Below are 113,673 nucleotides of genomic sequence, written 5' to 3'. Positions count from 1 at the left end.
TCAACAACAACATCAAGAACTACATCACTCGCTATTACGATCCCAGCCCAGGCAACAACGGGCTGATGCAGTTCAGCAATACCGACAGCTTCAAGACCAGCGGCCTGGAATTGCAGTCGCACTACGACGCGGGCCGCGTGTTCGCCGACTTGTCAGCGACCTATTACCTGAAGACGGAGACCTGCGACGCGGCGTTCGCGGCACGCCTGCGCGCAAGCGCCAATCGATACCAGCAGACTGGAGATACGCCGAACTGCACGCCGGGAAGCTTCATGGGGTCGTACACGAATACGCAGAATCCGCCGAAGCTGGCGGTGAACCTCACTACCGGCCTTCGGTTCTTCAGTGATACGCTGACCGTGGGTGGCCGCATGACGTACACGTCTGGCCCCACCGTCAAGGCCGACAAGCCGTGGCAGACCGGCGCGACGACGCCCCAGCTTGTCTACCATCAGGTGACGCTGTTCGATCTGTTCTTGAACTACAAATTGCGTGAGCACACTCAAATCAATGTCTCACTGCAAAACCTGACCAACCGCTACTACCTGGACCCTCTGGCCCAGAGCTTCATGCCCGCGCCCGGCCGTACGCTGCGCGTGGGGGTGCAGACCAGGTTCTAATCCGAGGAGTTGATTATGACGTCATCATCCAATGATCTCTTCCAACGGGCCAAGCGCCTGAAGGCAGTGACGACATCTACCCACGATTCGTTGGACCGCCGCATCATGGACGCCCGGATATTCTCCAGCCGTGAACGTTACGTGGGATTCCTGCGCGTGCAATACCGGTTCCTGCACACCGTGGACGTTCTTTACGGACGCGCCGACCTGGCGGCATTGCTGCCTGACCTGAAGGCACGCCGGCGCGTCGAGCTGGTCGGACGCGACCTGGCCGACTTGGGCGCCGAACCGCCGTCCACGCAGCAAGCGCTCGATGCCGATCTGCCCTTGCCCGGTGCGCTGGGTTGGCTGTATGTGGCCGAAGGTTCGACGCTGGGTGCGGCGGTCCTCTACAAGCTGGCCGGAAAGATGTTGGGGTTGGACCGCGATTTTGGCGCGCGGCATCTTGATGGCCATCCGGAAGGCGTGGCCCAGCATTGGCGAGGGTTTGCCGCTGCGCTGGACGCGGTATCGCTGACGCCAGATCAGGAGCAAGTGGTGGCGGCCGGCGCCCAAGCGGCTTTCGGGACCGTGCGCGGCTACGTGGAGCATGAGTTCGCGTGAAAGGGATCCCGGTGTCTTTCGCCGTGAGTTTTTCCGCTGCGGCGGGGACGATCCGATGCGTCTAGCCTGGCTTGCGCTGGGGTGCCTGATGGTGGCGCTGGGCGTGATCGGCGCTTTACTGCCTGTCATGCCGACCACCATCTTCCTGATTCTGGCAGCAGGGTGCTTTGCGCGGAGTTCGCCGCGACTGGAATCCTGGCTGCTGAATCATCCGCGTTTCGGCGCCACGCTGCGGCAATGGCGCGAGCAAGGCGCGATCAGCCGCAAGGGCAAACTGTGCGCTGTTGCGGGCATGGCACTGGGCTACGGCGGCTTCGCGTGGGGCGCGCACCCTTCGTGGTGGCTGGGCCTGGGCACGGGCCTGGGCATGTTGGCGTGCGCAACCTGGGTGGTGTCACGTCCCTTGCCGGCTCCCCATGCCGCCCCTTTCACCGGCCTGCCATCGGCCTGCCGGCGCCCAGGGGCATGAGGTTCGCAACAGCGGGCAGGCCGGCTACCACTTGCCCGGATTCTGCGATTGCGTTTGCATCGGTGCGTTGCTTGGCCTGACCGTATCCACATACTTGCGATAGTTGGCGACATATTCCGGGCTGTTGATGTCCGGCGTGTTGTCGCTGTTCCAGCTTCTTTCCACACCGGAATTTTTCCAGGCGGCCAAATCTCGCATGACATCGTCGCGGCTAAGCGCGACATTGGGTTCCGGCGTGGCGGTAGTGGGGGCGACGGCCTGCTGCGCGCCGGCAGGGCCGGACAGCAGGGCGCAGGCCGCTAGCGCGACGGGGATAAGGGCGCGGAACGACAAGACAGTCTTCATGAGTGGCTCCTTGATGACGATGGTGCCCGCGGCGTTGGGCCCGGTGTCGTTGTGGGCATGCGAGAGTGCAGGCTTTGGCAAGGACAGCCGCGTGACCGGAGGGTCCCTCCTCCCTTGGCTTCGGACTCATCGTAGGGCCGCATGGGTGGGCGCCGCATACTCAATATTGAGTACGCCGGATTGGCCGCGCAAGAACGATCGGCCTACAGCAAGGAGGCCAGCCGGACCAGTTCGGACTGCCGGTGGCATTCCATCTTGCTGAGCAACGACGCCACTTGTTTACGCACCGTCAGCACCGAGGCCTGGCGTAGAGTGGCCACCTCTTCCACGTTATGGCCGGCCGCCAGGCCCGCCAACACGGCGGCTTCGGCGCGGGTGATGTCGAAGACGGATTTCAGCCGGGCGACGTCGGGCAGGGCGAAGGCGCTCTTGCGGCGCAAGCGCACCAGCAGCATCCGCCCGCCTGTCTGGTTCAAAATTGCGGGCGCAAGGCTGATATCGACCCAGAAGACTTCACCCCAGCTGGCGGTGGTGGCCAGTGATCGGGTGTGACGATCGCTGGCGACTGCGGCGCAATGGGCGTCGAACAATCGCTGCATCTTGGCGTTGGCGTGGCGTAACCGGCCGCCGCGCACCGTCCATCCATGGCCATCATCCAGGTAGCGTGTGGCCAGTGCGGACATTCTGTCGATCAATGAATCCTTGCTGATCAGCAGCACGGCTTCGCCGACTTCCGAAAAGGCGCTATCGATCGATTGCCAGCCAATGGTCAAGGCCTGTTGCCGCAGCCCCCGCCTGCTGCGCCGGGTGCCGTCGCTGGCGTCTGACGGATCCAGGGCCGTGCGCTGCATGCCCTGCCAGGATGGCGGCGGATTGATCCGGGAGGGCGCCGCGTCGAACGGGCGCCGCAAGGCAATCTGATGCTCGGCCATGATGTGCCTCCACCGCGGAATCCAGAAAGAAATTATGCGCGTGAAATGGCGGACAGGGAGGAAATCCTTTGGATTGCCGGCAACCTGGGCACGGTATTGGCGGGGGATGGTGCGACGGCACCAGGATGTTTTCATCAGTCCCGGCCCGCCTTGCGGTCAGGGGACCTGTATCGCTGCCCGCCATACGTCCAGGAAGTGGCGTTTCTTCAGCGGGTCCAGATACACCAGCAGCCCCACGCCCAGCGCCATGGGCCGCACGCCCGCCGCCGGGATGACCGAGGCGTTGACGGGGCGCATGCCGGACTGTTTGGCCAGCATCTCCTGGCCCCGGGGCGACAGCAGGTAGTCCAGCAGCAGGGCGCCCAGGTCGCCGCGCGGCGCCTGCTTGGGGATGATCGCCGAGCGCGACAGCATCAGCGTGTAGTCCTGCGGGTAGATGATGGCCAGCGGGGCTCCCTGGTCGATGCGGTGCCGGGTGTAGGACTCCAGCAGGTTGTAGGCCAGCGTGATGTCGCCGCGCTCCAGCTTGTCCAGCGCGTCTTCGGTGGATTCATGGATGGTCACACCGTTGCGGCCAAAGGCGGCCAGCAACGCGCCGGCCATGCTGTCCAGCCGGGTGTCCTGCGTGGCGGCGAGATAGCCGATGCCGCTGCCCTGCACGTCGTAAGTTGAAATGCTGTCCGCCAAAGGCCGGTCGGGAGCTTGCAGCAGCGACAGCAGTTCGCGGCGGGTATGGGGCACGCGCGCGGCGGCGAGTTTGCCCGTGTTGTAGACCATGACGATGGGGTCGGTGCCGATGCTGAAGACTTCATCACGCCAGTTGGCCCAGGCCGGCAACGAACGAGTCTCGGGCGACACATGAACCTGCGCGTAGCCGTCGTTGACAAGCTTGGTCTGCAAGTCCATGGCGCTGCTGATGACCAGATCGGGGCCGCTGCGGGCGCCGGACTGCCTGGCGCGTTCCACCGTGTCGCGGTAAAGCTGCTGGGTGGACAGTTCGGTGTATTCCAGCCGCACGCCCGGGTTCAGCATGCTGAAGTCTTCCAGCACGCCGCGAAAGACCTGCACGCTGTTGGAGGCATGCAGGACCAGCACGTTCTTGCTGTCTGTCGGACCCAGTGTCAGACCGCTGCCGCTGGCCTCGGCGGTGAGTGCTGGCGCGGCCAGCAGCAGGGCAGCCATTGTGCCGAGTGCGCGGAGCAGGGACAGGGCGCTATGCATCATGGGACGAGGCGGGCAAGGTGACAACCGCATCCAGGCCACCGCCCACGCGGTTGCTCAGATTGAGTTTGCCTTGGTGGATGTCGACGACGCGCTTGATGATGGACAGCCCCAGGCCGGCGCCAGGCGCGCGCGGGTTGGGGCCGCGCACGAAGCGCTCGAAAGCCGCGTTGGCCAGCGCAGGCGGAATGCCAGGCCCGTGGTCGGATACGGTAATGCGCCAGTTGCCGTCATCGGCCTCGAGCCGTATGTCGATGTGGCCGTCTTCGTTGGCGCCATGGCGCAGCGCATTGTCGATCAGGTTCTTGAAGGCTTCACGCAGCATCAGGCTATCGCCCATCACCGTGGGGGCATGGTTCGCGGCGTGGTCGGGCAGCCGTAGCCGCACATCGGGTTGTGGATCGGCCTGGGGAACCGTGTCGTATACGGCTTGACGCAGCAGTTCCGCCAAGTCGACAGGCTGGAATTGCCTGACGTTGCTGCGATGGATGACGCTGGCGTCGCTGAGCAGTTGGTTGACCAGGCGCGACAGCTTTTCGGCGTTGCGCAGCACGGCCAGCAGGCTGCGGCGCTGCTCGGCGGGATTCTCTTCATCCAGCGCCACTTCCATCTGCGCATGCAGGGCGGCCAGCGGCGTGCGCAATTGGTGCGCGGCCTCGGCGATGAACAGACGCAGGGTGTCCAGGTTTTCTGACAGCCGGGCCATGAAACCGTCCAGCGAATGCACCAGGGTGTTCAGTTCTTCGGGGACGGGCGCGGTGATGGGGTGCAGGTCCGAGGCATTGCGCGCGGACAGTTCGCGTTCGATGCGCTGGATGGGGAACAAGGACCGTTGCAGGCCCCAGTACGCCAAGGCCAGCGCGGCGGCGGTGAAACCGATCAGGGCCAGTGTGCCTTGCCAGAGAATGCTTTCTGCCAGCGCATTGCGGGCTTCGCGGGTTTGCGCCACTTGGATGACGGCGGACTCCGCACTGCGGGGGCCGGCGATCTTGCGCTCCATCCAGGCGACGCGCACGGGTGCGCCTTGGTAGGACGTGGCATACAGCTGCGGTGAATCGCTGGCCTGCGCAGCGTCGCCGGCCTGCCGCAGCCCCGGGGGCGACGGCAGGTCGGCATAGCCGGAGATCAACGCCCCGTTGGCGGCGGCAACCCGGTAGAACACGCGGTCGCGCGGCGCCTGTTCCAGCAGCGCCAGGGCGGCATAGGGCATGTCCATTTGCCATTCACCCTGGACGAATTGCAGGCTGTCGGCCATGGACAGGACAGACGCGCGCAGCAGCTGGTCATAGGTGGTGTCGGCGGTTTGATGCGCATAGCCGCGCACCAGCAGGTACATCGCGCCGATGCCAACGGCGAATAGCGCCAGCAGCATGGCCAGCAGGCGGCGACGGACGGAGATGCGGCCGTGCGGCACGGCGTCAGGCCCGGGGCGCACCGGACGTGGCGTTGTCCGCGTCTTCAGTGGACGTCAGCAGGTAGCCGGTGCCGCGCTGCGTTTCGATGCGCAGCGGCGACCCTTCCAGTTTGCGGCGCAGCCGGGCGATGTAGACCTCGATGGCGTTGGGGGCGGCATCGTCGTCGAAGGCGAACAGCTTGTTGGCGATTTCGGATTTGCTGACGGCGCGGTTCATGCCTGCCAGCAGGATCTCCAGCAGGCTGTATTCCCGCTTGGGCAGGTCGATGCGCTGTCCGGCCAAGGTCACCTGGCGGGCGGCGCTGTCGATGGTCAGGTCGCCAAAGCGCTGCACGCCCGTGGCCTGTGCGATGGGCCGCCGTAGCAGGGCGCGGCAGCGGGCTTCCAGTTCGCGGAAATCGAACGGCTTGGCCAGATAGTCGTCGGCGCCGGTGTCCAGGGCATGCACGCGGTCTTCGATGTCGATGCGGGCGGTCAGGGCCAGCACCGGCGTCTTGCTGCCGCGGTCGCGCAGGCGGTGCAGGATGTCGAAGCCGGACATGCGGGGCAGTCCGATGTCCAGGATGACAAGGTCAAAGGTCTCGTATTGCAGGACGCCGTCGGCGCTGAGGCCGTCGTTCTGAAGGTCCACGGCATGGCCGAGTCGGCGCAGCCGGCGGACGATGGCGTCGGCCAGATCCTCGTCGTCTTCGATTACCAGGATGCGCATCGGGCGATTGTAGTGCCCCGGCGCCGGGCGCGCCGCGCAGGCCGGTTTTCCAAAAAACGACAGGTTCCAGACAGCTTTTCTTCCTAGTCTTGCGCACCTGCTTCCCCCGCCGGAGGCAGTGCCACACATAACAATGACTAGTCGGAGATACCCCTCATGCTTCTGACCCTGCTTGGCTTCGGCATGGTGATCACGTTCATGACGTTGATCATGACCAAGCGCCTGTCGCCGTTGGTCGCCCTCATCCTTGTCCCCATTATTTTTGCGCTGCTGGGCGGTTTTGGCGCCGGCATCGACAAGATGATGCTGGACGGCATCCGCAAGATCGCGCCGACGGGCGTGATGCTGATGTTTGCCATCCTGTATTTCGGGGTGATGATCGACGCCGGCCTGTTCGACCCCATCGTGGGCCGCATCCTGCGCGCGGTGAAGGGCGATCCGCTGAAAATCGTGGTCGGCACGACCGTGCTGGCCCTGGTGATTTCGCTGGACGGCGATGGCTCCACGACCTACATGATCGTGGTGGCGTCGATGTTGCCGCTGTACCGTCGCCTGAAAATGAATGCGCTGTCCATGACCTGCCTGGCGATGCTGGCCAGCGGTGTCATGAACCTGACGCCCTGGGGCGGCCCGACGGCGCGCGCCGCCAGCGCCTTGCACGTGGACGCGGGCGACATCTTTGTGCCGCTGGTGCCGGTGATGGGCGTGGCGATCGTCTCGATCCTGGTCCTGGCGTTCTTCCTGGGCTTGAGCGAGCGCCGCCGCCTGGGCGTGCTGTCGCTGCCGAACGGTGCGTCGCTGCATGCCGGCTACGACGAAGACGGCCCCAAGAACCTGCCCGAGATCGAGGTCGACCATGACTTGCGCCGCCCCAAACTGCTGTGGGTCAACGCAGGCCTGACGCTGGCGCTGATGGTCAGCCTGGTGATGGGCATCTTGCCCTTGCCGGTGCTGTTCATGATCGCCTTCGCCATCGCGCTGATCATCAACTACCCGAACCTGGCCGAGCAGCGCCGCCGCGTTTCGCAGCACGCGGGCAACGTGTTGTCGGTGGTATCGCTGATTTTCGCCGCTGGCATCTTCACGGGCATCCTGTCTGGCACGGGCATGGTGGAAGCCATGTCACGCAGCCTGCTGGCCGTGATTCCGGATGCGATGGGTCCGTACCTGGCCGGCATCACCGCGCTGGTCAGCCTGCCGTTCACATTCTTCATGTCGAACGACGCCTTCTACTTCGGTGTGTTGCCGATCCTGAGCGAAGCCGCGCAGGGCTATGGGATTTCGCCGGTGGAAATGGCGCGCGCATCCCTCATCGGCCAGCCGGTGCATTTGCTCAGCCCCCTGGTGCCGTCCACGTATCTGCTGGTGGGCCTGGCCGGCGTGGAATTTGGCGATCATCAACGCTACTCGCTCAAGTGGGCCACGATGGTCTGCATGGTGATGCTGGTGGCTGCCCTGGCGTTTGGCCTGTTCCCCTTGATGGGGGCGGTGGGTTGACCCGCGGCGCGTGCCGCACTTAGATAAAGGAACGTTCATGGCTTTGCGTATTGCTTACGTCACCAGCGGAATGGGCCACACGGGCACCGCGATTTGCCAGGCGCTGCACGCGGCGGGACACCGCGTGGTGGCCGGTTGCGGCCCGCGCTCGTCGCGCCGCGATAGCTGGTTGAAGGAACAGAAATCCCTGGGCTACGACTTCATTGCGTCGGAAGGCGATGCCACCGATTGGGCCTCGACCGAGGCGGCGTTTGCCAAGGTCCGCCGCGAAGTCGGCGAAATCGACGTGCTGGTCAACAACGCCGGGTCGATGCTGGACATGCGGTTTCGCCAGATGGCGTACGCGGATTGGTCGGCCGTGCTGCGCAGCAATCTGGACACGCTGTTCAACAGCACCAAGCAGGTGGTCGACAGCATGGCCGACCGCGGCTGGGGGCGGATCATCAATATCGGGTCGGTGGCGGCTGAAAAAGGCCAGATCGGTCAGATCAACTACGCGACCGCCAAAGGCGCGGTGATCGGCTTCACGCGGTCGCTGGCGCAGGAAGTGGCGGCGCGTGGCGTGACGGTGAACCTGGTGTCGCCGGGCTTCATTGCCGACGATACCGTCAAGGCCTTCCCGCCCGCGCTGTTGGACCGCATCATCGAAAGCGTGCCCGTCGGAAGGCTGGGCACGGCGCAGGATCTGGCCGGCCTGTGCGCCTGGCTGGCGTCCGACGAAGCCGCGTTCGTGACGGGCGCCAACTACGCCATCAATGGCGGCGTGTACATGAGCTGATGGCCGTCGCGCCTAGTGCGCGCGGCTTTTCAGGAAATCCGGGATGGACGCAGGGGTGCGCTTGCTATCCGCCAGCCACTCCACGCGCCATTCGGTGATCCGCTCGGTAGCGTAGTGCTCGAAGACGCCGGGTGTGGGTTCGTTGATGGACTCGTGTTGGCGGACCAGCACCAAGGGCCGCTCCGCGCCCGGTGTGTCGTCCGAGCATTCAGTGGCTTCTTCAAACGTGGCGAAGGCGTAGTAGTAATCGTCGCCATCGTGCAAGTCTTCACCGCCCGCATGCGGGTGTACCCACACCCGATACTCAAGCACGTCATCGTAGAAATAGCCGCCGCCGGACTTGGTCAAGGCGGGATACTCGCCGACCAGATCGGGGTCGATGGCGATGGGGTGGGCGGATAGAGGGGTGGTGGTCATCGGGTATTGGAAGCCGAAATGGATCGGACGCGATTGTAGTTGGCCTTACACGTCAATCTGATCAAACTGCACACCCAGTGCGTTGGCAATGCGTTCGCGCGTGATCTTCTTTATTTTGGCGGCAGGCGCTTCCATGGCGGCGTAGCTGGGTTGCCGTATGCCCAGGCGTGATGCCATCTGAACTTGGGTGACGCCCAGATATTCTCGCCATGCACGCACGATGCCCCAGCCATTATTTGCCATCAGCGACACCACTTCGTGTGGAATGGTGCCATCCGTGGGAACGCGGGGCGGCCGATGGCTCAAGGTCGGTCGATTGCCCGTCAGCGCAAGATATTCAGAATAAGGTAGAACGACAAAGGCCGGTTTTCCATCGGCTTCAAGGATCGTGGGATGAAGGTCGCGGCCGATTCGCGTCCTTGATTCAGTACGTGTTGTCATCGCGTTTCTTCACTTCTTGAATGTCTATGATCCGAATTTCCGTCTGGACGTCGAATAGAACCCGGTAGTTGCCGACTCTGAGCCGATACCCGTACTGGTGATTTGCCAGTGCTTTGATGTCCGATAGTGCGGGAAAGAACGCTAATTTCGTGATTTCGGCGGCTATCCGGGTTCGGTGTATGGCGGGAATCTTTAGCCATTGCTTGACCGCCTTTTTCGCCCAATTGATGGCGAACATGTGCCGCGGGCCCTGCATTTTTATAGCCTAAGCTATATAGGTTATAAAGCCCGTCGCGACGCGCACTGACTCGCTTTGGACGGGAGGCCGTTGTGTTCTAACGTGGGCTTAAGGCTGCAATCAAACGTATTTCCTGTTTCCAGGACGGTTTCTCATCAGGGCCGGCACTGGTGATGGTGCTTGTGCAAAAATGCGGGGTTTCGCAATTCAACGGAAGCAGACCCATGCAAAGAAAGTGGTTGGCGGTTATAGGCATCGCGGCCTGGGTAGCGCTTGCTGCCTGCGGAAAGAAAAACGAATATCCCGAGAACGTCCGGCTTGTCACCTACAGTTCTTGCGTAGAGGGTTTCAAGAAAAGCGCCCGCGGATTGGCGGGCGCGGATGTACGGGCGGACAGCTATTGCCGTTGCGTCGTGGATGGATTGCAGAAATCCGTGCCGCTCAAGGACTACGTGACCTATGACCGCATGTTGGTGGCAGGTGAGAATGGTCCGGAACGTGAGCGCATAGAAGCACTGGTCAGTCCCGTAGTGAATATGTGCGTGGAAGCGCTGATGAAAGAATAGCGGTTTCCGACGTGCCCACCACGGGGCGGCGCCGGGTAATTCCGTTTGCTAGGTGCATTGCCAAAGGTGCCCGCTGACACGGCAGTCAGCGCACCAAAATGTATAGTTGCAACCGCCGCTACCCCACAGCCATTCACCCCCATCGGCCTGGGGCAATCCGGAATCCAGTTGCATGACGAAGGCCATGTCCTGTTGGCAATCCGGGCAGTCCGGATAATCGGCCGACTGCACCCAACTGGGCGGGCCGCCGACGCGGCTCAGGTTTTGACGGCCATTCGATTCGCCCCAGTCCTGCCAGGTCCAGCGGGCGGGGGCGGCAAACAGCTGAAGGTCGGCCTCCAGCAAGGCATCAGCCATAAAGTCCGGCGTCAGCGGCGTGTCGCGTTGTTGAATCGGATGGGCCGTGGTGACGCCATCGGCGCCATGGCGATAGAACATCGGGCCGTCGCTTTCCCAACCCTGGCACGACAGGCACGTGGCGAATTCAATCGGCGTGTCGCAGGCGATGCCGGCCTTTGTGGGGTCGGACACGGAAAGCAAACGGTGCAGGGGCGCATGGCATAGACCGCAGGTTTGGGAAAGCACGCCACCCATGCGCGCCTGCGCGATGGCGGGGGCGGCGGCATTCCAGGTAGCGTGTGCTTTGTGTATGTCGCGTCGCCAAGCGGGTTGCCCGGCCTGCATGTGTTTGCGCTGCGCGTCGCTGAATCCGATATGCAAGGGATATTCGGTATGTAGCGAGCGCAAGCCGTGTGCGTGTCTGGCGTAGCCGGCAAGCATCAGCCAGGACGTGGCAGCCGGATCCAAGGCATCGGGAAACAAGCGTGACAGCGCGTGCGACACATCCTCGGGCTGGCGCGAACGCAGTAAAGCGATGGCGCGTTGCCGGCCCAGGGTTCCCTCGTGGGTGTCTGGCTCCAGTCCCGCGCGCCAGCGTTCCCGCGTGGCCGCGTCCAGGGCGCGCCAGGCATGGCCTTCAAGATACTCAGGGCCGCCTTCGCCCGTGTGCGCGGCAGCCAGCAGTTGGTCCCAGTGGCCGGAGAAAACATCCGGGTATTGCAGGGCGGCAGAGTCCAATACGCCGGAAAGAATGTCCGACCTGATGCCTTGCATGGCACGTCGCCATGCCAGAGCGACGGTGGCGGCGTAGGTGTCGTCGTCCATCAAGTCGAGCGCAGCGTCGATGAATGTGGCGCTGTCCAGCGGCCTGTCCAGCGATTGCGCGACCAGTTCACCCAGCGCCTTGGGGTCTTCAAGACGCAATTGCAGCGTCTGCGCCATGGGGTCGTTGTTCTTCCAACCCGTGCGCTCGAAAGCATCCAGAATGGCGGTGGCGTCTTGCATGGGGAACGATCCTGACAATTTCCAGGCGGAAAGCATATCCCATGCAAGGGGTGCTGCCGGCCTAGCGGCCCAGCTTCATCGACACATCCGTATGCGTGCCGCGATCCAGGTCTGCGCCCAGCGCCTGATCCCAATCGGGCAGGTTCAGCAGTTCCTTGCCGATTTCTCCGGCTTCGATGCGGCGGGCGATGTCGTCCAACAGCAGGCCGCGTGTGGCGAAGCCCTTGCCTTGCAGGTCGCGCGCGAAAAGCCGGTACCCCAGATTGGGTTCGGCGCCCTTCATGACGCCAAGGTCCAGGATGCGGCCTTGCTCATTGCGCATCAGCAGGTGCCCGGGCCGGGCATATATGCGATAGATGCGCCACGGCGATGCAATGGCAGCGTGTTCACGCTGTACTTCTCGCTTGGGTTCGCCGCCGCTTCGCGGTGGCGGCGGGGATGCCGGCGGAAGCAGCTTGACGCAAGCGTTGGCGAATTTGGCGATCGACCTTCTGATAGCGCTCAAGTGCTTTCTGCGATCAGCGCGTGCGCTATAGGCTTGAGGTGCAAGCTTGCAAGGGATTGCGGGACATTATTGCGATGGACGGACATGGCCATACTCCTGTATGGCGACACGGCGAGGCAACGCGCGTTCAAGCACCATTGGTCCAGGATACGCGCTTTATTCCGCGGTCGTATGCAAAAGCAGCCTTGGTTACGCAATAAGCAAAGAAAGCGGGCTCCGTATGGCTCGTAATGTCTGCATCTGTGTCGAATCAACCGTCAAAAGCCTCCAAAATAAGTATTTGGTGGTAATCGGAAACGCTGATTGACTTTAGACCCCCCTGGACCCATAGTGAACTTGAAGCTTTTCGAGCATCGTGATTTTCGTCCGGTCTTGCACCCCTTGGGGGCGCTTCATTGTTCGCAGTCCTTTCCTTGACAGGCTCATCTTCGCGGGCGGTGCCCGCTTTTAAAGGAGAGAGATTATGGAAACCGGAATCGTGAAGTGGTTCAACGATGCAAAAGGATTCGGATTCATCATGCCCGAGAACGGCGGCAAGGATCTGTTCGCGCATTTCTCGGAAATCGTGAGCGACGGCCACAAGGTGCTGCTGGAAAACCAGCGCGTCAGCTATGTGACCGCACAGGGCGCCAAAGGCCCCCACGCCACGCAAATCCGCGCTTTGTGAATGAAGGCCCTGCGGGGCCTTTTGATCAAATAGGGGGTTTCATGTTGCACAACAATATGGTCTACAAGGGTTATCGGCTGACCGCCAGTGTTTCCCGGATTTCAGTCGGGGGCAGCGGCCGGCCCGCCTTCACAGCAACGGTTGCCGTGGAGCTTGCGGCGGATCAGGACAAACTCAACGAGCATCATGCCGTGCCGTTGTTCGCATCTGGCGGATTCGTCTCCAGCCCGGGCATGGCGGTGGATGCCGCGATCAATCATGGCCGGCTTGTCGTTGATTCGCATGCCAGGCCAGCGTGACGTCTCGCAGCATCGCGCTGCGAGCATGCCTGACCGGGCCGCCCTGATTTCGACGGGCGGCCTTTTGTTTTCCGGCGACGCAGGCTAGTCATTTCGTCGGTATTTTCACCCGCACGCCCCAGGAGATTCGCATGCTGAATTCGACCGGCAGGGCAGGCAGGGCGCGATCAGACGATGAAGGCGGCGCGCGATTCGCGGCGCAGGCCAGATCATTCGCGCTTGAGCAACTGGACCATGACGAGCAACGCATCCTGGCCGTTCTTGGCGCGGCCCTGTTGAGCCAGTGGCACGAATTGCCGCAGGACATGCGGCAACGCCTATTGAGCCGCGAGACCGCGCAGGCCGAATGCACTCCCTTCAAGGTAAAGGCGCGGATTGCGCACTTCATCGCGGACACCGATGCCAGCCCGTCCCGGGCCGCGGCACCGGTGTGCGTTCGACCGGGCGTGACGCGGCTTGTGCGTGGCGATGACGACTTCGTCGATCGAGCCAAGACGGCCTACCAGTTGGATGGCGGCGCGAAAGAACCCGCGCACTACAGCCATATCAATGAATTCGACGGCAAGCGCGTCGTCGTCTTGCGCAACAAGCGCGGCGTGCTTGCCGTGTACGAAGACGTGGAAGGCGGGGTGACGCGCCTGGCCCGCTGGCCTGCTTCCTGGGTGTAAGCAGCGCCTGCCGGCGGTGTCCGCTGGCAGGCCAGGCGACACACGCTGGTGTAAAGTCATTAACACGCAATGATTTTTCCTTAAGGACACGATGGTGCCTGAATCACACGAAGCGTCGATTCTGCTTTTCTCCTACGGAACCCTGCAAGACAAGGCGGTGCAACTGGCCAATTTCGGCAGGGAGCTCACCGGCCGGCCCGACGCGATGACGGGCTATGTGCAGCATTGGGTGGACATCACCGACCCCGAGGTCCTGAAGACCAGCGGCAAGGCCAAGCACCCGATCGTATTTGCCAGCTACGACCCGAAGGACGAGGTTCCGGGCATGGTGTTCGAGATCAGCCAGAAGGAATTGCAGGCTGCCGACAGCTATGAAGTGTCCGACTACAAGCGCGTGTCGGTGTTGCTGAAGTCCGGCGTGCACGCCTGGGTCTACATCAAGGCCTGACCGCATTCGCTTGCCCAGCCCTTTGGGCGGTGTCCCATATTGTTGATACAATAAGAATCATTATCATCTGATTCACGCCATGAAGACGCGCCTGGTTGATTGAGCGCGCGGCGGACATCGACTTAGGGGCATCATGGGGGAGCGGTTCTTCGGCGTGATCGCCGAAGCGTACAAAGCGTGGAACACAGAGCTTGTCGGCTTTCTGAACCGGCAACTCAAGCGTTCGCCAGATACCGCTCGGGATCTGGCGCAGGAGACGTTCGCCAAATGGCTGGCCGCCAGCCATGGCGCGGAACCTCCGGAAAAGCCGCGCGCTTATCTCTATGAGATCGCCCGCAATCTGCTGCGCGACCATTGGCGCCGCGAGGGTGTGCGCGGTGAACACGTCGTGGCCAGCCTGGATGATCAGGATTTTGAACCGCCAACAGGCAGCTTGGCTGCCCACGCGGGACACCAGCCCGAAGCGCGCGCCGATACCAATCAGCGTCTGCGTTTGCTGCAAGCCGCCATTGATGACATGCCCCCGCGCCAACGCGAGGCCTTTTTGCTTTATCGGTATGATGAGCTGCGTTGCGAGGAGATCGCCGACCACATGGGCATATCCGTGCGGGCGGTGGAAAAGCACCTGCAACTGGCTCTGGCGCACTGCAAACGCCGGGTCCACGGCGAAGCGTCATGACTCAATCTCCCCCCTTATCCGCTATCGAAGAGGCCGCAAGCGCATGGTTCATGCGCCGCCAGGATCGTGCATCCGACGCCGGCGCTGAGCAGGCTTTTCAGGCCTGGCTGGCGCAATCGCCTTTGCATCGGCAGGAATACGAACGCCTTACCCAGGTCTGGGACGACATGGCGGCATTGCCGCGTCAGGCCTCGGTGCGCACCCGGGCGCAGGCTCAGCAGCCTGCGCGCCGTCCCGTGTTCTTGCGGTGGGGCGGGGCGTTGGCGGCGTTGGCGTTGGCGGTGGGCGCGGCCTACCAGTACATGCCGGTCAACTACACCTCCGTGGCCAATGCGTCCACCGAGACGCGCGACGTGGATCTGCCGGACGGCTCTCGCATTCACGCCAATGTGGGCACGCGGGTCAGCGTGCGCTACACGTTGGCCGAACGCCACATCCGCATCGATGGGGGGGAAGTCTTCATCAACGCGGCGCCCGATCGCCGGCCGTTGATCGTGACGGCCGGAGATGCCGAACTGCGAGACATCGGCACCGAATTCAATGTGTTGTTGCTGCCCGATTCGCTGCAAGTCGGCGTGCGCAGCGGCCAGGTGCTGCTGGATGCGGGTGGCTCGGATGCCTCGGCCCGGCAGACGCTGAAAGCCGGCGACACGGTGCTGCTGTCTCGTTTGAACGCCCGCTTGTTGCGGCGTCAACAAGTGCCCGCGACCGAAATCGGTGCGTGGCAGGACGGCGTGGTGGTGGTCCACGACGCCACCTTGCAGCAACTGGCGGGCTACCTGGGCCTATATCGTGACGCACCGGTGCGTTTCGCTGACGAGCGCGCCCGTGGCCTTCGCCTATCGGGCACCTTGGACTTGCGCCAGCCCGAAGCCTTTCTGGACATGCTGCCCGGCTTGTTGCCCGTGACGCTCAACCGGCGGCCGGACGGCGCGGCGGTGATCGCCAGCCGCTAGGCGTCCGCGGGCCTATTTGCGAGTGCGAATAATTTTTTTTCTTAACAAGTACGGGTTCCGCCGCCTGGCGCGTCTTCCCCTTTGAAGATCCACTTCTTGACTGGGGAAAGTCCATGGCGCAACGCCATATTCAACGCCGGCTGACTGCTGGCCGTTACGCAATTCTGTGCGCGCTGTCGGTCGGTGCCGGGCTGGGCCAGGCGCTGGCGCCAGCCGTGGCCCATGCACAACCTGCCACGGCGCAATCGTTTGATGTGCCCGCCGGCAGCCTGGCGGATGCGCTGGTGACGCTGGGCCGTCAGGCGCAAGTGCAGGTGCTGTTCAGCCCTGCGTCCGTGGCTGGCCTGAACGCACCCGCGGTGTCTGGCACCTTGACGCCCAAGGCCGCGCTGGACCGCCTCTTGGCGCAAAGCGGATTGGTCGCCGTTCCCAGCGGGGCGGGCTTCGTCGTCCGCTCACCCGCCGGCCAGTCGGCGCCGGATGCCACGACACTGGCGCCGGTGACGGTCACGGGACGGGATCTGGCAACGACCGAAGGTACGGGTTCCTACACCGCCGCCGCTGTCACCTTGGGTAAGAATTCACAAAGCGTGCGCGAGATTCCGCAGTCGGTATCGGTCGTGACGCGCCAATTGCTGGACGACCAGAACCTGGTGAACCTGGACGATGCGATGCGTACCGTCACGGGCATCACCGTGGAAGCAGGCAGCATCGGCGGTAACCACGGCAACTTCTATTCGCGCGGCTACGCGCTGGACACGATCCAGGTGGACGGCGTGAACACGCCCGCCAGTACCGGCAACGATTTGTCCGCTGGTTTTGGCCTGGCCATCTATGACCGCATCGAAGTCCTGCGCGGCCCGTCCGGCCTGTATCAGGGCGCGGGGGATCCGGGCGGCACCGTGAACCTGGTGCGCAAGCGCGCGCAGAAGGAGTTCGGATTCAGCGGCCAGGTCATGACGGGTTCGTGGGACCGCTACTACACCGAAGCTGACATTACCGGCCCGTTGGACTCGGACGGCCGGTTGCGCGGCCGCTTGGTTGCGTCCTATGACGACCGCCGGTCATTCGTCGATGGCGTCTATACCCAGAAGCCGCTGTTCTACGGCACGCTGGGCTTCGACCTGACGCCGGACACCACGTTGACCGCCGGCGCGACCTATCAGCAATACAAGGGCCGTCCGTTCTTCGGCCTGCCGGGCTACACCGACGGCACGTTGCTGGACGTGCGCCGCTCCACCAACCTGGACCCCAGCTGGAACCACATCACCGAGGAAGTCACCGAGTATTTCGCGGACGTGGAACACCGTCTGTCCAACGGCGGCCGCATCAAGGTCAGCGGCATCTATCGTGAACAGGACGAGCCCAGCCGCGAATTCGGCTGGTCCGATTGCGCGGTGGATCCCATCACGGGCGACACCTGCCTGGTCACCTGGAAGTACCGCAGCCATTGGAAGACCTACGGCCTGGATGCTTTCGTGGCCACGCCCTTCGAGGCATTCGGCCGCAAGCACGAACTGACCGTGGGCGCCGACTACCGCAATGTCCACAAGAACTTCCAGTACGGCGGCGGCGACGGCGCGGACATCAATCTGTACCACCCGGACAACGACGTTCCCAAGCCCGACTACGAATACACCAACGGCAATAACGGCAAGACGCAGCAGTATGGCCTGTATGCGCGCGCCAACCTGCGCGTGACCGATGCGGCCACCTTCATCGCGGGCAGCCGCCTGACGTGGTGGGAAAACACAACGCAGAACCGCAACGCCTACTTCAATCAATTCACCAACACCAAGAGCAATATCAACGGCAAGTTCACGCCCTACCTGGGCCTGGTGGTGGACCTGAACGAGCAGTTGTCGGCCTACGCCAGCTACACCAGCATCTTCACGCCGCAAACCACGACCGATGTGAATGGTCAGTTGCTGGACCCGCGCACCGGCAAACAGTTCGAGATCGGCTTGAAGGGCGAGTTCCTGGACAAGCGCCTGAACGGCCACGCCGCGCTGTTCCGCATGGAAGACGAAAACCGTGCCATGACGGACCCCGACAATCCGCTGTTCTCGATGGCGGCGGGCAAGATGCGCAGCCAGGGCTTCGAGGCCGAGATCAGCGGCAGCCCGGCACCGGGTTGGGACATCACGGCCGGCTATGCCTACACCACGACGAAAACCCTGAAAGGCACGGAAGAGCAGAAGTCGCAGCAATACGCTTTCATCACGCCGCGCCATACCTTCAATTTGTGGACGAAGTACTCATTCGCCACGGGCACGCTGGAAGGCTTGTCGCTGGGGGCGGGTTTGCGCAGCGTCAGCAGCATGTACCGCTTGAACGGGCCGGTGAAATTCGAGCAGCGGCCCTACACCACGGTATCCGCGCAAGCCGGCTACCGTTTCAACAAGCACCTGGAAGCGACATTGACGGTGAACAACCTGTTCGACAAGGTCTATTACCAGCGCGTGTGGGCAGCATATGGGTCGAACTATTACGGCGAGCCGCGTAGCGTGATGCTGAACATGCGGGCGACGTATTGACGATGCCGCGGTGAATGACAGCCGCTTTCAAGCTCAAGGCTTGAGGCCCAGGCGCCGCGCCAGTTTGTGCAGGTTGCTGGCGTCCACATCGAGTGCGCGCGCGGCGTGCGCCCAGTTGTCTTGGTGCGCCCGCAGCGCTTGCCGTATTGCCTGGCGCTGGCAGGCATCCACGGCGTCCCGCAATGACAAGCCGCCGCCAGCCGGCGCCTCGTCGGGGGGAAGCGCGCTCGGGATGGAGATGGGTGCGCCATGGTCGGACACGTCCAGCAGGTTCACGCCAAGCGTCACGATGTCGTTGCGGTCGGCCCCATGGCTGACCGCCTTGATGGCGGCCCGGCTGATCACGTGTTCCAGTTCCCGCACGTTGCCGGGCCAGGAATAGCGGCGCAGCATTTCTTCGGCGTCGGCGGACAGCCGCAGGCTGCGCAGGCCAAGGCGCGCACGGTTCAATTCCAGATAGCGACCGGCCAGCAGCAGCACGTCGTTGCCGCGTTCGCGCAGGGGCGGGATCGGAATCGGGTACACGGACAGGCGATGGTAGAGGTCGGCACGGAAGTCGCCTGCGCGCACCAGATCGCGCAGGCTGCGGTTGGTGGCGGCCACGATGCGCACGTCCACGGTGCGGGGGCGATCGTCGCCCAGGCGCTGGATCTCGCCATTCTGCAAGGTGCGCAATAGCTTGGCCTGGACCCCCAGCGGCAGTTCACCCACTTCATCCAGGAGCAGGGTGCCGCCATTGGCGGCCTCGAAGCGGCCGGGCCGATCAGTGACGGCACCGGAGAACGCGCCTTTGGCGTGGCCGAACAATTCGCTTTCCGCCAGGGATTCCGGCAGGGCGGCACAGTTCACGTGCACCAAGGGCTTGCCGGCGCGGCGCGACAGGCGGTGTACGCGGTGGGCAAACAACTCCTTGCCGACGCCGGTTTCACCCAATAAAAGGATAGGCAGTTCCGAGTCGGCCACGACGTCGATCTCGTGCAGCAGGCGGGCGATGGCTTCGCTGTTGCCCAGGATTTCGTGGCGATCCGGCGCCACGCTATCCGCCTGCGTGGGGCCGCGGGCTTCGCGCAGGGCGCGGATCTCGGTTTCCAGCCGGGTGGTGCGCAGGGCCGCTTCCACCAGCACGATGGCGTCGCGCAGTTCGGATTGGGCCTCAGCGTCGAAGGTGCCGACTTCCAGCGCATCAAGCGTCAGTACGCCCCAGGGTTTGCCTTCGACGTGCAGGCTGGTGCCCATGCAATCGTGGACCGGCAGCGGTTCGCCAGCCATGCCGTTGATCAGGCCGTCGTAGGGATCGGGCAGGGTGCTGTCGTGGTGAAAACAGGTGACGCCGCGACGGGCAAGAATGGCGGCCAGGCGCGGGTGTTGGTGGATGGCAAAGCGGCGGCCCAGTGCGTCTTGGGTCAGGCCGTCCACCGCGATGGGCCGCAGATGGTCTTCCTCTTGCTGCAACAAGGCCACGGCGCCGCAGCGGAAATGCGCGCGCAGACTGGATATCAGCCGTTGCAGGCGGACGGCGGGCGGCAGATCGGCCACCAGATCGGCAAGCAGGAGGTTTTGCATAGGGTGGATTTTACCGTTCAAGGGTGATTAAAACCCCAAGATGCGACGGTGATATCTACCCTGAATTTTGCAAGTTATTGATTTTAAGCAAGGTTTTTCTGGCACGCTTTTCGCGTCTATCCAGGTGCCCGTCATCATGAATGGAGAGACGCAATGAGCATGGTTGAGCAATCCCTGGGCCAGTTGGCCCGCAGCATTCCTGGCGCCACGCAGGTGTTTCATGAATACGAACTGGATTTTTGCTGTGGCGGCAAGAAGAGCCTGGCCGAGGCGGCGACCCAGCGGTCGTTGGATCCGGCGCAGATTGAGGCGCGCTTGATCGCGCTATCCAGAAACCCGCCCCAGGAAACCGATTGGGGCCAAGCATCACCTGCCGAACTGATCGATCACATTCTGGCGCGCTATCACGACGTGCATCGTCAGCAATTGCCCGAGCTGATCCGGCTTGCCCTGAAGGTGGAGCAGGTGCATGCCGACAGCCCGGATTGTCCGGCAGGGCTGGCCGACCACCTGCGCACGATGCATCAGGAATTGGAAAGCCACATGCAGAAGGAAGAGCAAGTGTTGTTTCCCATGCTGGCCCGGGGGCACGGGGCCATGGCGACCATGCCGATCATGGTGATGCGCATGGAGCACGACGACCATGGCGTGGCATTGGAACGCCTGCTGGCGTTGACGCATGACCTGACTTTGCCGCGCGCCGCGTGCAATACCTGGCGGGCCCTGTACCTGGGTATCCGCACGTTCAAGGAAGACCTGATGGCGCACATTCATCTGGAAAACAACATCCTGTTTGACGACGCCGCCGCGTCGGCGCGCAATTGACGCCGCCTGTACACTCGGATCTCCTTAGGGCACAGGGGATGCTTGATGGCCGGAAGCAGTTTCTTCGCATTGTTCGACGACATCGCCACGATTCTGGATGACGTCTCCGTCATGACCAAAGTGGCGGCCAAGAAGACGGCTGGGGTGCTGGGTGACGACCTGGCACTGAACGCGCAGCAAGTCAGCGGCGTGCCGGTCAACCGGGAGCTGCCCGTCGTGTGGGCGGTGGCTCGGGGATCCTTCCTCAACAAGCTGATCCTGGTGCCGTCGGCGTTGTTGATCAGCGCCTTCGCGCCTTGGGCCGTGACGCCGCTGCTGATGCTGGGCGGCGCGTTTCTCTGCTTTGAAGGCGTGGAGAAACTGGCGCACAAGTTCTTGCCGCACGGCGAGTCGTCTGAAGGCAACCACGCGGCGCGGGCTGAGGCCTTGCAGGACACCTCCGTGGACATGGTTGCGTTCGAGCGCGACAAGATCAAAGGCGCGGTACGCACCGATTTCATTCTGTCCGCCGAGATCATCGTCATCAGCCTGGGGGCCGTGGCGGATGCTGACTTCACGCGCCAGGTGCTGGTGCTGTCGATCATCGCCATTGCGATGACGGTGGGGGTCTATGGCCTGGTGGCGGGCATCGTCAAACTGGACGATCTTGGCCTGTACCTGAGCCAGAAGCGGTCGCAGGCCGTGGCTTGGCTGGGCAAGCGCATCGTGGGCGCGGCACCCTACCTGATGAAGACCTTGTCGGTGGTGGGTACGGCGGCCATGTTCATGGTGGGCGGCACCATCCTGACGCATGGCATTGCGCCAGTGGCGGCCGCCATCGAACAAGCCGCCGCCGCGGTGGGCGGGGGCGGCGTGGTGCATGCGCTGATTTCCACCGTGCTCAACGCCTTGTTCGGCATCGTGGCCGGGGCGGTGGTGCTGGGGGTGGTCAGCGGGGTCAAGCGCCTGTTCAAGAAAGGCTGACCTTCAAGGCCGCGCGTTAGAAGCGGTACTTCATCGTCAGCATTGCGTTGCGCGGATCGCCATAGAAGCCGCCGAAGCCGGTCGAGTAGTACTTCTTGTCCAACAGGTTGTTGACGTTCAGCGTGGCCGACAGATGGCGGTTGAAGTCGTAGCGCGCCATCAGGCCGACCAGCGCATAGGCGTCCTGCTTGAAGGTCTCGTCATGGGGGCCGTAGTCGGCCTGGGCGATGCTGCTCTGCCAGGTGACGCCGCCGCCGACGGTCAGCGGATGCCACGCGCCCGGCAAGCGGTACGTGGTCCAAAGCCGGAACAGGCTGTTGGGCTGCCAGGTAGAGACGCGGTGACCGTCGCCATCCTTCAATTGACGGTAGCTATAGCCGGCGATCATTTGCCAGCCGGGTTGCAACTCGCCCGATAGCTCCATCTCGAATCCGCGCGAGGTCACGCCCTGCACCGTGCGGTATGCATAGGAACCGCCCCCGCCGCCGGTGACCCAGATGTTGTCGGGGTCCATCTCGGCCAGATTGTCCTGCTTCAGTTCAAAGACGGCTGCGCTGGCGTTCAGTGCGCCGTTGAAGAACTCGCCTTTGACGCCCAACTCGTAGTTGTCGCCTTCAAGCGGCGGCAGGAAGCTGTTGTTGCGGTCGCGGTACGCCTGCGGCTTGAAGATGCTGGTGTAGCTGGCATAGACGGACCAGTTGTCGTCCAGGTCGTAGACCACACCCGCAAACGGGGTGATCTTGCCCTTTTCTCGCAGCTTGTCGTTGATGCTGGTGCCGTCGAAATATTGGCTGTCGACGTCGCGCTTCCAGTCGGTATAGCGGCCGCCCAGGATGATCGAGAAGCGATCGGTGGGCCGCAGGCGCGCGGTGGCGTAGATGCCCAGTTCTTCTTCGCGGGTGGTGGAGCTGCCGGTTTCCGTGCCCGCGTATTCGGGCTTGGGCGAATGGCCATTCCAGTTGAAGATGTCGGGGATCGATGCGTCATATCCCGGCAGGCGCCAGTTGGGGAAGGTGGCGCCGCCCTGTTCATAGCGCGATGCGCTGACGCCGAATACCAGCTCATGCTGACGGCCCAGCAGTGTGAAGGGGCCCGTGGCGTACAGGTCCACCGACGTCTGTTTGGGGCGGCCGTGCCAATTGGCTAGCCATAGGCCCGCGCCGGCGCCGGTCTCGCGATCGGGGTAGCCGTTTTGAGCGTAGCCCTGCAAGGCGTCGTAGTCGTTCTGGGTGTAGTTGACGATGGCCTTGGCAGTCCAGTCGTTGGCGAATGTGTGTTCCAGGCTGCCGAACACGGACGTCTGTTTGCGGTTGTAGTAGCTCCAATCCGCCGCGCCGTTCATGCGGCGCGAGAAATCGGTCACCGTCCCGTCGCTGAAGAATGCCGGGAAGCCACGGCTGGCGTTGTCCGTGCGGTCGTCTTGATAGGTGATCCCGGCGGTCAGCAGCGTGGAGTCGGTCAAGTCGGCTTCCACGATGCCGTAGAACACATCCTTTTGTTGTTTCACGCGGCTGATGAACGAACCGTAATCTTGATGCGCGGCGACGATGCGCCCGCGGATGCGGCCGTTGTCAACGAGCGAACCCGACAGGTCGGCCTCGGCCCGATAGCGGTCCCACGAGCCCGCGCTGGCCGAGACCGAGCCCGAGAAATCGCGGGTGGGGCGCTTGCGCACCAGGTTGACCGCGGCGGCGGGGCTGCCGGTGCCGCTGACCAGGCCCGTGGCGCCGCGCACCACTTCCACGCGGTCGTAGATGGCGGTGTCGAAGGTGATGCCTTCCAGTTGGCTCGACGTCGGAATGCCGTCGAGCATGTACGTGTCCACGGTGAAGCCGCGCGAATAGACCTGCGTGTATTCCTGCGTGGCCGTGCTCTTGTCGACCGAGATGCCGGTGGTCTGCCCCAGCACGTCCTGGATGGTGTTCAGGCCCTGGTCTTCCATCTGCTGCCGCGTAATGACGCTGACGGATTGCGGCGTTTCGCGCAGCGACAGATTCAGTTTCGTGGCGCTGGTCGATCCGGTGTAGGACTGCGTGTCTTCCGTCTTGCCGTCGCGTAGCGCGTCGGCGCTGACTTTGACTTCGGACAAGGTGGTGGCGTCGGCGGCGACGACCGGACGCAGCACATAGCCGTCCGTGCCCGAGGGGTGGCCGGCCAGGCCGGAGTCCTTCAACAAGCGGTCCAAGCCCGCGCGTGCGCCATATTCACCCGATAGTCCTTGCGTGCTTCGGCCCGCCACCAGCGCAGGATCAATCGCCAGGTTGATGCCGGACTCCCCTGCATAGCGCGACAGCGCCGGCCCCAGCGGACCCGCTGGAATCGCATAGCTGCGCACGCCTTGCGCGGCGGGGGCCGATTGGGCGTGCAGCGTGCCTGCGGCGCCGGTCAAGGCCAGCGCCAGCAGCGCGCCCCGGACGGCGTGAGGCAGGCGCTTGGCCGGCGAGAGGGAAGCGGACGTGCGGGTCAAAGCTGGCCGTGAGCCAGGACGGCGATGCGCCATGGGGTTCTCCGAGGAAGGGCGTGTTGTGGTGTTGCTGGGGTTGTTGACACGCGAACGGAGAAAAGCGGACATGCAAAGACGGGTGAAGTTGTAACGACGCGGCGATTCAGGCCGATGCGCTCTTTGCCTCTACCGTGACCCAGTATCGGGTTCGGGTCGTCACGCGCACGGGCAGGGTGATGGGCAGCAGGGACAAGATGCGGTCGGTGTCTTGCAACTGGAACCCGCCGGACAGGCGCAGATCGGCCACGGCAGGGTCGCAGCGCACGATGCCGGGACGGTAGCGGGCGAGTTCATCCAGGAAGTCCGCCAGCCGCATGTTGTCGGCCACCAGGACGCCGCGCGCCCATTCACCCGCACCCGCAGGCAGGGCTTGCACGGGGTCGGCGCCGGTCTTGTCGAACCGGATGCACTGGCCCGCGGTCACGCGCAGGCGTTGGCTGGGAGTGTTGCCGGAAGCGATCTCCACCGCGCCGTCGAGCACCGAGACGCGGCAGTCCGGCCCGCTCTGCCGAACGGTGAAACGCGCGTCCTGCGTGCGGATCGCGCCGGATTCGGTCGATACCAGGAACGGCCGCGCCATGGCCGGGTGCGCAGGGTCGGTGGCGGTACGCACCAGGATTTCGCCAGACCGGAGGATCACGCGACGGATCGTGGCGTCAAAGGCAACGTCCATGGCGCTGGCGGTGTTCATCTGCACGGTGCTGCCGTCGGCCAGCCGGATTTCACGGCGCACGCCGGTCGCGGTGCGGTATTCGGCCGCCCAGCTGGACCAGGGCGCCATGCGCCAGGCGGCCCAGGCGGCCGGCAGGCCCACCGCCATGCCGCCCAACGTTGCCAGTGCCTTGCGCCGGGGCATCTTGCGGTTGAGCGCGGCGCGCGCCAGATCGGGCGGCAGCGTGCTGAACTGGGTGTTGAATTGCTGCGCGCGTTGCCAGGCGCGCTCGTTGTCCGGGCTTTGCGCGCGCCAGCGTTCCCATTCCTGGAAGGCTTCTGGAGCGGGTTCGGCGCCGGCGTGCAGGCGCATCAACCATTGTGCGGCCTGGCGCAACGCCATGCGGTCCAGCGGAGCTTCGCGCATGCTACCCATCAGGCGGCCAGCATCAGGCATTGTTCAAAAGCCTGTGCCATGTAGCGGCGCACCGTGCGGTCGGTGACGGACAGGGCGTTGGCGATCTGCAAGTAGGTCATGCCATCCAGCTGGGCCATCAGAAAGGCGGCCCGCGCTTTGGCGGGTAGTCCATCCAACATGGCGTCGATCTGGTGCAGCGTTTCCAGGATCAGCAGCCGCTGTTCGGGCGAGGGCGAGGTGCGCTCGGGCATCTGCGCCAGGGCGTCCAACCAGGCGCGTTCCAGCGATTGCCGACGGTGGAAGTTGCACAACACATGCTTGGCGACGGTGGTCAGATAGGCGCGTGGCTCTTGCAGCCGAAGCGCTTCTGCACCAGGTTTGCGGCGTGCCTCAAGAATGCGCGTGAACGTGTCCTGCGCCAGGTCGGCAGCATCGGACGTATTGCCCAGGCGCTTGTTCAGCCAGTTTCTGAGCCATCCGTGATGGCCGGCATAGAGTGTCTGGACGACATCCACGGCAGGATCCCCAACACGCCGGGTCCTGCCCGTACGCATATATATTGATAATGATTCCCAATTGTATATGAGCCATGGGCTGGCCGGGGTGGTGGCGAAACAACGGCCGGGCGTGCCGGCCTAGGGAATCCCCTGCCTTGTTGATGGAAAGGGCTATGCCTAAAATTGGCGCCAATTTATGTGATTATTGTTTCGACCACCGGCATAGACCATGCGCCCGCCCGCGCGGCCATGGAAACGAGGAAATCATGCAGTCCAACGCAGCTCCCGCTATCCAACCCGACGCCGCCCGCGCGCGGGCCATGTACGACCTGGGTCACAGCACCGTCTTTGCGGCCCGTACCGATCCGCGCTTTTCCTACTGCATGTATGTGCCTCCGCACATCGACACCGCCAAGCATCCGATGGAACTGGTGGTGATCATGCACGGCACCGGCCGCGCCTTCGTGGAATACCGCGATGCGTTTGCCGAGTTCGCGCGCTGGAACGACTGCATCGTGCTGTGCCCGCTGTTCCCCGTGGGTCCGTTGGGTGACGGCAATCGCGACGGTTTCAAGCAACTGATCGAAGGCGACATCCGCTACGACCAGATCCTGCTGGATATGGTGGCTGAAGTCGGCGAGAAGTTCGGCCGCGATTTCAAGAAGTTCGGCCTGTTCGGTTATTCGGGCGGCGGCCAGTTCGTCAACCGCTTCGCGTATCTGCATCCGGAAAGCCTGTGGGCGGTGTCGATCGGCGCTCCGGGTTCGGTCACGCTGCTGGACCCCAGCCAGGACTGGTGGGTCGGTGTGCGCGATGCGGAAGCCCGCTTTGGCAAGCGCGTCGACATCGAAGCGCTCAAGCAGGTGGCAGTCCACATGATCGTCGGCAAGGCCGATCTGGAAACCTGGGAAATCACCCATCGCGAAGGCGGCAAGTTCTTCATGCCGGGCGCCAACGACGCCGGCAAGACGCGCCCCGAGCGCCTGGAGTCGCTGCGCCGTTCGTTTGAAGCCCAGGGCGTGAAGGCCGTGCTGGACGTGGTGGAAAACGTGCCGCACGACGGCTTGAAATGCGTGGGCCAGGTGCAGGACTTCCTGGCGGATGCGCTGCACAAGCTGCGACATGAACGTAATTGATATCGCTGGACGCGGCTGCGGCCAATCGCCGCACCGCGTACAGGAATAGGAGAGGGCCATGCTGCGTTTTGCGCTATCCCGAATTGTCATGGCCGTGCCGACCCTGCTGATCGTGGCGGTGGCGGTATTCGTGATGATCCGGCTGATTCCGGGCGATCCTGCCCAATTGCTGCTGGGCGACCTGGCCACGCCTGCCGCCCTGGCGGACTTGCGTGCGCGCCTGGGGCTGGACCAGACCTGGTTGACCCAGTTCGGTATCTGGTTCGGCAACATGCTGCATGGTGACCTGGGGTCGTCCATCAACACCGGTCAGCCCGTGCTGCCGCTGGTGTGGGACCGCTTCCTGATCAGCGGGCGCGTGGTGCTGGTGGCGGTGCTGTTTGCCGCACTGGTCGCCGTGCCGGCCGGCATGATCGCGGCGTGGAAGCAGAACAAGTGGCCCGACCTGTTCCTGGTCGGTTCGGCAACCCTGCTGGTGTCCATCCCGACCTTCTGGTTGGGCTTGCTGCTGCTGATTTTCTTTGGCCTGAAGCTGCAATGGCTGCCGGTGGTGGGCTATGTGTCCATCGGCGAAGACTGGAAGGCGGGCCTGCTGTACCTGGCCATGCCGATCCTGACGCTGTTCCTGCACGAGATCGGCGTGCTGATGCGCATGGCGCGCGCCAGTACGCTGGAAGTGCTGCGCCTGGACTACATCACCCATGCGCGCGCCAAGGGCCTGTCTGAATCGGCCGTGCTGATGCGCCACGCCTTCCGCAACGCCTTCGGCCCGACCTGGACGTTGATCGGCCTGGTGCTGGGCAACCTGCTGGGCGGCATCGCGGTGGTGGAAACGGTGTTCACCATTCCCGGACTGGGGCGCTTGCTGGTGGACTCGATCTTCGCCCGCGACTATCCCGTGATCCAGGGCTGTCTGCTGTTCGTGGGCGTGGTCTACGTGATCGTGAATCTGCTGATCGACCTGTGTTATCCCATCTTCGACCCGAGAGTGACCGCCGAATGAAAAAGCGAATCCCAGCCAATGCGCTCCTGGGCGGCGTGATCGTCGGGGCGATGATCGTCGCGGCGCTCATGGGCGCCTTCTGGACCCCGCATGACCCGCTCAAGATCAACTTCGTCGCGCGGCTCAAGCCGCCCGGCGGAGACTTCCTGCTGGGCACCGACGAATTCGGCCGCGACGAGCTGTCGCGGCTGTTGGCCGGTGCGTCCAGCAGCGTCTGGATCAGCTTGTTGACCGTGACCTTCGCCATCGTGGCGGGCACGGCCATCGGAACCCTGACGGGCTTCGTGCGCGGTTGGACCGACCGCATCATCATGGCCTTCAACAATGCCCTGCTGGCCTTTCCCGGGCTGCTGCTGGCATTGGGGCTGCTGGCGGTGGTGGGCGCCAACAAGTACGGCATCATCCTGGCGCTGGGCCTGGCCTACACGCCATCGGTGACGCGCATCGTGCGGGGCACGGTGCTGTCCCTGCGCGAAAAGGAGTTCATCGAATCGTCACGGGTGCTGGGCAATTCCGAGCTCTACACCATGTTCCGGCACGTGCTGCCCAACTGCGTGGCGCCGCTGACGGTGCTGGCCACTTCCATGTTCGGCTGGGTGATCCTGGCGGAAAGCGCGCTGTCCTTCCTGGGACTGGGCGTGCCGCCGCCCGCGCCGACCTGGGGCAACATGCTGGCCGCCGCGCGTCCGTTCATGGCGCAGGCGTCGTATCTTTCCATTCTTCCCGGCCTGGCCATTGCGCTGGCGCTGCTGGGGATCAACCTGCTGGGCGACGCGGTGCGAGACCGCTTTGATCCCCGCATGAGGGGCGTGCAATGAGCGCACTGGTATCCGTATCGAACCTGAGCCTGACGGTGGGCGCAGGCGGCCGCGAGATCGTCAGCGGCGTGTCGTTCGAGGTCGCGCCGGGAGAAATGGTCGGCATCGTCGGCGAATCCGGCAGCGGCAAGACCCAGGCCGCGCGCGCCATCATGGGCCTGACGCCCGAACCGTTGGTGGTGGCGGGCGGCGCCATTCTGTTCGAGGGCGTGGACGTGACCCGCGCCGAGCCTGCCGTGCTGCGCAAGTTGCGCGGCGCGCGCATCGGCATGGTGTTCCAGGAACCCATGACGTCGCTGAATCCGTCCATGCCGATCGGGCGGCAACTGGATGAAGGCCTGAAGCTGCATCGCAGGAATCTGTCCACGGCCCAGCGCCGCGAACGCATCCTGGAGATGCTGCGCCGCGTGGGCATCCGTGATCCCAAGGGGGCGATGGATGCGTGGCCGCACGAGTTTTCGGGCGGCATGCGCCAACGCATGATGCTGGCCTCGGTGATGCTGCTTGAGCCCGCGCTGCTGATCGCCGACGAGCCCACCACCGCGCTGGACGCCGTGGTGCAGCGTGACGTGCTGGAACTGATGGTGGACCTGACGCGAGAACATCACACCGCGGTGCTGATGATCAGCCATGACCTGCCGATGGTGGCGCGCTACACCGAACGCATGGTGGTGATGCAGCACGGCAAGGTGCTGGAAACGGGCACCACCGCCGGTATCCTGGAACGGCCGCAACATCCGTATACCCGCAAGCTGCTGGACGCGATGCCGCGCCGTCTGCCGGCCCGCAAGCTGACGCCCGAGGCGCCCATCGTCGAGGTCAAGAACCTGGTGGTGGACTACGCCGGCCATCAGCGCCTGTTTTCCCGCACCGGCGCCAAGCGCGCCTTGAACGGCATCGACCTGCACGTGCAACCGCGCGAAGTCGTCGCGGTGGTGGGCGGGTCGGGATCGGGCAAGACGACGCTGGGGCGGGCAATCGCCGGCCTGCTGGCGCCCACGTCCGGCCAGATCCTGTTCCGCAACCAGTTGGTCAACCGCCGCTCGGCTGCCTGGCGTGACTATCGGCTGAATTGCCAGATGGTGTTCCAGGACCCGTATTCCTCGCTGGACCCGCGCATGACCATCGGGCAACTGGTGGGCGAGGGCCTGCGCATGCTGGGCGACATGCCGTCCGCGGACAAGCGCCGTCGGGTGGACGAGGTGCTGGCGGAAGTCGGCCTGGGGTCCGAGTACGCCAAGCGCTTCCCGCATGAAATGTCCGGCGGACAGCGCCAGCGCGTGGCCATCGCCCGCGCCATCGTGCGCCGTCCGGCGTTCGTGATCGCCGATGAACCGGTGTCGGCCCTGGACGTGACCGTTCGGGCGCAGGTGCTGGACCTGTTCGCCGACTTGCAGGAACGGCACGGCTTTTCTTGCCTGTTCATCAGCCATGATCTGGGTGTGGTCGAGCAGGTGGCCGACAGGGTCGTGGTGATGCGTGACGGTGGCATTGTTGAGCAGGGGTCGCGCGACGCCGTGTTCGACCGGCCGCAGGAAGACTACACGCGCAGTTTGTTGTCCGCGATTCCCGCCTTGGAATCCACCGACACCGGGGGCGTGCGCCTGCGCTGGCGGTTGGATGGGCAGGAGCCCTTGCGGGCCAGCGCGTGAGGGCAGGGGGGGAACCCCCTGCTATCGCAGCAAGAAGTTATGCCTAAAATACGCGCTTTGGAATTGATTGACGGGAGTAGTCCATGCCGAAAGTGGCTGCGACGCAACCCGGCCTGGTTGACCGTATTGCCCAAGATATTCAGTCGGGTGTGTATGGTCCCGGCGCCTGGTTGAAACAGATCGACCTGCAAGAACGTTATGACGCCAAGCGTCTGGACGTCCGGCGGGCGTTAGACCAACTGGCGGCCAAGCGGCTGATTGCGCACATCCCGAACCGGGGCTATCACGTCTATGCAATGGATCCGGACCTGCATGTGCAGATCCGCGATATCCGCATCTTGCTGGAAACGGGGGCTGCGGCCGACTTGATGCCCAATGTCACGGCCGCCAAGGTCCGGGCGTTGCGCACCCTGGCGGAGCGCTTCGCCAAGCTGCTGCAGGATGGCACCTTGCTGGAGCAATACGAAGTCAATGTGGCGTTCCACGCGGGCATGTACGACCTGTGCAGCAATCGTGAACTGGTGGCCTTGATCCAGGAGACCCGCGCGCGCGGGCCTGCGGCGCCCGCCAAGGAATGGGTCACCCGTTCCCGCGTCGAGATCTCGGCGCGCGAGCACTTCGACATGGTCGAGGCGCTGGAGGCGCGCGACGTGAAGCAGTTGCAGAAAATCATCGCTCAGCACGTGGGCCAGGATATTTCCTGACGCGCGATTCCTGATGGCTTGCGCCTGCCTAACGCGGCGGCCCACCTGCAAAGGGGGCCGCCGCGGTGCTTTTACGCCGCCGCTTCAGGGATACCCCCGATGGCGGTGGGATAGAGAGTCGCCATAATTAGCAGATTATTTTGGCGCCAATATATGCGTGAAATCTGCGCCGCACGCCGGGGAGTCTTTTCCATGCACCACCATTTTGTTCCCAGAGCGCTTGCGCTCGCCCTGACGCTTGCCGCCGTTCCGGTTCATGCCGCCGTGCTGACCGTGGCGCAGCCGGCAGACATCCGGTCGACGAACCCTGGCGTCAATCGCGACAACACGACCGACGGCGTGGTGCTCAATATCGTTGAAGGCCTGGTCGGCTATCGCGAGAACGGCACGGTTGGCCCGCTGCTGGCCAAGTCGGTGGACCTGTCGCCTGACGGCCTGACGTACACCTTCATCCTGCGTGATGGCGTCAAGTTCCATAACGGCGCCCCGTTGACCTCGGCGGACGTGGTCTGGAACTGGCAGCGCTACATGGATCCGAAGACGGACTGGCGCTGCCGCAGCGACTTCGACGGCCGTAACGGCCTGAAGGTGACTGACGTATCGGCGCCCGATGCGAAGACCGTGGTGATGAAGGTGGACCGCAAGTCGGCGGTGTTCCTGGATTCGCTGGCGCGCACCGATTGCGGCATGACCGCCATCATTTCCAAGGATTCGGTCGCAGCGGACGGTTCGTGGATCAAGCCCGTTGGCACCGGTCCTTATATGTTCAAGGATTGGAAGCGCGGCGAATACACCTTGTTGTCCGCGTTCAAGGACTACGTTTCGCCCGAAGGCGACAAGCCGGATGGCTACGTCGGTTCCAAGCGTCCGCTGGTGGACGAAGTGAAGTTCCTCGTGGTGCCGGACCCGTCCACGTCCAAAGCCGGCCTGATGTCGGGCGCCATCGACGCCAGCCAGATCACCAACACCGATGTGGGTGAACTCAAGAGCGCCAAGAACCTGACCGTTTTCAGCCCGCACGATGCCGTCAAGCACGTGCTGCTGTTCCAGACGCAGGACCCGGTGCTGAAGAACGTGAAGGTGCGCCAGGCGATCGCCGCCGCGCTGGACATCCCGCAGGTGGTCGCTGCCGCCTCGGAAGGCCTGGGCCAATTGAACAACTCGGCGGTTCACGCCGGTTCGGCCTATTACAAGGAAGCGGAAAAGCGCAGCTACAAGTACGACCCGGCGCGCGCGCAGCAATTGCTGAAAGAGGCGGGCTACAAGGGCGAGCCCATCGTCATCTACGCGAACAAGCGTGCCCACGTGCCCAGCTACCAAGTCGCCGTGATCGCGCAAGCCATGATGCAATCGGTCGGCATCAACGCCAAGATCGAAGTGCTGGAATGGGCCACGCAGCTGGACCGCTACAACACCGGCAAATACCAGATCAGCTCGTTCTCGTTCTCGTCGCGCCTGGATCCGTCGCTTAGCTTCGAGCAGTTCTCGGGCGACAAGGCAAAGCAGCCCCGCAAGGTCTGGGACGATCCCGCCGCGCAGAAGCTGATCGACGAGAGTTTCCTGGAGTCCGACCCGGCCAAGCGCCAGGCCCTGTTTGACCAGCTGCATGCCTTGATGCTGGAGCAGACGCCGATGCTGATGCTGTACAACGGCGCGGATGCGTGGGCGGTCAATAAGCGCGTCGAGGGCTTCTCGGTGTGGGAAGGCAAGCCGCGCGTCTGGGAAACCAAGGTCGTGAATTAACAGTGTGTGGCGCCCCGGACGGGCGCCGCCTCGCACTAGGCGATCCGGGGCAGAACCGCCCCGGATCGCCTTGTCCGTGCCTAGAACGTGGCGCGCATGGTCAGCATGACGTTGCGCGGGGTTCCGTAGTAGTTGTTCTTGCTGTTGGAACCCAGGCCCGAGTAGTAGCGCTTGTCGAACAGGTTGTTGATGTTCAACGTGGCGCTCATCGACTTGCTGATGTCGTACTGCACCAGCGCGTTGGCCAGCATGTAGCCGCCCTGCCGGGTGGTGTAGCCCGCCTGGCTCCATTCCCCTCCTGATTGCACCCATTCCTGGCCGCTGACCGAGCTCTTGCTCTGCATGGTCACGCCGCCGCCCACCATCCATTTGTTGAGCTGGCCGGGCAGCCGGTAGGTGGACCACAGCTTGAACAAATGCGCCGGCGTGTTCTTTGCGTAGCGCTGGTTGCCTTGGCGATCCTTGTTGTGGTTGAAGGTATAGCCGGCATACACCTGCCATCCGGCCGCCAGTTCGCCGCTGGCTTCCAGGTCGATGCCGCGGCTAACCACCTTGCCTTGCGCGATGTAGCAGCAGGCGCTGCCGTCGTCGGGGTTGGCGTCGCTGGGATAGCGGCCGTCGGGCGCGGCTTCGCCGTTGCGCTCGGTGTAGTAGAGCGCGGCCGACGTGTTGAGCTTGCCGCCCATGTGCGATCCCTTCACGCCCCATTCGTAGGTGCGGCCGGTGATCGGGTCCAGCGGCTTGCCGGGCTGCGGTCCAGATAGGTAGCCCGCTTGCGGCTTGTAGATCTCGGCATAGCTGAAATAGGTGGTCCACGCCTCGTTCAAGTCATACGTGACCGCGCCGAACGGCGTGATGACGTCGTTGTCCTTGAAGTTGTAGCGTTCGGTCCAATTGGCGGAGCCGTCGTCCGCGATGCCAGAGCGCTCCAGGAACTGCTTGTAGTTGCTGATCCGCAGCCCGCCGATGACGTGCAGCGGGTCGGCCAGCGACAGGCGTAGCCGCGCATAGGCGCCTGAGCGCTCTTCGCCGTAATACGGGAAGTCGATGTAGGACGTACCAACACCGAAATCGGGTGTTTCGGGTTCGGGCCAATATGCCTGGGACACGTCCGCCAGGTTCACGGCGCCGCCGCTGGTCAGATCGGCGCGCTTGGCGTGCGCTTTGTGTTTGCTGTAGTCGGCGCCGATGATGAAATCGTGCGAACGCCCCAATAATTCGAAGCTGCCTGCCAGGTTGGTGTCCAGCTGGTTCTGGTAGCCGGCCGAACGGAAATAGGCGCCGCTATAGGCCATGCCGTCGCCCGTTGCCGGGTCAACAGCACCGCTCAGGTAGCCGTACTTGTCGTTGTAGTGCTGGGCGGAATGCGTGGCCGACAACGAGAATTTCCAGCCGTTGGCAAAGGTGTGCTTCACGTCGCCGAAGATGTCCCAGGCCTCGTGGTGCTTGGCGCTCCAGTCGGTCGCCAGGCTGGTGCTGCGGGTGAAGCCGATGTCCTCGCCGGTGTTGTAGCGGGGCAAGCCGTAGTACCAGGGCGTTTCGCGGCGCTTGTCGTAGCTGGCGCCCAGCATGACGGTGGTGCGCGGGGCAACATCGGCTTCCAGCACGCCGTAGAACGTCTGGCCGGCTGATTTTGCGGTGTCGTAGAAGTAGTGCTTGGTGTCGGCCGCCGCCACGATGCGCCCGCGCAGCTTGCCGTTTTCCACCAGCGGGCTGCTCAGGTCCGCCACGGCGCGGTAGTTGTCCCAACTGCCGGCCGACACGCTGCCCTTGGCCTGGAAGCCTTCCAGCGGCCGCTTGCGCACCAGGTTGATGGTGCCGCCGGGTTCGCCCGCGCCGGAATACAGGCCGTCGGCGCCCCGCAGGACTTCGATGCGGTCGTACTTGACCAGATCCGGGTCCGCGATGAAGTCGTTCTTACCCAGCGCGGCAACTGCGCCGCCGTCCACCCGGATATCGGTGATCTGGAACCCGCGCGAGAAATACTTGCCCCCAGTGACGTATTCGTCGGGGACGACGGTGATGCCGGTTGCCGCGGTCATCGCGTCCGCCAGGGTCGTCATGCCGCGGTCTTCGATCTGGCGCGAAGTGATGACCGTGACGGACTGCGGGGTTTCGCGCAGCGATTCCGCGGTCTTGCCCAGGGTCACGGCCTGGGCGGCATAGGAATTGGTGTTTTCGGACGTGGCGTCAAAGGCGCCCGTCACGGTGACGGGCGCTAGCTGCACCGGCCCCGGCGCCGACGTCAGCGTGATGCTGCCCCCGTCGCGCACGTAGCGGATGCCAGTGCCTTGCAGCAATTGGTCCAACGCTTGTTCCGGCGTCATGGTCCCGCTGACCTGGCGGGCGTTCAGCCCGGCCACCAGACCGGGCACGAAATAGATTTCGATGGGCGCCTGCTGGCCAAGCTGCAACAGGGCTTGGTTCAGGGATTGGGCCGGGATGTCGATTCTGACCGCGGCCGGCTGGGCATGCGCAATGTTGGGGGCCGGCAGCGTGCCGAGCGTGGCGGCCAGGCCGCACGCGCCGATCCAGGTGCGCCACGGGGCGGGGCGGGAAAGCGCCGGTTTGCGCTTGCGCGAAATAGTGATGCTCACGATCCTTCTTTTCCATGACGAGGCGTGCAGGCGCGAGGCGCCGGTTTCCCTTTGGCCAAAGGTGCTTTGGAAGGGCGACGGGAACCCCGTCGCGCAACCGCTACTGTCCAGAGTGGAAAACGCGCAAAAGTCCGTAATGGAAAGCGCAGGTAAATTGAAACTAAATGTATTGTTTGCGTCGCAGGCTCAGCGCGCGCGGATGACGATGCCGCCGTCGTTGCCCCGCAAGACCTCGACGGGAATCATCGACGGCAGGGCATTCAGGAAGGCGCTGGGATCGTCCACGCTGAAGACGCCCGCGATCCGTAGCCGCCCCAGGCGCGCGTCGGCCAGCAAGATGGGTTGCGCCAGATAGCGGTTCATTTCGCCGGTGACTTCCGCCAGCGGCGCGTTGGCGACGACGATCTTTCCCTGGCGCCAGGCGGTCAGCGCCTGCACGTCAACGGTTTCGATGTCCGACAGCGCTTGGCCCGCGGGCTTGCGTACGCCTTGGCCGGCAGTCAGGTTGACGGCTTGCCGCCGCCACCAGTTTCCCGTCGTCACGGCGACCGATCCGGATTCGACGGCGACAGACGCCGCATCGCCATCGCGGCGGACGTTGAACCGGGTCCCGGTCACCCGGACCTGCGTCTGGCCCGCGTCGATCAGGAACGGCCGTTGCGCATCCGGCGTCACCGAGAACATGATTTCGCCCGAATCCATGTCCACTGTCCGGCGGTCTGCATAGAGCCGCACACGCGCACGGGTGGCGGTGTTGACCTCGAGCATGGTGCCGTCGGACAGCAGCACCTGGCGCCTTTCACCCGCACGGGTGGTGATCACCTGTTCTTGCAGGATCGGGTCCGACGGCCACAGGTTCCAGCTGACGCCGGCGACCGCGGCCGCGCTCAGCCCCAACCCGAACGCCAGACGGCGCCGGGCGATATTCGACGGTTGCCGCGACGGCAGCACGCGGCGCAGGCGTTCGGCGTCGAATTGGGCAGTGGCCTGCCAGACGGCTTCCATCTCGGCGTAGGCGGCGGCATGGGCGGGATCCGCCCGCCGCCACACCTCGAATTCGGCCTGCTGCGCGGGCGTCATCCCGCCCGACCGCACACGCGCGAACCAGTCCGCCGCCGCTTGCGAGGCACGTTCGCTGGAATCGGGTTGAGAGGGATCCGTCATGGGCGCGCGGGTTGATGCCGTCTTGGGAAGCCGAAGACTATACAGGGGCTCAGGGGGCATGCTGCTTCAACCTGACATGCAGATGGCGCATGCAGCGGGCCATATGCTTTTCCACCATGCTGACCGACAGGTCCATGCGCTGCGCGATCTCGCCCATGGTCCGGCCTTCCAGCCGATGCCAGGCGAAGACCTGCTGGCAAGGCAGGGGCAGTTCTTCCAGCGCTTCTTGCAAGGCGTCGGAAAGCTGCGACGCCCGCGTGTTCGATTCGACTTCCGCGGCGGCGGGGTGCTCGTGTTCCGCCAATTCCTGCCAAGCCACGCTATGGACCGAAACCTTGTCCTGATAGCGCGCCGTCATGCCGTTGCGGATGCTGCGCCGCAGGTAAGCGGCCGGGTCCCGAAGCAGATCGGGCTGCGCGGCCTGCAACAGGCTTAGCGCCGCATTCTGCGCGGCATCCTGCCCCTCGTCGGCATCATGCTTGCGCCGTGCCCACGCACTGACCAGATCAGCGTAATGGGCCAGCCATCCGGGTAGGGGCGGGCGTCGGGAGGACACGGGGTTTGGGCCATTGGGACAAAGGGGCGTGCATTATTGCAAATCATTCTCAATACAGCAATTGCCCCTTTGTGCCGCCCGGCCCACGGCTCCCGCAAGTTGCGTTAGTCGAGTTTGACGCCCGCCTGCTTGATGACGGCGCCCCAGTCCTGGACTTCCTTGCCCAGGAAGGCGCTCAGCTCCGCCGGCGTGGACGGGGCCAGGATCAGCCCTTCATCGGCGTAGCGCTTGCGCAGGTCCGGGTTGGTCAGCACTTGCTGGAGGGCAGGCTGTAAGCGGTCGATGACGCTTGCCGGCACGCCGGCCGGCGCCATCAGGCTGTACCACGTGGTCGCTTCCAACCCCTTCACTCCCTGGGATGCCGCCGTCGAAACGTCGGGCAGTGCCGGCGACTTCTCGGTTCCGGTCACGGCCGCGGCGCCAACCCGGCCGGCCTTGTACTGAGGCAGCATTTCCACGACCTGGGTGACGCCCATGCTCAATTCGCCCGACGCCACGGCCAGCAGCACCGGCGAGCTGCCCTTGTAGGGCACGTGCACCAGCTTGCCGCCCGTGGCCAGATTCAGGACTTCGCCGGTCAGATGGGTGATGCTGCCGGCGCCGGAAGAACCGAACGTCAGCTTGCCGGGCTCCTTGGATGCCAGCGCAATGAGTTCAGGCAGGCTCCTGGCGGGCAGGGCCGGGTTGATCGCGAAGACCAGCGGGCTCTTGCCGACGAGGGTAATCGGCTGGAAGTCCTTGACCGGGTCATAGTTCAGATTCGGGTACAGGCTGGGGGCGATCGCCAGCGTCGATACGTTGCCCAGCAGCAGCGTGTAGCCGTCCGGCTCCGCGCGGGCCACGGCATTGGTCCCGATGGTGCCGCCCGCGCCCGCTCGGTTTTCGACGATCACCTGCTTGCCAAGCGTGTCGTTCAGTTGCTGCGACAGGGCGCGCGCCAGCGTGTCTGCCGCACCGCCAGGCGGAAAGGGCACGACGATGCGGATGGGCTTGTTGGGATAAGGCTGGGTCTGGGCTTGCGCGACCGAGCCGAGGCCCAGCGCCAGCAATCCCGCCAGCGCCGTGGCCAACGCGCCGCGGCGATTGAATTTCCTGTACTTCGACATGCTGCTCTCCTGATAGAGAAAACGTGGTCATTGCAGAAAACGAATCAGCGCGGCGCGTCCTGGGCGAACGGATGGCAGGCGTGCCAGTGGCGGGCGATATCCGCGCGGCGGCATACCCAGACATCGCGATGGGCGGCCACGTGGTCCAGGAAGCGCGCCAGCCCCGCCGCGCGGCCGGGCTGGCCGACCAGGCGCAGGTGCAGTCCCACGGACATCATCTTGGGGGCCGTCGACCCTTCCTCGTAAAGCATGTCGAAGGCGTCGCGCAGGTATTCGAACAAATCCTGCCCCGTGGCCATGCCGCCGCGGATGAACTTCGCGTCGTTGTTGGCCAGGCCGTAGGGCACAAGCAGATGCGGCTTGCCGTCGACTTGCGTCCAGTAGGGCAGTTCGTCGTTGTAGGTGTCGGAGTCATACAGGAACCCGCCTTCCTCCACGAGCAGCGCGCGGGTGTTCAGGCTGGGGCCGTAGCGGCAATACCAGCCCAGCGGACGTGACCCCACTGAACGGGTGATGGATTCCACGGTGCGGCGGATGCGTTCGCGCTCCTGTTCCATCGTCAGGTTCTGATGCCGTTCCCAGCGCCAGCCGTGCGCGCAGACGTCATAGCCCGCCGCTTTGATCGCGTCGCAGACCTCGGGATTGCGTTCCAGCGCCAGGCCGCAGCCCAGCACCGTCGCTGTCATGCCGCGCGATTGCAGCAGCCGATGCACCCGCCAAAAGCCGATGCGGCTGCCGTACTCGAACATCGATTCGGCCGCCAGGTCACGTCCGGTGAACCCGCCCGCGCCGCCTTCGGTCAGCCCGGTCTCGGATTCCGGGTCGCCGTCCGGCACCGAAGGCTCGCCGCCCTCCTCATAGTTGATGCACAGGTTCAGCGCCAGACGCGCGCCGCCGGGCCATTGGGGATCGGGGGGATTTGCGCCATAGCCGATGAAATCGCGGCGCAGGTGGAGAGGATCGAAGTTCATGACGGACAGGCCACCAAAAAGGAATCAACCAGGAAGGGAAACGACGGCATGCGGGGCCGGCGCCTGCCAGAATTCATCGTCGTCGCCGCGGCCCGTCTGGCCCATCAGGACGAAGAATTCCGCCGGCCCGTCCAGCACGGTCAGCCCGTGATGCCAGGTGCCGACGCGATAGCAGACGCCTTGGCTGCCGGAAGCCAGAAACGCCGCCAACCGCGTCATGTCTGGCAAACCGTCGGTTCCGGTCGGCGCGACCACGACGAGGTAGGGCGTCGCCGTCAATGGAACGAAGGTTTGGGCCGCATGCGGATGCCGCTCCATCAGTTCGATCGCAACCGGGCCGGCCGCCCGCCCATTCACGCGGCTGACCCAGCATGCCTGGCGCGAGACCTGCTGTCCGTGCCGCATCGGCTCCGTCAGGAAATGGCGGCGTTCCGCGCCTTGGTGCGCAATCACCTCGCCATACGGCGCGAACGCTTCGGCGGTGAGCGGCTGCGCGCGCACCGTGAGCGGGGGAGTCGTCATGTCATGCGCCATGGGTCAGGTAGCCCAGCGAGTTGACGTAGCTGCGGCGCACGCTCTCCAAATGGGCGGCCATCGCCTGGCGCGCGCGGGCGGAATCGCCGGACAGCAGAGCCTGCACGATCGCCAGGTGTTCTTCCCTGGCTTGCACCTGCCGCTGGGGCAAGCGCTCGACATCGCACATCCGCACCTGCCGGCGGGTCGCAGTGATCATCGACGCCAGGTTCCGGTTGCCGCAGTAGGCAGCCACCAGGTCATGCAGCGCGTTGTCGACTTCCCAATCCGACTTTTCGTCGGGGGTCTGGGCATTCAGCATCGCCTGAAGGCGCGTGCGCAGTCCTTCCAGCGGCTCGGCCGGAATGCGCCCCGTCGCCATCGCCGCCGCCTCGCTTTCCAATAGGCTGCGGATTTGCAGCAATTCCAGCAGATCGGTCACGCCGAACGAACGCACCACGATCGACCCGTTGGACAGGCGCTCCAGCATGCCTTCGCCCAGCAACCGATTCATGGCGGCGCGCAACGGCGTGCGCGACACGTCCAATTCATCGGCCAGGCGGCGCTCTTCCAGCACCTCGCCAGCCGGAATCCGGCGCGAAACGATTTGGTCCAGAAGCGTTTGATAGGTGCGTTGCGTAGCGTTCATGAGCGTGTAGCAGGGAATGGAAGCGGCGCCGCCCCCGAGAAAAACAGGGCGCGGCCATGCGATGGCTGAACGGTACTTCATTGGTATCCCAGTGGGATACCAGTAGTATCCCGAATAGGCGAGCCGAACTCGCTGTCGCAGGCGAAGGGCAGATATGGAAAAGGAAATGCCCCAATCCGGAAGCGGAATCGAGAAGGGGTGGCGCCCAGAAGGGGGACGCAATTGGCGCAGGAGGGGGAGCCCACGATGGAGCGGGCAGAAGCCTGGGGAAAGCGTGAAATACGTCCAATAGGTGCGCGGTCGCTTGCAGGCAAGCACCGCCAAGACGCTGGTAGCCCGTCGGTGCAGGCGCCCTGATGGCGCGCAACCTCGATGCGCCCGAGGGAATCTGAAGGAAGCGGCCGCAGGCCGCAACGAAGATGACGAAGGGACAGTCCGGAGCGAAGGCTCCGGACCGCAATCGTGGGCGCGCGCCATCAGGGCGCCTGCGCCGATGGGCGGCCTACTTCACCGCCTTGCAGCGCTCACTGCGCAACCCGCTCCACTTCCCAAGCCCGCGGCTTCTTCACCGCCCAAGGCTGATATCCCTTGATGTTGCTGCGGAAGGCGCCGATATCCAGTCCGTTATAGAGCGGAATGCTGGGCACGTCCGCCAGGAACAACTGATGCAGTTGGTCAAACGTCGCCTGCCGCTTGGCGTGATCGGTATCCACGGAGGCCGTTTCAACCAGCTTCGCCGCTTCCGGGTTGTCCCAGACCTTGCGCGGTTGCTTGGACTTGTCGCCCGTCACCATCTCGTAGTTCAGCGCCGCATCCAGGCGCGCGGAATACGGGAACGTCATCATCTGGTAGGTGCCTGCGTTGTAGCGGTCCAGCTGCGTTGCCCACTCCACCACCGACAACTGCGCATTGATGCCGACCGATTGCAGCATCGCCTGCACGATCACGGCCGAGTTATAGGACTGTGGATAGCGCTTGGTCGTCAGGATCGACAATTCCTGGCCCTTGTAGCCCGCTTCCTTCAGCAGCTTCTGCGCCTGCGCCGGGTCGTAATTCCAGCCCTGCTTCTGAACCGCGTCATGGTAGGGCGACACCAGCGGCACGATGGAATTGTTGGGCTCGGCCAGGCCTTCGGTCACGGCGGCGGCCAACTGCTTGTAATCGATGGCGTGGGCCAGGGCCTGGCGCATCTTCGGGTTGGACAGCACCGGATCCTTGGTTTGCAGCAGCAGCGCCGTCATGCTCATCACCGGCGCATACGCCACCTTCACGTTGGGCGTGCCTTGCAGCACCGGTACGTCGTTGTTCGAGACATCTTCGATGATGTCGATGTTGCCGCGTTGCAAAGCGGCCTTGGCGGTGGAATCGTCCGGCACGATCATGAAGCGCACTTCGTCCACCAGCGGACGCTTGGATCCGGTGTAGCCGTCGCGCTTGCCGTCCAGGTTGGCGTAGCCGGCGAACTTGGTCAGGCGGATGTATTCACCGCGTTTCCATTCCGCCAGTTCAAACGGGCCGGTGCCGATCGGCTTGATCCAGGCGCCATCCGGGCCGACGGAATCCTTGGACAGGATGCCGGTGCCGCCACAGTCGGCGCGGGCCAGCGACGCCAGGAACAGGCTGGTGGGTTTCTCCAGGTGATAGACGACCGTCTGCGCATCCGGTGCGTCCACGCCCGTGACCTTCACCGTGCCACGGCCGTCGAATTCGCTGGCGCAGCGCCAGCCCGAATTGGCGGCGGTGTAATGCTGCCAGGTCCACAGCACGTCGGCCGAGGTCATGGGCTTGCCGTTATGGAACTTGACGCCTTCACGCAGCTTGAACGTATAGGTCTTGCCGTCGGGGCTGACGTCGATCGATTTGGCCAGCAAGGGGCGCACTTCGGCGTCTTCGCCATAGGCCACCAGGCCTTCCACGATGTGCAGCACCACCGCATCGCTGTTGCTGTCGCGGTTGACGCCGGGTTCGGTCGAGCGAATGTCGGCCGTCAGCGAGATACGCAGCGGCGGCGCGGATTGTGCGGCGGCCGCGCCGGCCAGGCCGGCAAGCGCCAGCGCAACCGCGGCGCTCAAACAATGGTTCTTCATTGATATTTCCTCGGGTTGCGCGGGCGCATCGCCGCTCAGGCGGCAGCCAGCAGTTCAGGTTCTGCGGTCAGGCTGTAACGGGTGAACGTACGGTTCAGTGCGGGCAGCGGCGCCACTTCCATCAGGCCGGCGGCCGGCTCCATGACCACCATGGCAACGGTGGCCGACAGGTTGTCGTGGCTGCCGGGACGCGGCGGACGGCAAACGGAATAGGGCGCACCGAAGTCGTCGAACAAGGCGCGCTTGAGGTCTTCGCGCGTCAGCTGGGTTTTTTCGTTCAGCAGGCGGCGCACGCGCCAGTCGCGGTAGGCGCTTTCCGGGGTGCTGGCGCGGCCGGTGTCGCGCAGCTTGCCCAGGGCCACTTCGCTGACCCAGTGGTTGGCGTGCACGATCAGGTCGTCGGCGCCCGGATAGATCGGGAAGGCTTCATCGGTGGTGCATTCGTAGTCCACGCCAAAGCCCGCGGCCATCCCGATCATGATGTTGTTCGAGCATGACTTGGGCGTGGTGGCGACGGCCTTGATCGCCAGCGCGAAGTGTTGCTGTTCCAGCACCTTGCGGCGGATCAGCGACAGCGGCACGCCCAGTTGGCGGAAGTCGCGGTCGGATTCCAGGTAGTTGGCGGTGATGGACACGCCAGCGCTGTTCAGGCCGCTGCGGGCCAGGCCGCCGGCTTCCACGAACGTCAGGATATCCGGGCCATTGTCGTTGCGCACGCGCAGCACGATGGCTGTTTCGGCGCATTCCGCGCGCCAGTCCCAGTTCTGGCCGTGGATCAGGTTGCCGTTGGCCGATCGGGTAGGCAGGATCAAGGCGCCGGTGCAGCCGTCACCCGGTTCCAGTTCCGCGGCCTTCTTCTTTTCGGCGCGCGCCTTGGCAACGACTTCCGTGCGCGCGTTCACCATCACGATGTCTTCAAACGACACCTCGGCGCCTGCGGCGATGCCGCGCATTTCTTCCAGGTAGTGCGGGGCGAAATCTTCGATTTCACGCGCGAAATGGGCGATGAGCTGGGTGCGGGCCATGGCGTCGTAGCCCAGGTCGACCAGCGTCTGGCCATACATGGCGGCGCTTTTGCGCACGCGGTCGGCGGCTTGCTGGCCATAGGAACGGCCACGGGCTTCCGGGGTGCCGGAAACCGATACGAAGGGGAATTGGGTGATCTGGGTCATGGACGGAAAGCGGCGGAGCGCGCCGTGTAGTCGGAAGGGGAAATCCGGGAGGGGAATGAATATTTCAAAAATGTTAGCTTATTTTGGCGCCAATATTGCTCAGGGTTTTCCCAGAGAGGCGCTGGGCGACGTCATCAAGGCGTCGCCCGGCGCCTTCGGGGGAATCATCCCTTCAGACGCTTCAAGCGGTGCGCAAGGAGCGCGCCGCCTGTACACCGCACGTGATGAATTCGGCGCCGGCAGCCCGGAAACGGTCCAGCAGTTCGTCTACCTTTTGCAGCCGCGCCGCGCGGCCCACGCCGACATCGGCGCGCGGATGCAGCGTCAGGCAGGCGTAGCCGTCGGCCGCCAGCAGCGCGTCGCCTTGTTCCACCCAATGCGCATAGGCGCGGTCTTGCGTGACACGGCGGCTGAAGTGCGTGGCGTCGCACAGGCCTTCGCTCCAGGGCAGTTCAACCATGCCCGCGCCGCCATCGGCGTCCAGCGCGTAGGGCGCGTCATCGTCGATGGCGCTGCTGTCGTAGCGATAGCCTAGCTGCCGCAGCAGCGGCACGGTGCGTGCGGAGAAGGCGCTGCTGGTGTAGCGGAAGCCTTGCGGCGCGGCGCCAGTCAGTTCGGCAAGGCGGTCGCGGGCGCGTTCCAGCACCTCGGCCTCGCGTTCGCCCAGGGTGCTCAGGTCTTCAAAGGCGTTGCCCTGGGAGGCGGCCTCATGGCCGTCGCGCAGGCTTTGCTCCAGCAGGTCGCGGCACCGTTCGGCCTCGAAGACGGGCCAGAAGAGCGTGGCGCGGATGTCCTGGCGGCGCAGCATGTCCAGCACGCGGGCCAGCCCGCCGCCATAGGTATAGCGGCCGTGCGCGTCGCGCCCGTGCAGCGCGGCTTCGGGTTGGGTCGAGGCTTCGGGGCCGATGCCTTGCACGTTCAGGGTGACCAGCACGGTCTTGGCGGTGGTCATGCGCGTCTCCAGTCGTTGGGGTGGGCCAGGCAGTGGCGGGCCAGCGCTTCCAGCGTCATGACGTGCACGTCCGCCTGGGCGGCAACATGGCTCAGGAAGCGATCCAGCGCCGCGGCGCGCGCCGGCGTGCCGGAACCGCCGGCCGCCTTGGGATGCACCGTCAGGTGCACATAGCCTTCCGCCTGACGCAGGGCCTCGAATTCCTGGACCCAGTTGTCGCAGGCTTCGGCGGCCAGGCTGTGGCCCGAGAAGTAAAAGGGGTAGTCGTCCAGCGACACGGTGTTGTTGGGCAGCATGATGAAGTGATCATCGCCATCGGCCAGATAGGGCCGGTCCTGGTCTTTTTCGCTGGCGTCATAGCAATAGCCCAGCGCCCGCAGGGCCGGCAGGGTGCGATGGCTTTTCCGCCCGGACGGCGAACACCAGCCCACGGGCGTCACCCCCAGTTCACGCTGGATGATCTGGTGCGTCTTTGCCAGCAGCGCGGGCTCTTCGTCGCCCAGATCCCAGGCTTCGTGCAGATAGCCGTGCGCGGCGATCTCGTGCCCGGCGGCCAGGATGTCGTGAAACGTGGCGGGGTAGTGCTCAACGTCGTAGCCGCAGGCGAAGAAGGTGGCGGGCATGCGGTGTCGCGCCAGGATCTCCAGGTGCCGGGGCACGCCGCGGCGGATGGCGTAGCGGCCGGCCGTGTACGGGCCTGCCGGGAACTGCTTGCGGCCGACTTCGACGGCGGGGCCGTCCACATGGATCGTCACGCAGACCACGGCGCGCACCGGCACCGCGTCCACGGCCCGCAATCCTTGCGCGCGCAGTTCGCGGTCCAGCGACAGCCAGGGGTTGGCATCGGCGTCCGTCGGGACGCCATAGGGAATGCGTTGCATCAGGTGGCCTTGATATTGGCGTTCTTGATCAGGGTGCGCCACTTCTCGCTTTCCGTGGCGACGAAGCGGCCCAGTTCTTCGGGCGTGCCGCCATGCAGCTCCAGCCCGTTTTGCGTCAGTTGGACCAGCGCGGGTTGCTTCAGCGCGCTTTGCACCGCGCCGTTCAGCGTCTTGACGATGGCGGCCGGGGTGCCGGCGGGTACGAATACGCCGTTCCAGCCGATGGCCTGATAGCCCGGGAAGCCGGATTCCGCCACGGTGGGCACGTCGGGTAGTGCCTGGGCGCGTTGCGCGGAGGTCACCGCCAGCGGGCGGGATTTGCCGCCCTGGATGAACTGCTGCTGGTTGATCACGACGTCCATCAGAATGGGGAATTGCCCGCCCAGGAAGTCGTTGACCGCCGCTGCCGCGCCCTTGTACGGCACGCCGGGCAGGTCCAGCCCCGCCGTGGCCTTCAGCAGTTCCATGGACAGATGCGCTGAACTGCCGTTCTGCGTGATGCCATAGAAATACTTGCCGGGATTGGCCTTGATCAGCGCAACCAGTTCTTGCAGCGTGCGGGCGGGAAACGACGGATGCACCACCAGCACATTGTTGTAGTAGCAGACCATCGACACGGGCTCGAAGTCCTTGACCGGGTCGTAGCCGATGTTCTCGTACAGGCTTTGGTTCACCGTGTGCGTGCCGGTGGAGCCCAGCGCGACGGTGTAACCATCGGGCGCCGAGCGCGCGGCTTGCTGCGTGCCGATGATGCCGGCAGCTCCGCCTTTGTTGATGACGACCACGCTTTGCTTGAGCGCTTCGCCGATGCCCTGTGCCAGCGGCCGGGCAACCAGGTCGGTGCCGCCACCGGCGGGAAAGGGCACCATGAACTGAATGGGATGCCCGGCCGGATACTCCGCTGCCCAGGCCAGACCTGGGCGCGTCATCGCGGCGCCGGCCAGGGCGGCGGCGGATGCCGTCAGAAATTGTCGGCGGCTGAGGCCACCCTGCACGTCGTCACTGCTGCCAAGCTGCTTCATGAAATTCCCCTTGGGTTCTGCTTTGTTTGAATATCATTATTCGATAAAAATTCTAACTTACCAATTAGTATTTATCTATAAATGATAAAAATAGAGAAGACGATAGCAGTAGCCTGCATAAGATTCAGATCTTGATAGCTTGTCTTGATGGCGCCTGCCAGCGGCGCGGAACCCTGTGATACGCTGCGCCGGTCCCGCGTTGTTCCTTGTCTAAAAAACCCATGTCGACCCTGAAGCGAGCCCTGGCGATTCTTGATCTCTTCAGCCTGGACACTCCCGTCCTCACGGCCGAGGACATCATTTCCCGCCTGGCGTATTCGGCGCCCACGGGCTACCGCTACATCCGTGATTTGTCCGACCTGGGCTATCTGTTGCGCATGACGGGCGGCGGCTACAAGCTCGGGCCGCGCATCATCGAACTGGACCACCTGATCATCGACGGTGATCCGGTGCTGGCCGTGGCGCGGCCGATCATGCGCGAAGTGGTTGATCAGGTTGGCGGCGACGTGCTGCTGAGCGTGATCCATGGCTTGCGCATCTTGAACATCCATCACGAACGCGGTCCCGACGAATTGGGTATTCCGCATGGACGGGGCCGTGCGCATCCCCTGTTTCGCGGCGCCACGGCCAAGACCATCGTGGCGTTCCTGCCGCGCAAGGATCAGCGCAAGCTGTACGAGGCGCACCCGGATGAAGTCCGTGCGCTGGGGCTGGGCGACACCTTGAGCGAATTCACGGCCAAGCTGGACACGATTCGCGTGCAAGGCGCTTACCTGGGCGTGGGTGAGATCTCTCCCGAGCGTGCGGGTATCGCGGTGCCGGTGTTCCAGGAAGACCGCCGCATCTTCGGTGCGCTGACCGTCACGTTCCTGGCGACCCGGTTGAACACGATCGCGCAGGACAAGACAACGGCGTTGTTGCAGTCCGCCGCCCGCCGCATTGAATCGCTGGCGTTGGCGGCGCGCATGAAAGAACAGGCCCCGGCGCCGTAAGCGCAAGGGCCTGTTTGCAACCCGAAACCGGACGAAATCCGCCGTGCGGCGTCAGGGCTGTTGTAGGTGTCAGGGCTGTCGTAGGCGTCAGGGCCGCCGCGTGGCGGTCTCTGGCAGACGCACGGGTGAACCCATGGCCTGGAACAGCGCCGCGGTTTCGGTCAGGCGTGCATTGGCGTATTCCAGTTCGCGTAGCCGCGCCGCCACGTAATGCTGTTCGGCTGCGTATTCCGTGTAGGGCGCCAGTGCGCCCAACCGCACGCGGTTGGCCGTGTTGCGGTAGGACTGTTCGGCTGCCTGTCGCGACGCTTCGGCAGATGCCAGCGCTTGCCCGTCCGCATCCAGGCGCGACAAGGTATCGGCCACGTCCTGGAAGGCGGTCAGCACGGTCTGCTTGTATTGCAGTACGGCCGCCTGGTAGCGTTCCTGGGCGGCACGGCGCTCGGCCAGCAGCGCGCCGCCATGGAAGATGGGTTGGGTCAGCGATGCGCCGATGGCCCAGATGGACCCTGCGCCCGATAGCGCGCTTGGCCAGCTGAAGCCGCCTTTGCCCATGGAAGCCGACAGCGACAGGCTGGGGAACAGCTGCGCGGTGGCCAGGCCCACATCGGCCGCGGCGGCTTGCACCACGGCGTCGGCAACCAGGATGTCGGGACGCGAGGCCAGCAGATCCGACGGCACCACCACCGGCACTTGCGGCGGCACGACCAGCAGGTTGAACGGCAGATCATCCGGCGCCTGGTCGGGGCGGCGGCCCAGCAGCACCGCCAGCGCGTGCCGCGTGGCCTGCCATTGCGCCCGCAATCCAGGCAGCGAGGCCTCCATCGTGGCGGCATCCTGATCGGCATCCAGCGCGTCGTTTTGCGATGCGGACCCCAGTTCATAGCGGCGTTGCGTGTCGCGCGCCACCTGCCGCAGCAGCACCACTTGTTTTTCCGTCAGCGCCACGCGCTCCGCAAGCGACGCGGACGTGATGGCGCCCGTGACGATATTGCCGGCCAGCGAACGGCGGGCGGATTCCAGCTGGAACGCCTGTTGTTCCACTTGTGCCGCCAACGAGGCATTGGCGAAGCGCGCCGCGCCAAACAGGTCCAGATCGTAGGTGGCCTGGATCTGGCCGGTGAAGACGTTGTAGAGCGCGGTGGGCTCAGGCAGGTTGGGCATGGTCAGCGCGCGGTTGCGCTTGGCATTCGCGCCTGCATCCACGGTCGGCAGCAGAGACGAATTGACCTGCGCGCGCAATTGTTCGCGCGCGCCGGCCAGATTGCGTTCCGCAGCGGCCAGATTCGGGCTGTTGGCCAGGCCTTCTTCCACCAGCGCGTCCAGCGCGCCGGAGCCATAACGTTTCCACCATTCGGGCACGGGCCGCGCGCCTTGTTCAAAACGCTGCGCCACGCCCTGGGCGGTGGCGCCGGCGGCTGGCGCGGGCTCCACGCCGTACTGGGCGGGGGGCGCAACCGCGGGCGGCTTGCTGTCCGGCGCGAAGGCGCAGGCGCTCAATGCCAAGAGCAGCGGCAGCGCGATCGGCAGCTTGACCAGTCGGATCGGGACGGTCTTCATCATCAGGCTCCTCGTTCCAGCGTGTCGCCGGCGTTGGCGCCAGGCGGTACGCCTTCGGGTTCGTCGCGTTCGTCATGGCGCACGCGGAACCAGGCCGCATACAGCGCGGGCAGGAAGAACAGGGTCAGCACCGTGGCGCTGGTGATGCCTCCCATCAGCGCCGTCGCCATCGGGCCGAAGAAGTTGCTGCGCAAAAGCGGAATCAGGGCCAGCACCGCCGCGGCGGCGGTCAGCACGATGGGGCGGAAGCGACGCACCGTGGCGCCCACGATGGCATCCACGCGCTTGTGGCCGTTCAGGATGTCTTGTTCGATCTGGTCCACCAGGATGACCGAGTTGCGCATGATGATGCCGAACATGGCGATCACGCCCAACATGGCCACAAAGCCAAAGGGCTTGCCGAACAACAGCAGCGCCGCCACCACGCCGATCAGGCCCAGCGGCGCGGTCAACACCACCATCAGCACGCGCGCGAAGCTTTGCAATTGCACCATCAGCAGGGTCAGCACGGCCACCGCCATCAGCGGCATCTGCGCGTTGATGGACGATTGCCCCTTGGCGCTTTCCTCGACCGGGCCGCCGACGGCAATGCGGTAGCCAACGGGTAGCTCGGCGCGGATGGCGTCCAGCTTCTTGTCGATGGCATGGGTGACGTCGATGCCTTGGGATCCGCTGGTCACGTCGGCCTGCACCGTGATGGTGGGCTGGCGGTCGCGTTCCCAGATGACGCCATATTCCAGGTCGTAGCGCACTTGTCCAAGACTGCCTAGCGGCACCGGGCCGTTGGCCGTGGGCATGGCCAGCGTGGCCAGGCGGGCAGGGTCGATCCGTTCTTCACGCGGGGACCGCAGCGTGACGTTGATCAGCTTGTCGCGTTCGCGGTATTGCGTCACCGTATAGCCCGACAGGGTCATGGCCAGGAAGTCGGAGATATCGCTTGAACTGATGCCGAGTTCGCGTGCCTTCTGCTGATCGATCTCGAAGCGCACGGAACGTTCAGAGGGCTCGTCCCAATCGAACTGCACGTTGACCGAACGGGTGTCGGCACGCACTTCGGCAGCCACTTTCTCAGCCACCGCGCGCACTTCCGGGATCTGGTCGCCGCTGACGCGGAACTGCACCTGATAACCGACAGGCGGCCCGTTCTCCAGGCGCGACAGGCGCGTGCGGATGGCGGGGAATTCCTCGCGCAGCATCGGTGTCAGCCATTGCGCCAGCTTCTCGCGGTCTTCCACCGAATGGGCGGTGATGACCAATTGCGCGAAGTTGGGCGTGGCCAACTGTTGGTCCAGCGGCAGATAGAAGCGCGGGGCGCCGGTGCCCACGAAGCTGACCGAATGGTCGATCTCGGGGCGGCCGTCCAAGGCTTTTTCAAGCCGCTCCACCTGACGCAAGGTGGCTGCGAACGACGCGCCTTCCTGCAAGCGCACGTCCACCAGCAGCTCGGTGCGATCCGAACTGGGGAAGAACTGCTGCGGCACCAGCTTGAAGCCCGCCATGGATACGACAAAGATCAGCACCGTACCGGCCAGCACCCAGTAACGGCGGTCAACGCACCACGCCACCCAGCCGCGCAGGCGCTGGTAGAAGCGGGTGTTGTAGATATCGTGTTCGTGATCGTGCGGCAGATGGGCTTCGCGCTTGCGTTCGGGTAGCAAGCGGTAGCCCAGCAGGGGAATCAGCACGACGGCGGCAAACCAGGAGGTGATCAGCGCGATGGCGGACACCTGGAAGATCGACCGGGTGTATTCGCCGGTGCTGGACTTGGCCAGCGCGATCGGCAGAAAGCCCGCCACCGTGACCAGCGTGCCGGTCAGCATGGGGAAGGCGGTGCTGGTGTAGGCATAGGCGGCCGCGCGGGCGCGGCTCCATCCCTGTTCCAGTTTCACCGACATCATTTCCACGGCGATGATGGCGTCGTCAACCAGCAGGCCCAAGGCCAGCACCAGCGTGCCTAGCGAAACCTTGTGCAGACCGATGCCGAACATGTCCATGAACAGGGCCGTGACGGCCAGCACCACGGGGATCGAGATCACCACCACCATGCCGGTGCGAAACCCCAGCGACACCAGGCTGACGATCAGCACGATGGCGACGGCCTCTGCCACCGAACGCAGGAAGTCGTCCACCGAACGCGATACCGCTTGCGGCATGCTGGACACTTCCGTCAAGGTCAGCCCGGCCGGCAGTTGCGCGCGCAGCTTATCGAACGTCGTGCCCAGCGCCTTGCCCAGGCGCACCACATCCTGCCCGGGCTGCATGGTGATGCCGATGCCCAGCACCGGATTGCCGGCCGTGCGCATCTGTTCGACAGGCGGGTCGTCGTAGCCGCGGTGGATCGTGGCGATGTCGCCCAGCCGGATCGACTTGCCGTTCACGCGGATCAGCGTATCCGCCAGCACGCGGCTGTTCTCGAACTGGCCGGTGGGGCGCACGAAGATGCGGTCGTCGGCGGTCGTCAGCGTGCCGGCGCTGGCCACCGCGTTCTGCGTATTGATCGCCTGGGCGATCTGCTGCGGCGACACACCGAGCCGGGTCAGCTGCGTGTTGGTGATTTCTACGTAGACGTGTTCGGCCTGGTCGGCGAAGTAGTCCACCTTGGCCACACCCGGCACGCGCAGCAGCACCGTGCGCAGCTTGTCCGCATAGTCATGCAGTTGCGCGGGCGAAAAGCCATCGCCGTGCAAGGTATAGATATTGGTGTAGACGTCGCCGAATTCATCGTTGAAGAACGGGCCTTGCACCCCTTGAGGCAACGTGGCCTGGATGTCGCCGACTTTCTTGCGAATCTGATACCACTGTTCGGCCACGGTGCTGGCGGGCGCCGAATCCTTCATGGTGTAGAAGATCAGTGATTCGCCTGGCCGCGAGTAGCTGCGCAGGAAGTCCGTGTTGGCGGTTTCCTGGAGCTTCTTGCCGATGCGGTCGGTGACTTGTTCCTGCACCTGTTGCGCGGTCGCGCCCGGCCACAGGGTCTTGATGACCATGACGCGGAAGGTGAAGGGCGGGTCTTCCGACTGCGCCAGCTTGGAATACGACAGCACGCCAAACAGCGTGACCAGCGCAATGATGAAGATCACCAGCGGCTGGTGGCGCAGCGCCCAGGCCGACAGGTTGAATTTGCCTTCGTCGTGGCTGTGGCCGGCCCCTTGATCGGGCGCGCTCATGACGCGAAGTCCTCGGGGTGCAGCGGCGGCACCGCGCGGACTTTCTCGCCTGCGGACACGGTGTGCACCCCTTGCCAGACCACACGTTCGCCGGCCTTGACGCCGCCGGACAATGTGACGGTGCGGGCGTCATAGCGCAGCACCTGCACGCGGCGCAATTCCAGGGTGTCTTCCTGTTGTTTGACGACCCAGACGGCGGGTTCCTTGCCATCATGGAACAGCGCGGTGGCGGGCACGGTGTAGGTCGCCTGGCCTGCTGCGTCGCGGTTGTCGAAACTGATGTTGGCCGTCATGCCCAACCGAACCTCGGGCGAAGGCGATTCCAGGGTGAGCTTCACGCGGTAGGTGCGGCTTTGCGGATCGGCGGCGGGTGCGATCTCGCGCAGGACGGCCGTGAAGGTCTTGCCGGGCAGGGGCCCCAGCGTGACGCTGGCGCGCTGGCCCACGGTCAGTCCGGCCAGCACGCTTTCGGGGACGTCGCAGATGGCGTCGATGTCGCCCGACCAGGCCAACTGGTAAACGGGGGTGCCGGCCGCCACGTTTTGGCCGGTGTCGGCCTGTTCAGCGGTGATGACGCCCGCATGATCGGCTTGCAGGGTGGTGTACTTCAACTGATCCGCCGATAGCGCGGCCTGCTGCGCGGCCTGATCCCGTTGCGCCAGCGCCGAGGCATAGGCGTTGCGGGTCTGCTCAAGCTGGTTGGCGGCAATCAGGTTCTCACGCGACTGGGCGCGGTCGCGGTCCAGTTGCTGGCGTGCGTACTCCAGCTGATGCTGGGCGGCCGTCAACTGGGCGCGGGCGGCGGCGGCATTCTTGGTCGCGTCGGCGGGGTCCAGCTTGGCCACGACCTGGCCCGGGGTGACGCTATCACCCAGCCTGACCTGGCGTTCGATGATCTTGCCTGCCACGCGAAACGATAGCGGCGTGCTGTAGCGCGCCTGCACTTCGCCCGGCAGCGTCCAGGCCGGCAGGTTTTTGTCGGCCGTGGCCGCCATGGCGACCACCGGGCGCGGGGCGGGAGCGGGGGCTTCCTTGGGGCTGCACCCCGACAAGGCCACTGCCAGCACCAGGGCAGCGGGCACGAGCAGCCGGCGCGTCAGGTCGTGGGCGAAAGAAGAGGGCAACGCCGCGTCAGCAGCAAAGTCACGCGCCGCAGGATGCGCGCAATGGCCAGGACAATTCACGAAACACCTCGCGGCGCGGAAAGGGCGAAAGAAGGGCGAGCCGAGCTCGATACGGCCTGGATTCTAATGCAGATATGAATTCAGATTCAATACTGTATTTGAAATGGTGGCCAGTGCTAAACTCGCGCCATGTCAAAAATCCGTCTCACCCGAGAACAAAGCCGAGACCAGACGCGCCAGCGCCTGTTCGAGGCTGCGCAATCGGTTTTTCTCAGCAAGGGTTTTGTGGCCGCCAGCGTCGAGGACATCGCCGAACTGGCGGGGTACACGCGCGGGGCCTTCTATTCCAATTTCGGCAGCAAGTCCGAACTGTTCCTGCAACTGCTCAAGCGCGATCACGAAAAGGTGATGGCGGACATGCGCGCCATCTTCGAGGACGGGGAATCACGTTCCCAGATGGAGGCGCGGGTGCTGGAGTACTACAGCACGCATCACCGCGAGAATGATTGCTTTCTGCTCTGGATGGAAGGCAAGCTGCAAGCGGCGCGTGACCCGGAGTTCCGGGTCGGCTTCACGGATTGCCTGCGCGAATTGCGGGCGGCCACCACCGAATATGTCCGCCAGTTTTCCGCCCGGGTGGGCACGCCGCTGCCGATGCCGGCCGAACAACTGGCAGTGGGCCTGCTGGCCCTGTCCGACGGCATGCAGTTCAGCTACGCCTTCGACCCGCAGGGCGTCAGCCTGGAAATGACCGAAGCCGTGTTGGCGGGGTTCTTCCGCCGCGTGGTGTTTGGCGATCCCAGGCCCGAAACGGCAGCGGACGGCCAGTAGCGCCGGCAGAGGCTTAGCCCAGCAATTCCGATATCTCGATCAGGTTCAGGTCCGGATCGCGCAGGTACACCGAACGGATCTTGCCGGTGGCGCCCGTGCGGGGCACCGGGCCTTCGATGATCTTGGCGCCCGCCTGGTTCAACTGGGCGATCACCGCTTCCAGCGGCCGGTCGGCGATAAAGCACAGATCCAGCGCGCCCGGAACAGGCAAATGCGCCTTGGGTTCAAATTCATGCCCCCGCACGTGCAGATTGATTTTCTGGTTGCCGAAGCGCAGCGCCTGCCGGCCTTCCCCGAAAGTCTCCAGGCGCATGCCCAGGATGCGGGTGTAAAAATCTACGGTGGCCTCGGGGTCGGTGCAGGTCAGGACCAGGTGGTCCAGATGATCGATCATGCGGTTCTCCGTTATTTCACGTTGTCAGCCGTGCGCTGGCCGTGATAGTAATACCAGCGGCGCGCAGCCCGACTGAGGGGGGCCTGCGCCGGATTTTTCAACCCTCGGGCGAAAGGAGCGGCAGCATGACTTCAGAAACCCGACCATCCACGATCAACCGCCCGGTGTTTTTCCCAGCGGCCATTTTCACGCTGCTGCTGGTGGGATTCGCGATATTGGCGCCCAAGTCGGCGCAGAGCCTGTTTGGATCCGTGCAGCGCTGGATTCTCGGCAATGCCAGTTGGTTCTACATCCTGGTCGTGGCGATCATCCTGCTGGCTGTCGTGTTCCTGGCCGTCAGCCGGTACGGCGACATCAAGCTGGGGCCTGACCACAGCGAGCCGGACTACCGCAATTTCACCTGGTTCGCGATGCTGTTTTCCGCAGGGATGGGCATCGGCCTGATGTTCTTCGGGGTGGCGGAACCCGTGATGCACTTCATGTCACCCCCGGTGGGCGAAGGCGGCAACGCCATCGCCGCGCGTGAGGCCATGAAGATCACGTTCTTTCACTGGGGCTTGCACGCCTGGGCCATTTACGCGGTGGTGGCGCTGATCCTGGCGTTCTTCAGTTATCGCCACGGGCTGCCGCTGACGCTGCGTTCCGCGCTGTATCCGCTGATCGGCAACCGCATCCATGGGCCGATCGGGCATGCCGTCGACATCTTCGCCATCATCGGCACGGTGCTGGGCGTGGCGACGTCGCTGGGGCTGGGCGTGGCGCAGATCAACAGCGGCTTGAACCATCTGTTCGGCATTCCGGTGGGCGTGACGACGCAGATCATCCTGATCATCGTCACCTGCGGGCTGGCCACGGTGTCCGTCGCCAGCGGCCTGGACAAGGGCATCCGCATCCTGTCCGAGACCAATCTGGTGCTGGCGGCCGTGCTGCTGCTGTTCGTGCTGATTGTCGGCCCCACGGTGTTCCTGTTGCAGACCTTCGTGCAGAACACTGGCGCGTACCTGTCCGACATCGTCAACAAGACCTTCAACCTGTACGCCTATGAACCCACCGACTGGATCGGCGGCTGGACGTTGTTCTACTGGGGCTGGTGGATTGCCTGGTCGCCGTTCGTGGGCCTGTTCATCGCGCGTATTTCGCGCGGCCGCACCATCCGCGAATTCGTGACGGGCGTCTTGCTGGTGCCGGCGGGCTTCACGCTGTTCTGGATGACGGTGTTTGGCGACACCGCCATCCACATGATTCTGGTGGACAAGGTCCAAGGTTTCGCGGAGGTGGTGGAGGCGGATTCCTCGCTGGCGCTATTCGCGTTTCTTGAGCATTTGCCCTGGAGCAACGTGCTGTCGATCGTCGCCATCGTGATGGTGGCGGTGTTCTTTGTCACCTCGGCCGATTCGGGCGCGCTGGTGGTGGATCTGCTGGCGTCCGGCGGGTCGGATCGCACGCCGGTGTGGCAGCGCATCTTCTGGTCGTTGTTGATGGGGGCGGTGGCCATTGCGCTGCTGCTGGCGGACGGGTTGACGGCCTTGCAGACGGCCACGATTGCCAGTGCGTTGCCGTTCTCCGTCATTCTGCTGCTGTCGGTGTGGGGGCTGTTCAAGGCGCTCAGGCTGGATGCAACCAAGCGCGGCATCCGATACCAATCGCTGACCTTGTCACGCCCGGCGCGTGGCGGGCAGTCCTGGGAGCGGCGCTTGCGCAACATGGTCATGATGCCGCGCCGCGCCCATGTGCAGCGATTCATCAGCGATGTCGTGCGTCCCGCGCTTGACGACGTGGCGGACGAATTGCGCAAGCAGGGCTATGCCGTCGAGGTCCGTGAAAACGAAGACGAGGGCAGTGCCATCCTGGAGGTTTCCCACGGCGAGCACCTGGATTTCTCGTATGCCGTGCAGCCCGAGGCCTTTGTGCGGCCCAGCTTGACGCCGGAAGAGGCCGCCGACGAGGAAGAGCGCAAGTACTTCCGCGCCGAGGTCCATCTGCGCGAAGGCGGGCAGGACTACGACATCATGGGCTGGAGCCGGGACGCCGTGATTGGCGACATCCTGGACCAGTACGAGCGCCATCGCCATTACCTGCACATGGTCCGGACCTGACGGCCTGGATCGGCCGCACCCCAACAACCGCCAGGTTTCCTGGCGGTTTTTTTTCGTCCATAGGCAATCCCTATTCGAGGCATTGGTTTAGCCATTTTGACGAAACCGCCGGAATCATGGATTATCCAAGCATATTCTTGGATAAATAGAGAGCGAATCATGAAGGCGAAATCAGGGGCATGGGCGGCGGGCGCCGTCGTGTTGGTCTTGGCGGTGGGGGGCGGACTGGTCTGGAAGTTCGGCGGCGCATCTCAAAAGGGCGGCTGGGCGATGGCGCCGGCCAAAGTGGCGGTGGCCCCGGCCGTGCGGGCGGACTTCCCCGTGGCGCTGACCGGCATCGGTTCGCTGGAGGCAACGCGCCAGGTGCAGGTGCCGGCCGAGGTGGATGGCCGCGTCACCCTGATCCTGTTCACGGCGGGCCAGCAGGTACAGGCCGGGCAGTTGCTGGTGCAAATGAACGATGCGCCCGAACAAGGCGAACTGGCGCGTTTGCAGGCTCAGGCGCGCAATGCGCGAACCTTGCTGGAACGCACGCGCCGTCTGCTGCCGCAACAAGCGGCCACCCGTGAGCAACTGGATCAGGCGCAGGCTGACTATGACCAGGCCGCCGCCGACATCAAGCGGGTGCAGGCGCTGATCGAGCAAAAGCGCGTCAAGGCGCCATTCGACGGCGTGCTGGGCGTGCGCCGCGTCAACCTGGGCCAGTTTGCCAAAGCCGGCGACGCGCTGGTGTCGCTGACCGACGCCTCCACGCTGTACGCCAACCTCACTTTGCCGGAACAGGCGCTGGGCGCACTGCGCGCCGGCCAGCCCGTGACCGTGACGGTGGACGCCCATGCCGGGCGTGAGTTCGCGGGCCGCGTCACGACGGTAGAGCCGCAAGTGGACCCGGGTTCGCGCACCGTGCGCGTGCAGGCCACCTTGCCCAACGCAGAGGGCGCGCTGGCGGCGGGCATGTTCGCCCATGGCCGCATCGGTCTGCCTGACCGGCCCAACGTGATCACGGTTCCGGAAACCGCGGTCAGCTATAGCGCCTATGGCGATTCCGTCTACGTGTTGACCCCGCCCAAGGCAGGGCAGGACGGCGCGGCCTCGACCGTGCGGCAAGCCTACGTGAAGACGGCCGAGCGCGTGCGCGGCCGGGTGGTCGTGACCGATGGCCTGGACGCCGGCGATCAGGTCGTGACGTCTGGCCAACTGCGCTTGCACAACGGCGCGGCGGTCGACGTCATTGCTCAAGACACCGTGGCGCTGGGCGACGCGCAGCAAACCGTGGCGCAAGCCCGGTGATGGGTCGGAGGCAATCATGAAATTCACCGACCTGTTTGTCCGCAGGCCTGTACTGGCCCTGGTGGTCAGCACGCTGATTCTGCTGTTGGGCATCAAGGCGCTCAGCGGCCTGCCCGTGCGGCAGTATCCGCTGACCGAAAGCACCACCATCACCATCACCACCCAGTATCCCGGCGCATCGCCTGACCTGATGCAGGGCTTCGTGACGCAGCCGATCGCGCAATCGGTCGCCACGGTGGAAGGCATCGACTATCTATCTTCCTCTTCCACCCAGGGCCGTAGCGTGATCACGGTGCGGATGAAGCTGAATGCGGATTCCAACAAGGCCATGACCGAGGTCATGGCCAAGGTGAACGAAGTCAAATATCGCTTGCCCGAAGACGTGTACGACCCCGTGTTGGTCAAGTCCGCGGGCGAGGCGACTGCCGTGGCCTACGTGGGCTTTTCCAGCACGACCCTGTCGCTGGCGTCGCTGACCGATTATCTGTCGCGGGTCGTGCAGCCCCAGCTGTCCTCGATCGACGGCGTGGCAAGCGTCGAGCTCTATGGCGGCCAGAAACTGGCCATGCGCGTGTGGCTGGACCCCAACCGGATGGCCGCGCGCGGCATCTCGGCGGGCGAACTCGCCCAGGCGCTGCGCGACAACAACGTGCAGGCCGCGCCAGGGCAGGCCAAGGGGCTGTATGTGGTGTCCAACATCCAGGTCAACACCGATCTTGTGAACGTGGCGGAATTCCGCGACATGGTGATCAAGCAGGATGGCGACGCCATCGTTCGGCTGGGCGATGTGGCGACCGTCGAACTGGGCGCGGCATCCACGGATTCCAGCGGTTTGATGGACGGCGAGCCGGCCGTGTATTTCGGCCTGAACGCCACGCCGGTCGGCAACCCTCTGGTCATCGTCAAGCGTCTGAACGAGCTGCTGCCGAACATCAAGCAGAACCTGCCGCCGGGCACCAGCGTGCAGGTGCCGTTCGAGCTGGCCCGTTTCATCAGCGCATCCATCGACGGCGTGATGCACACCTTGCTCGAGGCCATCGCCATTGTGGTGGTCGTGATCTTCCTCTGCCTGGGGTCGTTGCGCGCCGTGCTGATCCCGGTCGTCACCATTCCGCTTTCCATGCTGGGCGGGGCGGCCATCATGGCGCTGTTCGGATTCAGCGTGAACCTGCTGACCCTGCTGGCCATGGTGCTGGCCATCGGCCTGGTGGTGGACGACGCCATCGTGGTGGTCGAAAACGTGCACCGGCATATCGAAGAAGGCAAGTCGCCCGTGCGGGCCGCGCTGATCGGCGCGCGGGAAGTCGCGGGGCCAGTCATCGCCATGACGATCACGCTGGCGGCCGTCTATGCGCCCATCGGCCTGATGGGCGGGCTGACGGGGTCGCTCTTCAAGGAGTTCGCCTTCACGCTGGCGGGCGCCGTGGTCGTGTCGGGTGTGATCGCGCTGACGCTATCGCCGGTGATGAGTTCTTTCCTGCTGAACAGCCGGGTGTCGGAAGGCTGGATGGCGCAGCGCGCCGAGCGCTTCTTCGGACGATTGGGCGACGCCTATGGCCGGGTCCTGGACGTGTCGTTGCATCACCGCTGGGTGACCGGGCTGATCGCGGTGGGGGTGCTGATCAGCCTGCCGTTCCTGTACAACGCCGCACAGCGCGAGCTGGCGCCGGTCGAGGACCAGTCCACCGTGCTGACGGCGATCAAATCGCCGCAGCAGGCCAACATCGACTACGTGGAGAAATTCGGCAAGAAGTGGGACGACGTCATGAAAACGCTGCCGGAGCAGAGAGGACGCTGGCTGATCAACGGATCGGACGGCGTGTCCAACAGCATCGGCGGTGTGGACTTCGTAAACTGGGAAGACCGCAAGCGCTCGGCCGACGAAATCCAGGCCGACATGCAATCCCTGGCCAACCAGGTTGAAGGCAGCAATATCTTCGCGTTCCAGCTGCCCTCGCTGCCGGGTTCCACCGGCGGGCTGCCTGTGCAGATGGTGCTGATGAGCGCAGCCGATTACCCGGTGGTCTACGAGGCCATGGAAAGCCTGAAGAAGGCCGCGCGCGAAAGCGGATTGTTCATGGTCGTGGACAGCGACCTGGACTACAACAACCCGGTCGTGCAGTTGAAGGTGGACCGCGCCAAGGCCAACAGCCTGGGTGTCACCATGAAGGCCATCGGCGACACGCTGGCCGTGCTGGTGGGTGAAAACTACGTCAACCGCTTTGGCATGGATGGGCGGTCGTATGACGTGATTCCGCAGAGCCTGCGCGAACAGCGCATCTCGCCAGAATCGCTGGCGCAATTCCACGTCAAGAGCGCCAGCGGCGCGCAGGTGCCGCTGTCCAATCTGGTGTCGGTGTCCATGGGCGTGGAACCGAACTCGCTCACGCAGTTCAACCAGTTGAATGCCGCCACGTTCCAGGCCATTCCGATGCCTGGCGTCACGATGGGCGACGCGGTGCAATTCCTGACCGGGCAGGCGCAGCAATTGCCCGCCGGCTTCAGCTATGACTGGCAGTCGGATGCGCGCCAGTTCAGCCAGGAAGGATCGGCGCTGATGATCACCTTCATCTTCGCCATCATCGTGATCTATCTGGTGCTGGCCGCGCAGTACGAAAGCCTGCGCGATCCCTTCATCATTCTGGTCAGCGTGCCGATGTCGATCTGCGGCGCCTTGATACCGCTGGCGCTGGGCATGGCCACCGTCAATATCTATACCCAGATTGGCCTGGTGACACTGATCGGCTTGATCAGCAAGCACGGCATCCTGATGGTGGAGTTCGCCAACGAAATGCAGGTCAGCCACGGGCTGGATCGTCGCGCCGCGATGGAGCAGGCCGCCCGCATCCGCCTGCGTCCCATCCTGATGACCACGGCGGCGATGGTGATGGGATTGATCCCACTGCTGTTTGCCTCCGGGGCCGGCGCGCATAGCCGCTACAGCTTGGGCCTGGTGATTGTGGTGGGCCTGCTGGTGGGCACGCTATTCACGCTGTTCGTGCTGCCCACCGTCTACACCGTGTTCGCGCGAGACCACCGCGCGGCCAACGATACGCCGCGCGCCCGCGAACTGGCCGCGGCGCAGAGCGAGGACGCCCACGCGGCCGTCCAGCACTAAGGAACTGTCATGATTCATTCCATTCATACCAAACGCTTGCGGCGCGGCCTTGCCGTCCTGTTGGCGGCTCTGGCCACGGCCGGTTGCGCGGTGGGGCCTGACTATCAGAAACCGCTGGCGGCGCCGGTGGCGTTGGTCAGCCCCGAGCAGGCGCTGTTTTCCACGGACCAGTTGCAACGCGACTGGTGGCGGCAATTGCAGGACCCGCAACTGGATCGCCTGATCGAGCTGGCCCTGGCACGCAATCACGACATCCGCATCGCCCAGGCACGGCTGGCCGAGTCCCGTGCCGTGCTGGACGAGAAAGAACTGGACCAGTTGCCCGCCGTGACGCTGGACGGCCGCTATGAGCGCAGCCTGTCGCAAGCCAATGCGGGCGCGGCGGGGCAGCGCAACCTGGCCCAAAGCTACCGGGCGGGGTTTGACGCCACCTGGGAGCTGGACCTGTTTGGCCGTCTGCGGCGGACGGCCGAAGGGGCGGCGGCGCGCAGCGAAGCCCAGGCGGCGGATTTGGCCCAGGCCCGCATCGTGGTGGCGGCGGAAGTCGCGCGCAATTACTTTGAACTGCGGGGCGCCGAACAGCGGCTGGCCGTGGCGCGGGCCAATCTGGACAGCCAGCGCGATAGCCTGCGAGTGACCCAGGCGATGGTCACGGCGGGCCGTGGCGACGAAGGCGATCTTGCCAGTGCGCGGGCCGAACTGGAAACCGTGCAGGCCAGCGTGCCCGTGCAAGTGACGGCCAGGCGGCTGGCGCTATACCGCATCGCGGTGCTGGCCGGACTGCGGCCCGTGGAACTGGGGGAATTGGACGCCGGCAAGCCGTTGGCCCCGCTGACCGCCCGGCTGCCGATCGGCGATGTGGGGGCCTTGCTGTCGCGCCGTCCCGACATCCTGGCGGCCGAACGCAACATGGCCGCGGCCAATGCCGACGTGGGCGTGGCCACGGCTGAGCTCTATCCGCGCATTGATCTGGGCGGGTTCCTGGGTTTCGTCGCGTTGCGCGGGGCTGACTTTGGTTCGTCTTCCAGCCGCGCGTTCAGCGTGGCGTCGGGTGTGAACTGGCCCGCGTTCCACCTGCCGACGGCGCTGGCAAGAAAGCGCGGGGCCGTGGCTCGTTCCGAAGGCGAGGTGGCGCGCTACGAACAGACCGTGTTGCGGGCCGTGGAAGAGCTGGAGTCTGCGCTGGCGGAATTCGGCCAGACGCAGCAGCGCCTGGGCAATCTGGCGCAGGCCGCCGCGCATAGCAGTCGTGCAGCGGATCTGGCGCAGTTGCGTTACCGCGAAGGCAGTGCCCCGTATTTGACGGTGCTGGATGCGCAGCGTACTCTTTTGCGCGCTCAGGACGCCGTGGCCGTGGCTGAAACTGAGTCCTACACCCGCCTGATTGCGCTGTACAAGGCGCTGGGCGGGGGCTGGGAAGCCGGGCCAGAGGCGGGGACGGAAGCGGCCGCAAAAGCTGCCGCGCCTGCCGCTGGCTGACCATGGCCCCGCGGTTCGTGGCAACATAGAAAAAACCCCGGAGTATCGTTATCGCCATGTCTGACAGTCTGTCCCAACCCGTCACCTGGACGCCGCATCAACCGGCGGATCGTGTGCTCATGACCTTGAAGACGCGCGGGCCACAGTCCATCGCGGTCATCGCGAAGGCCATGGACGTGACCGCCGAGGCCGTGCGCCAACAGATGACGCGGCTGCACGCGGACGGGCTGGTTGACTCCGAAAGCCATAGCGCCGGGCGTGGGCGCCCCACGCAGATCTGGTTCCTGACGGAAGCCGGCCATGGCCGCTTCCCTGATACGCACGCGGAAATGACGGTGCAGATGATCGGGGCGGTGCGTCAAGTGTTTGGCGACGAGGGCGTGGAAAAGCTGATCCAGGTGCGCGAGACCGCCATGCTGAACAGCTATCACCAGGTCATGCTGGGCGCCAAGGATCTGGGCAGCCGACTGGAACGCCTGGTGCAGATGCGCTCGTCCGAAGGCTACATGGCCGAGTTGCGCAAGGAGGGCGCGGGGTACCTCTTCATTGAAAATCACTGTCCGATCTGCTCGGCGGCCAAAGCCTGTATGGGCTTTTGCCGGAGCGAGCTGGAACTGTTCCGCGCCGTGCTCGGCACGGACGTGCAGGTCGAACGGGAAGAGCACATCCTGGTGGGCGCGCGCCGCTGCGCCTACCGCGTCACCCCGCTGGGAAAAAGCAAGGCATAGGCAACGTATGAGCGCCGCGCGGGCGCCCAGGTGCGCCGTTTACGATCGGTCCTGCACGGGTTGTTCCCATCCGCCCAGCGCCTTGTAGAGCTCCACCGCATTGACCAGCCGGCGTTGTTGCAGCCGGATGTATTCCTGTTCGGATTCAAACAGGCTGCGTTGGGCTTCCAGCATTTCCAGATAGCTGGCCACGCCGCGGTCGTAGCGCCGCTCGGCCAACCGCTGGCGGTCGCGGTCGGCGTCGCGGACCTTGCGCTGCGCATCGATCTGCGTGCGCAAGGTGTCGCGGGCGGAGAGCGCATCGGCCACTTCGCGGAATGCCAGCTGGATGCTGCCTTCGTACTGGGCCACCGCGATGTCCTTGCGGGTTTCGGCCAGCGACAGGTTGGCGCGGTTGCGGCCAGCGTTGAAGATGGGCAGCGTCAGCGTGGGCGCGAACACCCAGCTTCCCGTGCCAGATCCAAACAGATCCGAAAAACTGCCGGCGGTGGTGCCGATGTCCGTCGTCAATTGCACCGATGGGAAGAAGGCCGCCCGTGCGGCGCCGATGTCGGCATTGGCGGCGCGCAACGTGTTCTCGGCCTGGCGCAAGTCTGGGCGACGCGCCAACAGCGTCGACGGCAATCCGGCCGCAAGCGGCATCAGGCTCTGGCTTTCCAGCAACACGGCTTCCGTTCCGGCCGGCAATGAGAAATCGCCTGCCAGCAGGCCCAGGGCGTGCACGGCTTGGCGGTATTCCCGGCTGAGTTCCGCCTGTGTGGCGCGGGACGATTCCACCAGCATCTGCGCCGTGCGCAGCCCGATGGCGGTTTCCAGCCCCGCGTCGTAGCGGCGCTGCGTGACTTTCAGCGTCGCTTCACGCAACGCCAGCGTGCTGGCGGTCAGGCGCAATTGTTCGGCCAGCGAGCGCTGGTTGAACACCGCCGTGGCGGTTTCCGCCACCAGCGACAGCGTGGCCGCGCGGTGCGCCTCTTCGCTGGCCAGGTAGCGTGCCAGCGCGGCGTCACTCAGGCTTTTCACGCGGCCGAAGAAATCCAGTTCAAATGCGGTGATGCCAACGGCGGCGCGGTAGCGGTTTGCCACCGGCAGAGCCGCTTGCCCGGGTTCCACGCTGCGGCCCCGGTTGAATTCGCCCCGGGCGTCAATGCTCGGCAAGCGGTCGGCCTGCTGCACGCCGTATAGCGCGCGCGCCTCCTGGATGCGCAACGCCGCCACGCGCAGATTGCGGTTGTTCTGCAATGCCGCATCGATCCAGGCTTGCAACGCCGGGTCATTGAAATACGCGCGCCAATCCTCCGGGATGTCGGCTTGTCCCGTTTGCGGGGCCGTGTCGTAGGCTGCCGGAATTGGCGCGGCGGGGCGTTCATGCACGGGGGCCAGCGAGCAACCCGCCAGCGCCGCCGTCAATAGGGTCATGGCCATGGTTTTCATGGCGTGGTCTCCACAGGGTCGCGGTCTGTCTGACGCGCGGGGCGGGCTCGCCCGCCAAACAGGCGGCCCACGATCAGGAAAAACAGCGGCACCAGGAAAATGGCCAGCACGGTCGCGGTGACGATGCCGCCCAACACGCCGGTGCCGATCGCCGCCTGCGCGCCCGAAGCCGCGCCGGTGGCCAAGGCCAACGGCAGCACGCCGACGCCAAAGGCCAGTGAGGTCATCACGATGGGGCGCAAGCGCAGGCGTGCCGCCTCCAGCGTGGCGGACACGATGCCCTGGCCGTCGCGCACCAGATCCTTGGCCACTTCCACGATCAGGATGGCGTTCTTGGCCGACAAGCCGATGGTGGCGATCAGGCCCACCTTGAAATAGATGTCGTTGGGCATGCCGCGCAAGGTCACGCCCAGCACGGCGCCGATCACGCCCAGCGGCACCACCAGAATCACGGCCAGCGGAATGGACCAGCTTTCATACAGCGCGGCCAGCGCCAAGAACACGATCAGCACCGACAAGGCAAACAGCGCGGCCGCCTGGTTGCCGGACAGCCGTTCCTCGTACGATTGGCCCGACCAGTCGAAACCGATGCCGCGCGGCAAGTCGGCGGCCAGTTCCTCCATGGCACGCATGGCTTCGCCGCTGCTGTGTCCCTTGGCCGCTGACCCGTTGATCGTGAACGTGGGGAAACCGTTGTACCGGCTGAGCTGCGGCGGGCCCATCGTCCATTTCAACGTGGTGAACGCGGATAAAGGCACCATCTGGCCCTGCACGTTGCGCACATGCAGGCGTGACACATCGTCCACGTCGACCCGGCTCTTGCCGTCCGCCTGCAAGGTCACGCGCCGGACTTGACCGTTGTGCATGAAGTCGCCGATATAGTCCGAGCCATACATCACCGCCAACGCGGTATTGATTTCGTCCACCGTCACGCCCATGGCCTGCGCCTTGTCGCGGTCGATGTTCAGTTGCAGCTGCGGCGCCTCTTCCTGGCCGGCAAAGACCACTTCGGTCAGCGCAGGGTGCTCGGCCGCGGCAGCCAGCAATTGCTGGCGTGCCTGGGTCAGGGCTTGATAGCCCAGGCCCGCGCGGTCTTGCAGGCGGAAGTCGAAGCCCGACGTGGAACCCAGGTCCGGCAGCGGAGGTGAATTCAGTGCAAGCACGGTTGCATTCTTACGCTCGGCAAACGCCTCGTTGATGCGTTCGACGACCGCATCCACATGCTGGTCGGCACCTCGTCGTTCTTTCCAGTCCTTGAGCGTCACAAAGAACATGGCCGAATTCGGGCCGCTGCCGTACAGGCTGAAGCCGTTTACCGAATACACGAATGCGACGGGTTCGTGGTCAAGCATGTAGCGTTCAACCTCCTTCACCAGCGCCATCGTGTCGCTTTGCGGCGTGCCCTGGGGCAGGATGACCATGGCCATGAAGCTGCCCTGGTCTTCATCGGGCAGGAAGGAAGAGGGCAGGCGCATGAACAGGAACGCCACGGCGGCAATGACGGCCACATAGGCCAGCCCATAACGCACGGGCCGGGCCAGCACGCCCGCCACGCGGGCCGTGTAGCGGTCGGTCAGCCGTGCGAAGGCACGGTTGAACCAGCCGAAGAATCCGCGCTTTTCGTGGTGTCCGGCAGGCACGGGTTTCAGCAGGCTGGCGCACAGCGCCGGCGTCAGTGACAACGCCAGGAATGCCGAAAATGCGATGGACACCGCGAGTGTCACCGCGAACTGGCGGTAGATGTTGCCGACCGCGCCGTCAAAGAAGGCCATCGGCACGAACACCGACACCAGCACTACGGTGATGCCCATGATGGCGCCGCTGATCTGGCGCATGGCGCGCACGGTGGCGTCGTGGGCCGACAAGCCTTCCTCGGCCATGATGCGCTCCACGTTTTCGACCACCACGATGGTGTCGTCCACCAGGATGCCGATGGCCAGCACCATGCCGAACATGGTCAGCACGTTGATGGAAAACCCCAGCCACAGCATCACGCCCAGGGTGCCCAACAAGGCCACCGGCACCACCAGCGTCGGGATCAGCGTGGCGCGGAAGTTCTGCATGAACAGGTACATCACGCAGAACACCAGGGCCACGGCCTCCAGCAAGGTCATCAGCACCTTCTGGATCGAGATCTCGACAAAGGTGGAAGTCTCGTAGGGCAGATCGTAGGTGACGCCGGGCGGGAAGTACTGCGCCAGTTCGTCCATGGTGGCGCGGATGCGGCGCGTGGTGTCCACGGCGTTCGATCCCGGCGCCAGCTTGATGCCCAGCCCGGTGCCGGTCATGCCGTTCACTCGGGACAGGTACATATAGTCGGTGCCCCCCAGCTCCACGCGCGCCACGTCCTTCAGGCGCAAGGTAGCGCCGCCCGGCTGCGTGCGCAGCGGGATGTTGGCGAACTGCTCGGGCGTGTGCAGGGATTCACCCGCCACGATGCTGGCGTTCAGCGGCGCATCCTTGGGCACGGCCTGGTTGCCCAGTTCGCCGATGGTGACGCGCGCATTGTGGTCGCGCAGGGCGCGGGCCAGGTCGCCGGGGGTCAGCGACATCGCCGTCAGCTTGGCGGGATCGGGCCAGATGCGCATCGCGGCCTCCGCGCCGAAGGACTGCACCTTGCCCACGCCTTCCACGCGGCGCAGCGCCTGCAACACGTTGGAGGCGGCCAGTTCGCCCAGCTGGATATCGTCCAGGCGTCCGTCGGATTTCAACGACACCACCAGCTGGATGTTGTCGGCCGCCTTCTCCACGCGCACGCCATCGCGCCGCACGGACTCGGGCAGGCGCGGCTCGACCGCCTTCAGACGGTTCTGCACTTCGACGGCGGCAATGTCCGGATTGGTGCCTTGCTTGAAGGTCAGGTTGATGCTGGCCCAGCCGGTGGAATCGCTGGTGGACGACGTATACATCAGGCCGGGCGCACCGTTCATCTCGCGTTCGATGATGGCGGTGACAGCCTCTTCGACCACCTGGGCGGATGCGCCTGGGTAGCTCGCGCCGATGTTGACCACGGGCGGGGCGATGTCCGGGTATTGGGCGACCGGTAGCGCGCGGATCGACAGAACGCCGATCAGCACGATCAACAACGAGATCACCCATGCAAAGACGGGGCGATCAATAAAGAAACGCGCCATGGTTTATCCCTTCTTGCCCTCGACCGCGGCTTGCGCGCCCGGAGCGGGTTTTTCAATCGGCTTGATCTTCTGCCCGGCAGCCAACTGGGCGGCGTTTTCCACGACGATGCGTTCGCCACCCGAAAGGCCCTGCGTGATGACCCAGTTAGGGCCTTGCAGCCGGTGGGCGGCAACGGGAATCTTGCGCAGTTCGCCGGTCTCGTCGGCCGCCAGCAGGTGCGCGCCGTCAGCCGTGCGCAAGAGCGCGTCGCGTGGCACCAGATAGGCGTCGCGATTGATCGCCTGTTCCAGCCGCACGCGCACGTACATCCCGGGCAGCAATTCCCGACCCGGATTGTCGAACAGCGCCCGCATGGTCACGTTGTCCGTGCCGGGGTCCACTGCCAGGTCCGAGAACGATAGCGTGCCGCTTCGCCCGTATTCGGACCCATCGGGCAGCAGCAGGCGCACCCGCACCTGATCCGGCGCCACGCCTTGCAGCGCGCCTGCGCGGATTTGCTTCTGCAACTGCATCACCTCGGCGGCCGGCTGGGCAAAGTTCACGTAGAGGGGGTCGATTTGCTGCACCACCGTCAACGGCGTGGCCTGGCCTTCGCCTACCAACGCGCCTTCCGTGACCAATGCGCGCCGTGCGCGGCCGTCGATGGGCGACGTCACGCGCGCGTATCCCAGGCGCAGTTTTGCGCTCTGCAAATTGGCGCGGGCCAGCGCGACTTGCGCGCGCGCCTGCCGTTCGTCCGCCACGCTTTCCGCGTGGTCGCGTTCGCTGATGGCACGGTCGCTGACCAGATCGGCGTAGCGGCGCAGCTTGTCGGCCGCGGCTGACAAGCTGGCCTGGGCACGCGCCAGGTTGGCGGCCTCGGAGTCATAGGCGGCCTGCAAGGGGGCCGGGTCGATTTGGAACAGCGCCGCGCCACGAACGACGTCCTGGCCTTCTTCATAGAGGCGTTCGGTGATGATGCCGGCGACGCGGGCGCGCACTTCGGCTTCGCGATAAGGCTCCAGCCGGCCCGGCAGGTCGGTGGTGACGGCGGTGGGCGTGGCCTGGGCGACGATGACGCCGATCTCGGCGGGGGCCTTGGCCTCCTCTTCCGGCGTGGGCTTCGAGCAACCAGTAATAAGAACCACTACGGACAAAAACGCGAGCTTTTTATAAGAGACTCTTTGCATCATTTTTGATTGTTGTTGTGTTGTGCCCGTGGGAAGGGCAGCGGGGGTGCCTGGCCGGGAATGCGCGGGTTTTCCCGGTGGGAGGCGAGTCTATCATTTAATCCATCATGCTTGATTGATTATCTTGTTGGAAAGTATGCTGCTGTCTGCATACTTCTTAACAGTATGGAAATGGCGGCTCCCGTAACGGTGAGCCGCCGTTTTTTTGGCATGTTTTGGCGTGTGTTCCTTCAACCCTTTTCATGGAGATTTCCTGCATGGCCCGCAAGACGAAAGAAGAGTCCCAACGCACCCGCGACCGCATCCTGGACGCGGCGGAGCACGTGTTCCTGTCCAAAGGGGTGGCCAGCACCACCATGAGCGACATCGCCGACCACGCGGGCGTATCCCGGGGCGCCGTCTACGGCCATTACAAGAACAAGATCGACGTCTGCATCGCCATGTGCGACCGGGCGCTGGGCGAAGCCGCCTCGTTGACCCAGGTGTCGACCGACGGCGAGGCGCTGGAATCGCTCTATGTCTCCATGCGCCAGTTCATCCGGGTCTACTCGGAAGAGGGCTCGATGCAGCGCGTGCTGGAAATCCTGTACCTGAAGTGCGAGCGCAGCGACGAAAATGCGCCGCTGCTGCGCCGCCGCGATCTTTGGGAACGTTACGCGCAGCGCACGTCCGAAAAATTGCTGCGCGTGGCGGTCGAACGCGAAGACCTGCCACCCGCGCTGGATGTGCGGCTGTCCAATATCTACCTGCATTCTCTGGTGGACGGCGTGTTCGACAGCATTTGCTGGTCGGATCGCCTGAAGGGCGATATCTGGCCGAGCGTCGAACGCATGCTGCGCGCCGGCATCGACACGCTGCGCCTGTCGCCGCACTTGCTGATGCCTCGTCTGGCCTAGATGCCCCCGGCGCCTCCCCCTACAATCCGCCCATGACCCTCAAGCAACTCGAAGCCTTTTATTGGGCAGCCACCTGCGCCAGCTTCGCCGTGGCCGCTGAACGCCTGCACCTGTCGGTGTCGTCGCTGTCCAAGCGCATCACCGAGCTTGAGGACACCTTGGGTCAGGCGCTGTTCGACCGCAGCGGCCACAAGGCCGCGCTGACCGACGCCGGACAGCGGCTGGTGCCGCAGGCGCGCGAATTGCTGGCGGCGGCGGACCAGGTGCGCGCGTCCATGACTGAAACCCCGGGTCTGCGTGGCCGCTGCCGTTTTGGCGTGGGCGAACTGACCGCGCTGACCTGGCTGCCGCGATTGATCGGCGGCGTGCGCGCCGCCTATCCCGACCTGGTGCTGGAACCCTATGTGGATATCGGCCAGGTGCTGGAGCAGCGCGTGGCGGAAGGTGAACTGGATTTCGCGGTGATTGCGGGACGTTCGTCGCGGGTGAACATCGCGTCGACGCCCATCGGTGAAGCGCGCTTCGCCTGGGCAGCGTCTCCGGCCGTGCTGGAGGGGGAAACGCGCATGACGACGGCGTTGCTGGCGCGCTTGCCGCTGGTGACCTTGCCTGCGGGCGCTGGCACGACCCGCATCATTGATGACTGGTTGGCTGGCCGGGACGCCACCGGCGAACGTCTTTGCTGCAATAACTGGGGCGCCATCGCCGGCCTGCTGATCGAAGGCACCGGCGTGGGGCTGCTGCCTAGCCACTGGGCCGAAGCGCTTGAAGTCGAAGGCAGCCTGCGTGTCTTGCATGGCGAGCCGGCGTTGGCCGCCTTGCCCTACGCTTTCCAATACCGGCGCGACGACTCGCGCGCGCTGGTTGCCCGCCTGCGTGACGCAGTCGTCGCCGCGGTGGATTTTTCGGCGCCTTGCCGGTTGCCCTGAACGGGGCCAGCGCTGCCGGCCCCGGGGCCGCGTCCGCGAGGCGGCCGCCGCGCATGTCATTTAGCTGCTCGACAGCCGGCGCTCTATACAATCGCCGCGCGCCTGGCGCAGAATCCAACAAGATGAATCAAGGGAGAACATTCATGCGTAAACTTTGCTTCGCCATGGCCATGGCGGGAATGCTGATCGGCGGACTGGCTCAAGCCCAGTCCACCCTGCGGATCGGTTTGCAGGATGATCCGGACGTGCTGGACCCGGCACGCGCCCGCACCTTCGTGGGCCGCATCGTTTTCGCCTCGCTGTGCGACAAACTGGTCGATATCACGCCAGACCTGAAGATCGTGCCCCAGCTGGCGCAATCCTGGACGGTTGGCCCCGACAACAAATCGCTGACGTTCAAGCTGCGCACGGACGCCGTGTTCCATGACGGCACGCCGGTCAACGCCGCCGCCGTCAAGGCCAACCTGGACCGCGCCCGCACGCTGCCCGACAGCAACCGCAAGAGCGAACTGGCCACCGTTGCCAGCGTTGACGCACCGGATGCCAATACCGTCGTGCTGAATCTGTCGGAGCCGGACGCCTCGCTGTTGTCGCAGCTGTCCGACCGTGCCGGCATGATGATGTCGCCTGCCAGCTTTGACAAAGACCCAGGCAGCAAGCCGGTGTGCTCGGGTCCGTACCAATTCAAGGAGCGCGTGCAGAACGACCGCATCGTGCTCGAAAAATTTCCCAAATACTGGGACGCCAGCAACTATCACTTCGACCGCCTGGTTTTTACGCCGATCCCCGACAACACCGTGCGTCTGAATAATCTGCGCGCAGGTGATCTGGACATCATCGAGCGTGTGGCGCCCAGCGATGCCAAGGCCGTCAAGGACGACAGCAACCTGCGTCTGGCGCCGGTGACGGGCCTGGGGTTCCAGTCGATCTCGGTCAACCTGGCCAACGGCGCGCGTGCCAACAACCCGCTGGCCAAAGACAAGCGCGTGCGTCAGGCGCTGGACCTGGCCATCGACCGCGATGTTCTGAACCAGGTGATCGGCGAAGGCATGTTCCAACCTGCCTACCAGCCGTTCCCGCCCGCAAGCTTTGCCTACAACACGGCCTTTGAGCACAAAGGCCGTGACCCGAAGAAGGCGCAGGCGCTCTTGAAGGAAGCCGGTTTCGACCGCGTGAAGTTCGAGATCACCTTCGGCAACAACACGACCATGCAGCAGGTGTTTGAACTGGTGCAGGCCATGGGCGCTGAAGCGGGTTTCGACATTACGCTGCGTCCGGTGGAATTCGCGTCCCTGCAATCGTCGCTGGCGCGTGGCGATTTTGAAGTGGGCCAGAGCGGCTGGTCAGGCCGCGTGGATCCGAGTGGCAACATTCACCAATACCTCAGCTGCAAAGGCAACCTGAATGACGGCAAGTTCTGCGACGCCGGTGTCGACAAGCTGCTGAACGACGCCCGCGCCGAAGCGGATACCGCCAAGCGCCGCGCCATGTACGACCAGGTATTGACGGCCATGCAAGACCAGCGCCCCATCGTCTACCTGTTCTATCTGCCGTGGACCTTCGGCGTGCAGAAGAAGCTGGAAGGCTTCGTGCCTTACCCGGACGGCCTGATCCGCCTGAAGGGCGTGCGGTAAGCCCACCTCCTTTGGATTGTCTTTCAGGATTCCAACATGTTCACGACTCGTCCGGAAATTCTTGGCACGTTCGGCGTTGTAACGTCGACCCACTGGCTGGCCAGCGCGACCGGCATGTCGCTGCTGGAACGCGGCGGCAACGCTTTCGACGCCTGCGCGGCGTCGGCATTCGTGCTGCAAGTGGTTGAACCACATCTGGTCGGCCCGGCGGGCGAAGTGCCTGCCGTGTTCTATTCGGCGCGCACCGGCAAGGTTGAGGTGCTGTGCGGCCAAGGCACCACGCCTGCCGCCGCCACGCTTGAGCGTTACCGCGCAGAAGGGCTGAAGCTGATCCCCGGCAACGGCCTGCTGGCGACCGTGATCCCGGGCGCGTTCGATGCCTGGATGTTGCTGCTGCGCGATCATGGCACGATGCGCGTGCGTGATGTGCTGGAACCGGCCATCTACTACGCCGAGCACGGCCACGCGCTGATGCCGCGTATCTCCAATACGATTGCGGGCCTGAAGGATTTCTTTGAAACGCACTGGCCGACGACCGCGCAGGTCTACGTGCCGGGCGGCAAGGTGCCGGAAGCGCGCAAGCTCTTCCGCAATCCGGCCTTGGCCCGCACCTGGACCCGCGTCCTGAAAGCCGCCGAGAGCGTGGGCGCCGATCGCGATCGCCAGATCGAGGCGGCCCGTGACGCCTTCTACCGTGGCTTTATTGCGGAAGAAATCGACAAGTTCGCCCGCAACACCGACGTCATGGACGAAAGCGGCACGACCCACCGTGGCGTCATCACGGCGGACGATTTGGCGGGCTGGTCGGCCAGCTACGACAAGCCGCTGACCTATGACTATCACGGCTACACCGTGGCCAAGGCGGGCGCCTGGAGCCAGGGCCCCGTCTTCCTTCAGACGCTGGCGTTGCTCAAGGGCATGGACCTGGCGGGCGTGGGCCCGAACAGCGTGGAGTTCATCCACCGCGTCACCGAAGCCATGAAGCTCGCGTTCGCCGACCGCGAGGCCTATTACGGCGATCCGACCTTTATCGACGTACCGTTGGCCCATCTGCTGTCCGACGAGTACAACGCGGAACGCCGCGCCCTGATCGGCGAGAACGCCTCGCACGATCTGTTGCCCGGTCAAGTGCCCGGTTTCGAGGCGCAGGTGGCGCGCGTCATGGACACGCTTGAGCGCCTGTCCAAGGTGTCGGCGCCCGGCAGTGCCACCAACGAGCCGACGCTGGCTGACATGCGCGCATCGGCCAAGCGTGGCGACACCACCCACGTGGACGTCATCGACCGTTGGGGCAACATGATTTCGGCCACGCCGTCGGGGGGCTGGTTCCAGTCTTCACCGGTCATCCCGGAACTGGGTTTCGGCTTGAACACCCGCGCCCAGATGTTCTGGCTGGAAGAGGGGCTGCCCGGCACGCTGGCCCCGGGCAAGCGTCCGCGCACCACGTTGACGCCTTCGCTGGCGCTGCGCGATGGCAAGCCCTACATGGCGTTCGGCACGCCGGGCGGCGATCAGCAGGAACAGTGGCAACTGTTGTTCTTCCTGCGCCATGTGCACCATGGGCTGAACTTGCAGGAAGCCATCGACCTGCCCATGTCGCACACCATGCATTTCCCCACCTCCTTTTATCCGCGCGACCGCAAGCCCGGCCATTTGGCGGTGGAAGCCAGCTTCGGAGCCGACGTCATCGACGGCCTGCGCCAGCGCGGTCATCAGATCGAAGAAGTGCCGGAATGGTCCGTTGGCCGCCTGACCGCGGCCTCACGCGATGAAGACGGGCTGCTGCATGCGGCGGCCACGCCACGGCTGATGCAGGCCTACGCCATCGGCCGCTGATCATCCTTCGGGATACGGCCTGCTGCGCTTGGCTTTTCTGGCCAAGCGCAGCAGGCCGCCTTGCGGCCATTTACCGGCATGGGCTATCTTTCTCCCATGACGTCATCCCAGCAGCACCCGGCAGCCGGTGCGCCCTCCCTGACGGGACAAGAGCCGCTTTTCATCGTCCTCAACACCGGATCGGGGCGCGGCGACGCGCAGGTCCTGCAGGACACCATCCGCCGTATTCTCGACGAGGCAGGCCGGCGCTACACGCTGATGCCGGTCGACGATCCGTCGCGGCTGATCGACATATCGCAGGCAGCCGTCAAACGGGCGCGGGACGAGCAGGGCGCCGTGATCGCTGCCGGGGGGGACGGCACGCTCAATGCCGTGGCCAGCACGGTGCTGGGCAAGGGCGTGCCCTTCGGCATCCTGCCCCAGGGCACATTCAATTACTTCGGACGCAGCTACGGTATCTCGCAGGACACCGAGGTCGCCTTGCGCGGCTTCCTGCAAGGCCACTTGCGCCCCGTGCAGGTCGGGCAGCTCAATGGCCGGCTGTTCCTGGTGAACGCCAGCCTGGGCCTGTACCCCACGCTGCTGGAAGACCGTGAAGCCTATAAGCAACGCTTCGGCCGCAGCCGCCTCGTGGCGTTATGGTCGGGCATCGTCACGTTGCTGCGCGCGCCGCGCCAACTCAGGCTGCAACTGGAATATGAAGGAAAGGCCCGCGATCTGCGTTCGCCCACGCTGGTGGTCGGCAACAACAAGCTGCAACTGGAGCACATCGGCATCGAGTCCCAGGAGCTGGACCGCAATCGCCTGGTGGCCATGGCGGCGCGTCCGGTCGGTACGCTGGCGCTGTATGGCCTGCTGCTGCGCGGCCTGTTCAGCCGCTTGGGCGACGCCGAGCACGTGATCAACTTCGCGTTTGACCGGCTGACGGTACATATCCGGGGGCGCAGCCGCGTCAAGGTGGCGATGGATGGCGAAATCTCCTGGATGAACACGCCCCTGGAATTCAAGGTGGCCGACGAAAGACTGCCGCTGGTGGTCCCGGCGGACTCGCAATACCTGGACCGTTCATGACCCGCATTCTGCAATTCTCCGACACGCATTTCGGCACCGAGCGCAAACCCGTGGTCGAGGCCGCGCTGGACCTGGCCCGCTCGCTGAATCCGGACCTGGTCGTACTCAGTGGCGACATCACGCAACGCGCACGGCGCGGACAGTTCGCCGCCGCCCGCAAATTCATCGAGCGCCTGTCGTTGCCGGTATTGGCGGTGCCGGGCAACCATGACATCCCGCTGTTCAATGTGTTCGCGCGCGCGCTGAATCCTTATGGCAATTACAAGCGCGCACTGGGCGCGGTGCTGGAGCCGGTGTTCGAGACGGCAGGCCTGTTGGCCATTGGTGTGAACACCACGCGGCCCCGCCGTCGCAAGGACGGTGAAATCTCCGACACGCAAATCGCCCGTGTGGCGCAGCGCTTGCGCCAGGCTCGTCCGGGGCAGTTGCGGATCGTGGTGGCGCATCATCCGGTGCGCGCCAAGGTGGAGTCCGATCTGTCCAATCTGCTGATCGGACGCGAGCGCGCGTTGGCGGCGTGGGCTCAGGCGGGGGTCGATCTGATCCTGGGCGGCCATATCCATCTTCCCTATGTGTTGCCGTTGACCGCGGCAGGGCAGTCGGCGGGTTGGATCGTCCAGGCGGGTACCACGTGTTCCCACCGGGTCCGGGGCAGCGTGCCCAATTCGGTGAATGTCATCACGCACGAGGGCGCGGGGGGCCAGCCAGCCTGCCACGTCGAACGATGGGATTACGCAGAGGGTACCCACACGTTTGCGCCGGTCGACAACACGTTGGTGACGCTTCCATGATCGATATCGGGGCGGCGTGGGTATCGACCTATGCCTTGGAAATATTCATCGCATTGCCTCTGCTGACGGGGGCGGCGGCATTTTTTGCCGTGCGCGCTTACGCCGATTGCTCGCGACGGGCACGCAAGGCGATCTTCGCGTCAGGGGTGGCGATCTTGTTGTTGCTGTTCCTGGGGCTGGCGGCAGCCGTGCGGCGGCATGGCGGCATCGTCGCCTTTGACGGCGCGCTGGCGGATGCCCTCAGCATGACGATGGATTCATCGTTGCTCTGGGCGCTGTCCTGGTTCACCTATCTGGGCGACCGCAACTTCCTGACCGTGCTGAGCGTACTGATGACGCTCTATCTACTCTGGACGGGATGGTGGCGGCTTGCGGCGTTCTGCGCCATGACCACCGGCCTGGGCGGGGCACTCAACTGGCTGCTCAAGCACACTTTTGAGCGCGTGCGGCCGGAACACGATCATGGTTACGCGGCGGTAGCGGGGTGGAGTTTTCCCAGCGGTCATGCTTCGGCCGCGATGGCCGTGTATGGCACGGCCTGCTATCTGGTGTGGCGGTTGGCGCCACCTGCCTGGCGATGGCCCGCTATCGCGCTCGCTGCGGCGTTGGTCATGGCAATCGGGCTCAGCCGCATCCTGCTACAGGTGCATTTCGCCAGCGATGTCGCGGCAGGTTTTGCCGTCAGCCTGGCCTGGCTGTTGGTTTGCGCCGCGGTGGCCGACCGCTATTGCACGTCAGGCCGGGCAGAGCAAGATCCGCAGTAAGTGCGTGCCTGCGCTGTTGCCGTCTTCGGCCCTCAGCGCAGGAACGCTGCTATAGCGACCACCCGCGCTGGCAATCGCCAGTTGCAGGCGGCGTGCCCGTTCGCCCGGGGGAGGCGCCAGGTCCAGGATCAGCTTGCCGGCGATGGCTGCCGTCACTTCGCCATCGCTGAAACGTTCCAGCGTGCGGTCGATCTCGCGTTCGCACGGCAAGGCCAACACGATGGTGTCCGATTCCGCCAGGGCCTCGTTGGCCGATGTGGCCAGCGTGGCGGACCCCCTGAAGTCCTCGCAACGCTCGGGATCGATGTCATAGACGGTCAGCGCCAAGTCCGGTTCGGCGTCAAGCAAGCGCCGGGCGGCCATGGTGCCGGTGGCCCCCAACCCCACGATGCTGATGCGCTGGCTCATGGCTTGGGCACGGACCACGTGCTCACGATATGGGCCAGCGGTTCGTCCGAGCCCTCGCCGGTCAGGATCACTTCGCCCGCGGACAGGCGGCCCACTTTCAGCAGGCGGGCGTCGGCGTAAATCGCGCCAGCGGGGCTTTTACGCAGGAAATTGATGGTCAGGCTGGCCGTGACGGCATGCGTCTGGCCGGTTGCCCCCACCACGGCGGCATACATGGCCAGGTCCGCCAGCCCCATCAGCATCGGGCCCGCGACAATGCCGCCCAGGCGCTGATGGGCGTCCCTGGCCGGCAGCACGGCGCGCGCCGTGCCATGGCCGATGTGCAGGATGTCGATCCCCAGCAGCAGCGAAAACGGATGCTGGTCGGCCAGCAGGATATGGAAGTCGGCCAGGCTGATCAGCGGGGCGTCGGCGTCAGCGGCCAGAACGGTTGAGGTCATCGTTGCTCCAGGGCGAGGCAGTAGTTGTCCAGCAGCGCGTCGGCGTGCTGGCCCAGGGACTTCAGTCGGTGGGTGTGCAGCAGCAGCAGCAGACCCATCAGGTAAGTGAAGAGATTCATCTGTTCAATCGCCACGGTCGCGGCGTCCCAGCCTTTGGTGCGCGCAAGGGCCTCACCCAGCAGATCCACGCATTGCCGCAGGCGGGCATTGAGCTTCTCGTCCATTTCACGCCCCAGGCCGCGCGGCCCCAGTCCCTGGAAGAGATACATGCCCAGCGAAAAATCGGTTCGCCGTTCGGCGTAGTACCCGAAGAAAACGCGAATGGCCCCGCGTGCGGCCGCGGCCGCGTTGCCGGTACCTGCCGCGTCGGCCAGGTGCGCATGCAACCGTTGCAGCGATTCATCCAGCAGTGCGCCATAGATGGTCTCTTTGCCGGCGAACCATGGATAGATGGCGCCGGTGGTGCAGCCGGCCTCCTTGGCAATCGCGCGAATCGTGGTCTTTTCCAGTCCATCCCGTTCAAACACGCGCTGGGCGGCGTCCAGAATCATCTGGCGGCGTAGCGCGCTCAGGCGTTCATTGCGGTCGGTGCGGGCAGTGGAGGAGGGCATGGGGGCGCAAAAGGCGATGAGGTGCGATAGATCATATCGATGATTTTTATTAATAACAATGTTATTCAACTTGCCCGCCATACCCGGCCGTGACCCGCGGCCCACTCGCTGCGGCAACAGGCTATAAAACCAAAAGCGGATTGAATTCGGCCGGAAAGGCGTTTGAAAGCAGGACCCCAAAGTGCATGAAATAATTAGGGGCAGGGCTGAAAGTCGCATGAATACGGGCTTGCCTGTTTTGCCTAGGGTTAGCCCTAGCAGCTTTGGCGCCATGCTCGGGCAATGTTGCAATATCCCAACAAGGGTGTCGCAAACCTGCACTTTTCTGACGCCGACCATAGCCAGTCCCCCCGATTTTTGATGCAATAGCGTCAACTTCCCTTCGCGGAGTTAGGGGGGCGGCAGGCTGGTTTGCTGGATTGCTGCTCTTGTCACTCAAATCAACGGAGATTTCTTAAATGAAAAAGACTCTGCTCGCTGCCGCCCTGCTCGCCGGTTTTGCCGGTGTCGCCCAGGCAGAAACGTCTGTCACCCTGTACGGCATCATCGACACGGGCCTCGGCTACAACAAGATCAGCGGTGCTGCGAACGATGCCGTGAACGGCAGCCGTTTCGGCATGATCAACGGCGTCCAGAACGGTTCGCGCTGGGGTCTGCGTGGCTCGGAAGACCTGGGTGACGGCCTGCGCGCTGTTTTCCAACTGGAATCGGGTTTCAACTCCGGTAACGGCAACTCCGCTCAAGGCGGCCGCCTGTTCGGTCGTCAAGCCACCGTCGGTCTGGCCAGCGACAGCTGGGGCCAACTGGACTTCGGTCGTCAAACCAACATCGCGTCGAAGTACTTCGGCTCGATCGATCCGTTTGGCGCTGGCTTCGGTCAAGCTAACATCGGCGTGGCTCTGAGCGCCGCGAACACCAACCGCTACGACAACATGGTCATGTATCAGACCCCGTCGTTCAGCGGCTTCCAGTTCGGCGTCGGCTACTCGTTCAACGTGAACGACACCAACACCGCTCAAACCGGCTTCAAGACCGCCGACAACACCCGCGCCATCACGACCGGTCTGCGCTACGTCAACGGCCCCCTGAACGTCGCTCTGACGTACGACCAACTGAACGCTTCGAACAAGCTGTCGACGGCTTCGACCGACGCTACCCCGCGTCAGTACGCCATCGGCGGTTCGTACGACTTTGAAGTCGTGAAGCTGGCTTTGGCCTACGCTCGCACGACCGACGGCTGGTTCGCTGGTCAAGGCGTCGACACCAACCTGGGCAGCATCAACTTCGGCGCCAACGCCTTTGCTGATGGCTTCAAGGCCAACTCGTACATGGTCGGCCTGTCCGCCCCGATCGGCGGCGCAAGCAGCCTGTTCGGTTCGTGGCAAATGGTTGACCCCAGCAACAACAAGTTGACTGGCGGCGACGAAAGCACCCAGGTGTACTCGCTGGGCTACACCTACGACCTGTCGAAGCGCACGAACCTGTACGCCTACGGTTCGTATGCCAAGAACTACGCCTTCATCGACGACCTGAAGTCGACCGCCGTCGGCGTCGGTATCCGCCACCGCTTCTAATCCAACGCAGGGCGCAAGCCCTGTCTGGATTCAGAGCGAAAGCGAACGAACGGGCTTCGGCCCGTTCGTATAAAGCCACCTTCCGGGGTGGCTTTTTTTTTATCCAGCGTGTGATTTTCCTGGTGCGGCAGGTGCTTGTCAGGCGAGTCCTGTATCCTTGCGGATCTGCCTTCGAAAACTGCGATTGTTCCATTTAAGGAATGCAGTCTTTCACCCTCTGTTCAAGCTACAGAGTTCAGCCAGAAGTAACCACGCGAATGCTACAATCCTAAGGTTTGCGCATTTGACGGACGCCTGAATGAACCTGCAACAGTATTTTCCCGTCCTGCTGTTTATCGTAGTGGCCACCCTCATCGGGTTCGCGCTTCTAACGGCCGGCTCCCTCCTTGGCCCACGGCGTCCCTACGCTGAGAAGCTGTCGCCCTATGAGTGCGGCTTTGAAGCGTTTGAAGACGCCCGCATGAAGTTTGACGTGCGCTACTACCTGGTGGCGATTCTGTTCATTCTTTTCGACCTGGAAATCGCGTTCCTGTTCCCGTGGGCCATCGCCCAAGGCACAGTCGGGCTCGTCGGTTTCTGGACGGTCATGGTTTTCCTAGCCGTGTTGACCGTCGGCTTCATCTACGAATGGAAAAAGGGCGCGCTGGACTGGGAATAAACCCCCTTGGGTTTTTTTCACAGCACGCTATCAGAGACGAATATGGCTATAGACGGCATTCTCAAGCAAGGGTTCATCACAACCAGCGCCGATAAGTTCCTTAATTGGGCGAAGACCGGCTCCATGTGGCCCATGACCTTCGGTCTGGCCTGTTGCGCGGTTGAGATGATGCACGCGGGCGCGGCCCGTTATGACCTGGACCAGTTCGGGATCATCTTCCGGCCCAGTCCGCGTCAGTCCGATCTGATGATCGTCGCTGGCACGCTGTGCAACAAGATGGCGCCGGCGCTGCGCAAGGTCTATGACCAGATGCCCGAGCCGCGCTGGGTGGTTTCCATGGGCTCCTGTGCCAATGGCGGCGGCTACTACCACTATTCGTACTCGGTGGTTCGTGGCTGCGATCGGATCGTACCGGTAGACGTCTACGTGCCGGGCTGCCCGCCCACGGCCGAGGCGCTGGTCTACGGCTTGCTGCAAATGCAGAACAAGATCCGTCTGACCAACACGATTGCGCGCTGAGCCTTCGCCCCGCCTGGCGGCAGTTGTTGCCGCGGGCCTTGCGAAACCAGCGTATCGGTTCACCTAAGCGTACAAGATGATGACCAGGCTCGAAACCCTGAAAAACAATTTGCAGACCACCCTCGGCGCGGATATCGCGCTGACCGAGGCGTTGGGCGAGCTGACGCTCGAAGTGCCCGCGCAGCAGTGGTTCTCCGTCTGCAACAAGCTGCGCGCCGAAGCCGGCCTGCGCTTTGAAACCTGTATCGACCTCTGTGGCGTCGACTACCTGACCTGGGGCAACGGCACGCGCCAGCTGCCCGAGGAAACCAGCGCCAAGATCCACCGCTCGCGTTTTGCCGTGGTGATCCATCTGCTGTCGATCGAAAACAACTGGCGCCTGCGTGTCCGCACCTGGGCCACTGACGACGAATTCCCGCTCATCGCCTCGCTGATGGAATGCTGGCCGACGGTGGGCTGGTTCGAGCGCGAGGCCTTCGATCTGTACGGCATCGTCTTCGAAGGCCACCCGGACTTGCGCCGCATCCTCACCGACTACGGTTTCATCGGCCACCCGTTCCGCAAGGACTTCCCGTTGTCCGGCACCGTCGAAATGCGTTACGACCCGGAACAACGGCGCGTCATTTACCAGCCGGTCACGATCGATCCGCGCGAGATCACCCCGCGCGTGGTCCGCGAAGACTCCTACGGCTTGGGGCGTTAAATCATGGCAGAAATCAAGAACTACACGCTCAACTTCGGTCCTCAGCATCCGGCCGCGCACGGTGTGTTGCGCCTGGTGCTGGAACTGGACGGCGAAGTCATCCAGCGCGCCGACCCGCACATCGGCCTGCTGCATCGCGCCACTGAAAAGTTGGCCGAACACAAGACCTACATCCAGGCGCTGCCCTACATGGACCGCCTGGACTACGTGTCCATGATGTGCAACGAGCACGCCTACGTCATGGCGATCGAAAAGCTGCTGGGCGTTGAAGCGCCGCTGCGCGCCCAGTACATCCGCGTGATGTTCGACGAGATCACCCGTCTCTTGAACCACCTGATGTCGCTGGGTTCGCACGCACTGGACGTGGGCGCCATGGCGGTGTTCCTGTATGCCTTCCGTGAACGCGAAGACCTGATGGACTGCTATGAAGCGGTCTCGGGCGCGCGCATGCACGCGGCCTACTACCGTCCGGGCGGCGTCTACCGCGACCTGCCGGACACGATGCCGCAGTACGGCGACACCAGCAAGTATCGCGGCGACAAAGAAATGCGCATCATGAACGACGCGCGTTCGGGCTCGCTGCTGGACTTCATCGAAGACTTCACCAACCGCTTCCCGGCCTGCGTCGACGAGTACGAAACGCTGCTCACCGACAACCGCATCTGGAAGCAGCGTCTGGTGGGCATCGGCGTGGTCGATCCCGACCGCGCCAAGGCGCTGGGCTTCACCGGCCCGATGCTGCGTGGCTCGGGCGTGGCCTGGGACTTGCGCAAGACGCAGCCTTACGAAGTCTACGATCTGCTTGATTTCGACATCCCCGTGGGTGTCAACGGCGACTGCTACGACCGTTATCTGGTCCGCATCGCTGAAATGCGTGAAAGTAATCGCATCATCCGCCAGTGCGTGGAATGGCTGCGCAACAATCCGGGTCCGGTCATGATCGAGAATCACAAGATCGCCCCGCCTTCGCGCACCGCCATGAAGACCAACATGGAAGAGCTGATTCACCATTTCAAGCTTTTCACCGAAGGTTTCCACGTGCCCCCGGGCGAGGCGTTTGCCTCGGTGGAGCATCCCAAGGGCGAATTCGGCATCTATCTGGTGTCGGATGGCGCCAACAAGCCTTACCGCCTGAAGATTCGGGCCCCCGGTTTTGTCCACCTGCAAGCGCTGGACGAGATGTCGCGTGGTCACATGATCGCCGACGCCGTCACCATCATTGGTACGCAGGACATCGTTTTTGGCGAGATCGATCGCTGATCCGCCCAGACAGTCACGAGCACGCCCGCATAACCCGGATTCAAACTATGCTGCTTTCCGAACAGGCCTACCAGAAAATCGACCGAGAACTCGCGAAGTTCCCGGCCGACCAGCGGCAGTCCGCCATCATGGCCTCGCTTGCCATCGCGCAAGAAGAGAAGGGCTGGTTGGCTACCGAAACCATTGAAGATGTGGCCAATTACATTGGCGTCCCGCCCATTGCGGTGCAGGAAGTCGCCACGTTCTACAACATGTTCGACGTCAAGCCCGTCGGCAAGAACAAGATCGCCGTTTGCACGAACCTGCCCTGTGCCTTGCGCGATGGCGACCGTGCCGGCGAATACCTCAAGCGCAAGCTGGGTGTCGACTATCGTCAAACCACTGCCGACGGCCAGTTCACGCTGGTTGAAGGCGAATGCATGGGCGCTTGCGGCGATTCCCCCGTGCTGATCGTGAACAACAAGCATATGTGCGTGCGCATGACCGACGAGAAGCTGGACGCGCTGGTCGCGGCCCTCAAGGTGCAAGGAGAGTCGGCATGAACGCGCCCGACCTGTACAAGCAGTTCGCGCAAGGGCTGGATCCCAACCCGCTGAATGACGCTTCCAATTCGATGTGCCTGCACGGCCGGCACATCACGCCGCAGATCATGGCGGATGTCGACGGCGAAAACTGGCGCCTGGCCGACTACGTCAAGCGCGGCGGCTACGAAGCGCTGAAGAAGATCCTGACCACCGGCCTGAAGCCCGAGGACGTGATCGCCGAAGTCAAGGCGTCGGGTCTGCGCGGCCGTGGCGGCGCAGGTTTTCCGACCGGCCTGAAGTGGAGCTTCATGCCGCGCGCCTTCCCGGGCCAGAAATACCTCGTCTGCAACTCGGACGAAGGTGAGCCGGGCACGTTCAAGGACCGCGACATCCTGCGCTTCAATCCGCACATCGTGATTGAAGGCATGGCAATCGCAGCCTACGCCATGGGCATCAGCGTCGGCTACAACTACATCCACGGCGAAATCTTCGAAGTCTACGAGCGCTTTGAAGAAGCGCTGGAAGAGGCGCGCGCCGCCGGCTTCCTGGGCGACAAGATCCTGGGTTCGGACTACAGCTTCCAGCTGCATGCGTTCCACGGTTACGGCGCCTACATCTGCGGCGAAGAAACCGCGCTGCTGGAATCGCTGGAAGGCAAGAAGGGCCAACCGCGCTTCAAGCCGCCGTTCCCCGCCAGCTTCGGCCTGTACGGCAAGCCCACCACGATCAACAACACCGAAACGTTCGCGGCGGTGCCGTGGATCATCCGCAACAGCGGCCAGGCTTACCTGGAAGTGGGCAAGCCGAACAACGGCGGTACCAAGCTGTTCTCGATCACCGGCGACGTCGAACGTCCCGGCAACTACGAGATTCCGCTGGGCACCCCGTTCTCGACCCTGCTTGAACTGGCAGGCGGCATGCGTGGCGGCAAGAAGCTCAAGGCCGTGATCCCCGGTGGATCCAGCGCGCCGGTGCTGCCTGCCGACATCATCATGGAATGCACGATGGACTATGACTCCATCGCCAAGGCCGGCTCGATGCTGGGTTCTGGCGCGGTGATCGTCATGGACGAAACGCGCTGCATGGTGAAGTCGCTGCTGCGCTTGTCGTACTTCTATTTCGAGGAAAGCTGCGGTCAGTGCACGCCGTGCCGTGAAGGCACGGGCTGGCTCTATCGCATGGTGCATCGCATCGAAAACGGTCACGGCCGTCCGGAAGATCTGGACTTGCTGGACAACGTGGCGGGCAACATCATGGGCCGCACCATCTGCGCCCTGGGTGACGCCGCCGCCATGCCCGTCCGTGGCTTCCTCAAGCATTTTCGCGACGAATTCGCGCACCACATCGAGCATAAGTCTTGTGTGGTCCCGCAATATCTGTAGGTCTCAGGAACAGCAATGGTTGAACTAACCGTCGACGGCAATCAGGTCGAAGTGCCCGAAGGCAGCATGGTCATGCATGCCGCTCAGAAAGTCGGGCTTTACGTGCCGCATTTCTGCTACCACAAGAAACTGTCCATCGCGGCCAACTGCCGGATGTGCCTGGTTGAAGTGGAAAAAGCGCCCAAGGCGCTGCCCGCCTGCGCCACGCCCGTGACCAACGGCATGGTCGTCCACACCTGCTCTGAGAAGGCTCGCGCCGCTCAGAAATCGGTGATGGAATTCTTGCTCATCAATCACCCGCTTGACTGCCCGATCTGCGATCAGGGCGGTGAATGCCAGTTGCAGGATCTGGCCGTGGGTTACGGTGGCTCTTCCTCGCGTTACCAAGAGGAAAAGCGCGTCGTATTCCACAAGGATCTGGGTCCGCTGGTTTCCGCCGAGGAAATGAGCCGCTGCATCCACTGCACCCGTTGCGTGCGCTTCGGCCAGGAAATCGCCGGCGTCATGGAACTCGGCATGCTGGGCCGTGGCGAACACTCCGAGATCACGACGTTCGTCGGCCGCTCGATCGAGTCCGAACTGTCGGGCAACATGATCGACATCTGTCCGGTGGGCGCGCTGACCTCCAAGCCCTTCCGTTACAGCGCCCGTACCTGGGAATTGGCACGCCGCCGTTCGGTCAGCCCGCACGACAGCCTGGGCGCCAATCTGGTTGTCCAGGTCAAGGGCGACCGCGTGATGCGCGTGGTCCCGTTTGAAGACGAAGCCGTCAACGAATGCTGGATCAGCGACCGCGACCGCTTCTCGTATGAAGGCCTGAACAGCGAAGACCGCCTGTCCGCCCCGATGATCAAGGGCACCGACGGCAAGTGGCAGGAAGCCTCCTGGGCCGACGCGCTGCAAGCCGTGGCCCAAGGCCTGTCCCGCGTTCGCGACAGCTTCGGTGCCGGCCAGATCGGCGCCCTGGCGTCGGAATACGCCACGACCGAAGAATATGCGCTGCTGGGCCGCCTGGTCCGCGCGCTGGGTTCCGAGAACATCGACTTCCGCCTGCGCCAGACCGATCCGGCTTTCGACGCCGCATTGACGGGCGCGCCGTGGTTGGGCATGCCCATCGCCGAACTCGACAACCTGGACCGTGTCCTGGTCGTCGGCTCGTTCCTGCGCAAGGATCATCCGCTGATGGCGCAGCGTCTGCGCCAGGCCGCCAAGCGCGGCACGCAGATCCTGATGGTCGACAGCGCTGCTGACGATCCTCTGATGCCCATCGCCGCCCGCATCACCGTGGCGCCGTCCGAGCTGCCGCGTGCGCTGGCCGAAGTGGCCGTCGCCCTGGCGCAAGCCCGCGAACAGGCCGTGCCGGCCGAATTCGCCTCGGTCACGCCGGGCGAAAACGCCAAGATCATCGCCGCCAGCCTGGCTTCCGGCGCCAACACCGCCGTGCTGATGGGCAACCTGGCCGTCGCCAGCGCCCAGGCATCGACGCTGGCCGCGAACGGCCGCGCCGTGGCGGACCTGGCCGGTGGCAAGTTCGGCTTCCTGACCTCTGGCGGCAACACCGTCGGCGGTTACCTGGCCGGTGCTGTTCCGGGCAAGGGCGGCAAGACCGCCGCCGCGATGCTGGCGGAACCGCTGAAGGCGTACGTCGTGCTGCACGCCGAGCCGCTGCTGGATGCCGACAACGGCCAGCAAGCCATCGCCGCGCTGCGTGGCGCGCAATTCGCGGTCGCCCTGACGCCGTACCGTTCGGCCGCTGCCGAATGGGCCGATGTCATGCTGCCGGTGTCGCCGTTCACCGAAACCTCGGGCACCTACGTCAACGCGCAAGGCCTGGCCCAGAGCTTCAAGGGCACGGTCTCGCCGTTGGGTCAGACGCGCCCGGGCTGGAAGGTCCTGCGTGTGCTGGGCAACGTCCTGCACCTGGCCGGCTTTGACGACGAAACCTCCGAATCCGTGCGCGACGCCGCGCTGGCTGGCGGCATCGAAGGCCGCCTGTCCAACGACATCAAGGCCCCGTTGGGCCTGGGCCAAGCCGTGACGGGCCTGGAGCGCGTGGCTGACGTGCCGATCTACCGCACCGATGCCATGGTCCGCCGTTCCGAGCCGCTGCAAGCGTCGCCCGCCTCGAAGAAGCCCGCTGCCGCCATGAACGGCCGTACGCTCACGAGCCTGGGCCTGACGGCCGGCGTCAAGGTGCGCGTCGCGGGTGCGCAAGGCGCTGTCGAGCTTGAAACCGTGCAGGATGATGCCGTGGCCGATCGTGCCGTGCGCATTTCCGCAGCCTTTGAAAACACCGCAGCCCTGGGTGGCGCATTCGGTCAACTCAGCGTGGAGCGTGCCTGATGGAATGGCTTAATGTTCTTGAGAGCCACGGGCAGGCATTGCTGGGCCCGACGGTCTGGATGGTCCTCTGGACCCTCATCAAGATTGTGGTCATCGCCGTGCCGATCATTCTGTGCGTCGCGTACCTGACGTACTGGGAACGCAAGATGATCGGCGCCATGCACGTTCGCGTGGGCCCGAACCGCGTCGGCTTCAAGGGGTTGCTGCAACCTTTCGCCGACGTGTTCAAGCTGCTGACGAAGGAAGTCATCGTCCCCAGCGAAGCCAACAAGGTGCTGTTCATCGTGGCCCCCGTGGTCACGCTGATGCCCGCGCTGGCGGCCTGGGCCGTGGTGCCCTTCGGTCCTGATGTCGTGTTGGCCAACGTCAACGCCGGCCTGCTGTACATCATGGCCATCACGTCGATCGGCGTGTATGGCGTGATCGTGGCGGGCTGGGCGTCGAACTCCAAGTACGCCTTCCTGGGCGCCTTGCGCGCCTCGGCGCAGATGCTGTCGTATGAACTGGCCATCGGCTTCGTGCTGGTGACGGTGCTGCTGGTGTCTGGCAGCCTGAACATGTCCGAGATCGTCAACGTTCAGAACCGCGGCTGGTTTGCCGACAAGGGCCTGACGTTCATGTCCTGGAACTGGCTGCCGCTGTTGCCGCTGTTCGTGATCTACGTGGTGGCGATCGTTGCCGAAACCAACCGTCACCCGTTCGACGTGGTGGAAGGCGAATCGGAAATCGTGGCCGGCCACATGGTCGAGTACTCGGGTATGGCCTTCGCCCTGTTCTTCCTGGGTGAATACGCCAACATGATTCTGCTGTCCTGCATGGCATCGATCATGTTCCTGGGCGGCTGGGCATCCCCGATCGACATCGCGCCGCTGACCTGGATTCCGGGTTGGATCTGGCTGGGTCTCAAGACGTTCTTCGTGGTCTCGTTGTTTGTGTGGTTCCGGGCCTCGTTCCCGCGCTACCGCTATGACCAGATCATGCGTTTGGGTTGGAAAATCTTCATCCCGCTGACCGGCGTTTGGCTGGTCGTGGTGGCGATCTGGATGCAGACGCCCTGGAACATTTGGCGCTAAGCCGCCAGGCAGAGGCAGGATATGGAAGCGATCAAGGATTTCTTCGGCAGTCTGATGCTGACCGAATTGCTCAAGGGCATGCGCCTGACGGGCAAGTATTTTTTCAAGCGCAAGGTCACCTTGCGTTATCCGCAGGAAAAGACGCCCACGTCGGCGCGATTCCGCGGCCTGCACGCATTGCGCCGCTACCCCAACGGGGAAGAGCGTTGCATCGCGTGCAAGCTGTGCGAAGCCGTGTGTCCGGCCTTGGCGATCACCATCGAATCGGAACAGCGTGATGACGGCTCGCGCCGCACCACGCGCTACGACATCGATCTGACCAAGTGCATTTTCTGCGGCTTCTGTGAGGAAAGCTGCCCCGTGGACTCGATCGTGGAAACCCATATCCACGAATACCACGGTGAAAAGCGCGGCGACCTGTATTTCACCAAAGACATGCTGCTCGCCGTGGGCGACCGCTACGAAGCCGACATCGCCCGCCGCCGGGCCGACGACGCTCCTTACCGTTGAAGCCCAGGGTCTGATCCATGACTTTTACCACTGTCCTTTTCTACATACTGGCCACCGTGCTGGTGATCGCGGCGTTCCGCGTGATCACCGCGCGCAGTCCGGTCACTGCTGTGCTGCATCTGATCCTGGCGTTCTCCAACGCCGCGATGCTGTGGATGCTGTTGGGCGCTGAATTCCTGGCGCTGCTGCTGGTGCTGGTGTACGTGGGCGCCGTGATGGTGCTCTTCCTCTTCGTCGTGATGATGCTGGATATCCGCATGGACACCATGCGCCAAGGCATGAAGACCTACCTGCCTTTGGGCCTGGTGATCGGTCTGGTGCTGGTGCTGGAAATGTCCTTCGTGCTGGGTTCCACCTGGTACGGCGCGGGTCCGCAAGCGCCGGTTGCCGGTGACTACAACAACGCCCGCGCGCTGGGCGAAGTCATGTACACCCAGTACGTCTACGCGATTGAAGTGGGTGCCGCTCTGCTGCTGGTGGGCATGGTCGCCGCGATTGCGCTGACCCTGCGTCGCCGCCGCGACGTGAAGTACAACGACCCGGTGGCCGCCGTCCGCGTGCGTGCCAAGGACCGCTTCCGCATGGTGAGCATGCCCGCCCAGAGCGAGCGCGCCCAGGCCAAGCGTGACGGTGCGTCCGCTGCCCCCGCCGCGCCCCAAGGAGAAAAAGAATGACGCTGACGCTGGCCCACTATCTGATTCTCGGGGCGATCCTGTTCGCCATCGGGATCTTCGGCATCTTCCTGAACCGCCGCAACCTGATCATTCTCTTGATGTCCATCGAGCTTGTGCTCCTGGCCGTCAACATGAACTTCGTGGCGTTCTCCAGCTGGTTCGGCGATACCGCCGGTCAGGTGTTCGTGTTCTTCATCCTGACCGTGGCCGCCGCTGAAGCGGCGATCGGCCTGGCCATCCTGGTGCTGCTGTTCCGCAACCTGAACACGATCAACGTTGACCAACTCGATCGCCTGAAGGGCTGACGGGGTATTGGAAGAAAATGTCTAGCTCACCCAATCTCTACTTGCTCATCGCGCTGGCACCGCTGGCCGGAGCAATTCTCGCGGGCCTTTTTGGCACCGGGTTCCTTGGCCGCCCCATCGGCCGCCGTGCGTCGCACGTCATCACCATCCTGGGCGTCTTGATTTCCGCCATTGGTTCGGTGGTGGTGTTGGGCGACGTGCTCAACGGCCTGCGCTTTGACGGCGCCGTCTACACCTGGAGCCTGATCGGTCAGACCAAGCTGGAAATCGGCTTCCTGATCGATCCGCTGTCGGCCATGATGATGGTCGTGGTGACCTCCGTGTCGCTGATGGTGCACATCTACACCATCGGCTACATGGCGGATGATCCCGGCTACCAGCGCTTCTTCTCGTACATCTCGCTGTTCACGTTCTCCATGCTCATGCTGGTGATGTCGAACAACATGGTGCAGCTGTTCTTCGGCTGGGAAGCTGTGGGTCTGGTGTCCTACCTGCTGATCGGTTTCTGGTACACCCGTCCGACCGCCATCTTCGCGAACATGAAGGCGTTCCTGATCAACCGCGTGGGTGACTTCGGCTTCGTGCTGGGCATCGGCCTGTTGTTCGCGTACGCCGGCACGATGCACTACGGCGAAGTGTTCGCCCAAGCCGACAAGCTGGCCGCGATGACCCTGCCGGGTTCGGACTGGATGCTGCTGACGGTGGCGTGTATCTGCCTGTTCATCGGCGCCATGGGCAAGTCGGCCCAGGTTCCGCTGCACGCCTGGCTGCCCGACTCGATGGAAGGCCCGACCCCGATCTCCGCGCTGATCCACGCCGCCACCATGGTGACGGCCGGCATCTTCATGGTTGCGCGCTTCTCGCCCCTGTTTGAACTGTCGGACGTCGCGCTGTCGTTCATCATCGTGATCGGCGCCATCGGTGCATTGTTCCTGGGCATCCTGGGCATCATCCAGACCGACATCAAGCGCGTGGTCGCGTATTCCACGCTGTCGCAGCTGGGCTACATGACGGTCGCGCTGGGTTCGTCGGCCTACTCGGTGGCGATTTTCCACCTGATGACCCACGCTTTCTTCAAGGCGCTGCTGTTCCTGGGCGCGGGCTCGGTCATCATCGGCATGCACCACGATCAGGACATCCGCAACATGGGTGGCCTGCGCAAGTACATGCCCATCACCTGGATCACCTTCCTGCTGGGCACGCTGGCTCTCGTCGGCACGCCGTTCTTCTCGGGTTTCTACTCGAAGGAAAACATCATTGAAGCCGCCGGCCACGCCAACGTCTGGGGCGCAAGCTTCGCGTACTACGCCGTGCTGATTGGTGTGTTCGTGACGTCGCTGTACTCGTTCCGCGTGTACTTCCTGGTCTTCCACGGCAAGGAACGCTTCGACACCAGCGACCACGGTCACGGTCATGGTCATGACGACCACGGTCACGACGATCACGGCCACGGCCATCATGGCGGCAAGCCGCATGAGTCGCCCTGGGTGGTCACGCTGCCGCTGATCCTGCTGGCGATTCCGTCGGTGCTGGTTGGCGCCTGGGCCGTGGATCCGATGCTGTTCGGCAAGTTCTTCAACGGCGTCATCACGGTGCTGCCGCAGCATCCGGCGATGCACGAATTGAACGAAGAGTGGCACGGCTGGGTCGCCTATGGCCTGCATGCCTTCCAGACCCTGCCGTTCTGGCTGGTCGTGGCAGGCGGCGTCATTGCCTGGTACTGCTACCTGATCAACCCGAAGGTTCCCGCCGCGATCAAGTCCAGCCTGTCTGGCGTGAACAAGGTGCTTGAAAACAAGTACTACGTGGATTGGGTCAACGAGCAGATCATCGCTCGCGGCCTGCGTGCACTGGGCCGTGGCCTGTGGCAGACCGGCGACCGCGGCATCATCGACGGCATCCTGGTCAACGGTAGCGCCCGCGTGGTGGGCTGGGTGGCAGCGGTCAGCCGCCACCTGCAATCCGGCTTCATCTATCACTACGCTTTCGCGATGATCATCGGCATCATGGCGCTGGTGACTTTCTTTGTGCTGATTCCCCAATGATGGCAAGCGAGATGGCATCCAACACTTTCCCCTGGCTCACGCTTGCGATCTTTGTCCCGATCGTATTCGGCCTGCTGGTGCTGGCGGTGGGCCGTGACGACCGTCCCGGTCTGACGCGCGGCCTGTCGCTGGCTGGCGCTGTCGCCGGTTTCCTCGTCACGATCCCGCTCTACACCAGTTTCGACAACACCACGGCTGCCATGCAGTTCGTGGAAAAGGCGTCGTGGATCGAAGCCTTCAACGTCAACTACCACCTGGGCATTGACGGCATTTCGCTGTGGTTCGTCCTGCTGACCGCCTTCATCACCATCATCGTGGTGTTGGCCGGCTGGGAAGTGATCACCAGCCGCGTGGCGCAGTACATGGCCGCCTTCCTGATCCTGTCCGGTCTGATGGTGGGCGTGTTCGCGGCGCTGGACGGCATGCTGTTCTATGTGTTCTTCGAAGCCACGCTGATCCCGATGTACATCATCATCGGTGCGTGGGGCGGCGATAATCGCATCTACGCGGCATTCAAGTTCTTCCTGTACACGCTGATGGGTTCGCTGTTGACCTTGATCGCGTTCATCTACCTGTGGCACGCCTCGGGTGGTTCGTTCGACATCCTGACCTGGCACCAGGTCAAGCTGGGCCAGACCGAGCAGATCCTGATCTTCGTGGCGCTGCTGGCGGCATTCGCGGTGAAGGTGCCGATGTGGCCCGTCCACACGTGGTTGCCGGATGTCCACGTTGAAGCGCCCACGGGCGGCTCCATCGTGCTGGCCGCGATCATGCTGAAGCTGGGCGCCTACGGCTTCCTGCGCTTCTCGCTGCCGATCACGCCGGATGCCTCGCACAGCCTGGCTGGCCTGATGATCACGCTGTCCCTGATTGCGGTGATCTACATCGGTCTGGTGGCGATCATCCAGGAAGACATGAAGAAACTGGTGGCTTATTCGTCGGTGGCCCACATGGGCTTCGTGACGCTGGGCTTCTTCATCTTCAACACGGCCGGCGTCGAAGGCGCCATCGTGCAGATGATCTCGCACGGTTTCGTGTCGGGCGCCATGTTCATGTGTATTGGCGTGCTCTATGACCGCATGCACTCGCGCCGCATCTCCGACTACGGCGGCGTGGTCAACGTGATGCCGCGTTTTGCCACGTTCTTCATCCTGTTCTCGATGGCCAACAGCGGCCTGCCGGCCACCAGCGGTTTCGTCGGCGAGTTCATGGTGATCATGGGCGCGGTCGAGCACAACTTCTGGATCGGCCTGTTGGCGGCTACCGCCCTGATCCTGGGTGCTTCGTATTCGCTGTGGATGGTCAAGCGCGTGGTCCTGGGCGACATCGCCAATGACCATGTACGTGCGCTGACCGATATCAACCGCCGCGAATTTGTGATTCTTGGCGTGATGGCGATCGCCGTGTTGTACATGGGGATCTATCCCAAGCCCTTTACCGACGTGATGCACGTGTCGGTCGAGGCCCTGCTGCAACACGTTGCCGTCTCGAAACTGTAAGACAAGACAATGATGCAATCCCAAATCGATTTCGCCCTGGCGACACCGGAAATCCTTCTGCTGGTTTTCGGCCTGGCTATCCTGCTCGTCGACGCGGTCAGCAATCACCCCGAGCGCAAGCCGACGTTCCTGCTGACGCTGCTGGCATTGGGCGTGCTGACCGTTGTGTCGGCCGTGCAATGGAAGAACGGCGTGGCGGGCAAGACCTTCCACGGCCTGTACGTCACCGACGAACTGTCGCACCTGCTGAAAATCGCGTCCTACATCGCCGTGGCCGCGACCTTGGTTTATGGCCGTGTGTATGCGCAGGTCCGTGACATGCTCAAGGGCGGCGAACTCTACGTCCTGACGCTGTTTGCGTTGCTGGGTCAGATGGTCATGATTTCCTCCGGGAACCTGATCTCCATCTACCTGGGCCTGGAACTGATGTCGCTGGCGCTTTACGCGCTGATCGCCCTGCGTCGTGATGACGTCGTGGCCACCGAAGCCGCCATGAAGTACTTCGTGCTTGGCGCATTGGCCTCGGGCTTCCTGCTGTACGGCATGTCGATGGTCTACGGCGCCACCGGTCACCTGGACCTGGCTGAAGTCTCCAAGGTCATCGCGGCTGGCAAGGCCGAGAAGATGGCGCTGGTGTTCGGCATCGTGTTCCTGGTGTCGGGCCTGGCATTCAAGTTGGGCGCCGTGCCGTTCCACATGTGGGTGCCGGACGTCTACCAGGGTTCGCCGACCGCGGTCACGCTGATCCTGGGCGGAGCGCCCAAGCTGGCGGCTTTTGCCATCACGCTGCGTCTGCTGGTGGACGGCCTGCACGGCTTGGCCGCCGACTGGCAGCCGATGCTGATGATCCTGGCCGTGCTGTCGCTGGCCATCGGTAACCTGACCGCCATCGCGCAGACCAACTTCAAGCGCATGCTGGCGTACTCGACGATCTCGCACATGGGCTTCGTGCTGCTGGGCCTGATGTCGGGTTCGGTTGCCGGCAAGCCGGAACTGTCGTCGGCCGCCTACGGCGCGTCGCTGTTCTACATGCTGACCTACGTGCTGACCACGCTGGCCAGCTTTGGCATCGTGCTGCTGTTGTCGCGTCAGGGTTTCGAGTGCGAGCACATCGACGACCTGAAGGGCCTGAACCGTCGTAGCCCGTGGCATGCCGCCATCGTGCTGCTGCTGATGTTCTCGCTGGCCGGCATTCCGCCGCTGGTGGGCTTCTACGCCAAGCTGGCCGTGCTGCAAGCGCTGATCAGCGCTGGCCACGTGACGCTGGCCGTGATCGCGGTGCTGTTCTCGCTGATCGGCGCGTTCTACTACCTGCGTGTCGTCAAGGTGGTGTACTTCGACGAACCGGCGGCCGACGCTGCCCCGATCGTCGCCACGTGCGGCCAGCGCGGCCTGCTGTCGGTCAACGGCGCCATGATGCTGGTGCTGGGCCTGCTTCCGGGCGGCCTGATGGCACTGTGTGTCCAGGCGATCCGTTCGTCGCTGAGCCTGTAAGCCATGAACCAGACGCTGGCGGTTTGGCTGTTGATCGCACTGGCGCTTGTCAGCGCGAACCTCCCGTTCCTGACGGAACGGGTGTTCGCGATCTTGCCCTGGAAGCAGGGCGGGGCGACAGCGGTCAAGCCGTTCTGGTTGCGTCTGCTTGAAGTGCTGGTGTTCTATGCCATCGTCGGCGCGCTGGGATTCACGTTTGAATCCACGCTGGGCAACCGCTTCGCCCAGACCTGGGAGTTCTACGCGATCACCCTCAGCCTGTACCTGGTGCTGGCTTATCCGGGCTTCGTGTACCGCTATCTGTTCAAGCGGCATCCTCGGCTGCGCACCTGAAGGCCCGCAAATGCCATGAACGCCCCCTCAGGGGCGTTTTTCTTTGGTGCTCGTGAAATGTGCTGCATGCGCGATGGAATCGCGCTGTGACCTTTCCAGACGGGTTGGCGGGGATCGAAATTCATGGTGTTCCACACGATTGATGCGTCACCTTAAATTCCGCTATTTAGTGGCATTTATAACGATCTGGTAGTCATTAGTGTTGTTTTTTCATCTTTTAGATGAGCGGAATGCTTTCATTCAGGTTTCATTCAGTAGCTAGGATCAAAATCGCAACCGGTAAAAAAACAAGAATCGTTGCTATTTATATTCTGGAGAAGCTGGTTTGAAGCCCCAAGACTCGTATTCGCTGAATACGCTCGCTACCTCGTTGGCCGCCGCGATTGCCGCGCCCGCCCTGTTCATCAGCCCCTACGCCGCCGCGCAGTCCGCGGATTCGGGCGTGACGCAGCTTGCCCCGGTACGGGTGGAAGGCGAGGGGTCTTCCTACCAGACCACTACGGTGCCGTCGCCCAAGATGACCGCACCTTTGCTGGACACGCCGCGCACGGTGCAGGTAGTGCCCAAGCAGGTGATCCAGGATCAGGCCGCATCGACGCTGCAAGACGTGCTGCGCAATTCGCCCGGGATCACGTTCGGGGCAGGCGAAGGCGGCCGCCCGGGTGGCGATTTGCCGATCATCCGGGGCCAGAACGCAGCGGGAAGCCTGTTCCTGGACGGTATCCGCGACTCCAGCACCCAAGTGCGCGACACCTTCAATCTGGAACAGGTGGAAGTGATCAAGGGGCCCGACTCGGTGTATTCCGGCCGTGGCGGCGCGGGTGGCAGCATCAACATGGTCAGCAAGGCGCCAAAGGCGACGGACTTCACGGAAGCCACCGCCCAGATCGGCACCGACAACAACTACCGCGCCACCATCGACGGCAATTGGCGCCTGGCCGACAAGGCGGCATTCCGCCTGAACGTGATGGGCAACAAGGGCGACGTGCCCGGCCGCGACGATGCCGTGAACTTCGAGCGCTGGGGCGTGGCGCCTTCGTTGATGCTGGGCGTGGGCACGCCGACGCGCATCACGCTGAGCTACTACCACTACCAAGACGACAGCATGCCGGACTACGCCATTCCGTATGACCCGAAGACGGGCCAGCCGGTGACGGAGACGATGGGCGTGAGCCGCAAGACGTTCTACGGCCTGAAAGGCCGGGACTTCATGAGCACACGCGATGACGTTGCCACGGTCGATTTTCAGCATGATTTTTCCGACAAGCTGCAATTGCGCAACGTGACCCGCTACGGACGCGGCACGACCGATTTCGCGGCCACCAACCCGGACGACAGCAAGGGCAACGTGCCCAACGGCCTGGTTTACCGTGCGTTGAAGTCGGGCTACTACGTCACGAAGAGCTTCGCCAACCAAACGGACCTGACCGGCGAGTTCGACACCGGCAGCTTGAAGCACACGTTCGACCTGGGCTTTGAGTACAGCAACATCAAGCAGAACAAGGACAGCTACACCCAGACCATCGCCAACGGCCCCATGGCGTGCAAGGTCAGTGCGACGGACTTGTCCAACCCGGCGTTGTGCGCCTCTTTGTGGAACCCGGACCCGGGCACCGACTACACCGGCCACCTCACCCGCAACGACAATCCTGCGCGCTACAACACGGATACGACGGCGGTCTACGGTTTCGACACCATCAAGTTCAACGAGCAATGGCAAGCCAGCCTGGGTGCGCGGTGGGACAACTACCGCACCAGCGGCAGCAACATCGCGAAGGGCCGCAGCGATCCGGCGGGCACACCCGCGTTCTACAGCACCAGCCGCCAGGACAGCCTCTTCAACTATCAGCTGGGCATGGCCTACAAGCCGGTGCCCAATGGCACGATCTACGCGACCTACGGCACGTCGTCCACGCCGTCGGCCGTTGCCGCTGGCGCGATCAGCGATGCGGCGTCGGTCACGAGTTCATCGCTTGAGCCGGAAAAGAGCCGCACCGTGGAAGTGGGCACGAAATGGCAGGTCTTCGATGACCGCCTGACGCTGTCGGCGGCGGCATTCCACGATACTCGCAAGAATACGAGCGTTGCCGTGTCCGCCACGGAAGTGGCGCAAGTGGGCGAAGCGAAGGTGCGCGGTATCGAACTGGGCTTCTCGGGCAACATCACGCCCAAGTGGAACGTGTTCGGTGGCTACACCTTCATGGACAGCGAAGTGACCAAGGGCGCCTACAACAGCGGCGCCGTCGGCCAGGACCTGCCCAACACCCCTCGCAATGCCTTCAGCCTGTGGACGACCTACAAGGTCATGCCCAAGCTGACGGTCGGCGGCGGCGCTTACTACGTGGATAAGCAGTACGGCAATTCGGACGCCTCAAGCAACGCCGACGGCACGCCCAAGGCGCGCTGGGTGCCTTCCTACTGGCGTTTCGATGCCATGGCTGCCTACGAATTCAACGAACACTTCTCGGCGCAATTGAACGTGCTGAACCTGTTCGACGAAACGTACTACACCAAGGCCTACGCGGCGCACTATGCGGCGCTGGGCACGGGCCGCGCGGCATTGTTGTCGCTCAGGGTCCGGTACTGATCGGATGCCAGAATGGAAAAAGCCACCGCGAGGTGGCTTTTTTCATGATGCGGCAGTGCTGAGGGCGGGTTAGCTTTCGAACCAGTTCAGCACGCCGTCCAGCCCTGTCACGTTCAAGGCAAAACGGGTCTGTTCGCGCACCAGCGGCTTGGCGTGATAGGCGACGGGGAAGCCCGCGGCGCCCAACATCATCAGGTCGTTGGCGCCGTCGCCCATGGCAATGATCTGTTCTTTCGTGGCGCCATGCGCACGCGCGAATTCGCGCAGGTAGACCGCCTTGGCGGAGGCGTCCAGGATGTCGCCCACCACCTGGCCAGTCAGCAGCCCGTTGTCGATTTCCAGCGTGTTGGCGTGCGCGCTGTCCAGCTTCAGGCGTTCGCGCAGGCGATCCGTGAAGAAGGTGAAGCCGCCGGACACCAGCAAGACCTTGATGCCGGCCGCCTGGGCCGTGCTGATCAGCCGCTCGGCGCCCGGGTTCAGCCGCAGCTTTTCCACATAGACCTGTTCCAGCGCTTCGGCCGGCACGCCTTTGAGCAGCGCGACCCGACGGCGCAGGCTTTCCGCGAAGTCCTTGATCTCACCGCGCATGGCGGCTTCGGTGATCTCGGACACCTTGTCCTTCACGCCAACCACGCCCGCGATTTCATCGATGCATTCGATGTTGATCAGCGTCGAATCCATATCCATCGCCAACACCTTGCACTGCGACAGCTTCAGGCCGGCGGGCAGGAAGGCCACATCCACGCCTTTGCGTTCAGCCCAGGCCACGACTTCAGCGCGGGTCAGGGCGTCGTGCTGCACATCCAGCAGGCGCGCGGCCGTGTTGCTGATGCGAGCCACGCCCTGCGCTTGGGCCAGGGCGGCCAGTTGTTCTGCGTGTTCGATGCTCAAGCCAGGAGATTGAACGACAAGGTGATGGGTAGTCATAAGGGATCGGAAAGAGGGGCGTGGTTCACTTCAAGGCGCGCAGGACGGCGCGCACGGCATCGGCGCGGGCAGCGATCTGAGCAGCCTTGATCTCAACCCGCAATTTATCCTGTCCTGCCAGTTTGATGTTGCGCTGGCGTTGCACAAGTTCGATGATCCGGGCCGGATCAACCGAGGTCTTGGGTCCGAACTGCAACAGGGCCTGTGTTTCGCTGGCATCGATCTTCACGATGCCCAGCGGTTGCGCGGCCAGGCGCAGGCGGTGCGTGGTCAGCAGCGTCTGCGCCGCTTCGGGCAGTTTGCCGAAGCGGTCGATCAGCTCTTCCTGGATGTGGATCAGGTCGTCTTCGTCAGCGGCATGGGCCAGGCGCTTGTATATGCCCAGGCGTGCGTGCACGTCGGCGCAGTAGTCCGAAGGCAGCAGCGCGGGTGCGTGCAGATTGACCTCGCAAGCCAGGTTGAAGGGCGCGTCCAGATCGGGCTCTTCTCCCGCCCGCAGCGCGCGGACGGCTTCGTTCAGCATCTCGTTGTACATCGAGAAGCCCACTTCCTGGATGTTGCCCGATTGCGAATCGCCCAACACTTCGCCCGTACCCCGGATCTCCAGGTCATGCATTGCCAGGTAGAAGCCGGAACCCAGTTCCTCCATGGCCTGAATCGCTTCCAGGCGCTTCTTGGCATTGTTCGTGATGGCGTCTTCGCCCGGCGTCAGCAGATAGGCATAGGCCTGGTGGTGCGAACGTCCGACGCGGCCGCGCAACTGGTGCAACTGGGCCAGCCCGAAGCGATCGGCGCGATGGATCACGATGGTGTTGGCGCTAGGCACGTCGATGCCCGTTTCAATGATGGTGGTGCACAGCAGCACGTTGTAGCGCTGCTGGTAGAAGCCCTTCATCACCTGTTCCAGCTCGCGCTCGGGCATCTGGCCGTGGGCGACCGCAATGCGGGCCTCGGGCACCAGTTCCTCCAGGCGGGCGCGGCGGTTGTGGATGGTCTCGACCTCGTTGTGCAGGAAATAGCACTGGCCGCCGCGCTTGAGCTCGCGCAGCAGGGCCTCGCGCAGCGTGCTGCCGTCTTCACGACGCACGAATGTCTTGATCGCCAGGCGCTTTTGCGGCGCGGTGGCGATGACCGAGAAGTCGCGGATGCCTTCCAACGACATGCCCAGCGTGCGGGGAATGGGCGTGGCGGTCAGGGTCAACACATCGACCTCGGCGCGCAGCGCTTTCAGTGTTTCCTTTTGGCGCACGCCGAAACGGTGCTCTTCGTCGATGATGACCAGTCCCAAACGTTTGAACTTCACATCTTTGGACAGGATCTTGTGCGTGCCGATGACGATATCGACGCGGCCATCGTTGATGCCTTCGATGGCGGCGGCCACTTCCTTGGCCGAGCGGAAGCGCGACAGCTCCACGACGCGCACCGGCCAGTCGGCGAAGCGATCCGAGAAGGTCTGGGCGTGCTGTTCGGCCAGCAGGGTGGTGGGGCACAACAGGGCAACCTGCTTGCCGTTGGCCACCGCCAGGAAGGCGGCGCGCAGCGCCACTTCGGTCTTGCCGAACCCCACGTCGCCGCAAACCAGCCGGTCCATCGGACGGCCGGAGGTCATGTCGGCGATGACGGCCTCGATCGCGGCGGCCTGGTCGACGGTTTCTTCAAAGCCAAAGCCTTCGGCGAAGGCCTGGTAGTCGTTCAGCGGCAGGTTGAAGGCAAAGCCTTCGCGCGCGGCCCGCTGGGCGTACAGCGCCAGCAATTCGGCCGCGGTGTCGCGCACCTGGCGGGCGGCCTTGCGGCGTGCCTTGTCCCACTGGCCGGAACCCAATTGATGCAACGGCGCGGCGTCCGGGTCGGCGCCGCTGTAGCGGGCGATCACGTGCAACTGCGACACCGGCACATACAACGTGCTGCCGTTGGCGTATTCAAGATGGAGAAACTCCATCTCGCCTTCGCCCATGTCCATATTGACCAGGCCGTGGTAACGGCCGATGCCGTGCTGCGCATGGACGACGGGGTCGCCCGCGCGCAGTTCGGAAAGATCACGCACCATCGCTTCGACGTTGCTGGCGCGTTCCTGATCGCGTTTGCCGCGCCGGCTGGTCGTGGCCAGGCCTGGGTACAGATCGTTTTCGGTCAGGAAGGCCAGATTGGCCTGCGGCAGTCCGAAGCCCGTGGTCAGCGGCGCGGCGACGATGCCGAAATTCGCGTCCGACGCCAGGAAGGCTTCAATGGAGTCAGGCTGCGCGTCGGGCGTGACGCCGAACTCGTTCAGCATCTGCACCAGCGTTTCGCGCCGGCCGGCGGAATCCGCGCACAGCAGCAGGCGGGTCTGGCGGGTTTGCACCAGCGCGCGCAGCTTGGCGATGGGATCGTCGGAGCGGCGTGCCACGCTGACGTCGGGAATGGTGCTGAAGTCGGGATGCGGTTCGCCGGCGGTCAACGACAGGCGGCGGAATTCCTTCAGGCGGGAATAAAGCGTTTCGCTGTCCAGGAACAACGCCGACGGCGGCAGCACCGGGCGTTCGCGGTCGCTCTTCAGGAAGCCGTAGCGGCTGGAGGTGTCGTGGTTGAAGCGCTGGATCGCGTCATCAATATCGCCGACGGTGACGGTGACGGTCCCAGCGGTCAGATAATCGAAAAGTGTTGCCGTTTCCTCGAAGAAAAGCGGCAGGTAGTATTCGACGCCCGCAAAAGGGATGCCATTGCCGATGTCTTTGTAAGGCAGGGCGCGGGACGGATCGCCTTCAAAGATCTCGCGGAAGCGTGCGCGGAAACGGGTCCGCGAATCTTCATCCATCGGGAATTCGCGGCCGGGCAGCAACTGGACCTCGCGCACGGGGTACAGGCTGCGCTGGGTGTCCACGTCGAAGCTGCGGATGGTTTCGATCTCGTCGTCGAACAGGTCCAGCCGGTAGGGCACGGCCGACCCCATCGGGAACAGGTCGATCAGGCCGCCGCGCAGGCAGAATTCGCCCGGCGCCGTGACCTGGGTGACGTGGTTGTAGTTGGCCAGCGTCAGTTGCGCGCGCAGCGCGGCTTCGTTCAACTTGTCTTTTTGCTTGAACGAGAAGGTGTAGGCCGCCAGGAATGCCGGCGGCGCCAGCCGGTACAGCGCCGTCGTGATGGGCACCGTCAGCACGTCCACCGTCTTCATCATCAGCGAATGCAGTGTGTGCAGGCGCTGGGAAATCAGGTCCTGGTGCGGTGAGAATGAGTCGTAGGGCAGCGTTTCCCAATCGGGCAGCTGCCGCACACGCAGGTCCGGCGCGAATAGCTGGATCTCTTCCGCCAGACGCTGGGCCTCCAGCGGCTCGGCGGTCAGGATGACCAGCGGGGTGGACGCTTGCCGCGCCAGATCCGCCAACAACCAGGCGTCTCCCGAGCCCGGCGGGCGGGGCTGCGCATAGCGCGCGCCGGGTTTCAGCGCGGACAGGGTAGGGGCGGTCGCAGGAACGGGCGGCGCGGCGGTGGCGGAGGAAGTGGGGGTGGGCATCAGGGTGGAAGCAGGCATCAAGCGGAAGATTATAAAATCACCGAACCATGTCTGACTCAATCATTGCGATCGTTCCCGCCGCAGGCGTCGGCGCCCGTGCCAGTCGGCCCGGCGCGCAGCCCGTGCCCAAACAATACCGTCCATTGGCCGGACAGCCCATGTTGCGCCACGCGGTGCGCGCATTGTTGGCGGACGACCGAGTGTCCCAAGTGCGCGTCGCCGTGACGCCTGGCGACGGCTGGGTCGATGCGGCGCTAGCGGGTTTGCCCCGCACCGTGTGGCGAGCCTGCGGCGGCGCGACCCGTGCCGATACCGTTGCCGGTGCGTTGGCGGACAGTGGCGTGGCCGACGACGCCTGGGTGCTGGTCCATGACGCGGCGCGTCCTGGCTTGCCGGAAGCCGCGCTGCGCCGCCTGATCGACGCCTGCCTGGTTGACCCCGTGGGCGGGCTGTTGGCCTTGCCGGTGGCCGACACGGTCAAAGGCGGGCACGAGCGGGTCGAGCGCACGCTGGACCGCAGCGGCTTGTGGCTGGCGCAGACGCCGCAGATGTTTCGGGCCGGCGTGTTGCGCGATGCGCTGACGGCGGCCTCCGTGAATGGCGTGACCGTCACCGACGAGGCTTCAGCCCTTGAAGCGGCCGGATACGCGCCCTTGCTGGTTCCGGGCGCCTTGCGCAACTTCAAGGTGACTTGGCCGGATGATTTTGAACTGATGGAAAAATGGCTATGAGCATTCCTTTTCGCGTCGGGCAGGGCTTTGACGTGCACGCGCTGGTCGAAGGCCGCCCGCTGATCATCGGCGGGGTCACGATCCCTCACACGCACGGCCTCTTGGGGCATTCCGACGCGGACGTGCTGCTGCATGCGATCACCGACGCGCTGCTGGGCGCGGCGGGCCTGGGCGACATCGGCCGGCACTTCCCGGACACCGATCCGGCCTTCAAGGGCGCCGATAGCCGCGTTCTGTTGCGCGAGGCCATGGCGCGGGTACGCCGCGCGGGTTGGGCGCCCGTGAACATCGATGCGACGTTGCACGCGCAGGCACCCAAGATCGGCCCGCACGCGCCCGCCATGGTGAAGAACATCGCGGCGGATACGGGCCTTGCCGAGACCGAGGTCAACATCAAGGCGAAGACCAACGAGGGCCTGGGCTATCTGGGCCGCAAGGAAGGCATTGCGGCCACGGTCGTTGCGCTGTTGGCTCGCACGGACGCTTGATGTCGCGTGTCGCCAATTGGCGACGTCGTCCCCCTACCGAAAACCCCGGGCCGCCGGGGTTTTTACTTTGATATACATCTTTAACAAATAAATAAGCGGGTCGGATGGTTCTGGAATATTCTGCGCTCCTCAATCTGCCCACCAAGAGATATTCAGATGCGTTTACGCGGCGTCGCCCTGTTTTCCGCCCTAGTTGCACTCAGTGCGCCCGCACACGCCGAGTTTGAACAGCAGCTGGGTCCCCTGGCGAGCGTTGTAAGACAACAAATGCTGCAAGGGTGGACGGGGGAGGTGCAGGACGGCTGGTTCACCTTGCGCAATCCGGCCACGCCGGGCAGCGAACAGACGTTTTATCTTCGCGTAGGCCCTGCGCCCGAGCAGGGCCGCGTCACCGACGTGAACGTCGTGCTCAATTCCCAGAATCCCAAGGCTTCCATTGGCGTGGCGCTGAACAATCGCGCAACCAAGGGCTTGTGCCTGATCGAGATCACCGCCGACAAGAACACCATCCTGTTCTGTCTGGAAGGTGACAAGCGCCGCGATATCGCCACGGTTCCCAGCCTGGCCAAGCTGGATGGCTCGGACCGCATCAAGGTGGTCGAGTTGCCGGGCGCAGCCCGGTTCATCGTGAACGGCAAGATCATCGGCGACGTGACCGATTCTTCCGCCGTGGGCGGCGATATCGGCATCATGGCGTACGACGTGGGCACGTTCGGCATTGCGGACTTTTCGATCAATACCGACCTGGCGCCCCGGCAGGGTGCGCCTGCGCAACAAGGCGGCGGCTTGCCCCCGCGTAGTGGCGCTGGCGCGTCGGCTCCGCAACCTGCCGGCTTGCCGCCGCGCGGGGGGGCCGCGGGTGGCGGCGCCAGCGCGCCGCAGAGCACGCAGCTGCCCGCGGCAGCTCCGGCTCCCAACAGTTCGGGCGGTTCCGGCTTGCCCGGCGCGGGTCCGTATCCGCGCTTTGGCGGTGACACCATGCGTATCGTGTCGGTGTACATCGGCATCATGCGCAGCATTTTCATGCATGAGTTCGGCCATGCGTTGATCGGCGAACTGGAATTGCCGTCCACGGGCGCCGAAGAAGACGCGGTGGACATCTACGCCGCCTTGCAGATTGTTGAGCCGACGATGTACCCGTCGTCCGACGAGGACACGAACACCATGGCGCGCGACGCCGCGACTTACGCGGCCTTGCAGTGGTATTACAGTGGCAAGCTGGCGGAAAAACGCGGGGCGTCCGAAACGTCGGCCTGGCAGGATGAGCACACCGGCGACCTCAAGCGCTTTCGCAACATGCTGTGCATCATGTATGGCGGCAATCCGTCCGTGTTCGAATCGGTCGCCAAACACGTGGGCCTCGAAGATAGGACGAAGGCGCGCTGCTCTGACGAATTCAACAAGCAGAACCGCGCCTGGCGCCGGATCCTGGCTCCGCACACCCGCGTCGGCACCTGGTCGCCCGACGGCCAGCAACCGGCCAACGCGCCCGGCGCACCGGTCAATGTGGTGTTCGAACCGTCCAAGCGCAAGATCGGCAATCTGTTCGCCAACAACCTGTCGGACGCGATTTCGGCCAACATCAAGCTGCTTGGGCAAACCTATGTGCTGCCCCGGCCGGTGAACGTGGTGTTCAAGGACTGCGGCAAGCTCAACGCCTGGTACAGCCCGCGTGAAGGCTCGATCACCATGTGCTATGAGCTGATCGAGAACATTGCCGTGATGATTTCCGACATCGAAATGGGTACGGTGGGCGGTGAAGTCGTGGCCGCAGGCGGCGGCAAGGCTCCGCCTCAACAACCGCAGCAACAACCCCGTCAGGCGCCGCCGGGACAAGGCATGCCGCCCAGCGCCATCGACGAACTCAAGGACATGGGCGTGCCGCCGACGTCCCTGCTGTTTGCGGCACCCTACAAGGGGCCGACGCCCAATCAGATCTATCGCGCCAAGCTGATCACGACCGGCGACCTGGTGGGCATGATCAAGAACGACAAGAATCTGCTGATCGTCGACACCAGCGGGTTGCGCGATACCTTGCCGATTTCCTATCCGCTGCCTGATGCCGGCTCGGACGGCAGCGTCACCGACAATCTGCAAAGTGCGTTGGACGATTGGCTGCTGAAAAAGGCGAACAACAATCGCGGTCAGGCCGTGGTGTTCGTGGGTGCCGGCATGAACGATCGTTCGTCGTATAACGCCGCGTTGCGCGCCGGATCGCTCGGCTGGTCCGCCTATTGGTATCGCGGCGGCGTCGAGGCGTGGGTCGCCAATGGCTTGCCCACCACGGCGGACATGAAGAAGCAGTAAGCGGCGACGCTACAAGGGGGAAGGGCATCGCCCGGCCCGCCAAAGAGAAACCCGCCTGTATGCACAGGCGGGTTTTTTATTGCGCAGGGCGTTTGCCGCAGATCGGGCTTACTTGCCTTGAGCAGCCAGCGCCAGGGCGGCGGCGTTCACCACGGCGGCAATACGGCCAGCGTCGCGCAGCTGTTCGGTCGACACGCCGTCGTTCTTCAGGTTTTCATAGTGCGAGGCCACGCAGAAATGGCACTTGCCGATGATCGAGGCCACCAGCGCGAACAGCTCGAAGCGCTTCTTTTCCACGCCGCCGTGGGTGGCGTAGGCATTCATGCGCAGTTGGGCAGGCAGGCTCTTCAGGTTGGCATCGCCCGTCATTTCCACGTACGGATACCAGGTGTTGTTCATGCCCATCAGCGCCGAGGCGGTCAGGGCGGCATTGGCGTCGCCTTCCGACAGGCCGCTCTTGAAAGCTTCCACCAGCACCGGGCTGCGCGCGGCGTAAGCAGCGGACAGGGCGGCGCCCACGGCATCTTCAGGCGCCAGGGTGGAACGGGCAATGACGGCGTCCAGATTCAGGCGGATGTCCTTGGCCCAATCCGGCAGCTGTTCCTTAATGGTCGTAAGAAATTCCATAGTTTTTACCTATAATCTAGCGCAATTAAAGCCCAGCGCGGGGCCTGCAAGCAGACCCCTGGCCGGGCTGGAAATTACAGCGTGGCGCCGCCAACCGTACGGTTGCACGGGCACAGCTCGTCGGTTTGCAGACCGTCGAGCAGACGCAGCACTTCTTCCGGGTTACGGCCGACGTTCAGGTTGTTCACCGAAACGTGCTGGATCGTGTTGTCCGGATCAACGATGAACGTGGCGCGCAGAGCAACGCCAGCACCCTTTTCACGGACGCCCAGTTGGTCGATCAGGGCACCGGTGGTGTCGCCGAATTGGTAGTGACCCAGCTTGTTCAGGTCCGGGTGCTCACGACGCCATGCCAGCTTGACGAATTCGTTGTCGGTCGAGCCGCCCAGCAGGACGGCGTCGCGGTCTTCGAAATCCTTGGCCAGCTTGTTGAAGCCGACGATTTCGGTCGGGCACACAAACGTGAAGTCTTTCGGGTAGAAGTAGATCACCTTCCACTTGCCGGGGAACGAGCTTTCGGTGATGTCTTCAAACGCCGACACGCCATTTTCTTCGTGCTGGTTGAAGCCGGGCTTGACGCCGGTGACCTTGAAGGGTTCGAGTTTGTCGCCAACAGTTTTCATGTGTACTCCCAGTAGTTGTTGGTGGAAAGAAGGCAGTGCTTCAAACCATAAATTCTACGCTATGGATTATCGTTGTCTAATTGATAATTCCTAAACTTGGCTTTGGGCAACTCTATCCGGGCGGTCAGGCCGCCGCCCTCTCGGGGAAGCATCCGTAGCGCCCCGCCCACGTGCTTGAGCAAGCGTTCGACAATCGCCAGGCCCAGCCCCGCGCCGCTGACGCCGGTACGTGCCGCCTCGCCGCGCGAGAAGGGGCGCAGCAGGCGGTCCACGTCTTCGGGGGCGATGCCGGGGCCGCGGTCAGCGACCTCGATGACGATCATGCCGCCCTCAGCTTGCAATGTCATGACCAAATGCGCCATGCCATCGCTGGAACGGCCGTAGCGCCGGGCGTTCTCGATCAGGTTGCTGACCACGCGCTTCAAGTCCAGCGCCGTGATCCGGGCGCGCAGCCCCGGTTCCAGCGAAGCGTCCAGCTCTCCGCCCAGCGAGGCCGTGTGGCTGCGCTCGCGTTCGTAGAGCTCGGCCAGGACCGCCGAAATATCCGTTGCCAGCTGAGGCAGCGTGCCGGCGGGGCGCGCGTACTCCATCAACTGACCGATACTGTGGTCGATCTGGCCCAGGTCTTCGTCGATGGCCTGGCGGGCGTCTTCCGACACGCCGCTCAGTTCGATCTCAAGCCGCATTCGGGCAAGCGGCGTGCGCAGGTCGTGGGAAATCCCCGCGAGCATCAGTTCCCGGTCGGCCTCGGCTTGCCGCAAGTCTTTGGCCATGCGGTTGAACGAGGCATTCAGGTCGCGGATTTCCAGTGGCCCCTGTTCGGGCAGGGCCGCAGGGGTTTCGCCCCGCGACAGCACTTGCGCCGCCCGGGCCAGCCTGGATAGGGGCCTGTTGACGAAGCCCACCGACACCGCCGCCCCGACAAGGGACAGCAGCAACGCCGTGGCGCCCCAGCCCAGCCATTCGATCCCGCCTGTCAGCCCGATCTGCTCGCGCTCGAACACCAGCCAATACAGGTCCTTCTCTATCTGGAAACTGACCCAGAAGCCGGGCACCTGGTTCACGCCCCAGGCAATCTGCGTTTCCGGGCCGAAGCGCGTGCGGATGTGCTGGGCAACGCGCTGCCAGTAGTCGTCGTCGGGAAGGGCTTCGGCGAAGTCGGTGACTTCGCGCGGATAGACCTGAATGCCCTCGTTGGTGGCCAGGTCCAGCAGGAGTTTGCTGCGTTCGCCGTTATGCGAGTAGATCAGTGCCGTGCGTGTGATATTGACGGCCGTGATCACCCGCTGCGCCATTTGATTGGCGCGCGGTCCCAGCTCCATGCTGAAGAAAACTTGTAGCCACGCCCCCAGGCTGACCAGCATCAGCGCGGCAAGCAACAGGAACGTGCGGCCGAACAAGCCGAGCCGCAAACGTGAAGTCAGGTTCCTGAAGGTTCTGCGCAAGCGGGGCACGAGGCTGCGCTCCTGCCCAGGGCGGGCCAGCCGATCAGCTACCACCGTCCGGCACAAACACGTATCCGAGACCCCAAACGGTCTGGATGAACACGGGCTTGGACGGATTGGGTTCGATCAGTTTGCGCAGGCGCGAGATCTGAACGTCGAGGCTGCGATCGAAGGCTTCGTATTCGCGGCCGCGCGCCAGCTCCATGAGCTTGTCGCGGGACAGAGGGATCTTCGGATGGCGCGCAAATACCTTGAGCACCGAGAATTCGCCCGTGGTGATGGGCACCTGTTCGCCGTTGCGCGTGAGCGTGCGGGTGGACAGATTCAGCACGTAAGGACCGAAGGCGATGGATTCGTTTTCCTGGCTGGGGGCGCCGGGATGTTCCTCGGTGCCGCGGCGGCGCAGGATCGCGTTGATCCGTGCCAGCAGTTCCCGGGGGTTGAACGGTTTGGACAGGTAGTCGTCCGCGCCCATCTCCAGGCCTACGATGCGGTCGATTTCTTCCGCCTTGGCCGTGAGCATGATGATGGGGGTATTGTCGTGGCCACCGCGCAGCCGGCGGCAGATGGACAAGCCATCTTCACCGGGCAGCATCAGATCCAGCACGAGCAGGTCGAAATGCTCGCGTTGCCAGAGTTTGCCCATCTCTTTGGCGTCTTCGGCAACGAAAACGTTGAATCCCTGCTCGGACAAATACCGGCGCAGTAAATCGCGCAAGCGCGGATCATCGTCGACGACGAGGATTTTTCGGGTGGGGGTGGTGTTTTGCGTATTCATGGCCGGAAATGTAACAGTGACAAGAACCAGCGGCTAGTGGGCGTTCACAAGATATTACACATTGCGAACGATGGTTGAAATCCCCCTTACAACCGGGGGCGTCGTCGCCGTATTTCGTACAATCTGCATCTATGGAACTAAACCTGCTGGCTTTGGAAACTTCTTCGTCCCGTTGCGGCGTGGCCCTTTTGCGGTCGGTCGACGGCCGCCTGGAGGTCAGGACCCGGGAGCACGAGGGATCCCAGGAGCACGCGGAACGGCTCTTGCCGATGGCCAACGAGCTACTGGCCGAGGCCGGACTGGCCCCGTCGGCCCTGCATGCGGTGGCGTTTGGCCAGGGTCCCGGCGGGTTTACCGGGCTGCGCGTGGCTTGCGGCGTCGCCCAGGGCATGGGCCTGGGCTTGGGCATACCCGTACTGCCCATCGTATCCCACCAGGCGGTTGCTGCCCAGGTGACGGACGCCACAGTGTCCGACGCCATTGTCGTGGCGCTGGACGCCCGCATGAACGAGGTCTATCTGGCGGTTTACCGCCCGATTGCCGCCTCGGAAGGGGAGTCCGGCTGGGAAGTCTTGCAGTCGCCGCTGCTGATCGCGGCGGCCGAGGTCGTGCCCTGGACCGCGCACCACCTGCCCATGTGGTCGGGCGAGGCGGGCCAATCGTTGAATCTGGTGCTGGCCGGTGACGCCTGGGACGCCTATGCGGCTGACATGGCGCACCCCGCCGGATGGCGCCGTGCCGCTGATGCGCAACGGCCGGAAGCCGCCAGCGTGGCGTGCCTGGCCCGCCTGGGTTGGTTGCGCGGCGAGGCCCTGCCGCCTGAACAGGCCGCGCCGCTCTACGTGCGCGACAAAGTGGCCTTCACCACGGCTGAACGCATGCGCGGCGAAGGCGGCAACCCCAAGGCGCAGCCATCGCTGGCGCCCCTGGTACCCCAGCCGCTCACGGAAGCGGATCTGGATGAGGTCGTGGCATTGGAAGCCCATGTGCAGGCGTTTCCCTGGACTCGCGGCAATTTCGCGGACGCTCTGGCCGCCGGGTACGGCGCCTGGGTGTTGCGGCGCGACGGCAAGGTAGCGGGTTTCTGCATCTTGATGTTCGCGCCTGACGTGGCGCACCTGCTGGTGATTGCCGTGGACAAGCATTTGCACCGCCAGGGGTTGGGCGGCGTGCTGCTCGATTGGTGCGAGCAGCAGGCACGCCAGCGCGGCCTGGAAGGCGTCTTGCTGGAAGTCCGCCCGTCCAATGCGTCGGCGGTCAGCTTCTACCAACATCATGGTTATCTACAGATTGGCGTGCGCCGGGGCTATTACCCGGCCGCAAAAGGGGCTCGTGAAGACGCCCTGGTCCTGCAAAAGCGCTTTGCCGTCCTGACGGAGGAAGCGGCATGACCTTGCCGACCGCCGTCCCTAAGCCGGCAGCCCCTCGCGTCAATCCCTTGCAGCGCATCTGGCTGCGGGAAATTGGCATGGAGCGCCTGTGGATGCGCCCCGCGCCGGCTGCGGCTCGTCCGGCCGTTGTGCCGCAAGTGCCTGTTTCAAAAGCGGTTTTGGAAGCGCCCGGCCTTGCGCCGGCGGTCCTCTCGCCGAACGCGGCACCTGCGCCAGTCACGTCCGCCGCGCCTGAACAAGTCTCTGGCGACGCGGTGGCGCCTCAGCTTGTCGTTCCAACCGAACGTGCGACCGGGCGCCCAGGTATTCCGGCGTCCATCCTGACCCGTACCGGCCCGCCGCCTCGTCCCGTGGCCAAGGCGGCTGCGGAAGAAACCGCCGAAGCGCCGCGTATTTCGGTGGCGGACGCGGCCAAGAACGCGACGCTGGATGAACTGCGCGAGCAAGTCGTGGCGTGTACCGCCTGTGGCCTGTGCCAAGGTCGGCGTCATGCCGTATTCGGACAGGGCGCAACGCCTACCCGTTGGCTGGTCGTGGGTGAAGCCCCGGGCGAGCAAGAGGACCGGCAAGGCCACCCCTTCGTGGGCCGCTCGGGCCAGTTGCTGGACGCCATGCTGGCCGCCGTGGGCATGAGCCGCGACACCGACGTGTTCATCACCAACGTGATCAAGTGCCGTCCTCCGGGCAACCGCAATCCCAAGCCCGAGGAAATCGCGTCTTGCAGCCCGTACCTGATGCGGCAGATCGCCTTGCTGAAGCCCGAGCGCATTCTGGTGCTGGGCCGCTTCGCGGCGCAGACCTTGCTGGGAACGGATGCCACGATCGGCAGCCTGCGCGGCCGCGTGCATCAATTGAAAACGGACGAAGGTGCGCAGATTCCGGTCATCGTCAGCTACCACCCGGCCTATCTGCTGCGCAGCCCGTCCGAAAAGGCGCGCGCCTGGCAGGACTTGAAACTGGCGTCGCGCATGGTCTGATTGCCCGCCGGCTGCGGCAGGGACAGACAATAAAAAAACCGGGCTTGTGCCCGGTTTTTTTATTGGGATATCAACAGCTTAGTGCGTGGAATCCAGGGCGCGGCCGTGGCCTTCCTGGCCGATCTGATCGTGCAGGCCGGGGTTGGCCAACATGTTGCGCTTGCTCCAGCGCATGAACACGACCATCAGCACGGCGACGACGGTGCCAAAGATGACGATGATGATGTTGATCGGCAGTTGCAGCCACAGCAGCAGGGTGTACATCGCCACCATCAGCAGGATGTTGAGCTGTTCGTTGAAGTTCTGCACGGCAATGGAATGGCCGGCCGACAGCAGCACGTGGCCGCGATGTTGCAGCAGGGCGTTCATCGGCACCACGAAGAAGCCCGCCAGGCCGCCCGTGATCAACAGCAGCAGGTAGACGCTCCAGGGCGAATAGACCAGCGGCATCAGCAGCACGACCAACCCCATGGCGGCACCGACCGGCAGCACGGCCAAGGCGCGGCGCAGCGGGATGCGGCCGGCCAGGATCGACCCCACCACGGTGCCCAGCGCGGCCACGCCCATCAGCATCGAAGCCTTGTCCAGCTGATAGCCCAGGTGGCTGCGGCCCCATTCAATGACGATCAGCTGGAGGGTTGCGCCGGCGCCCCAGAACAAGGTGGTGACGGCCAGCGAGATCTGTCCCAGCTTGTCCTTCCACAGCACACAGACATAGCCCCAGAACGTGCGGATCAAGCGCACCGGGTTCTTTTGCTGCGGCGGATAGCGCACATGGGTGCGCGGAATCATCAGGTTGCACAGCGCTGCCAGCAGATACACGAAGGCGATCACGAGGATGGCCGCCTCGGCAGGCGTGCGGACCAGGCCGCCGATGAACGAGTGGCTGAGCAGCGCAGTGGAAACCGAGGACGAGATGAGCAGGCCGCCCAGCACGGTGCCAAGGATGATGGAGAAGACGGTCAGGCCCTCGATCCAGCTGTTGCCCTTGACCAGCATGTGCGGGGGCAGCATTTCGGTGACGATGCCGTATTTGGCGGGCGAGTACGCGGCAGCGCCGATACCCACGACGGCGTAGGCCGCGCACACCAGATACGTCTGATATTCGGGGGCGACGCCAATGCTGGCGTACGAGAACATCAGCAGGCAACCGGCGACTTTCAGGGCGTTGGTGGAGAACATCACCCGCCCCTTGGGGAAGGAGTCCGCCAGGGCGCCGACAAAGGCGGCCAGCACCACGTAGGCCAGCGCGAACGACCATTTCATCATGGGCGCCAACCAGTCGGGGCCATGCAGTTCCTGTATCAAGGCGATTGCTGCGATGAACAGCGCATTGTCCGCCAATGACGAGAAGGCCTGCGCGGCCATGACCAGATAGAAACCACGTTTCAAGAATGTCCCCGTTCTTTGGCCTGGGCCTGGCCAGTCCGCGTGAAAATTATGTGTCGTGCCAAAAAGTGTCAGGGAGTATAGCCGGTGGCCGGACGGGAACCCATTGAGCGTTTGCCCGCGGGTTGACCGTTGTTCACGTTTAGGGACAGACTGCCTGCGGTATCATACGACCCATGTGTGAGCCGGCCCTTGATGGGCCGGTTTGCAATCTATGCGGCAGGTCCGTTAACGCCTTTCGTTCAACCCACCCCGTCGTCATCGTACTGTGCGTCTCACTCAGCTAAAACTCGCCGGCTTCAAGTCCTTCGTTGATCCCACCGTGATCCCCGTGCCCAGCCAATTGGTCGGCGTGGTGGGTCCCAACGGCTGTGGAAAATCGAACATCATTGACGCAGTACGCTGGGTGCTGGGTGAGGCCAAGGCCTCCGAGTTGCGCGGCGAGTCCATGCAGGACGTCATTTTCAACGGCTCTGGCAACCGCAAGCCGGCCGCCCGGGCATCCGTGGAAATGGTGTTCGACAACAGCGAAGGGCGTGCCGCCGGCCAATGGAGCACCTACGCTGAAATCGCCGTGCGCCGCGTGCTGACGCGCGATGGCACCAGCAGCTATTTCGTCAATAA

The 113,673-nt window shown here is 64.0% G+C and carries 101 protein-coding genes (2 of these 101 running past the window's edge); 58 read left to right on the top strand and 43 right to left on the bottom strand.

The features are described from left to right. The 3 genes in view from HV753_RS21260 to HV753_RS21250 are tightly spaced (at most 55 nt apart) and all read left to right on the top strand, a layout consistent with a single transcriptional unit that may run on beyond the window. Window positions 1-620 carry the 3' portion of a TonB-dependent receptor gene (locus tag HV753_RS21260; RefSeq protein WP_246288341.1) on the top strand. 2,251 nt of this gene lie to the left of the window's left edge, so the window shows 620 of its 2,871 coding nt (coding positions 2,252-2,871); its start codon lies beyond the left edge, outside the window; it ends in the stop codon at window positions 618-620. Between the two features lie 15 nt (window positions 621-635). Beyond that, window positions 636-1,223: a biliverdin-producing heme oxygenase gene (locus HV753_RS21255; protein ID WP_175176562.1), complete on the top strand. Its 588-nt coding sequence runs from the start codon at window positions 636-638 to the stop codon at window positions 1,221-1,223. Window positions 1,224-1,278: 55 nt separating this feature from the next. After that, a complete protein-coding gene (locus HV753_RS21250; RefSeq protein ID WP_175176561.1) occupies window positions 1,279-1,692 on the top strand; it encodes a YbaN family protein in 414 nt (137 codons plus the stop codon). A 24-nt stretch (window positions 1,693-1,716) separates the two neighbouring features. Here the strand turns inward: HV753_RS21250 and HV753_RS21245 are convergent, their stop codons facing one another. The 5 genes from HV753_RS21245 to HV753_RS21225 form a co-directional block, all read right to left on the bottom strand. Beyond that, window positions 1,717-2,037, bottom strand: coding sequence for a DUF4148 domain-containing protein (locus HV753_RS21245; protein WP_175176560.1), 321 nt, complete (start codon window positions 2,035-2,037; stop codon window positions 1,717-1,719). A 203-nt stretch (window positions 2,038-2,240) separates the two neighbouring features. Beyond that, window positions 2,241-2,969: a LuxR C-terminal-related transcriptional regulator gene (locus tag HV753_RS21240; RefSeq protein ID WP_246288340.1), complete on the bottom strand. Its 729-nt coding sequence runs from the start codon at window positions 2,967-2,969 to the stop codon at window positions 2,241-2,243. A 156-nt stretch (window positions 2,970-3,125) separates the two neighbouring features. Then, on the bottom strand, window positions 3,126-4,193 hold the full coding sequence (locus HV753_RS21235; protein ID WP_175176558.1) for an ABC transporter substrate-binding protein: 1,068 nt from the start codon (window positions 4,191-4,193) through the stop codon (window positions 3,126-3,128). After that, a complete protein-coding gene (locus HV753_RS21230) occupies window positions 4,183-5,604 on the bottom strand; it encodes a sensor histidine kinase (protein ID WP_175176689.1) in 1,422 nt (473 codons plus the stop codon). Before HV753_RS21230 ends, HV753_RS21235 begins: the two co-directional genes overlap by 11 nt. Window positions 5,605-5,608: 4 nt before the next feature. After that, window positions 5,609-6,313, bottom strand: a complete 705-nt coding sequence (locus HV753_RS21225) for a response regulator transcription factor (protein WP_175176557.1) — start codon at window positions 6,311-6,313, stop codon at window positions 5,609-5,611. A 156-nt stretch (window positions 6,314-6,469) separates the two neighbouring features. On the opposite strand from HV753_RS21225, the gene HV753_RS21220 reads away from it, so the two are divergent. Next, entirely contained in the window at window positions 6,470-7,810 is a 1,341-nt protein-coding gene (locus HV753_RS21220; protein ID WP_175176556.1) for a CitMHS family transporter, read from the top strand. A 37-nt stretch (window positions 7,811-7,847) separates the two neighbouring features. Next, the gene (locus tag HV753_RS21215) at window positions 7,848-8,588 is read left to right on the top strand and encodes an SDR family oxidoreductase (protein WP_175176555.1); all 741 of its coding nucleotides are present in this window, start codon (window positions 7,848-7,850) and stop codon (window positions 8,586-8,588) included. Window positions 8,589-8,600: 12 nt separating this feature from the next. On the opposite strand, the gene HV753_RS21210 is transcribed toward HV753_RS21215, so the two are convergent. Genes HV753_RS21210 through HV753_RS21200 form a run of 3 tightly spaced genes read right to left on the bottom strand, consistent with a single transcriptional unit; the run spans window position 8,601 to window position 9,684 of the window. Continuing rightward, window positions 8,601-9,005, bottom strand: a complete 405-nt coding sequence (locus HV753_RS21210) for a GCN5 family acetyltransferase (RefSeq protein WP_175176554.1) — start codon at window positions 9,003-9,005, stop codon at window positions 8,601-8,603. 45 nt (window positions 9,006-9,050) lie between these two features. Beyond that, complete coding sequence (locus tag HV753_RS21205; protein ID WP_175176553.1) at window positions 9,051-9,446, bottom strand: helix-turn-helix domain-containing protein; 396 nt, start codon at window positions 9,444-9,446, stop codon at window positions 9,051-9,053. Continuing rightward, on the bottom strand, window positions 9,430-9,684 hold the full coding sequence (locus HV753_RS21200; protein WP_175176552.1) for a type II toxin-antitoxin system RelE family toxin: 255 nt from the start codon (window positions 9,682-9,684) through the stop codon (window positions 9,430-9,432). The genes HV753_RS21205 and HV753_RS21200 overlap by 17 nt, the downstream gene beginning before the upstream one ends. A 224-nt stretch (window positions 9,685-9,908) precedes the next feature. On the opposite strand from HV753_RS21200, the gene HV753_RS21195 reads away from it, so the two are divergent. Further along, window positions 9,909-10,250, top strand: a complete 342-nt coding sequence (locus HV753_RS21195) for a hypothetical protein (protein ID WP_175176551.1) — start codon at window positions 9,909-9,911, stop codon at window positions 10,248-10,250. Between the two features lie 48 nt (window positions 10,251-10,298). Here the strand turns inward: HV753_RS21195 and HV753_RS21190 are convergent, their stop codons facing one another. Beyond that, window positions 10,299-11,594, bottom strand: coding sequence for a hypothetical protein (locus HV753_RS21190; protein ID WP_175176550.1), 1,296 nt, complete (start codon window positions 11,592-11,594; stop codon window positions 10,299-10,301). A 61-nt stretch (window positions 11,595-11,655) separates the two neighbouring features. Then, window positions 11,656-12,099, bottom strand: a complete 444-nt coding sequence (locus HV753_RS21185; protein ID WP_175176549.1) for a hypothetical protein — start codon at window positions 12,097-12,099, stop codon at window positions 11,656-11,658. Between the two features lie 463 nt (window positions 12,100-12,562). On the opposite strand from HV753_RS21185, the gene HV753_RS21180 reads away from it, so the two are divergent. From HV753_RS21180 to HV753_RS21150, 7 genes are all read left to right on the top strand, one after another. Further along, window positions 12,563-12,766, top strand: a complete 204-nt coding sequence (locus tag HV753_RS21180) for a cold-shock protein (RefSeq protein ID WP_006223700.1) — start codon at window positions 12,563-12,565, stop codon at window positions 12,764-12,766. A gap of 41 nt (window positions 12,767-12,807) precedes the next feature. Continuing rightward, complete coding sequence (locus tag HV753_RS21175; RefSeq protein WP_175176548.1) at window positions 12,808-13,065, top strand: hypothetical protein; 258 nt, start codon at window positions 12,808-12,810, stop codon at window positions 13,063-13,065. A gap of 131 nt (window positions 13,066-13,196) precedes the next feature. Beyond that, window positions 13,197-13,733, top strand: coding sequence for a hypothetical protein (locus HV753_RS21170; protein ID WP_175176547.1), 537 nt, complete (start codon window positions 13,197-13,199; stop codon window positions 13,731-13,733). Window positions 13,734-13,824: 91 nt separating this feature from the next. Continuing rightward, window positions 13,825-14,181, top strand: a complete 357-nt coding sequence (locus tag HV753_RS21165) for a gamma-glutamylcyclotransferase family protein (RefSeq protein ID WP_175176546.1) — start codon at window positions 13,825-13,827, stop codon at window positions 14,179-14,181. Between the two features lie 133 nt (window positions 14,182-14,314). Continuing rightward, a complete protein-coding gene (locus HV753_RS21160; RefSeq protein WP_175176545.1) occupies window positions 14,315-14,860 on the top strand; it encodes an RNA polymerase sigma factor in 546 nt (181 codons plus the stop codon). After that, window positions 14,857-15,816 (top strand): FecR family protein, encoded by a 960-nt coding sequence (locus tag HV753_RS21155; protein WP_175176544.1) that lies wholly within the window; start codon window positions 14,857-14,859, stop codon window positions 15,814-15,816. Before HV753_RS21160 ends, HV753_RS21155 begins: the two co-directional genes overlap by 4 nt. Window positions 15,817-15,929: 113 nt before the next feature. Further along, on the top strand, window positions 15,930-18,353 hold the full coding sequence (locus HV753_RS21150) for a TonB-dependent siderophore receptor (protein ID WP_246288339.1): 2,424 nt from the start codon (window positions 15,930-15,932) through the stop codon (window positions 18,351-18,353). 33 nt (window positions 18,354-18,386) lie between these two features. Here HV753_RS21150 and norR read toward each other — a convergent pair whose 3' ends face one another. Then, window positions 18,387-19,916 carry a nitric oxide reductase transcriptional regulator NorR gene (norR, locus tag HV753_RS21145; RefSeq protein ID WP_175176543.1) on the bottom strand — a complete coding sequence of 510 codons (1,530 nt, stop codon included), beginning with the start codon at window positions 19,914-19,916 and terminating at the stop codon, window positions 18,387-18,389. Window positions 19,917-20,069: 153 nt separating this feature from the next. Here norR and ytfE point away from each other — a divergent pair, with 153 nt between their 5' ends. Both ytfE and HV753_RS21135 read left to right on the top strand, forming a co-directional pair. Next, complete coding sequence (gene ytfE, locus HV753_RS21140; RefSeq protein WP_175176542.1) at window positions 20,070-20,741, top strand: iron-sulfur cluster repair protein YtfE; 672 nt, start codon at window positions 20,070-20,072, stop codon at window positions 20,739-20,741. A 45-nt stretch (window positions 20,742-20,786) separates the two neighbouring features. Then, window positions 20,787-21,704: a DUF808 domain-containing protein gene (locus HV753_RS21135; RefSeq protein WP_175176541.1), complete on the top strand. Its 918-nt coding sequence runs from the start codon at window positions 20,787-20,789 to the stop codon at window positions 21,702-21,704. Between the two features lie 16 nt (window positions 21,705-21,720). Here the strand turns inward: HV753_RS21135 and HV753_RS21130 are convergent, their stop codons facing one another. The 3 genes from HV753_RS21130 to HV753_RS21120 all read right to left on the bottom strand — a co-directional run bounded on the left by HV753_RS21130 (window position 21,721) and on the right by HV753_RS21120 (window position 25,830). Further along, the gene (locus tag HV753_RS21130) at window positions 21,721-24,204 is read right to left on the bottom strand and encodes a TonB-dependent siderophore receptor (protein ID WP_246288338.1); all 2,484 of its coding nucleotides are present in this window, start codon (window positions 24,202-24,204) and stop codon (window positions 21,721-21,723) included. Window positions 24,205-24,310: 106 nt separating this feature from the next. Then, complete coding sequence (locus HV753_RS21125) at window positions 24,311-25,315, bottom strand: FecR domain-containing protein (protein WP_246288337.1); 1,005 nt, start codon at window positions 25,313-25,315, stop codon at window positions 24,311-24,313. Next, window positions 25,294-25,830 carry a sigma-70 family RNA polymerase sigma factor gene (locus tag HV753_RS21120; RefSeq protein WP_175176540.1) on the bottom strand — a complete coding sequence of 179 codons (537 nt, stop codon included), beginning with the start codon at window positions 25,828-25,830 and terminating at the stop codon, window positions 25,294-25,296. The genes HV753_RS21125 and HV753_RS21120 overlap by 22 nt, the downstream gene beginning before the upstream one ends. A gap of 209 nt (window positions 25,831-26,039) precedes the next feature. On the opposite strand from HV753_RS21120, the gene HV753_RS21115 reads away from it, so the two are divergent. The 6 genes from HV753_RS21115 to HV753_RS21090 all read left to right on the top strand — a co-directional run bounded on the left by HV753_RS21115 (window position 26,040) and on the right by HV753_RS21090 (window position 32,829). Next, entirely contained in the window at window positions 26,040-26,909 is an 870-nt protein-coding gene (locus HV753_RS21115; protein WP_175176539.1) for an alpha/beta hydrolase family protein, read from the top strand. 58 nt (window positions 26,910-26,967) lie between these two features. Then, window positions 26,968-27,912: an ABC transporter permease gene (locus HV753_RS21110; RefSeq protein WP_006223711.1), complete on the top strand. Its 945-nt coding sequence runs from the start codon at window positions 26,968-26,970 to the stop codon at window positions 27,910-27,912. Then, complete coding sequence (locus HV753_RS21105) at window positions 27,909-28,730, top strand: ABC transporter permease (protein WP_175176538.1); 822 nt, start codon at window positions 27,909-27,911, stop codon at window positions 28,728-28,730. Before HV753_RS21110 ends, HV753_RS21105 begins: the two co-directional genes overlap by 4 nt. Continuing rightward, complete coding sequence (locus tag HV753_RS21100; RefSeq protein WP_175176537.1) at window positions 28,727-30,382, top strand: ABC transporter ATP-binding protein; 1,656 nt, start codon at window positions 28,727-28,729, stop codon at window positions 30,380-30,382. Before HV753_RS21105 ends, HV753_RS21100 begins: the two co-directional genes overlap by 4 nt. An 83-nt stretch (window positions 30,383-30,465) precedes the next feature. Next, window positions 30,466-31,086: a GntR family transcriptional regulator gene (locus HV753_RS21095; RefSeq protein WP_175176536.1), complete on the top strand. Its 621-nt coding sequence runs from the start codon at window positions 30,466-30,468 to the stop codon at window positions 31,084-31,086. A gap of 192 nt (window positions 31,087-31,278) precedes the next feature. Next, window positions 31,279-32,829, top strand: a complete 1,551-nt coding sequence (locus HV753_RS21090) for an ABC transporter substrate-binding protein (RefSeq protein WP_175176535.1) — start codon at window positions 31,279-31,281, stop codon at window positions 32,827-32,829. 80 nt (window positions 32,830-32,909) lie between these two features. Here the strand turns inward: HV753_RS21090 and HV753_RS21085 are convergent, their stop codons facing one another. The 12 genes from HV753_RS21085 to HV753_RS21030 all read right to left on the bottom strand — a co-directional run bounded on the left by HV753_RS21085 (window position 32,910) and on the right by HV753_RS21030 (window position 46,499). Continuing rightward, window positions 32,910-35,426, bottom strand: coding sequence for a TonB-dependent siderophore receptor (locus HV753_RS21085; protein WP_175176534.1), 2,517 nt, complete (start codon window positions 35,424-35,426; stop codon window positions 32,910-32,912). Between the two features lie 186 nt (window positions 35,427-35,612). After that, entirely contained in the window at window positions 35,613-36,590 is a 978-nt protein-coding gene (locus tag HV753_RS21080) for a FecR family protein (protein WP_175176533.1), read from the bottom strand. Window positions 36,591-36,639: 49 nt separating this feature from the next. Next, window positions 36,640-37,146, bottom strand: coding sequence for an RNA polymerase sigma factor (locus HV753_RS21075; protein ID WP_175176532.1), 507 nt, complete (start codon window positions 37,144-37,146; stop codon window positions 36,640-36,642). Between the two features lie 104 nt (window positions 37,147-37,250). Continuing rightward, window positions 37,251-38,252 (bottom strand): Bug family tripartite tricarboxylate transporter substrate binding protein, encoded by a 1,002-nt coding sequence (locus HV753_RS21070; RefSeq protein WP_175176531.1) that lies wholly within the window; start codon window positions 38,250-38,252, stop codon window positions 37,251-37,253. 44 nt (window positions 38,253-38,296) lie between these two features. Then, window positions 38,297-39,223 (bottom strand): allantoinase PuuE, encoded by a 927-nt coding sequence (locus HV753_RS21065; protein ID WP_175176530.1) that lies wholly within the window; start codon window positions 39,221-39,223, stop codon window positions 38,297-38,299. A gap of 24 nt (window positions 39,224-39,247) precedes the next feature. Then, window positions 39,248-39,745 (bottom strand): ureidoglycolate lyase, encoded by a 498-nt coding sequence (locus HV753_RS21060; RefSeq protein WP_246288336.1) that lies wholly within the window; start codon window positions 39,743-39,745, stop codon window positions 39,248-39,250. 1 nt (window position 39,746) lies between these two features. Next, on the bottom strand, window positions 39,747-40,385 hold the full coding sequence (locus HV753_RS21055) for a GntR family transcriptional regulator (protein ID WP_175176528.1): 639 nt from the start codon (window positions 40,383-40,385) through the stop codon (window positions 39,747-39,749). Between the two features lie 524 nt (window positions 40,386-40,909). Continuing rightward, entirely contained in the window at window positions 40,910-42,472 is a 1,563-nt protein-coding gene (locus HV753_RS21050; protein WP_175176527.1) for an ABC transporter substrate-binding protein, read from the bottom strand. A gap of 35 nt (window positions 42,473-42,507) precedes the next feature. Beyond that, complete coding sequence (locus tag HV753_RS21045) at window positions 42,508-43,644, bottom strand: C45 family autoproteolytic acyltransferase/hydrolase (RefSeq protein ID WP_175176526.1); 1,137 nt, start codon at window positions 43,642-43,644, stop codon at window positions 42,508-42,510. 181 nt (window positions 43,645-43,825) lie between these two features. After that, window positions 43,826-44,596, bottom strand: a complete 771-nt coding sequence (locus HV753_RS21040) for a polysaccharide deacetylase family protein (protein WP_175176525.1) — start codon at window positions 44,594-44,596, stop codon at window positions 43,826-43,828. Beyond that, the gene (locus tag HV753_RS21035; RefSeq protein ID WP_175176524.1) at window positions 44,593-45,477 is read right to left on the bottom strand and encodes a polysaccharide deacetylase family protein; all 885 of its coding nucleotides are present in this window, start codon (window positions 45,475-45,477) and stop codon (window positions 44,593-44,595) included. Before HV753_RS21035 ends, HV753_RS21040 begins: the two co-directional genes overlap by 4 nt. After that, complete coding sequence (locus HV753_RS21030; RefSeq protein WP_175176523.1) at window positions 45,477-46,499, bottom strand: Bug family tripartite tricarboxylate transporter substrate binding protein; 1,023 nt, start codon at window positions 46,497-46,499, stop codon at window positions 45,477-45,479. The genes HV753_RS21035 and HV753_RS21030 overlap by 1 nt, the downstream gene beginning before the upstream one ends. 221 nt (window positions 46,500-46,720) lie before the next feature. On the opposite strand from HV753_RS21030, the gene HV753_RS21025 reads away from it, so the two are divergent. Continuing rightward, a complete protein-coding gene (locus HV753_RS21025; protein ID WP_175176522.1) occupies window positions 46,721-47,491 on the top strand; it encodes an IclR family transcriptional regulator in 771 nt (256 codons plus the stop codon). An 87-nt stretch (window positions 47,492-47,578) separates the two neighbouring features. Here the strand turns inward: HV753_RS21025 and HV753_RS21020 are convergent, their stop codons facing one another. The 3 genes from HV753_RS21020 to HV753_RS21010 are packed head-to-tail and all read right to left on the bottom strand — an operon-like array spanning window position 47,579 to window position 53,402. Next, a complete protein-coding gene (locus HV753_RS21020; protein ID WP_175176685.1) occupies window positions 47,579-49,051 on the bottom strand; it encodes an efflux transporter outer membrane subunit in 1,473 nt (490 codons plus the stop codon). 2 nt (window positions 49,052-49,053) lie between these two features. After that, on the bottom strand, window positions 49,054-52,218 hold the full coding sequence (locus tag HV753_RS21015) for an efflux RND transporter permease subunit (RefSeq protein ID WP_175176521.1): 3,165 nt from the start codon (window positions 52,216-52,218) through the stop codon (window positions 49,054-49,056). Further along, window positions 52,215-53,402 carry an efflux RND transporter periplasmic adaptor subunit gene (locus tag HV753_RS21010; protein ID WP_425485910.1) on the bottom strand — a complete coding sequence of 396 codons (1,188 nt, stop codon included), beginning with the start codon at window positions 53,400-53,402 and terminating at the stop codon, window positions 52,215-52,217. The genes HV753_RS21015 and HV753_RS21010 overlap by 4 nt, the downstream gene beginning before the upstream one ends. A gap of 129 nt (window positions 53,403-53,531) precedes the next feature. On the opposite strand from HV753_RS21010, the gene HV753_RS21005 reads away from it, so the two are divergent. Continuing rightward, window positions 53,532-54,173, top strand: a complete 642-nt coding sequence (locus HV753_RS21005; RefSeq protein ID WP_175176520.1) for a TetR/AcrR family transcriptional regulator — start codon at window positions 53,532-53,534, stop codon at window positions 54,171-54,173. Window positions 54,174-54,186: 13 nt separating this feature from the next. Here the strand turns inward: HV753_RS21005 and HV753_RS21000 are convergent, their stop codons facing one another. Next, window positions 54,187-54,567 carry a VOC family protein gene (locus HV753_RS21000; RefSeq protein ID WP_175176519.1) on the bottom strand — a complete coding sequence of 127 codons (381 nt, stop codon included), beginning with the start codon at window positions 54,565-54,567 and terminating at the stop codon, window positions 54,187-54,189. Between the two features lie 125 nt (window positions 54,568-54,692). Between HV753_RS21000 and HV753_RS20995 the strand changes: the two genes are divergently transcribed. The 5 genes from HV753_RS20995 (at window position 54,693) to HV753_RS20975 (ending at window position 63,278) form a co-directional block, all read left to right on the top strand. Further along, window positions 54,693-56,663 carry a BCCT family transporter gene (locus HV753_RS20995; RefSeq protein ID WP_175176518.1) on the top strand — a complete coding sequence of 657 codons (1,971 nt, stop codon included), beginning with the start codon at window positions 54,693-54,695 and terminating at the stop codon, window positions 56,661-56,663. 159 nt (window positions 56,664-56,822) lie between these two features. Further along, entirely contained in the window at window positions 56,823-57,953 is a 1,131-nt protein-coding gene (locus HV753_RS20990) for an efflux RND transporter periplasmic adaptor subunit (RefSeq protein WP_175176517.1), read from the top strand. A gap of 16 nt (window positions 57,954-57,969) precedes the next feature. Continuing rightward, entirely contained in the window at window positions 57,970-61,071 is a 3,102-nt protein-coding gene (locus HV753_RS20985; protein WP_175176516.1) for a MexW/MexI family multidrug efflux RND transporter permease subunit, read from the top strand. A gap of 9 nt (window positions 61,072-61,080) precedes the next feature. After that, window positions 61,081-62,550, top strand: a complete 1,470-nt coding sequence (locus HV753_RS20980; RefSeq protein WP_175176515.1) for an efflux transporter outer membrane subunit — start codon at window positions 61,081-61,083, stop codon at window positions 62,548-62,550. Window positions 62,551-62,606: 56 nt separating this feature from the next. Further along, complete coding sequence (locus tag HV753_RS20975) at window positions 62,607-63,278, top strand: helix-turn-helix transcriptional regulator (protein ID WP_175176514.1); 672 nt, start codon at window positions 62,607-62,609, stop codon at window positions 63,276-63,278. A gap of 39 nt (window positions 63,279-63,317) precedes the next feature. Here the strand turns inward: HV753_RS20975 and oprZ are convergent, their stop codons facing one another. Genes oprZ through HV753_RS20960 form a run of 3 tightly spaced genes read right to left on the bottom strand, consistent with a single transcriptional unit; the run spans window position 63,318 to window position 69,016 of the window. Continuing rightward, window positions 63,318-64,709, bottom strand: a complete 1,392-nt coding sequence (gene oprZ, locus HV753_RS20970; RefSeq protein ID WP_175176513.1) for a multidrug efflux RND transporter outer membrane subunit OprZ — start codon at window positions 64,707-64,709, stop codon at window positions 63,318-63,320. After that, entirely contained in the window at window positions 64,706-67,843 is a 3,138-nt protein-coding gene (locus HV753_RS20965; protein WP_175176512.1) for a multidrug efflux RND transporter permease subunit, read from the bottom strand. The genes oprZ and HV753_RS20965 overlap by 4 nt, the downstream gene beginning before the upstream one ends. A 3-nt stretch (window positions 67,844-67,846) precedes the next feature. Next, complete coding sequence (locus tag HV753_RS20960) at window positions 67,847-69,016, bottom strand: MexX/AxyX family multidrug efflux RND transporter periplasmic adaptor subunit (RefSeq protein WP_175176511.1); 1,170 nt, start codon at window positions 69,014-69,016, stop codon at window positions 67,847-67,849. Window positions 69,017-69,270: 254 nt separating this feature from the next. Between HV753_RS20960 and axyZ the strand changes: the two genes are divergently transcribed. The 7 genes from axyZ (at window position 69,271) to HV753_RS20925 (ending at window position 76,934) form a co-directional block, all read left to right on the top strand. After that, on the top strand, window positions 69,271-69,909 hold the full coding sequence (axyZ, locus tag HV753_RS20955) for a multidrug efflux transcriptional repressor AxyZ (protein ID WP_175176510.1): 639 nt from the start codon (window positions 69,271-69,273) through the stop codon (window positions 69,907-69,909). Between the two features lie 32 nt (window positions 69,910-69,941). Beyond that, on the top strand, window positions 69,942-70,838 hold the full coding sequence (locus HV753_RS20950) for a LysR family transcriptional regulator (RefSeq protein ID WP_175176509.1): 897 nt from the start codon (window positions 69,942-69,944) through the stop codon (window positions 70,836-70,838). Window positions 70,839-70,981: 143 nt separating this feature from the next. Then, window positions 70,982-72,472, top strand: coding sequence for an ABC transporter substrate-binding protein (locus HV753_RS20945; protein ID WP_175176508.1), 1,491 nt, complete (start codon window positions 70,982-70,984; stop codon window positions 72,470-72,472). 36 nt (window positions 72,473-72,508) lie between these two features. After that, window positions 72,509-74,308 (top strand): gamma-glutamyltransferase family protein, encoded by a 1,800-nt coding sequence (locus HV753_RS20940; RefSeq protein ID WP_175176507.1) that lies wholly within the window; start codon window positions 72,509-72,511, stop codon window positions 74,306-74,308. 96 nt (window positions 74,309-74,404) lie between these two features. Then, window positions 74,405-75,379, top strand: a complete 975-nt coding sequence (locus HV753_RS20935) for a diacylglycerol/lipid kinase family protein (RefSeq protein WP_175176506.1) — start codon at window positions 74,405-74,407, stop codon at window positions 75,377-75,379. Then, window positions 75,376-76,170, top strand: a complete 795-nt coding sequence (locus tag HV753_RS20930; RefSeq protein WP_175176505.1) for a metallophosphoesterase family protein — start codon at window positions 75,376-75,378, stop codon at window positions 76,168-76,170. Before HV753_RS20935 ends, HV753_RS20930 begins: the two co-directional genes overlap by 4 nt. Further along, window positions 76,167-76,934, top strand: a complete 768-nt coding sequence (locus HV753_RS20925; RefSeq protein ID WP_175176504.1) for a phosphatase PAP2 family protein — start codon at window positions 76,167-76,169, stop codon at window positions 76,932-76,934. Before HV753_RS20930 ends, HV753_RS20925 begins: the two co-directional genes overlap by 4 nt. Here HV753_RS20925 and HV753_RS20920 read toward each other — a convergent pair. The 3 genes from HV753_RS20920 to HV753_RS20910 are packed head-to-tail and all read right to left on the bottom strand — an operon-like array spanning window position 76,905 to window position 78,393. Further along, window positions 76,905-77,342 (bottom strand): NAD(P)-binding domain-containing protein, encoded by a 438-nt coding sequence (locus HV753_RS20920; protein WP_175176503.1) that lies wholly within the window; start codon window positions 77,340-77,342, stop codon window positions 76,905-76,907. The two genes, HV753_RS20925 and HV753_RS20920, sit on opposite strands and share 30 nt — an antisense overlap. Continuing rightward, window positions 77,339-77,782 (bottom strand): PaaI family thioesterase, encoded by a 444-nt coding sequence (locus HV753_RS20915; RefSeq protein ID WP_175176502.1) that lies wholly within the window; start codon window positions 77,780-77,782, stop codon window positions 77,339-77,341. The genes HV753_RS20920 and HV753_RS20915 overlap by 4 nt, the downstream gene beginning before the upstream one ends. After that, the gene (locus HV753_RS20910; protein WP_175176501.1) at window positions 77,779-78,393 is read right to left on the bottom strand and encodes a TetR/AcrR family transcriptional regulator; all 615 of its coding nucleotides are present in this window, start codon (window positions 78,391-78,393) and stop codon (window positions 77,779-77,781) included. The genes HV753_RS20915 and HV753_RS20910 overlap by 4 nt, the downstream gene beginning before the upstream one ends. 458 nt (window positions 78,394-78,851) lie before the next feature. Here HV753_RS20910 and HV753_RS20905 point away from each other — a divergent pair, with 458 nt between their 5' ends. From HV753_RS20905 to HV753_RS20825, 17 genes are all read left to right on the top strand, one after another. Further along, the gene (locus HV753_RS20905; protein ID WP_175176500.1) at window positions 78,852-79,967 is read left to right on the top strand and encodes a porin; all 1,116 of its coding nucleotides are present in this window, start codon (window positions 78,852-78,854) and stop codon (window positions 79,965-79,967) included. Between the two features lie 298 nt (window positions 79,968-80,265). Then, window positions 80,266-80,625: an NADH-quinone oxidoreductase subunit A gene (locus tag HV753_RS20900; RefSeq protein ID WP_006217959.1), complete on the top strand. Its 360-nt coding sequence runs from the start codon at window positions 80,266-80,268 to the stop codon at window positions 80,623-80,625. A 42-nt stretch (window positions 80,626-80,667) separates the two neighbouring features. Beyond that, complete coding sequence (locus HV753_RS20895) at window positions 80,668-81,144, top strand: NuoB/complex I 20 kDa subunit family protein (protein ID WP_006217960.1); 477 nt, start codon at window positions 80,668-80,670, stop codon at window positions 81,142-81,144. Window positions 81,145-81,220: 76 nt separating this feature from the next. After that, complete coding sequence (locus tag HV753_RS20890) at window positions 81,221-81,847, top strand: NADH-quinone oxidoreductase subunit C (protein ID WP_175176499.1); 627 nt, start codon at window positions 81,221-81,223, stop codon at window positions 81,845-81,847. A gap of 3 nt (window positions 81,848-81,850) precedes the next feature. Next, window positions 81,851-83,107: an NADH-quinone oxidoreductase subunit D gene (locus HV753_RS20885; protein WP_175176498.1), complete on the top strand. Its 1,257-nt coding sequence runs from the start codon at window positions 81,851-81,853 to the stop codon at window positions 83,105-83,107. A 47-nt stretch (window positions 83,108-83,154) separates the two neighbouring features. Then, window positions 83,155-83,649, top strand: coding sequence for an NADH-quinone oxidoreductase subunit NuoE (gene nuoE / locus HV753_RS20880; protein WP_006217963.1), 495 nt, complete (start codon window positions 83,155-83,157; stop codon window positions 83,647-83,649). After that, complete coding sequence (gene nuoF / locus HV753_RS20875; RefSeq protein WP_175176497.1) at window positions 83,646-85,013, top strand: NADH-quinone oxidoreductase subunit NuoF; 1,368 nt, start codon at window positions 83,646-83,648, stop codon at window positions 85,011-85,013. Before nuoE ends, nuoF begins: the two co-directional genes overlap by 4 nt. A gap of 15 nt (window positions 85,014-85,028) precedes the next feature. After that, window positions 85,029-87,356 (top strand): NADH-quinone oxidoreductase subunit NuoG, encoded by a 2,328-nt coding sequence (gene nuoG, locus HV753_RS20870; protein WP_175176496.1) that lies wholly within the window; start codon window positions 85,029-85,031, stop codon window positions 87,354-87,356. Beyond that, window positions 87,356-88,429 carry an NADH-quinone oxidoreductase subunit NuoH gene (nuoH, locus tag HV753_RS20865; protein ID WP_175176495.1) on the top strand — a complete coding sequence of 358 codons (1,074 nt, stop codon included), beginning with the start codon at window positions 87,356-87,358 and terminating at the stop codon, window positions 88,427-88,429. Before nuoG ends, nuoH begins: the two co-directional genes overlap by 1 nt. A gap of 21 nt (window positions 88,430-88,450) precedes the next feature. Next, on the top strand, window positions 88,451-88,939 hold the full coding sequence (gene nuoI / locus HV753_RS20860; RefSeq protein WP_006223758.1) for an NADH-quinone oxidoreductase subunit NuoI: 489 nt from the start codon (window positions 88,451-88,453) through the stop codon (window positions 88,937-88,939). Between the two features lie 17 nt (window positions 88,940-88,956). Then, window positions 88,957-89,613, top strand: a complete 657-nt coding sequence (locus HV753_RS20855) for an NADH-quinone oxidoreductase subunit J (protein WP_175176494.1) — start codon at window positions 88,957-88,959, stop codon at window positions 89,611-89,613. Beyond that, on the top strand, window positions 89,610-89,918 hold the full coding sequence (nuoK, locus tag HV753_RS20850; RefSeq protein ID WP_175176493.1) for an NADH-quinone oxidoreductase subunit NuoK: 309 nt from the start codon (window positions 89,610-89,612) through the stop codon (window positions 89,916-89,918). The genes HV753_RS20855 and nuoK overlap by 4 nt, the downstream gene beginning before the upstream one ends. A 17-nt stretch (window positions 89,919-89,935) precedes the next feature. Further along, a complete protein-coding gene (nuoL, locus tag HV753_RS20845; RefSeq protein WP_175176492.1) occupies window positions 89,936-91,963 on the top strand; it encodes an NADH-quinone oxidoreductase subunit L in 2,028 nt (675 codons plus the stop codon). Next, window positions 91,960-93,462: an NADH-quinone oxidoreductase subunit M gene (locus HV753_RS20840; protein ID WP_175176491.1), complete on the top strand. Its 1,503-nt coding sequence runs from the start codon at window positions 91,960-91,962 to the stop codon at window positions 93,460-93,462. The genes nuoL and HV753_RS20840 overlap by 4 nt, the downstream gene beginning before the upstream one ends. 9 nt (window positions 93,463-93,471) lie before the next feature. Continuing rightward, a complete protein-coding gene (gene nuoN, locus HV753_RS20835; RefSeq protein WP_175176490.1) occupies window positions 93,472-94,956 on the top strand; it encodes an NADH-quinone oxidoreductase subunit NuoN in 1,485 nt (494 codons plus the stop codon). Window positions 94,957-94,959: 3 nt separating this feature from the next. Further along, window positions 94,960-95,289 (top strand): DUF2818 family protein, encoded by a 330-nt coding sequence (locus HV753_RS20830; protein ID WP_175176489.1) that lies wholly within the window; start codon window positions 94,960-94,962, stop codon window positions 95,287-95,289. Window positions 95,290-95,614: 325 nt separating this feature from the next. Then, on the top strand, window positions 95,615-97,876 hold the full coding sequence (locus tag HV753_RS20825) for a TonB-dependent receptor (protein WP_175176488.1): 2,262 nt from the start codon (window positions 95,615-95,617) through the stop codon (window positions 97,874-97,876). Window positions 97,877-97,945: 69 nt separating this feature from the next. Here the strand turns inward: HV753_RS20825 and serB are convergent, their stop codons facing one another. Both serB and mfd read right to left on the bottom strand, forming a co-directional pair. Further along, entirely contained in the window at window positions 97,946-98,803 is an 858-nt protein-coding gene (gene serB, locus HV753_RS20820; RefSeq protein ID WP_175176487.1) for a phosphoserine phosphatase SerB, read from the bottom strand. Between the two features lie 25 nt (window positions 98,804-98,828). Continuing rightward, window positions 98,829-102,311, bottom strand: coding sequence for a transcription-repair coupling factor (gene mfd, locus HV753_RS20815; protein ID WP_175176486.1), 3,483 nt, complete (start codon window positions 102,309-102,311; stop codon window positions 98,829-98,831). A gap of 29 nt (window positions 102,312-102,340) precedes the next feature. Between mfd and ispD the strand changes: the two genes are divergently transcribed. The 3 genes from ispD to HV753_RS20800 all read left to right on the top strand — a co-directional run bounded on the left by ispD (window position 102,341) and on the right by HV753_RS20800 (window position 105,819). Beyond that, window positions 102,341-103,024, top strand: coding sequence for a 2-C-methyl-D-erythritol 4-phosphate cytidylyltransferase (gene ispD, locus HV753_RS20810; protein ID WP_175176485.1), 684 nt, complete (start codon window positions 102,341-102,343; stop codon window positions 103,022-103,024). Then, window positions 103,021-103,512 (top strand): 2-C-methyl-D-erythritol 2,4-cyclodiphosphate synthase, encoded by a 492-nt coding sequence (gene ispF, locus HV753_RS20805; RefSeq protein ID WP_175176484.1) that lies wholly within the window; start codon window positions 103,021-103,023, stop codon window positions 103,510-103,512. Before ispD ends, ispF begins: the two co-directional genes overlap by 4 nt. 267 nt (window positions 103,513-103,779) lie before the next feature. After that, window positions 103,780-105,819, top strand: coding sequence for a DUF4344 domain-containing metallopeptidase (locus HV753_RS20800; protein WP_175176483.1), 2,040 nt, complete (start codon window positions 103,780-103,782; stop codon window positions 105,817-105,819). 108 nt (window positions 105,820-105,927) lie between these two features. On the opposite strand, the gene HV753_RS20795 is transcribed toward HV753_RS20800, so the two are convergent. The 4 genes from HV753_RS20795 to risA form a co-directional block, all read right to left on the bottom strand. Next, window positions 105,928-106,446, bottom strand: coding sequence for a carboxymuconolactone decarboxylase family protein (locus tag HV753_RS20795; protein WP_100857370.1), 519 nt, complete (start codon window positions 106,444-106,446; stop codon window positions 105,928-105,930). A 74-nt stretch (window positions 106,447-106,520) separates the two neighbouring features. Continuing rightward, entirely contained in the window at window positions 106,521-107,069 is a 549-nt protein-coding gene (locus HV753_RS20790; RefSeq protein WP_006217982.1) for a peroxiredoxin, read from the bottom strand. A gap of 59 nt (window positions 107,070-107,128) precedes the next feature. Continuing rightward, window positions 107,129-108,523 (bottom strand): sensor histidine kinase RisS, encoded by a 1,395-nt coding sequence (gene risS, locus HV753_RS20785; protein ID WP_454673266.1) that lies wholly within the window; start codon window positions 108,521-108,523, stop codon window positions 107,129-107,131. A gap of 34 nt (window positions 108,524-108,557) precedes the next feature. Then, entirely contained in the window at window positions 108,558-109,292 is a 735-nt protein-coding gene (gene risA, locus HV753_RS20780; RefSeq protein WP_003813882.1) for a response regulator transcription factor RisA, read from the bottom strand. Between the two features lie 131 nt (window positions 109,293-109,423). Between risA and tsaB the strand changes: the two genes are divergently transcribed. Further along, window positions 109,424-110,683 carry a tRNA (adenosine(37)-N6)-threonylcarbamoyltransferase complex dimerization subunit type 1 TsaB gene (gene tsaB, locus HV753_RS20775; RefSeq protein WP_175176482.1) on the top strand — a complete coding sequence of 420 codons (1,260 nt, stop codon included), beginning with the start codon at window positions 109,424-109,426 and terminating at the stop codon, window positions 110,681-110,683. Continuing rightward, window positions 110,680-111,660 (top strand): uracil-DNA glycosylase, encoded by a 981-nt coding sequence (locus HV753_RS20770; protein WP_175176481.1) that lies wholly within the window; start codon window positions 110,680-110,682, stop codon window positions 111,658-111,660. The genes tsaB and HV753_RS20770 overlap by 4 nt, the downstream gene beginning before the upstream one ends. A gap of 78 nt (window positions 111,661-111,738) precedes the next feature. Here HV753_RS20770 and lplT read toward each other — a convergent pair whose 3' ends face one another. Then, a complete protein-coding gene (gene lplT / locus HV753_RS20765; protein ID WP_175176480.1) occupies window positions 111,739-113,052 on the bottom strand; it encodes a lysophospholipid transporter LplT in 1,314 nt (437 codons plus the stop codon). 265 nt (window positions 113,053-113,317) lie between these two features. On the opposite strand from lplT, the gene smc reads away from it, so the two are divergent. Further along, window positions 113,318-113,673, top strand: the start of a protein-coding gene (gene smc, locus HV753_RS20760; protein ID WP_175176479.1) for a chromosome segregation protein SMC. 3,178 nt of this gene lie beyond the right edge of the window; only the first 356 of its 3,534 coding nucleotides appear in the window; its start codon is at window positions 113,318-113,320; its stop codon lies off the right edge, out of view.

The organism is Achromobacter pestifer (assembly GCF_902859625.1).
GTDB classification, from domain to species: Bacteria; Pseudomonadota; Gammaproteobacteria; order Burkholderiales; family Burkholderiaceae_B; genus Achromobacter; species Achromobacter pestifer.
The sequence above is the reverse complement of the archived record's forward strand: the minus strand, read 5'-3'. Positions and strand labels throughout refer to the sequence as shown.

What these genes read in the sequence shown, in the direction of transcription:
- HV753_RS21255 (WP_175176562.1), top strand. Translation starts at nt 636, where the DNA reads ATGACGTCATCATCCAATGATCTCTTCCAACGGGCCAAGCGCCTGAAG.
- HV753_RS21250 (WP_175176561.1), top strand. Translation starts at nt 1,279, where the DNA reads ATGCGTCTAGCCTGGCTTGCGCTGGGGTGCCTGATGGTGGCGCTGGGC.
- HV753_RS21245 (WP_175176560.1), bottom strand. Translation starts at nt 2,037, where the DNA reads ATGAAGACTGTCTTGTCGTTCCGCGCCCTTATCCCCGTCGCGCTAGCG.
- HV753_RS21240 (WP_246288340.1), bottom strand. Translation starts at nt 2,969, where the DNA reads ATGGCCGAGCATCAGATTGCCTTGCGGCGCCCGTTCGACGCGGCGCCC.
- HV753_RS21235 (WP_175176558.1), bottom strand. Translation starts at nt 4,193, where the DNA reads ATGATGCATAGCGCCCTGTCCCTGCTCCGCGCACTCGGCACAATGGCT.
- HV753_RS21225 (WP_175176557.1), bottom strand. Translation starts at nt 6,313, where the DNA reads ATGCGCATCCTGGTAATCGAAGACGACGAGGATCTGGCCGACGCCATC.
- HV753_RS21220 (WP_175176556.1), top strand. Translation starts at nt 6,470, where the DNA reads ATGCTTCTGACCCTGCTTGGCTTCGGCATGGTGATCACGTTCATGACG.
- HV753_RS21215 (WP_175176555.1), top strand. Translation starts at nt 7,848, where the DNA reads ATGGCTTTGCGTATTGCTTACGTCACCAGCGGAATGGGCCACACGGGC.
- HV753_RS21210 (WP_175176554.1), bottom strand. Translation starts at nt 9,005, where the DNA reads ATGACCACCACCCCTCTATCCGCCCACCCCATCGCCATCGACCCCGAT.
- HV753_RS21205 (WP_175176553.1), bottom strand. Translation starts at nt 9,446, where the DNA reads ATGACAACACGTACTGAATCAAGGACGCGAATCGGCCGCGACCTTCAT.
- HV753_RS21200 (WP_175176552.1), bottom strand. Translation starts at nt 9,684, where the DNA reads ATGTTCGCCATCAATTGGGCGAAAAAGGCGGTCAAGCAATGGCTAAAG.
- HV753_RS21195 (WP_175176551.1), top strand. Translation starts at nt 9,909, where the DNA reads ATGCAAAGAAAGTGGTTGGCGGTTATAGGCATCGCGGCCTGGGTAGCG.
- HV753_RS21190 (WP_175176550.1), bottom strand. Translation starts at nt 11,594, where the DNA reads ATGCAAGACGCCACCGCCATTCTGGATGCTTTCGAGCGCACGGGTTGG.
- HV753_RS21180 (WP_006223700.1), top strand. Translation starts at nt 12,563, where the DNA reads ATGGAAACCGGAATCGTGAAGTGGTTCAACGATGCAAAAGGATTCGGA.
- HV753_RS21175 (WP_175176548.1), top strand. Translation starts at nt 12,808, where the DNA reads ATGTTGCACAACAATATGGTCTACAAGGGTTATCGGCTGACCGCCAGT.
- HV753_RS21170 (WP_175176547.1), top strand. Translation starts at nt 13,197, where the DNA reads ATGCTGAATTCGACCGGCAGGGCAGGCAGGGCGCGATCAGACGATGAA.
- HV753_RS21165 (WP_175176546.1), top strand. Translation starts at nt 13,825, where the DNA reads ATGGTGCCTGAATCACACGAAGCGTCGATTCTGCTTTTCTCCTACGGA.
- HV753_RS21160 (WP_175176545.1), top strand. Translation starts at nt 14,315, where the DNA reads ATGGGGGAGCGGTTCTTCGGCGTGATCGCCGAAGCGTACAAAGCGTGG.
- HV753_RS21155 (WP_175176544.1), top strand. Translation starts at nt 14,857, where the DNA reads ATGACTCAATCTCCCCCCTTATCCGCTATCGAAGAGGCCGCAAGCGCA.
- HV753_RS21150 (WP_246288339.1), top strand. Translation starts at nt 15,930, where the DNA reads ATGGCGCAACGCCATATTCAACGCCGGCTGACTGCTGGCCGTTACGCA.
- norR (WP_175176543.1), bottom strand. Translation starts at nt 19,916, where the DNA reads ATGCAAAACCTCCTGCTTGCCGATCTGGTGGCCGATCTGCCGCCCGCC.
- ytfE (WP_175176542.1), top strand. Translation starts at nt 20,070, where the DNA reads ATGAGCATGGTTGAGCAATCCCTGGGCCAGTTGGCCCGCAGCATTCCT.
- HV753_RS21135 (WP_175176541.1), top strand. Translation starts at nt 20,787, where the DNA reads ATGGCCGGAAGCAGTTTCTTCGCATTGTTCGACGACATCGCCACGATT.
- HV753_RS21130 (WP_246288338.1), bottom strand. Translation starts at nt 24,204, where the DNA reads ATGGCGCATCGCCGTCCTGGCTCACGGCCAGCTTTGACCCGCACGTCC.
- HV753_RS21125 (WP_246288337.1), bottom strand. Translation starts at nt 25,315, where the DNA reads ATGCCTGATGCTGGCCGCCTGATGGGTAGCATGCGCGAAGCTCCGCTG.
- HV753_RS21120 (WP_175176540.1), bottom strand. Translation starts at nt 25,830, where the DNA reads ATGCGTACGGGCAGGACCCGGCGTGTTGGGGATCCTGCCGTGGATGTC.
- HV753_RS21115 (WP_175176539.1), top strand. Translation starts at nt 26,040, where the DNA reads ATGCAGTCCAACGCAGCTCCCGCTATCCAACCCGACGCCGCCCGCGCG.
- HV753_RS21110 (WP_006223711.1), top strand. Translation starts at nt 26,968, where the DNA reads ATGCTGCGTTTTGCGCTATCCCGAATTGTCATGGCCGTGCCGACCCTG.
- HV753_RS21105 (WP_175176538.1), top strand. Translation starts at nt 27,909, where the DNA reads ATGAAAAAGCGAATCCCAGCCAATGCGCTCCTGGGCGGCGTGATCGTC.
- HV753_RS21100 (WP_175176537.1), top strand. Translation starts at nt 28,727, where the DNA reads ATGAGCGCACTGGTATCCGTATCGAACCTGAGCCTGACGGTGGGCGCA.
- HV753_RS21095 (WP_175176536.1), top strand. Translation starts at nt 30,466, where the DNA reads ATGCCGAAAGTGGCTGCGACGCAACCCGGCCTGGTTGACCGTATTGCC.
- HV753_RS21090 (WP_175176535.1), top strand. Translation starts at nt 31,279, where the DNA reads ATGCACCACCATTTTGTTCCCAGAGCGCTTGCGCTCGCCCTGACGCTT.
- HV753_RS21080 (WP_175176533.1), bottom strand. Translation starts at nt 36,590, where the DNA reads ATGACGGATCCCTCTCAACCCGATTCCAGCGAACGTGCCTCGCAAGCG.
- HV753_RS21070 (WP_175176531.1), bottom strand. Translation starts at nt 38,252, where the DNA reads ATGTCGAAGTACAGGAAATTCAATCGCCGCGGCGCGTTGGCCACGGCG.
- HV753_RS21065 (WP_175176530.1), bottom strand. Translation starts at nt 39,223, where the DNA reads ATGAACTTCGATCCTCTCCACCTGCGCCGCGATTTCATCGGCTATGGC.
- HV753_RS21060 (WP_246288336.1), bottom strand. Translation starts at nt 39,745, where the DNA reads ATGACGACTCCCCCGCTCACGGTGCGCGCGCAGCCGCTCACCGCCGAA.
- HV753_RS21055 (WP_175176528.1), bottom strand. Translation starts at nt 40,385, where the DNA reads ATGAACGCTACGCAACGCACCTATCAAACGCTTCTGGACCAAATCGTT.
- HV753_RS21050 (WP_175176527.1), bottom strand. Translation starts at nt 42,472, where the DNA reads ATGAAGAACCATTGTTTGAGCGCCGCGGTTGCGCTGGCGCTTGCCGGC.
- HV753_RS21045 (WP_175176526.1), bottom strand. Translation starts at nt 43,644, where the DNA reads ATGACCCAGATCACCCAATTCCCCTTCGTATCGGTTTCCGGCACCCCG.
- HV753_RS21040 (WP_175176525.1), bottom strand. Translation starts at nt 44,596, where the DNA reads ATGACCACCGCCAAGACCGTGCTGGTCACCCTGAACGTGCAAGGCATC.
- HV753_RS21035 (WP_175176524.1), bottom strand. Translation starts at nt 45,477, where the DNA reads ATGCAACGCATTCCCTATGGCGTCCCGACGGACGCCGATGCCAACCCC.
- HV753_RS21030 (WP_175176523.1), bottom strand. Translation starts at nt 46,499, where the DNA reads ATGAAGCAGCTTGGCAGCAGTGACGACGTGCAGGGTGGCCTCAGCCGC.
- HV753_RS21025 (WP_175176522.1), top strand. Translation starts at nt 46,721, where the DNA reads ATGTCGACCCTGAAGCGAGCCCTGGCGATTCTTGATCTCTTCAGCCTG.
- HV753_RS21020 (WP_175176685.1), bottom strand. Translation starts at nt 49,051, where the DNA reads ATGAAGACCGTCCCGATCCGACTGGTCAAGCTGCCGATCGCGCTGCCG.
- HV753_RS21015 (WP_175176521.1), bottom strand. Translation starts at nt 52,218, where the DNA reads ATGAGCGCGCCCGATCAAGGGGCCGGCCACAGCCACGACGAAGGCAAA.
- HV753_RS21005 (WP_175176520.1), top strand. Translation starts at nt 53,532, where the DNA reads ATGTCAAAAATCCGTCTCACCCGAGAACAAAGCCGAGACCAGACGCGC.
- HV753_RS21000 (WP_175176519.1), bottom strand. Translation starts at nt 54,567, where the DNA reads ATGATCGATCATCTGGACCACCTGGTCCTGACCTGCACCGACCCCGAG.
- HV753_RS20995 (WP_175176518.1), top strand. Translation starts at nt 54,693, where the DNA reads ATGACTTCAGAAACCCGACCATCCACGATCAACCGCCCGGTGTTTTTC.
- HV753_RS20990 (WP_175176517.1), top strand. Translation starts at nt 56,823, where the DNA reads ATGAAGGCGAAATCAGGGGCATGGGCGGCGGGCGCCGTCGTGTTGGTC.
- HV753_RS20985 (WP_175176516.1), top strand. Translation starts at nt 57,970, where the DNA reads ATGAAATTCACCGACCTGTTTGTCCGCAGGCCTGTACTGGCCCTGGTG.
- HV753_RS20980 (WP_175176515.1), top strand. Translation starts at nt 61,081, where the DNA reads ATGATTCATTCCATTCATACCAAACGCTTGCGGCGCGGCCTTGCCGTC.
- HV753_RS20975 (WP_175176514.1), top strand. Translation starts at nt 62,607, where the DNA reads ATGTCTGACAGTCTGTCCCAACCCGTCACCTGGACGCCGCATCAACCG.
- oprZ (WP_175176513.1), bottom strand. Translation starts at nt 64,709, where the DNA reads ATGAAAACCATGGCCATGACCCTATTGACGGCGGCGCTGGCGGGTTGC.
- HV753_RS20965 (WP_175176512.1), bottom strand. Translation starts at nt 67,843, where the DNA reads ATGGCGCGTTTCTTTATTGATCGCCCCGTCTTTGCATGGGTGATCTCG.
- HV753_RS20960 (WP_175176511.1), bottom strand. Translation starts at nt 69,016, where the DNA reads ATGATGCAAAGAGTCTCTTATAAAAAGCTCGCGTTTTTGTCCGTAGTG.
- axyZ (WP_175176510.1), top strand. Translation starts at nt 69,271, where the DNA reads ATGGCCCGCAAGACGAAAGAAGAGTCCCAACGCACCCGCGACCGCATC.
- HV753_RS20950 (WP_175176509.1), top strand. Translation starts at nt 69,942, where the DNA reads ATGACCCTCAAGCAACTCGAAGCCTTTTATTGGGCAGCCACCTGCGCC.
- HV753_RS20945 (WP_175176508.1), top strand. Translation starts at nt 70,982, where the DNA reads ATGCGTAAACTTTGCTTCGCCATGGCCATGGCGGGAATGCTGATCGGC.
- HV753_RS20940 (WP_175176507.1), top strand. Translation starts at nt 72,509, where the DNA reads ATGTTCACGACTCGTCCGGAAATTCTTGGCACGTTCGGCGTTGTAACG.
- HV753_RS20935 (WP_175176506.1), top strand. Translation starts at nt 74,405, where the DNA reads ATGACGTCATCCCAGCAGCACCCGGCAGCCGGTGCGCCCTCCCTGACG.
- HV753_RS20930 (WP_175176505.1), top strand. Translation starts at nt 75,376, where the DNA reads ATGACCCGCATTCTGCAATTCTCCGACACGCATTTCGGCACCGAGCGC.
- HV753_RS20925 (WP_175176504.1), top strand. Translation starts at nt 76,167, where the DNA reads ATGATCGATATCGGGGCGGCGTGGGTATCGACCTATGCCTTGGAAATA.
- HV753_RS20920 (WP_175176503.1), bottom strand. Translation starts at nt 77,342, where the DNA reads ATGAGCCAGCGCATCAGCATCGTGGGGTTGGGGGCCACCGGCACCATG.
- HV753_RS20915 (WP_175176502.1), bottom strand. Translation starts at nt 77,782, where the DNA reads ATGACCTCAACCGTTCTGGCCGCTGACGCCGACGCCCCGCTGATCAGC.
- HV753_RS20910 (WP_175176501.1), bottom strand. Translation starts at nt 78,393, where the DNA reads ATGCCCTCCTCCACTGCCCGCACCGACCGCAATGAACGCCTGAGCGCG.
- HV753_RS20905 (WP_175176500.1), top strand. Translation starts at nt 78,852, where the DNA reads ATGAAAAAGACTCTGCTCGCTGCCGCCCTGCTCGCCGGTTTTGCCGGT.
- HV753_RS20900 (WP_006217959.1), top strand. Translation starts at nt 80,266, where the DNA reads ATGAACCTGCAACAGTATTTTCCCGTCCTGCTGTTTATCGTAGTGGCC.
- HV753_RS20895 (WP_006217960.1), top strand. Translation starts at nt 80,668, where the DNA reads ATGGCTATAGACGGCATTCTCAAGCAAGGGTTCATCACAACCAGCGCC.
- HV753_RS20890 (WP_175176499.1), top strand. Translation starts at nt 81,221, where the DNA reads ATGATGACCAGGCTCGAAACCCTGAAAAACAATTTGCAGACCACCCTC.
- HV753_RS20885 (WP_175176498.1), top strand. Translation starts at nt 81,851, where the DNA reads ATGGCAGAAATCAAGAACTACACGCTCAACTTCGGTCCTCAGCATCCG.
- nuoE (WP_006217963.1), top strand. Translation starts at nt 83,155, where the DNA reads ATGCTGCTTTCCGAACAGGCCTACCAGAAAATCGACCGAGAACTCGCG.
- nuoF (WP_175176497.1), top strand. Translation starts at nt 83,646, where the DNA reads ATGAACGCGCCCGACCTGTACAAGCAGTTCGCGCAAGGGCTGGATCCC.
- nuoG (WP_175176496.1), top strand. Translation starts at nt 85,029, where the DNA reads ATGGTTGAACTAACCGTCGACGGCAATCAGGTCGAAGTGCCCGAAGGC.
- nuoH (WP_175176495.1), top strand. Translation starts at nt 87,356, where the DNA reads ATGGAATGGCTTAATGTTCTTGAGAGCCACGGGCAGGCATTGCTGGGC.
- nuoI (WP_006223758.1), top strand. Translation starts at nt 88,451, where the DNA reads ATGGAAGCGATCAAGGATTTCTTCGGCAGTCTGATGCTGACCGAATTG.
- HV753_RS20855 (WP_175176494.1), top strand. Translation starts at nt 88,957, where the DNA reads ATGACTTTTACCACTGTCCTTTTCTACATACTGGCCACCGTGCTGGTG.
- nuoK (WP_175176493.1), top strand. Translation starts at nt 89,610, where the DNA reads ATGACGCTGACGCTGGCCCACTATCTGATTCTCGGGGCGATCCTGTTC.
- nuoL (WP_175176492.1), top strand. Translation starts at nt 89,936, where the DNA reads ATGTCTAGCTCACCCAATCTCTACTTGCTCATCGCGCTGGCACCGCTG.
- HV753_RS20840 (WP_175176491.1), top strand. Translation starts at nt 91,960, where the DNA reads ATGATGGCAAGCGAGATGGCATCCAACACTTTCCCCTGGCTCACGCTT.
- nuoN (WP_175176490.1), top strand. Translation starts at nt 93,472, where the DNA reads ATGATGCAATCCCAAATCGATTTCGCCCTGGCGACACCGGAAATCCTT.
- HV753_RS20830 (WP_175176489.1), top strand. Translation starts at nt 94,960, where the DNA reads ATGAACCAGACGCTGGCGGTTTGGCTGTTGATCGCACTGGCGCTTGTC.
- serB (WP_175176487.1), bottom strand. Translation starts at nt 98,803, where the DNA reads ATGACTACCCATCACCTTGTCGTTCAATCTCCTGGCTTGAGCATCGAA.
- mfd (WP_175176486.1), bottom strand. Translation starts at nt 102,311, where the DNA reads ATGCCTGCTTCCACCCTGATGCCCACCCCCACTTCCTCCGCCACCGCC.
- ispD (WP_175176485.1), top strand. Translation starts at nt 102,341, where the DNA reads ATGTCTGACTCAATCATTGCGATCGTTCCCGCCGCAGGCGTCGGCGCC.
- ispF (WP_175176484.1), top strand. Translation starts at nt 103,021, where the DNA reads ATGAGCATTCCTTTTCGCGTCGGGCAGGGCTTTGACGTGCACGCGCTG.
- HV753_RS20800 (WP_175176483.1), top strand. Translation starts at nt 103,780, where the DNA reads ATGCTGCAAGGGTGGACGGGGGAGGTGCAGGACGGCTGGTTCACCTTG.
- HV753_RS20795 (WP_100857370.1), bottom strand. Translation starts at nt 106,446, where the DNA reads ATGGAATTTCTTACGACCATTAAGGAACAGCTGCCGGATTGGGCCAAG.
- HV753_RS20790 (WP_006217982.1), bottom strand. Translation starts at nt 107,069, where the DNA reads ATGAAAACTGTTGGCGACAAACTCGAACCCTTCAAGGTCACCGGCGTC.
- risA (WP_003813882.1), bottom strand. Translation starts at nt 109,292, where the DNA reads ATGAATACGCAAAACACCACCCCCACCCGAAAAATCCTCGTCGTCGAC.
- tsaB (WP_175176482.1), top strand. Translation starts at nt 109,424, where the DNA reads ATGGAACTAAACCTGCTGGCTTTGGAAACTTCTTCGTCCCGTTGCGGC.
- HV753_RS20770 (WP_175176481.1), top strand. Translation starts at nt 110,680, where the DNA reads ATGACCTTGCCGACCGCCGTCCCTAAGCCGGCAGCCCCTCGCGTCAAT.